The organism is Cytobacillus gottheilii (genome assembly GCF_018582665.1).
Lineage (GTDB): Bacteria > Bacillota > Bacilli > Bacillales > Cytobacillaceae > Cytobacillus > Cytobacillus gottheilii.
Genome location: NZ_CP071709.1, coordinates 3,770,594 through 3,885,936 on the forward strand (window position 1 = coordinate 3,770,594; position 115,343 = coordinate 3,885,936).

The 115,343-nt window shown below is 39.4% G+C and carries 116 protein-coding genes and 4 riboswitches (1 of these 120 cut by a window edge); of the genes, 28 read left to right on the forward strand and 88 right to left on the reverse strand.

All coding sequences use genetic code 11. The annotated features are described in order from the left end of the window. Nucleotides 1–111: 111 nt before the first annotated feature. The 19 genes from sufB to J1899_RS18915 form a co-directional block, all read right to left on the reverse strand. Complete coding sequence (sufB, locus tag J1899_RS18825) at nucleotides 112–1,509, reverse strand: Fe-S cluster assembly protein SufB (protein WP_066442768.1); 1,398 nt, start codon at nucleotides 1,507–1,509, stop codon at nucleotides 112–114. A gap of 71 nt (nucleotides 1,510–1,580) precedes the next feature. Further along, the gene (gene sufU, locus J1899_RS18830) at nucleotides 1,581–2,012 is read right to left on the reverse strand and encodes a Fe-S cluster assembly sulfur transfer protein SufU (protein ID WP_066442767.1); all 432 of its coding nucleotides are present in this window, start codon (nucleotides 2,010–2,012) and stop codon (nucleotides 1,581–1,583) included. Then, complete coding sequence (locus tag J1899_RS18835) at nucleotides 2,002–3,231, reverse strand: cysteine desulfurase (protein WP_066442766.1); 1,230 nt, start codon at nucleotides 3,229–3,231, stop codon at nucleotides 2,002–2,004. The genes sufU and J1899_RS18835 overlap by 11 nt, the downstream gene beginning before the upstream one ends. Continuing rightward, entirely contained in the window at nucleotides 3,231–4,541 is a 1,311-nt protein-coding gene (gene sufD, locus J1899_RS18840) for a Fe-S cluster assembly protein SufD (RefSeq protein WP_214475880.1), read from the reverse strand. Before sufD ends, J1899_RS18835 begins: the two co-directional genes overlap by 1 nt. Before the next feature lie 17 nt (nucleotides 4,542–4,558). After that, nucleotides 4,559–5,344, reverse strand: a complete 786-nt coding sequence (gene sufC / locus J1899_RS18845) for a Fe-S cluster assembly ATPase SufC (protein WP_066442764.1) — start codon at nucleotides 5,342–5,344, stop codon at nucleotides 4,559–4,561. A gap of 411 nt (nucleotides 5,345–5,755) precedes the next feature. Continuing rightward, nucleotides 5,756–5,908 carry a YuzK family famiily protein gene (locus J1899_RS18850; RefSeq protein ID WP_214475882.1) on the reverse strand — a complete coding sequence of 51 codons (153 nt, stop codon included), beginning with the start codon at nucleotides 5,906–5,908 and terminating at the stop codon, nucleotides 5,756–5,758. Nucleotides 5,909–6,184: 276 nt separating this feature from the next. Beyond that, nucleotides 6,185–7,036 carry a MetQ/NlpA family ABC transporter substrate-binding protein gene (locus J1899_RS18855; RefSeq protein WP_214475884.1) on the reverse strand — a complete coding sequence of 284 codons (852 nt, stop codon included), beginning with the start codon at nucleotides 7,034–7,036 and terminating at the stop codon, nucleotides 6,185–6,187. 12 nt (nucleotides 7,037–7,048) lie between these two features. Then, complete coding sequence (locus J1899_RS18860) at nucleotides 7,049–7,717, reverse strand: methionine ABC transporter permease (RefSeq protein WP_214475886.1); 669 nt, start codon at nucleotides 7,715–7,717, stop codon at nucleotides 7,049–7,051. Continuing rightward, complete coding sequence (locus J1899_RS18865) at nucleotides 7,710–8,735, reverse strand: methionine ABC transporter ATP-binding protein (protein ID WP_214475888.1); 1,026 nt, start codon at nucleotides 8,733–8,735, stop codon at nucleotides 7,710–7,712. The genes J1899_RS18860 and J1899_RS18865 overlap by 8 nt, the downstream gene beginning before the upstream one ends. 194 nt (nucleotides 8,736–8,929) lie before the next feature. Further along, a riboswitch (SAM riboswitch) is annotated at nucleotides 8,930–9,035 on the reverse strand. Nucleotides 9,036–9,167: 132 nt separating this feature from the next. Beyond that, complete coding sequence (locus tag J1899_RS18870) at nucleotides 9,168–10,484, reverse strand: O-acetylhomoserine aminocarboxypropyltransferase/cysteine synthase family protein (RefSeq protein WP_214475890.1); 1,317 nt, start codon at nucleotides 10,482–10,484, stop codon at nucleotides 9,168–9,170. 121 nt (nucleotides 10,485–10,605) lie between these two features. Next, nucleotides 10,606–10,706: riboswitch (SAM riboswitch) on the reverse strand. Between the two features lie 64 nt (nucleotides 10,707–10,770). Beyond that, nucleotides 10,771–11,091, reverse strand: coding sequence for an SCP2 sterol-binding domain-containing protein (locus J1899_RS18875; protein ID WP_214475892.1), 321 nt, complete (start codon nucleotides 11,089–11,091; stop codon nucleotides 10,771–10,773). Nucleotides 11,092–11,257: 166 nt separating this feature from the next. After that, nucleotides 11,258–12,520 carry an MFS transporter gene (locus J1899_RS18880; protein WP_066442759.1) on the reverse strand — a complete coding sequence of 421 codons (1,263 nt, stop codon included), beginning with the start codon at nucleotides 12,518–12,520 and terminating at the stop codon, nucleotides 11,258–11,260. 297 nt (nucleotides 12,521–12,817) lie between these two features. Beyond that, complete coding sequence (locus J1899_RS18885) at nucleotides 12,818–13,123, reverse strand: thioredoxin family protein (protein ID WP_066442758.1); 306 nt, start codon at nucleotides 13,121–13,123, stop codon at nucleotides 12,818–12,820. Between the two features lie 5 nt (nucleotides 13,124–13,128). Then, a complete protein-coding gene (locus J1899_RS18890; RefSeq protein ID WP_151574259.1) occupies nucleotides 13,129–13,485 on the reverse strand; it encodes a toprim domain-containing protein in 357 nt (118 codons plus the stop codon). Nucleotides 13,486–13,677: 192 nt separating this feature from the next. Beyond that, nucleotides 13,678–14,061, reverse strand: a complete 384-nt coding sequence (gene gcvH / locus J1899_RS18895; RefSeq protein ID WP_066442756.1) for a glycine cleavage system protein GcvH — start codon at nucleotides 14,059–14,061, stop codon at nucleotides 13,678–13,680. 148 nt (nucleotides 14,062–14,209) lie between these two features. Beyond that, nucleotides 14,210–14,569, reverse strand: a complete 360-nt coding sequence (locus J1899_RS18900) for an arsenate reductase family protein (protein ID WP_214475894.1) — start codon at nucleotides 14,567–14,569, stop codon at nucleotides 14,210–14,212. 260 nt (nucleotides 14,570–14,829) lie between these two features. Next, the gene (locus J1899_RS18905) at nucleotides 14,830–16,614 is read right to left on the reverse strand and encodes an acyl-CoA dehydrogenase family protein (protein WP_214475896.1); all 1,785 of its coding nucleotides are present in this window, start codon (nucleotides 16,612–16,614) and stop codon (nucleotides 14,830–14,832) included. 79 nt (nucleotides 16,615–16,693) lie between these two features. After that, nucleotides 16,694–17,869, reverse strand: coding sequence for an acetyl-CoA C-acetyltransferase (locus tag J1899_RS18910; RefSeq protein WP_214475899.1), 1,176 nt, complete (start codon nucleotides 17,867–17,869; stop codon nucleotides 16,694–16,696). Nucleotides 17,870–17,914: 45 nt separating this feature from the next. After that, the gene (locus J1899_RS18915) at nucleotides 17,915–20,296 is read right to left on the reverse strand and encodes a 3-hydroxyacyl-CoA dehydrogenase/enoyl-CoA hydratase family protein (RefSeq protein ID WP_214478913.1); all 2,382 of its coding nucleotides are present in this window, start codon (nucleotides 20,294–20,296) and stop codon (nucleotides 17,915–17,917) included. 235 nt (nucleotides 20,297–20,531) lie between these two features. Here J1899_RS18915 and J1899_RS18920 point away from each other — a divergent pair, with 235 nt between their 5' ends. Beyond that, entirely contained in the window at nucleotides 20,532–20,663 is a 132-nt protein-coding gene (locus tag J1899_RS18920; RefSeq protein ID WP_151574249.1) for a YuzL family protein, read from the forward strand. Between the two features lie 212 nt (nucleotides 20,664–20,875). Here the strand turns inward: J1899_RS18920 and J1899_RS18925 are convergent, their stop codons facing one another. Continuing rightward, entirely contained in the window at nucleotides 20,876–21,820 is a 945-nt protein-coding gene (locus J1899_RS18925) for a proline dehydrogenase family protein (RefSeq protein WP_214475901.1), read from the reverse strand. A gap of 334 nt (nucleotides 21,821–22,154) precedes the next feature. Between J1899_RS18925 and J1899_RS18930 the strand changes: the two genes are divergently transcribed. Both J1899_RS18930 and J1899_RS18935 read left to right on the forward strand, forming a co-directional pair. After that, the gene (locus J1899_RS18930; RefSeq protein WP_066442750.1) at nucleotides 22,155–22,427 is read left to right on the forward strand and encodes a hypothetical protein; all 273 of its coding nucleotides are present in this window, start codon (nucleotides 22,155–22,157) and stop codon (nucleotides 22,425–22,427) included. 15 nt (nucleotides 22,428–22,442) lie between these two features. Next, on the forward strand, nucleotides 22,443–22,790 hold the full coding sequence (locus J1899_RS18935) for a spore coat protein (RefSeq protein WP_066442749.1): 348 nt from the start codon (nucleotides 22,443–22,445) through the stop codon (nucleotides 22,788–22,790). A gap of 148 nt (nucleotides 22,791–22,938) precedes the next feature. Here the strand turns inward: J1899_RS18935 and J1899_RS18940 are convergent, their stop codons facing one another. Next, nucleotides 22,939–23,187, reverse strand: coding sequence for a YusU family protein (locus tag J1899_RS18940; RefSeq protein WP_214478914.1), 249 nt, complete (start codon nucleotides 23,185–23,187; stop codon nucleotides 22,939–22,941). A gap of 376 nt (nucleotides 23,188–23,563) precedes the next feature. Between J1899_RS18940 and J1899_RS18945 the strand changes: the two genes are divergently transcribed. The 3 genes from J1899_RS18945 (at nucleotide 23,564) to J1899_RS18955 (ending at nucleotide 27,735) form a co-directional block, all read left to right on the forward strand. After that, nucleotides 23,564–25,054 (forward strand): spore germination protein, encoded by a 1,491-nt coding sequence (locus J1899_RS18945; protein ID WP_214475903.1) that lies wholly within the window; start codon nucleotides 23,564–23,566, stop codon nucleotides 25,052–25,054. 522 nt (nucleotides 25,055–25,576) lie between these two features. Next, nucleotides 25,577–26,668 (forward strand): GerAB/ArcD/ProY family transporter, encoded by a 1,092-nt coding sequence (locus tag J1899_RS18950; RefSeq protein WP_214475905.1) that lies wholly within the window; start codon nucleotides 25,577–25,579, stop codon nucleotides 26,666–26,668. Beyond that, a complete protein-coding gene (locus J1899_RS18955; RefSeq protein ID WP_214475908.1) occupies nucleotides 26,665–27,735 on the forward strand; it encodes a Ger(x)C family spore germination protein in 1,071 nt (356 codons plus the stop codon). Before J1899_RS18950 ends, J1899_RS18955 begins: the two co-directional genes overlap by 4 nt. 26 nt (nucleotides 27,736–27,761) lie before the next feature. Here J1899_RS18955 and J1899_RS18960 read toward each other — a convergent pair whose 3' ends face one another. The 3 genes from J1899_RS18960 to J1899_RS18970 form a co-directional block, all read right to left on the reverse strand. Next, on the reverse strand, nucleotides 27,762–28,934 hold the full coding sequence (locus J1899_RS18960) for an FtsW/RodA/SpoVE family cell cycle protein (protein WP_214475910.1): 1,173 nt from the start codon (nucleotides 28,932–28,934) through the stop codon (nucleotides 27,762–27,764). 163 nt (nucleotides 28,935–29,097) lie between these two features. Continuing rightward, nucleotides 29,098–29,880, reverse strand: coding sequence for a DUF4931 domain-containing protein (locus J1899_RS18965; RefSeq protein WP_214478915.1), 783 nt, complete (start codon nucleotides 29,878–29,880; stop codon nucleotides 29,098–29,100). Nucleotides 29,881–30,083: 203 nt separating this feature from the next. Continuing rightward, nucleotides 30,084–30,521, reverse strand: coding sequence for a FixH family protein (locus J1899_RS18970; RefSeq protein ID WP_214475912.1), 438 nt, complete (start codon nucleotides 30,519–30,521; stop codon nucleotides 30,084–30,086). Between the two features lie 366 nt (nucleotides 30,522–30,887). Between J1899_RS18970 and J1899_RS18975 the strand changes: the two genes are divergently transcribed. The 5 genes from J1899_RS18975 (at nucleotide 30,888) to J1899_RS18995 (ending at nucleotide 35,053) form a co-directional block, all read left to right on the forward strand. After that, complete coding sequence (locus tag J1899_RS18975; RefSeq protein ID WP_214475915.1) at nucleotides 30,888–31,787, forward strand: substrate-binding domain-containing protein; 900 nt, start codon at nucleotides 30,888–30,890, stop codon at nucleotides 31,785–31,787. An 8-nt stretch (nucleotides 31,788–31,795) separates the two neighbouring features. Beyond that, nucleotides 31,796–32,659, forward strand: coding sequence for an ABC transporter substrate-binding protein (locus tag J1899_RS18980; protein ID WP_214475917.1), 864 nt, complete (start codon nucleotides 31,796–31,798; stop codon nucleotides 32,657–32,659). 24 nt (nucleotides 32,660–32,683) lie between these two features. Beyond that, nucleotides 32,684–33,382, forward strand: coding sequence for an ABC transporter permease (locus J1899_RS18985; RefSeq protein ID WP_214475919.1), 699 nt, complete (start codon nucleotides 32,684–32,686; stop codon nucleotides 33,380–33,382). Beyond that, complete coding sequence (locus tag J1899_RS18990; protein ID WP_214475921.1) at nucleotides 33,379–34,110, forward strand: ATP-binding cassette domain-containing protein; 732 nt, start codon at nucleotides 33,379–33,381, stop codon at nucleotides 34,108–34,110. The genes J1899_RS18985 and J1899_RS18990 overlap by 4 nt, the downstream gene beginning before the upstream one ends. 190 nt (nucleotides 34,111–34,300) lie before the next feature. Further along, nucleotides 34,301–35,053, forward strand: a complete 753-nt coding sequence (locus J1899_RS18995) for a (S)-benzoin forming benzil reductase (protein ID WP_214475923.1) — start codon at nucleotides 34,301–34,303, stop codon at nucleotides 35,051–35,053. A gap of 171 nt (nucleotides 35,054–35,224) precedes the next feature. Here J1899_RS18995 and J1899_RS19000 read toward each other — a convergent pair whose 3' ends face one another. The 4 genes from J1899_RS19000 to J1899_RS19015 form a co-directional block, all read right to left on the reverse strand. Beyond that, nucleotides 35,225–35,425, reverse strand: a complete 201-nt coding sequence (locus J1899_RS19000) for a hypothetical protein (RefSeq protein WP_214475925.1) — start codon at nucleotides 35,423–35,425, stop codon at nucleotides 35,225–35,227. Between the two features lie 75 nt (nucleotides 35,426–35,500). Next, nucleotides 35,501–36,235 (reverse strand): amino acid ABC transporter ATP-binding protein, encoded by a 735-nt coding sequence (locus J1899_RS19005; RefSeq protein WP_214475927.1) that lies wholly within the window; start codon nucleotides 36,233–36,235, stop codon nucleotides 35,501–35,503. A gap of 34 nt (nucleotides 36,236–36,269) precedes the next feature. Beyond that, nucleotides 36,270–36,968, reverse strand: coding sequence for an amino acid ABC transporter permease (locus tag J1899_RS19010; protein WP_066442735.1), 699 nt, complete (start codon nucleotides 36,966–36,968; stop codon nucleotides 36,270–36,272). Next, a complete protein-coding gene (locus J1899_RS19015) occupies nucleotides 36,955–37,782 on the reverse strand; it encodes an amino acid ABC transporter substrate-binding protein (protein WP_214475929.1) in 828 nt (275 codons plus the stop codon). Before J1899_RS19015 ends, J1899_RS19010 begins: the two co-directional genes overlap by 14 nt. Nucleotides 37,783–38,071: 289 nt before the next feature. Between J1899_RS19015 and J1899_RS19020 the strand changes: the two genes are divergently transcribed. Continuing rightward, nucleotides 38,072–38,209, forward strand: a complete 138-nt coding sequence (locus tag J1899_RS19020) for a hypothetical protein (protein ID WP_180320191.1) — start codon at nucleotides 38,072–38,074, stop codon at nucleotides 38,207–38,209. Nucleotides 38,210–38,274: 65 nt separating this feature from the next. On the opposite strand, the gene J1899_RS19025 is transcribed toward J1899_RS19020, so the two are convergent. The 3 genes from J1899_RS19025 to J1899_RS19035 form a co-directional block, all read right to left on the reverse strand. After that, on the reverse strand, nucleotides 38,275–39,588 hold the full coding sequence (locus tag J1899_RS19025) for a DUF4179 domain-containing protein (RefSeq protein ID WP_214475931.1): 1,314 nt from the start codon (nucleotides 39,586–39,588) through the stop codon (nucleotides 38,275–38,277). After that, nucleotides 39,581–40,102 carry a sigma-70 family RNA polymerase sigma factor gene (locus J1899_RS19030; RefSeq protein ID WP_214475933.1) on the reverse strand — a complete coding sequence of 174 codons (522 nt, stop codon included), beginning with the start codon at nucleotides 40,100–40,102 and terminating at the stop codon, nucleotides 39,581–39,583. The genes J1899_RS19025 and J1899_RS19030 overlap by 8 nt, the downstream gene beginning before the upstream one ends. Before the next feature lie 138 nt (nucleotides 40,103–40,240). After that, nucleotides 40,241–40,687, reverse strand: a complete 447-nt coding sequence (locus J1899_RS19035) for a GNAT family N-acetyltransferase (protein ID WP_214475936.1) — start codon at nucleotides 40,685–40,687, stop codon at nucleotides 40,241–40,243. Nucleotides 40,688–40,803: 116 nt separating this feature from the next. On the opposite strand from J1899_RS19035, the gene J1899_RS19040 reads away from it, so the two are divergent. Then, nucleotides 40,804–41,760 carry a DUF4097 family beta strand repeat-containing protein gene (locus J1899_RS19040; protein ID WP_214475938.1) on the forward strand — a complete coding sequence of 319 codons (957 nt, stop codon included), beginning with the start codon at nucleotides 40,804–40,806 and terminating at the stop codon, nucleotides 41,758–41,760. Nucleotides 41,761–41,876: 116 nt separating this feature from the next. On the opposite strand, the gene J1899_RS19045 is transcribed toward J1899_RS19040, so the two are convergent. The 3 genes from J1899_RS19045 to J1899_RS19055 all read right to left on the reverse strand — a co-directional run bounded on the left by J1899_RS19045 (nucleotide 41,877) and on the right by J1899_RS19055 (nucleotide 46,059). Then, entirely contained in the window at nucleotides 41,877–44,906 is a 3,030-nt protein-coding gene (locus tag J1899_RS19045) for an MMPL family transporter (RefSeq protein WP_214475940.1), read from the reverse strand. After that, complete coding sequence (locus J1899_RS19050; protein ID WP_066442728.1) at nucleotides 44,903–45,373, reverse strand: MarR family winged helix-turn-helix transcriptional regulator; 471 nt, start codon at nucleotides 45,371–45,373, stop codon at nucleotides 44,903–44,905. The genes J1899_RS19045 and J1899_RS19050 overlap by 4 nt, the downstream gene beginning before the upstream one ends. Nucleotides 45,374–45,570: 197 nt before the next feature. After that, the gene (locus J1899_RS19055; protein ID WP_214475942.1) at nucleotides 45,571–46,059 is read right to left on the reverse strand and encodes a hypothetical protein; all 489 of its coding nucleotides are present in this window, start codon (nucleotides 46,057–46,059) and stop codon (nucleotides 45,571–45,573) included. Nucleotides 46,060–46,287: 228 nt separating this feature from the next. Between J1899_RS19055 and J1899_RS19060 the strand changes: the two genes are divergently transcribed. The 4 genes from J1899_RS19060 (at nucleotide 46,288) to J1899_RS19075 (ending at nucleotide 49,836) form a co-directional block, all read left to right on the forward strand. Beyond that, on the forward strand, nucleotides 46,288–46,863 hold the full coding sequence (locus J1899_RS19060; protein WP_214475944.1) for a TetR/AcrR family transcriptional regulator: 576 nt from the start codon (nucleotides 46,288–46,290) through the stop codon (nucleotides 46,861–46,863). Between the two features lie 99 nt (nucleotides 46,864–46,962). Further along, nucleotides 46,963–49,077, forward strand: coding sequence for an MMPL family transporter (locus tag J1899_RS19065; RefSeq protein ID WP_214475946.1), 2,115 nt, complete (start codon nucleotides 46,963–46,965; stop codon nucleotides 49,075–49,077). Nucleotides 49,078–49,190: 113 nt separating this feature from the next. Next, nucleotides 49,191–49,412, forward strand: coding sequence for a helix-turn-helix transcriptional regulator (locus J1899_RS19070; RefSeq protein ID WP_066442724.1), 222 nt, complete (start codon nucleotides 49,191–49,193; stop codon nucleotides 49,410–49,412). Further along, entirely contained in the window at nucleotides 49,396–49,836 is a 441-nt protein-coding gene (locus tag J1899_RS19075; RefSeq protein WP_214475948.1) for a hypothetical protein, read from the forward strand. Before J1899_RS19070 ends, J1899_RS19075 begins: the two co-directional genes overlap by 17 nt. Before the next feature lie 640 nt (nucleotides 49,837–50,476). On the opposite strand, the gene J1899_RS19080 is transcribed toward J1899_RS19075, so the two are convergent. From J1899_RS19080 to J1899_RS19115, 8 genes are all read right to left on the reverse strand, one after another. Beyond that, nucleotides 50,477–50,704: a hypothetical protein gene (locus tag J1899_RS19080; RefSeq protein ID WP_214475950.1), complete on the reverse strand. Its 228-nt coding sequence runs from the start codon at nucleotides 50,702–50,704 to the stop codon at nucleotides 50,477–50,479. A gap of 363 nt (nucleotides 50,705–51,067) precedes the next feature. Continuing rightward, the gene (locus J1899_RS19085; protein ID WP_214475952.1) at nucleotides 51,068–51,244 is read right to left on the reverse strand and encodes a hypothetical protein; all 177 of its coding nucleotides are present in this window, start codon (nucleotides 51,242–51,244) and stop codon (nucleotides 51,068–51,070) included. 16 nt (nucleotides 51,245–51,260) lie between these two features. Further along, nucleotides 51,261–52,409 (reverse strand): CaiB/BaiF CoA transferase family protein, encoded by a 1,149-nt coding sequence (locus tag J1899_RS19090; protein ID WP_246586526.1) that lies wholly within the window; start codon nucleotides 52,407–52,409, stop codon nucleotides 51,261–51,263. A gap of 12 nt (nucleotides 52,410–52,421) precedes the next feature. Continuing rightward, the gene (locus J1899_RS19095; protein WP_214475954.1) at nucleotides 52,422–53,570 is read right to left on the reverse strand and encodes an alpha-hydroxy acid oxidase; all 1,149 of its coding nucleotides are present in this window, start codon (nucleotides 53,568–53,570) and stop codon (nucleotides 52,422–52,424) included. Nucleotides 53,571–53,584: 14 nt separating this feature from the next. Beyond that, nucleotides 53,585–54,358, reverse strand: a complete 774-nt coding sequence (locus J1899_RS19100; RefSeq protein WP_214475956.1) for an enoyl-CoA hydratase/isomerase family protein — start codon at nucleotides 54,356–54,358, stop codon at nucleotides 53,585–53,587. A gap of 41 nt (nucleotides 54,359–54,399) precedes the next feature. After that, on the reverse strand, nucleotides 54,400–55,071 hold the full coding sequence (locus J1899_RS19105) for a methionine ABC transporter permease (RefSeq protein WP_214475958.1): 672 nt from the start codon (nucleotides 55,069–55,071) through the stop codon (nucleotides 54,400–54,402). 4 nt (nucleotides 55,072–55,075) lie between these two features. Continuing rightward, nucleotides 55,076–56,089, reverse strand: a complete 1,014-nt coding sequence (locus J1899_RS19110; protein WP_214475960.1) for a methionine ABC transporter ATP-binding protein — start codon at nucleotides 56,087–56,089, stop codon at nucleotides 55,076–55,078. Nucleotides 56,090–56,221: 132 nt separating this feature from the next. Further along, on the reverse strand, nucleotides 56,222–57,049 hold the full coding sequence (locus J1899_RS19115) for a MetQ/NlpA family ABC transporter substrate-binding protein (RefSeq protein WP_214475970.1): 828 nt from the start codon (nucleotides 57,047–57,049) through the stop codon (nucleotides 56,222–56,224). An 88-nt stretch (nucleotides 57,050–57,137) separates the two neighbouring features. Continuing rightward, nucleotides 57,138–57,251, reverse strand: a riboswitch (SAM riboswitch). A 139-nt stretch (nucleotides 57,252–57,390) separates the two neighbouring features. Here J1899_RS19115 and J1899_RS19120 point away from each other — a divergent pair. Beyond that, nucleotides 57,391–57,912: a PPC domain-containing DNA-binding protein gene (locus tag J1899_RS19120; RefSeq protein ID WP_066442716.1), complete on the forward strand. Its 522-nt coding sequence runs from the start codon at nucleotides 57,391–57,393 to the stop codon at nucleotides 57,910–57,912. Nucleotides 57,913–57,974: 62 nt separating this feature from the next. Here J1899_RS19120 and J1899_RS19125 read toward each other — a convergent pair whose 3' ends face one another. After that, a complete protein-coding gene (locus tag J1899_RS19125; RefSeq protein ID WP_214475972.1) occupies nucleotides 57,975–59,069 on the reverse strand; it encodes a mechanosensitive ion channel family protein in 1,095 nt (364 codons plus the stop codon). Nucleotides 59,070–59,410: 341 nt separating this feature from the next. After that, complete coding sequence (gene hemF, locus J1899_RS19130) at nucleotides 59,411–60,340, reverse strand: oxygen-dependent coproporphyrinogen oxidase (protein ID WP_214475974.1); 930 nt, start codon at nucleotides 60,338–60,340, stop codon at nucleotides 59,411–59,413. Between the two features lie 182 nt (nucleotides 60,341–60,522). On the opposite strand from hemF, the gene J1899_RS19135 reads away from it, so the two are divergent. Then, the gene (locus tag J1899_RS19135) at nucleotides 60,523–60,999 is read left to right on the forward strand and encodes a GNAT family N-acetyltransferase (protein ID WP_066442713.1); all 477 of its coding nucleotides are present in this window, start codon (nucleotides 60,523–60,525) and stop codon (nucleotides 60,997–60,999) included. A gap of 43 nt (nucleotides 61,000–61,042) precedes the next feature. Here the strand turns inward: J1899_RS19135 and J1899_RS19140 are convergent, their stop codons facing one another. Both J1899_RS19140 and J1899_RS19145 read right to left on the reverse strand, forming a co-directional pair. Then, nucleotides 61,043–62,647, reverse strand: a complete 1,605-nt coding sequence (locus J1899_RS19140) for an ABC transporter permease (RefSeq protein ID WP_214475976.1) — start codon at nucleotides 62,645–62,647, stop codon at nucleotides 61,043–61,045. Nucleotide 62,648: 1 nt separating this feature from the next. Beyond that, the gene (locus J1899_RS19145; protein ID WP_214475978.1) at nucleotides 62,649–63,551 is read right to left on the reverse strand and encodes an ABC transporter ATP-binding protein; all 903 of its coding nucleotides are present in this window, start codon (nucleotides 63,549–63,551) and stop codon (nucleotides 62,649–62,651) included. Nucleotides 63,552–63,706: 155 nt separating this feature from the next. Between J1899_RS19145 and J1899_RS19150 the strand changes: the two genes are divergently transcribed. After that, nucleotides 63,707–64,306 carry a TetR/AcrR family transcriptional regulator gene (locus tag J1899_RS19150; RefSeq protein ID WP_214475981.1) on the forward strand — a complete coding sequence of 200 codons (600 nt, stop codon included), beginning with the start codon at nucleotides 63,707–63,709 and terminating at the stop codon, nucleotides 64,304–64,306. Nucleotides 64,307–64,761: 455 nt separating this feature from the next. On the opposite strand, the gene hflX is transcribed toward J1899_RS19150, so the two are convergent. From hflX to J1899_RS19175, 5 genes are all read right to left on the reverse strand, one after another. Continuing rightward, nucleotides 64,762–66,024, reverse strand: a complete 1,263-nt coding sequence (gene hflX, locus J1899_RS19155; RefSeq protein WP_214475982.1) for a GTPase HflX — start codon at nucleotides 66,022–66,024, stop codon at nucleotides 64,762–64,764. 467 nt (nucleotides 66,025–66,491) lie between these two features. Then, nucleotides 66,492–67,697, reverse strand: coding sequence for an MFS transporter (locus J1899_RS19160; RefSeq protein ID WP_214475984.1), 1,206 nt, complete (start codon nucleotides 67,695–67,697; stop codon nucleotides 66,492–66,494). Nucleotides 67,698–68,162: 465 nt separating this feature from the next. Continuing rightward, a complete protein-coding gene (locus J1899_RS19165) occupies nucleotides 68,163–68,504 on the reverse strand; it encodes a GIY-YIG nuclease family protein (RefSeq protein WP_214475987.1) in 342 nt (113 codons plus the stop codon). A gap of 21 nt (nucleotides 68,505–68,525) precedes the next feature. After that, a complete protein-coding gene (locus tag J1899_RS19170; RefSeq protein ID WP_214475989.1) occupies nucleotides 68,526–69,281 on the reverse strand; it encodes a DUF2087 domain-containing protein in 756 nt (251 codons plus the stop codon). A gap of 171 nt (nucleotides 69,282–69,452) precedes the next feature. Next, entirely contained in the window at nucleotides 69,453–70,877 is a 1,425-nt protein-coding gene (locus J1899_RS19175) for a hypothetical protein (RefSeq protein WP_214475990.1), read from the reverse strand. A 249-nt stretch (nucleotides 70,878–71,126) separates the two neighbouring features. On the opposite strand from J1899_RS19175, the gene J1899_RS19180 reads away from it, so the two are divergent. Then, on the forward strand, nucleotides 71,127–72,497 hold the full coding sequence (locus tag J1899_RS19180; protein WP_214475992.1) for an aldehyde dehydrogenase: 1,371 nt from the start codon (nucleotides 71,127–71,129) through the stop codon (nucleotides 72,495–72,497). A 98-nt stretch (nucleotides 72,498–72,595) separates the two neighbouring features. Here the strand turns inward: J1899_RS19180 and J1899_RS19185 are convergent, their stop codons facing one another. The 4 genes from J1899_RS19185 to J1899_RS19200 all read right to left on the reverse strand — a co-directional run bounded on the left by J1899_RS19185 (nucleotide 72,596) and on the right by J1899_RS19200 (nucleotide 76,961). Beyond that, on the reverse strand, nucleotides 72,596–73,432 hold the full coding sequence (locus J1899_RS19185; protein ID WP_080844130.1) for a manganese catalase: 837 nt from the start codon (nucleotides 73,430–73,432) through the stop codon (nucleotides 72,596–72,598). Nucleotides 73,433–73,520: 88 nt separating this feature from the next. Continuing rightward, a complete protein-coding gene (locus tag J1899_RS19190; protein ID WP_246586527.1) occupies nucleotides 73,521–74,588 on the reverse strand; it encodes a Ger(x)C family spore germination protein in 1,068 nt (355 codons plus the stop codon). Then, nucleotides 74,585–75,661 carry a GerAB/ArcD/ProY family transporter gene (locus tag J1899_RS19195; protein ID WP_246586528.1) on the reverse strand — a complete coding sequence of 359 codons (1,077 nt, stop codon included), beginning with the start codon at nucleotides 75,659–75,661 and terminating at the stop codon, nucleotides 74,585–74,587. The genes J1899_RS19190 and J1899_RS19195 overlap by 4 nt, the downstream gene beginning before the upstream one ends. After that, a complete protein-coding gene (locus J1899_RS19200; protein ID WP_214475994.1) occupies nucleotides 75,654–76,961 on the reverse strand; it encodes a spore germination protein in 1,308 nt (435 codons plus the stop codon). Before J1899_RS19200 ends, J1899_RS19195 begins: the two co-directional genes overlap by 8 nt. 172 nt (nucleotides 76,962–77,133) lie before the next feature. On the opposite strand from J1899_RS19200, the gene J1899_RS19205 reads away from it, so the two are divergent. Beyond that, a complete protein-coding gene (locus J1899_RS19205) occupies nucleotides 77,134–77,457 on the forward strand; it encodes a thioredoxin family protein (RefSeq protein ID WP_214475996.1) in 324 nt (107 codons plus the stop codon). 88 nt (nucleotides 77,458–77,545) lie between these two features. Here the strand turns inward: J1899_RS19205 and J1899_RS19210 are convergent, their stop codons facing one another. From J1899_RS19210 to J1899_RS19245, 8 genes are all read right to left on the reverse strand, one after another. Then, nucleotides 77,546–78,082: a peroxiredoxin family protein gene (locus J1899_RS19210; protein WP_214475998.1), complete on the reverse strand. Its 537-nt coding sequence runs from the start codon at nucleotides 78,080–78,082 to the stop codon at nucleotides 77,546–77,548. Between the two features lie 78 nt (nucleotides 78,083–78,160). Further along, nucleotides 78,161–78,811, reverse strand: coding sequence for a hypothetical protein (locus J1899_RS19215; RefSeq protein WP_214476001.1), 651 nt, complete (start codon nucleotides 78,809–78,811; stop codon nucleotides 78,161–78,163). Nucleotides 78,812–79,153: 342 nt separating this feature from the next. Then, nucleotides 79,154–79,414, reverse strand: coding sequence for a metal-sensitive transcriptional regulator (locus tag J1899_RS19220; protein ID WP_066442699.1), 261 nt, complete (start codon nucleotides 79,412–79,414; stop codon nucleotides 79,154–79,156). Nucleotides 79,415–79,495: 81 nt separating this feature from the next. Continuing rightward, nucleotides 79,496–81,190, reverse strand: a complete 1,695-nt coding sequence (locus J1899_RS19225) for an FAD-dependent oxidoreductase (protein ID WP_214476003.1) — start codon at nucleotides 81,188–81,190, stop codon at nucleotides 79,496–79,498. A gap of 227 nt (nucleotides 81,191–81,417) precedes the next feature. Further along, nucleotides 81,418–82,263 carry a dimethyl sulfoxide reductase anchor subunit family protein gene (locus J1899_RS19230; protein WP_214476004.1) on the reverse strand — a complete coding sequence of 282 codons (846 nt, stop codon included), beginning with the start codon at nucleotides 82,261–82,263 and terminating at the stop codon, nucleotides 81,418–81,420. Between the two features lie 14 nt (nucleotides 82,264–82,277). After that, the gene (locus J1899_RS19235; protein ID WP_214476006.1) at nucleotides 82,278–82,850 is read right to left on the reverse strand and encodes a DMSO/selenate family reductase complex B subunit; all 573 of its coding nucleotides are present in this window, start codon (nucleotides 82,848–82,850) and stop codon (nucleotides 82,278–82,280) included. A 23-nt stretch (nucleotides 82,851–82,873) separates the two neighbouring features. Next, a complete protein-coding gene (locus tag J1899_RS19240) occupies nucleotides 82,874–85,270 on the reverse strand; it encodes a DMSO/selenate family reductase complex A subunit (RefSeq protein ID WP_214476009.1) in 2,397 nt (798 codons plus the stop codon). Between the two features lie 30 nt (nucleotides 85,271–85,300). Next, on the reverse strand, nucleotides 85,301–85,957 hold the full coding sequence (locus J1899_RS19245; protein WP_214476011.1) for a TorD/DmsD family molecular chaperone: 657 nt from the start codon (nucleotides 85,955–85,957) through the stop codon (nucleotides 85,301–85,303). A gap of 335 nt (nucleotides 85,958–86,292) precedes the next feature. Here J1899_RS19245 and J1899_RS19250 point away from each other — a divergent pair, with 335 nt between their 5' ends. Then, nucleotides 86,293–87,129, forward strand: coding sequence for a nuclease-related domain-containing protein (locus tag J1899_RS19250; RefSeq protein ID WP_214476013.1), 837 nt, complete (start codon nucleotides 86,293–86,295; stop codon nucleotides 87,127–87,129). A gap of 505 nt (nucleotides 87,130–87,634) precedes the next feature. On the opposite strand, the gene J1899_RS19255 is transcribed toward J1899_RS19250, so the two are convergent. Beyond that, nucleotides 87,635–88,129, reverse strand: coding sequence for a hypothetical protein (locus J1899_RS19255; RefSeq protein ID WP_214476015.1), 495 nt, complete (start codon nucleotides 88,127–88,129; stop codon nucleotides 87,635–87,637). A gap of 240 nt (nucleotides 88,130–88,369) precedes the next feature. Continuing rightward, nucleotides 88,370–89,005 (reverse strand): DUF6944 family repetitive protein, encoded by a 636-nt coding sequence (locus J1899_RS19260; protein ID WP_214476017.1) that lies wholly within the window; start codon nucleotides 89,003–89,005, stop codon nucleotides 88,370–88,372. A 162-nt stretch (nucleotides 89,006–89,167) separates the two neighbouring features. Here J1899_RS19260 and J1899_RS19265 point away from each other — a divergent pair, with 162 nt between their 5' ends. Together J1899_RS19265 and J1899_RS19270 are read left to right on the forward strand one after the other, a co-directional pair. Beyond that, nucleotides 89,168–89,854 (forward strand): DsbA family protein, encoded by a 687-nt coding sequence (locus J1899_RS19265; protein ID WP_214476019.1) that lies wholly within the window; start codon nucleotides 89,168–89,170, stop codon nucleotides 89,852–89,854. Beyond that, nucleotides 89,854–90,273, forward strand: coding sequence for a disulfide oxidoreductase (locus tag J1899_RS19270; protein ID WP_214476020.1), 420 nt, complete (start codon nucleotides 89,854–89,856; stop codon nucleotides 90,271–90,273). Before J1899_RS19265 ends, J1899_RS19270 begins: the two co-directional genes overlap by 1 nt. Nucleotides 90,274–90,325: 52 nt before the next feature. Here the strand turns inward: J1899_RS19270 and J1899_RS19275 are convergent, their stop codons facing one another. Beyond that, nucleotides 90,326–91,798, reverse strand: a complete 1,473-nt coding sequence (locus J1899_RS19275) for a sensor domain-containing diguanylate cyclase (RefSeq protein ID WP_214476022.1) — start codon at nucleotides 91,796–91,798, stop codon at nucleotides 90,326–90,328. Nucleotides 91,799–91,803: 5 nt separating this feature from the next. Then, the gene (locus tag J1899_RS19280; RefSeq protein WP_214476024.1) at nucleotides 91,804–91,941 is read right to left on the reverse strand and encodes a hypothetical protein; all 138 of its coding nucleotides are present in this window, start codon (nucleotides 91,939–91,941) and stop codon (nucleotides 91,804–91,806) included. Nucleotides 91,942–92,186: 245 nt separating this feature from the next. Here J1899_RS19280 and J1899_RS19285 point away from each other — a divergent pair, with 245 nt between their 5' ends. Then, nucleotides 92,187–93,023, forward strand: coding sequence for an immunoglobulin-like domain-containing protein (locus J1899_RS19285; RefSeq protein WP_214476026.1), 837 nt, complete (start codon nucleotides 92,187–92,189; stop codon nucleotides 93,021–93,023). Between the two features lie 238 nt (nucleotides 93,024–93,261). On the opposite strand, the gene thiC is transcribed toward J1899_RS19285, so the two are convergent. From thiC to ltaS, 19 genes are all read right to left on the reverse strand, one after another. Further along, on the reverse strand, nucleotides 93,262–95,046 hold the full coding sequence (thiC, locus tag J1899_RS19290; RefSeq protein ID WP_214476028.1) for a phosphomethylpyrimidine synthase ThiC: 1,785 nt from the start codon (nucleotides 95,044–95,046) through the stop codon (nucleotides 93,262–93,264). Between the two features lie 138 nt (nucleotides 95,047–95,184). Then, a riboswitch (TPP riboswitch) is annotated at nucleotides 95,185–95,299 on the reverse strand. A gap of 166 nt (nucleotides 95,300–95,465) precedes the next feature. Beyond that, nucleotides 95,466–96,104: an ABC transporter ATP-binding protein gene (locus J1899_RS19295; protein ID WP_080844115.1), complete on the reverse strand. Its 639-nt coding sequence runs from the start codon at nucleotides 96,102–96,104 to the stop codon at nucleotides 95,466–95,468. Between the two features lie 17 nt (nucleotides 96,105–96,121). Next, a complete protein-coding gene (locus J1899_RS19300; RefSeq protein WP_214476030.1) occupies nucleotides 96,122–97,624 on the reverse strand; it encodes a permease in 1,503 nt (500 codons plus the stop codon). Further along, nucleotides 97,614–98,396, reverse strand: coding sequence for an ABC transporter permease (locus tag J1899_RS19305; protein ID WP_214476032.1), 783 nt, complete (start codon nucleotides 98,394–98,396; stop codon nucleotides 97,614–97,616). The genes J1899_RS19300 and J1899_RS19305 overlap by 11 nt, the downstream gene beginning before the upstream one ends. Before the next feature lie 27 nt (nucleotides 98,397–98,423). Continuing rightward, nucleotides 98,424–99,113 carry a permease prefix domain 1-containing protein gene (locus J1899_RS19310; protein ID WP_214476034.1) on the reverse strand — a complete coding sequence of 230 codons (690 nt, stop codon included), beginning with the start codon at nucleotides 99,111–99,113 and terminating at the stop codon, nucleotides 98,424–98,426. Then, a complete protein-coding gene (locus tag J1899_RS19315; protein WP_080844111.1) occupies nucleotides 99,100–99,450 on the reverse strand; it encodes a PadR family transcriptional regulator in 351 nt (116 codons plus the stop codon). Before J1899_RS19315 ends, J1899_RS19310 begins: the two co-directional genes overlap by 14 nt. Before the next feature lie 179 nt (nucleotides 99,451–99,629). Further along, nucleotides 99,630–100,151: a DoxX family protein gene (locus tag J1899_RS19320; protein ID WP_080844110.1), complete on the reverse strand. Its 522-nt coding sequence runs from the start codon at nucleotides 100,149–100,151 to the stop codon at nucleotides 99,630–99,632. 538 nt (nucleotides 100,152–100,689) lie between these two features. Continuing rightward, a complete protein-coding gene (gene rpmG / locus J1899_RS19325; protein WP_066442686.1) occupies nucleotides 100,690–100,839 on the reverse strand; it encodes a 50S ribosomal protein L33 in 150 nt (49 codons plus the stop codon). 24 nt (nucleotides 100,840–100,863) lie between these two features. Next, nucleotides 100,864–102,030, reverse strand: coding sequence for an FAD/NAD(P)-binding protein (locus tag J1899_RS19330; RefSeq protein WP_214476036.1), 1,167 nt, complete (start codon nucleotides 102,028–102,030; stop codon nucleotides 100,864–100,866). A 42-nt stretch (nucleotides 102,031–102,072) separates the two neighbouring features. After that, entirely contained in the window at nucleotides 102,073–102,438 is a 366-nt protein-coding gene (locus J1899_RS19335; protein WP_214476038.1) for a hypothetical protein, read from the reverse strand. Nucleotides 102,439–102,474: 36 nt separating this feature from the next. After that, complete coding sequence (locus J1899_RS19340) at nucleotides 102,475–102,726, reverse strand: type B 50S ribosomal protein L31 (protein ID WP_214476040.1); 252 nt, start codon at nucleotides 102,724–102,726, stop codon at nucleotides 102,475–102,477. Between the two features lie 22 nt (nucleotides 102,727–102,748). Next, nucleotides 102,749–103,018 carry a 30S ribosomal protein S14 gene (gene rpsN, locus J1899_RS19345; protein WP_214476042.1) on the reverse strand — a complete coding sequence of 90 codons (270 nt, stop codon included), beginning with the start codon at nucleotides 103,016–103,018 and terminating at the stop codon, nucleotides 102,749–102,751. A 108-nt stretch (nucleotides 103,019–103,126) separates the two neighbouring features. Continuing rightward, nucleotides 103,127–104,074 carry a CobW family GTP-binding protein gene (locus tag J1899_RS19350; protein WP_214476044.1) on the reverse strand — a complete coding sequence of 316 codons (948 nt, stop codon included), beginning with the start codon at nucleotides 104,072–104,074 and terminating at the stop codon, nucleotides 103,127–103,129. Between the two features lie 60 nt (nucleotides 104,075–104,134). Next, a complete protein-coding gene (locus tag J1899_RS19355) occupies nucleotides 104,135–105,334 on the reverse strand; it encodes a GTP-binding protein (RefSeq protein ID WP_214476046.1) in 1,200 nt (399 codons plus the stop codon). Between the two features lie 297 nt (nucleotides 105,335–105,631). After that, entirely contained in the window at nucleotides 105,632–105,940 is a 309-nt protein-coding gene (locus J1899_RS19360) for a DUF1980 domain-containing protein (RefSeq protein ID WP_151574119.1), read from the reverse strand. Further along, nucleotides 105,937–106,962 (reverse strand): permease, encoded by a 1,026-nt coding sequence (locus tag J1899_RS19365; protein WP_214476049.1) that lies wholly within the window; start codon nucleotides 106,960–106,962, stop codon nucleotides 105,937–105,939. Before J1899_RS19365 ends, J1899_RS19360 begins: the two co-directional genes overlap by 4 nt. Nucleotides 106,963–107,035: 73 nt before the next feature. Further along, nucleotides 107,036–107,959, reverse strand: a complete 924-nt coding sequence (locus tag J1899_RS19370; RefSeq protein WP_214476051.1) for a CobW family GTP-binding protein — start codon at nucleotides 107,957–107,959, stop codon at nucleotides 107,036–107,038. Between the two features lie 181 nt (nucleotides 107,960–108,140). Continuing rightward, nucleotides 108,141–109,361, reverse strand: coding sequence for a GTP-binding protein (locus tag J1899_RS19375; RefSeq protein ID WP_214476054.1), 1,221 nt, complete (start codon nucleotides 109,359–109,361; stop codon nucleotides 108,141–108,143). Between the two features lie 156 nt (nucleotides 109,362–109,517). Further along, complete coding sequence (gene ltaS, locus J1899_RS19380) at nucleotides 109,518–111,458, reverse strand: lipoteichoic acid synthase (RefSeq protein WP_214476056.1); 1,941 nt, start codon at nucleotides 111,456–111,458, stop codon at nucleotides 109,518–109,520. Between the two features lie 203 nt (nucleotides 111,459–111,661). Between ltaS and J1899_RS19385 the strand changes: the two genes are divergently transcribed. Beyond that, nucleotides 111,662–112,216, forward strand: a complete 555-nt coding sequence (locus tag J1899_RS19385) for a recombinase family protein (protein ID WP_214476058.1) — start codon at nucleotides 111,662–111,664, stop codon at nucleotides 112,214–112,216. 183 nt (nucleotides 112,217–112,399) lie between these two features. On the opposite strand, the gene J1899_RS19390 is transcribed toward J1899_RS19385, so the two are convergent. Further along, nucleotides 112,400–112,819, reverse strand: coding sequence for a universal stress protein (locus J1899_RS19390; RefSeq protein ID WP_214476060.1), 420 nt, complete (start codon nucleotides 112,817–112,819; stop codon nucleotides 112,400–112,402). Between the two features lie 244 nt (nucleotides 112,820–113,063). Between J1899_RS19390 and J1899_RS19395 the strand changes: the two genes are divergently transcribed. Next, entirely contained in the window at nucleotides 113,064–114,350 is a 1,287-nt protein-coding gene (locus tag J1899_RS19395; protein WP_246586529.1) for an MFS transporter, read from the forward strand. Nucleotides 114,351–114,884: 534 nt separating this feature from the next. Here the strand turns inward: J1899_RS19395 and J1899_RS19400 are convergent. After that, on the reverse strand, nucleotides 114,885–115,343 hold the end of the coding sequence (locus J1899_RS19400) for an IS110 family RNA-guided transposase (RefSeq protein WP_214476062.1). It continues 828 nt past the right edge of the window; the window shows 459 of its 1,287 coding nt (coding positions 829–1,287); the start codon falls outside the window, past its right edge; the stop codon is at nucleotides 114,885–114,887.

Genomic DNA, 115,343 nt, shown 5'->3' on the forward strand with positions numbered 1-115,343 from the left:
ATATTCGCCGTTATATTCATATTTTCGCCAAGATCACTTATTTATTCGCCAAACTCAACAAATGGATTAAAAAAAGACGAACCACGAAGGTTCGTCTTTTTTTCTGCAGGATTATCCAATAGATCCTTCCATCTCGAACTTGATAAGACGGTTCATTTCTACTGCATATTCCATTGGAAGTTCTTTTGTAAATGGCTCAATGAAGCCCATTACGATCATTTCTGTTGCTTCTTCTTCAGAGATTCCGCGGCTCATTAGGTAGAACAGCTGCTCTTCAGATACTTTAGAAACTTTCGCTTCGTGCTCAAGTGAGATGTTATCATTTAAGATTTCGTTATATGGAATGGTATCAGATGTTGATTGATTATCCATGATTAACGTATCACACTCAATGTTTGCACGTGCTCCATCAGCTTTGCGTCCAAATTGAACGATTCCGCGGTATGTTACTTTTCCGCCTTGTTTAGAGATGGATTTCGAAACGATTGTTGAAGACGTGTTTGGTGCAAGGTGAATCATTTTTGCACCTGCGTCCTGGTGCTGACCTTTACCTGCTAATGCAATGGAAAGAGTCATTCCGCGCGCGCCTTCTCCTTTTAAAATAACAGCTGGGTATTTCATTGTTAATTTAGAACCGATATTTCCATCGATCCATTCCATTGTTGCGTTTGCGTCACAAACTGCACGCTTAGTAACAAGGTTATAAACATTGTTTGCCCAGTTTTGGATTGTTGTATAACGGCAATATGCATCCTTTTTAATGATGATTTCAACAACCGCACTATGAAGTGAGTTTGTTGTATAAACAGGAGCTGTACAGCCTTCTACATAGTGCACATGTGCGCCTTCATCAACGATGATCAGCGTACGTTCGAATTGCCCCATGTTCTCAGAGTTAATGCGGAAGTATGCTTGCAGTGGTGTTTCAACTTTGATCCCTTTTGGAACATAGATGAAAGAACCGCCTGACCATACAGCAGAGTTTAAGGCCGCAAACTTATTATCTGTTGGCGGAATAACCTTTGCCCAGTGCTCTTTGAAGATCTCTTCGTTTTCGCGAAGTGCAGAATCTGTATCTTTAAATACGATTCCCATCGCTTCAAGATCTTCCTGCATGTTATGGTAAACAACCTCTGATTCGTATTGAGCAGATACACCTGCTAAATACTTCTGCTCTGCTTCAGGAATTCCAAGCTTATCAAATGTTTGCTTGATTTCATCTGGAACTTCATCCCAAGAACGCTCAGTCTTTTCAGAAGGTTTTACATAATAAGTGATTTCATCAAAATTTAATGACGCTAAATCTCCGCCCCATTGCGGCATTGGCATGTTGTAGAAGTGCTCTAATGATTTTAAACGGAAGTCCAACATCCATTGAGGCTCTTCCTTCATTTTTGAAATTTCTTCAACAATCTCTTTTGTTAAACCGCGTTTTGATCGGAAAATGGAAACGTCTTTATCGGCAAATCCGTACTTGTAATCGCCAATGTCAGGCATCTTTTTTGCCATCGTCGTATTCCTCCATTCTTTGCCTCAGGAATCATCCTTTGGCTATATTTTATCCCAAAATTGTTTTATGGTTATGATTCATTAATACCCTTTTCCATTGCCTTCCATGGCAAGGTAGCACATTTAATTCGGGCAGGGAATTTAGAAACTCCTTGCAGTGCTTCAATATCACCAAGATCAATCTCATCGTCATAATCCTTGCCTTGCATCATATCAGAAAAGATCTTCGATAACTTAACCGCATCTTCAAAGGTTTTTCCCTTTATAGCCTGAGTCATCATAGAAGCAGAGGACATTGAAATGGAGCAGCCTTCACCGTCAAACTTTGCGTCTGCTACGATGCCGTCTTCCACTTTCATTGTCAATTGAATTCTGTCTCCGCAAGTTGGGTTATTCATATGAATGGTTAAACTGTCATCTTCTAAAATCCCTTTATTGCGCGGGTTTTTATAATGATCCATAATGACTTGACGGTAAAGGGTATCTAAGTTATTAAAAGACATCGCTAAAATACTCCTTTGTTTTGACAAGCCCTTGAACGAGCCGATCAATATCTTCCTCTGAATTATACAGATAGAAGCTTGCCCGGGCAGTTGATGATACCTTCAGCCATTTCATAAGCGGCTGTGCACAATGATGTCCGGCTCTGACAGCAATTCCATCAGCATCCAGTACCGTTGCCACATCGTGAGGATGAACTTCATCAATGTTAAAGGTAACAACACCTGCTTTTTTCGAAGCATCTTTTGGTCCAAAGATGGTCATGCCTTCTATAGCAGACATCTGCTCCATCGCATACGCAGCAAGCTTATGCTCATGCGCCTCGATGTTGTCACGTCCAATTTCCTCTAAAAAGTCGATCGCTGCTCCCAGACCAATTGCACCTGCAATGATAGGAGTTCCGCCTTCAAACTTCCAAGGAAGCTCTTTCCAAGTTGATTCCTGTAAACCAACAAAGTCAATCATCTCACCGCCAAATTCAATTGGCTCCATGTTTTCCAAAAGCTGCTTCTTCCCGTATAAAATACCGATACCTGTTGGCCCGCACATTTTGTGGCCTGACATGGCGAAAAAGTCGCAGTCCAGATCTTGGACATCAACCTTCATATGAGGTGCACTTTGCGCCCCATCTACAACCATTACGGCTCCATGCTGATGAGCAATCTGTGCAATTTCTTTAATCGGGTTAATGACACCAAGAACATTGGATACATGCATGATTGATACAATCTTTGTCTGGTCTGTAACTGTATTCTTCACATCTTCAAGAGAAATCGTTCCATCTTCTTGAAGCGGCAGATATTTTAGTATTGCTCCTGTTGCTTTTGCAACCTGCTGCCACGGAATGATATTACTGTGATGCTCCATATAGGAGATGACAATTTCATCACCCTCCTGCAGATTTGCACGGGCATAGCTTGCAGCTACTGTATTCAGAGAAGTAGTAGTTCCTCGGGTAAAGATCACTTCTTCAGTTGATTTTGCATTGATGAACTTACGGACTTTTTCACGTGCACCTTCATAGCCATCAGTCGCCTTTGTCCCTAGGGTATGAACACCTCTATGAACATTGGAGTTATATTGTCGATAATAGCTGTCAATCGCTTCAATAACCTGAATCGGCTTTTGTGACGTTGCCGCACTGTCCAAATAGACTAACGGACTGCCGTTAACCTCCTGATGCAGGATCGGAAACATTTGGCGAATGTCCATTATATTCATTATTTTACTTTCCTTTCAATTACCTCTGTTAATTGCGCTTTAACTCCTTCAATTGGAAGGGCATTAACAACAGGTGCCAAGAAGCCATGGATTACAAGTCGCTCTGCTTCTGTCTGTGAAATACCTCGGCTCATTAAATAATAAAGCTGAAGCGGATCCACACGGCCAACTGATGCAGCATGACCAGCTGTAACATCATCTTCATCAATAAGCAGGATCGGGTTTGCATCCCCGCGTGCTTTTTCACTCAGCATTAGAACTCTGGATTCCTGTTCTGCATTTGACTTAGATGCACCATGCTCAATTTTTCCGATGCCATTAAAGATGGAAGTTGCAGAATCTTTCATAACTCCATGCTTTAAGATATAGCCTTCGGAATTTTTCCCAAAGTGAACAATACTTGTAGTAAAGTTTTGTGTTTGTTCACCGCGTCCAACGACTACTGACTTCGTATCACCAAACGAACCGTCACCGATCAGGTTCGTGATATTTTCAGAAATAGTATTCCCGTCATTCATTAATCCTAGCGCCCATTCAATACGTGCATCTCTGCCCGCTTTTCCGCGGCGATTAACATAAACGGTTGTGCCTTTAGCAAGTGTATCCACTGCTCCATATTGAACCTTTGCATTTGCGCCAGCAATTACCTCTGTCACAATATTAAAGATTCCATCTGCTTCAGCAACAGTCGATACGTAGTTTTCAACATACGTAACTGAGCTATTGTCATCGGCTACGATTAAAACATGGTTGAATAAGTTTGCTTCCTTGTCATCATGAATATAAACAGCTTGGATTGGCTCAGTGATCTCAACATTTTTCGGAATATATAAGAACGCTCCGCCGTTTAGCAATGCTGCGTGTAAAGCAGTCAGCTTATGCTCGTTCACTTTCACTGCATCTGTCATAAAGTACTTCTGCAGCAGGTCGCCATGCTCTCTTGCAGCTGTAAAGATATCTGTAAAAATAACACCTTTTTCCTGCATCTCTTTCGTTACTGAAAGATATGTCGGTCTGTTATTACGCTGAATATAAAGGCTTTGTTCTTGTGCCTCTAAATTAATCAAGCTTCTAACATCCTCAGGCAGCTCGTTTAAAGAGGTATAATCTTCACTTGCTACAAGATGTTTTGTAAATTGCGTAAAATTCCATTTATCTATTTTTGTTTTATCAGGTTTGGGCATTGGCAGGTTTTCCGCATCAGCAAGAGCTGTAGTACGAAGTTCAGTCAGCCAAGCCGGTTCGCCCATATCTTTTGAAAAGGAGCTTACATACTCCTTGTCAAATGGTAATTTGATTTCAGTTGACATAGTGATCCTCCTAACTGTTACGCTTCTTGCCCAACTGTTTCGTCTTCGATGCCAAGTTCCTTTTTAATCCAGTCATATCCTTCTGCCTCTAAACGCTGTGCCAGCTCAGGGCCACCGGATTTTACAATGCGGCCTTGCATCATTACGTGTACATGGTCAGGCGTAATGTAGTTAAGAAGACGCTGATAGTGCGTAATAATTAAGCAGCCAAACTCTTCGCCGCGCATTTCATTGATTCCTTTTGAAACAACCTTTAATGCATCGATATCTAATCCAGAATCAATTTCATCAAGGATTGCAATTTTTGGTTCAAGCATCATTAATTGAAGGATTTCGTTGCGTTTTTTCTCTCCGCCAGAGAATCCTTCATTTAGGTAACGCTGAGCCATATCAACGTCCATTTCTAAAAATTCCATTTTGCTATCCATTTGACGGATAAACTTCATTAATGAAATTTCATTGCCTTCACCGCGGCGGCTGTTCATTGCAGAACGCAAGAAGTCAGCATTTGTTACACCGCTAATCTCGCTTGGATATTGCATAGCAAGGAAAAGACCTGCTTGAGCACGCTCATCTACTTCCATTTCTAACACATCTTCACCATCCATTACGATGCTGCCAGATGTAACTTCATATTTCGGGTGACCCATAATCGCAGAGGATAATGTTGATTTCCCTGTTCCGTTTGGTCCCATGATTGCGTGAATCTCTCCGCCTTTAACTTCAAGATTAACACCTTTTAATATCTCTTTGCCTTCAATTTCAACATGAAGGTCTTTAATTGTTAAAGTTGATGCTGCCATAATAATACCTCCGTCAATTATGAAAGATTTGTATAAATCGGCTTTGCCGCAAACCTCTTAGTTTAATTCTCATTTTATTCTCATTACAATCTTATAACAAATGAAAAGTGATATCAACTCTTTCAGAACATTCGTCTATGGAATAAGAGAATATGTCTAATTATAGAGTTTTTTTCCGTCTTTTTAAACTTTTTAGTATATGTATGCTCTAAAGTTATTCTCCCCTTTCTGAAAGGCTCAAATTCAGTGCAGAAATCCTATTTAACTATTTTCTGCGACTAACTTGGATTGTATGTGAAAATAGCCTGAAATAAAGATCGTGAAAGACTTAATTTTATTTCCTTTATGATCACTGCAAAAGAAAAAACCAGCTCAATTCAGATGAGCCGGTTTCTTCCTATATATATAACATTAAGAATGTACTTTTCTTTCTAAATCGGCAACCATACGCTGGCTTTCTACATATTCCTTTTGCCGCTTTTCTTCAACTTCCATTCGCACATCATGCTTTCGGCTGTAAACCTCATATCCGACTCCATGGGCTCCACGCATGGCCTTTTCCATTTCACTCGTATAATTTAGGTTTAGCTGGTTAATAACGAACCATTCCTTTCAAATTTCCGCTGTGCGGATTATTTACTATAAAATCGTATCATTGACTGTATACCCGACACAATAACGGTAAAACCTGATATATCGTGATATATGACGCTGGTTCAGTCTGAAGGTCACTTGAAGGAGTCAGTTCGTTTAATTGCTGGAGTTTAATCTTATTTAAAGCAGGTTTCTAAAAATCAAGACATATAAAAAAGCTCCTGCAAACACAGGAGCTTTTTTATATTATTCAGATACAGGTACAACTGCACCTTCATATTTTTCAAGAATGAAATCTTGGATTTCTTGTGAGTGAAGAACTTCTACTAATGCCTTGATTGCTTCGCTCTCCTCATCACCACTGCGAACAGCGATTACGTTTACGTATGGAGATTCTTTGTCTTCGATTGCAATAGAATCTTCAATTGGATTTAATCCAGCATCAATTGCATAGTTAGAGTTAATTAGAACTGCGTCACCTTCGCCATTGTTGTAAATTTGCGGAAGAAGGGATGCTTCATATTCAGTATCGAATTCTAGGTTCTTGCTGTTTTCTTCAATATCTTCGATTGTTGCTGCTGTTTTTTCAACGCCTTCTTTAAGCGTGATTAATCCTTGCTGTTCTAATAATGAAAGGATACGGCCATGGTCAGCAACAGAGTTACTCATAATAATTGTTGCACCATCTGGAAGTTCATCTAAGCTCTCATATTTTTGAGAGTATACACCAATTGGCTCGATGTGAATTCCGCCAGCGTTTACGAAATCGTAATCATTCTCAGCGATTTGTGCCTCAAGATAAGGGATGTGCTGGAAGTAGTTAGCATCAATATCTCCAGCCTCTAAAGCTTGGTTTGGCAAAATATAATCTTGGAATGTAGTGATATCCAGTTCAAAGCCTTTCTCTTCTAAAAGAGGTTTTGCTTCTTCTAAAATTTCAGCATGCGGAACGTTTGAAGCGCCAACTTTAAGTGTTGTCGTTTCAGCTTCTTCACCGCCGCCTGCATTGTCTCCTTCAGTACCTTCATCAGAAGTTCCGCAAGCAGAAATAATTAGTGCTACTGTTAAGGCTAATAAAATTGATAACCATTTTTTCATCTTTTTTCTCTCCTATCGTTTGTCTAATTTTGATGTTATAAAATCACCAATGAATTGGATGATAAATACAATAATTAATATAATAATCGTTGCTACAAGCGTTACATCTGCACGGGTACGCTGGAAGCCTTCTAAATAAGCGAGGTTTCCAAGTCCGCCTGCACCAATTACACCAGCCATAGCTGTATAACCTACTAACGCAATGGCAGTAACTGTAATACCAGAAACTAATGCTGGCATTGATTCAGGTAGAAGCACTTTCCAGATAATTGTGCTAGTTTTAGCACCCATCGATTTCGCTGCTTCAATAACCCCTTTATCAATTTCCCTCAAACCTATTTCAACCATTCGGGCATAAAATGGCGCTGCTCCGATAATAAGAGCAGGCAATGCTGCATTTTGACCAATCATTGTGCCTAAGATCAGCTTTGTAAAAGGAACTAAAAGTACAATTAAGATAATAAATGGAATAGACCTAAAAATATTAACAAAGGCACTAATGACTTTATTAACAGGAGCATTAGCCCAAATATTTCCTTTGGCTGTTAAAAAGAGCAGCAATCCTAAAATAGTACCCAGGATAAAGGTTGCAAAAACCGATATAGCCGTCATATATAATGTTTCTAATGTAGCTTCCCACATTTTATCCCATTGGACATTTGGAATGAGTGAATTAACCATTAGAAATCACCTCCACTCCAACATTCTGGGAATGGATATAGTCGATTGCCTTAGCAATTTCCGTCTGTTCCCCATCAAGATGAATAAATAATGTTCCATAAGAACCCTTTTGTGTTTGTGATATTTTCCCTTGCAGAATATTTACTGTAACCGAGTAATGACGAATTAAATTCGTAATAAGCGGCTGTTCTGCAGCCTCACCAACAAAGCCAAGCTGAATGACTTGCCCCTGTGGATAAAGGTCGAGTAGATGCTGAACAGTTTCCTTCGTCTCTTCCGGTTCAGTCACTTGCTGTACAAATCTCTTTGTAATCGGTGCAGTTGGGTTTTTAAATACTTCAAGAACAGGTCCTTCTTCAACAATCTGACCATTCTCCATCACAGCTACACGGTGGCAAATTTTGCGAATTACATGCATTTCATGTGTAATAAGTACAATGGTTAAGCCAAGTCGTTCATTAATATCGACAAGCAGTTCAAGAATTGAGTCTGTTGTCTGTGGGTCTAACGCAGATGTTGCCTCATCACACAGCAGCACCTTAGGATTATTCGCCAGTGCTCTCGCAATGCCAACCCTTTGTTTTTGCCCTCCGCTCAGCTGGGAAGGATATGCATCCTCTCTCCCCTCTAAACTAACAAGACGGATGAGTTCATCCACTCTTTTTATTCTTTCCTGCTTCGAAACGCCTGCGATCTCCAGTGGAAAGGCAATATTCTCTCTAACATTTCTGGACCATAGCAGATTAAAGTGCTGGAAAATCATACTGATCTCTTGTCTGGCCTTTCTTAAGTCACTGCCTTTAATGCGTGAAACTTCGTTATTGGCAACGACTACACTGCCTTCAGTAGGAATTTCCAAACCATTTAGCATACGGATTAATGTACTTTTCCCCGCTCCACTGTAGCCAATCACTCCAAAAATTTCGCCTTCTTTAATTTCAAGGTTCACTTGATCAACCGCGTTGACCTTCCCTTTTTTCGTTGCAAATATTTTCTTTGCATTTTTTATAGAAATCATATGTTGTTTCACCCTCTCATTCCTGACATTGCCTATACAATAGTTTTTGATTGGACGATGCCTTTCATTCTCCTCAATTTCAGAAAACACATTAAAATATCTTTTAACCAGTCAAATTTTCCAATTCTTGAAAACTAGCAAAAAATAAAAATGCCTTTCTGTTATGAGCAGAAAGGCATTAAAAAAAGTCCTTTCTCTCATCTATCAAAGCCATAAGCTTTGAGTGAATTGGCACCATTTCATTTTCATGACGGTTGCCGGGCTTCATAGGGCACTTCCCTCCACCTCTCTTGATAAGAGCTAAACATCTATATTCAATTCGTTTACATTCATTTATAAATTACGAATGCTATCGTATCACGGTCATGATAAGGGTGTCAACTAAAAAAGTGAATTCCAAAATATTCTATATCTGCTCTGATAAGACTTTGTTTAAGCTTTAGCGGCAAGTGTTGTGATTCCTGTTGCCGCCTCAATCGCCTGCTCTAGATCCTCAATTAAATCTTCTGCATTTTCAATTCCGACAGATATGCGGATTAAATCTTCAGGCACTCCCGCAATTTTTAATGCTTCATCGTCCAGCTGCTGATGGGTTGTGCTTGCAGGATGGATAATTAAGCTTTTTGCATCGCCTACATTGGCAACGTGTGCCCAAAGATTAAGGTTATTAATTAAAGCAGCACCAGCTTCTCTTCCGCCTTTAATGCCAAAAACAACAACAGACCCTGCACCTTTTGGCAGATATTTATCTGCTAAAGCCTTGTCTGGATGTTCTTCATCTCCAGGGTATAACAGCCAATTTATAGCAGGATGGCTTTTGAGATAGCTGATAATTTTCTTTGTATTTGCCACATGCTCCTTCATGCGCACGTGCAAAGTTTCAATTCCTAAAGTGAATTGGAATGCATTTTGCGGACTTAAAGCTGGACCCAGATCACGCAAAAGCTGAACACGTGCCTTTGTGATATATGCAGCCTCACCAAGCGCCTCACTGTAAACTAAGTTATGATAGCTTGGATCGGGTTCAGTAAAGCCTGGGAATTTCGGTGAATTCCAGTCAAACTTGCCGCCATCTACTATAATCCCTCCCATCGTTGTTCCATTGCCGAGAAGCCATTTGGTGGCAGAGTGGATCACAATATCTGCACCGTATTCAATTGGCCTGCACAGATAAGGAGTAGGGAAAGTATTATCAATAATTAACGGTATGCCATTTTCATGAGCAATAGTCGCTACTGCTTCAATATCCAGCACTTTTAAGCTGGGGTTACCAATTGTTTCTGCAAATACCGCTTTCGTTTTATTCGTAATTGCCTCTCTAAAAGCTTCCGGATCTTGCGGATCAACAAACTTTACATTTATCCCATACTTAGGCAATGTGACTGCGAACAAATTATAGGTGCCTCCGTATAAGTTAGATGCGGCGACAATTTCGTCTCCGGCACCAGCAATATTTAGTATTGATAAAGTAATTGCAGCCTGACCACTTGAAACAGCCAGTGCGCCGATGCCACCTTCAAGCAGTGCCACTCTTTCTTCGAACACACTTACAGTCGGATTATGTATCCGTGTATAAATATAACCTGGTTCCTTTAGTCCAAAAAGGTTTGCAGCATGTTCAGTATTTTTGAATTGATAAGCATTATTTTGATAAATTGGAACTGCCCGAGCACCGGTTACTGGATCCGGTTCTAATCCTCCGTGAATACCCAATGTTTCGAAACGATATTTTTTTTTCCTTTCAGTCATGTCGATCTCTCCTTTTAATTGGTTTTCGTTTGAGTATCATCATGCTGCATTCGCTCCATACGATAATTCGTAACAGCGAAAGACCCTCTTCAAGAAGAAGAGGGTCTGGAATTCACAACTCTTCTTATCTTTCAGAGCATCTGCTCTGCTGGATTTAGCACCGTGTAATTAACCGGTTGCCGGGTTTCGTAGGGCCAGTCCCTCCACCTCTCTTGATAAGAATATTAAATTTTCATATTTGTTTGAAATTTTAACATATAGGATATACCCAGTCAACAAGAAACCATTAATTTTTTCCAAGATATAAAATTGTTTCTAATAAAAGAATACTGCGAAAAGGGCCTTTTATTTGGATTGGCTGTTCTTTCATCAGTTGCCGCAGCTTTATTTTTTGCTGAAAAAGATGAGTCAGAGTTGTTTTAGGGCCATAAATCTCCATCTCACATTCCATTTGAGAAGTAACATCAGCCCTCCCGTCTTCAATCCGTAAATATAGGTGTTCAGCCTCGCTATGAAAATGCACCGTCAGCCTGCGATTCTGCAATACTTGAAAGACATGCTGTTTTTGCTCTAATTCTTGAATAAAGGATTTAGCCAGCTGTTCCATTGGAGTACACCTCAAAATTCTTAGTCTATATAAGCTTTATTCCGTGGAACTGCGTCTTTATCCTGCATATTTTATTCAACAAATTAACCAAAAAAAAGACAATGACCGCTGCTATTACGGTATTGTCTGGGATTATTTCCTGAGAAATATGTCAGTTGAGAGCAGGCTACGCTGTCATTTGTGCGATTTTTTTAGGATTAAAGCGTTTAAAGACAATGAGGAAATAAAGTGAACCTATTAAATACAGTATCGCCGTAATCGTGAAAACAGTAGCGTATCCCCAATAAGAACCATACATCATCACAATACCCGTTGAAACAGGTCCCATAACTGCCCAGCCTAAATTAAAGACCATCTGGTTCACAGAGCTGGCAAATCCTTTCATAGAATCGTCAACTTTTGACATCATCAGTGACATTTGTATAGGATTTCCCGCATTCATTAAAGCCTGCCGGAAAAGAAAGCCGATTGCTGCAAGCCAAAGCTGTTCTGTATAAGCGGTTAAGAGTAAAAATGGCAGTGATGATAGCTGTAAAATAACGACCGCTTTCACTTCACCAAATCTTTGTACTACTTTAGGTCCGATAATCATGGCTACTGCAGTCATTGCCTGCCCAAGTGAGATAATCATCCCGACTGCTGAGTTTGAAGCGGCAAAACGATCTGAAAAATATAGATTTAAGTAAGGTATAACTAATCCTGCGCCGACACCAATAATTAATTGTGCGACTGCAAATAGAACGACAATCTTTAAACTATCTTTTCTTGCCGACAAGGCAGCCTTTACGGAATCAGACTTAGATTTATCAATAGAATTCGTCACCTTGCGGCTTTCTTGGAACTTTATAATCGGGAAGATTCCAATTAGGAAGATAATACCTCCCAGCATCAGTGTAACTCTTATGCCGTTCAGTTGTGACATAAACAATGAGAAGAAATCAGTTAATAATCCGCCGCTGAGGTTGCCAATGACATTTGCCCCAGTCATAATGGCAAAGTGAATGCTGAATAAGTGCACCCTTTGTTCTGCTCGAGAGTTTTCAGCGAGCCAAGGAATACTTGAGACTTGTAAAAAAGCAGATGTTAGCCCAGTTGCAAAAGCAGCCGATAATAACATTGCCGGCCCTTCAGCCAGGCTGCGGATCATCAAGACGGCTCCGGTTGCGATTGCACCATAAAGCATAATGTTTTTTCTGCCAAACCGATCGCTTAATAAGCCTGCTGGAATAAGGATGATTGCCGTTGCCAGTGATGTCAATGAAATCACTTGCCCATTCATCCCATCCGAATAGCCTAATTCACGAATATAAAAGTTGTAAATAACCATAAAAATACCTAAACCAATTTGTGTAAAAATATTGGCTAGAAAGGCACGCCGGATATTTTGATTATATCCTTTAATTTGGTGAACCCACTCTTTATAGAACATGCTCTTATCGCCTCAAGACTTCTTTAGAAATTTTGTTAATATTTCGCATCCCTAAATATAATATTCTTAATAAAGGCAATTGTAAATATATTTCGATGACAAAACGATACATTTACTAAAAAACAACATTCGCTTCAAACTGTTTTTATGATTGTGAAGATATTCTGCCTAACGGGCGGCATTCTTTTTGCATTGCTAAAATGCACTCTTAACAGCATGCCTAATTAAACCAACAACCTTATACTAAGAAACATTGAAAACAAAGAAAAGGCTAGGAATTAGCTCCCAGCCTTTCTCTTATACACCAGACATTTTTTCCAATAAATAAGGAACTGAATGAAAGGCATATATTTTTTCAGTAACTTCACCATTATGAACGATCAACAGACATGGAACACTTTCGACATTCCACTTCTCTGCAAGTGTCGGCATATAGTTTAGATCTGCCTTCCTTATTGCGGATTCTGTTAATAACTCATTTACCACAGTAAGCATCTTGCCGGCCATTTGACATGTGCCGCACATAGGTGTGTACAAATAAATAAATCCTGAAAAATCATTCTTCAACGCACTTTCAATTTCTTGCTGTGACCATTCAAGCATAATACTCAACCTCTATCTAAATACTCTGTGTAAACATCAATATTAGCACCTAAAAGAACTGTCGCCAAGTGATGCACTGGTGCTGTGGCAACCTCTCTGTACATTTTATCAATATACAGATGAGCTGCCTCTGGCATCTCCCGCTTAAACTGTTTTCTAAGTTTTTCACCCGCGTCATCGGCATCTACCAATATATATACATCCTTATCAAATAACTCATCAATCAATTCATCCAGCTTTGTGACGCTTATGGTGCCATTGGTGCAGATAATCTCAACGGGTTCTCGAATAATGTCCTTCACTTTCCTTTTGTCAGAAGTGCCTTCCACAATAATAACCTTTTCAGAATTGTAATCAAACATATTCATCACCTTGGAGTAGTAGGATTATATTGCCGCCCTAATTTGTATATTTTATGTACTATATTCACTATTCTATACAAATGTGTAATTTTCCTTTTAGAAGGTACGGAGAAACTTTGGTTGTTTTCAAAGGTTTCCTATTAGAACCATATAATAAAAGCCAGCCCTTTAAAAAGGCTGGCTTCACATATATTAGTCTTCTTTTACCATTTCATCATATTGCTCAGAATCCATAAGGCTGTCAACTTCACTAGCATCTGACAACTCTACTACTACCATCCAAGCATTTTCATATGGAGATTCGTTTACGAATTCTGGATTGTCGCTTAATTCTTCGTTAACTTCGACAACTTTACCGCTTACTGGTGCATATAGTTCTGAAACTGTTTTTACAGATTCCACACTGCCGAAAGGTTCGTTGACTTTTAATTCATCGCCAACTTCTGGAAGCTCAACAAATACGATGTCACCAAGCTCAGATTGTGCAAAGTCTGTTATTCCAATACGGACTTTCTCTCCCTCTGTTTTAACCCATTCATGCTCTTTTGAATATCGTAATTCTTTTGGTGCACTCATTTACTATCCCTCCATTTATATGTGTATCTATGATCTAAAGAAAAGTGTAAGCGCCTTGCTCAGCTGCTAGACACTATTCAAAATTGATCTCGTTCTGAAATTAAGCCAGTATAAGCTTTTATAGCTCTCTCGTTACGTAAATCTTTGGTTAAGCGAGCCACGTTTTTGCATACTCATCTTCTTTAAAACCAACCGTCACCTTTGAACCGTCGGTTAGAATTGGCCTTTTTATGAGCATTCCGTCTGAAGCCAAGATATCTAAAAGCTCATCCTCAGATGCGGTTTTTACTTTATCCTTTAAGCCAAGTTCACGGTATTTCATTCCGCTTGTATTAAAGAATTTTTTTAGCTCTAATCCGCTTTTTTTATAAAGCTCTGCAAGCTCATCGCGAGAAGGCGGATTGTCGGCAATATGTATTGCTTCGTAAGAAATTTGATGCTCATCAAGCCATTTTTTCGCATTACGGCATGTACCGCATTTAGGGTACCAATAAAATGTATGCGCCATAGTTTTCACCATCCAATCTTAACATATCCTTGCTAGTGTTAAAACTATTATCTTCAAAAGAATAGTATCATATATGGCCTATTTTTCATAACAAATTTGGTATCTGACTAAGTAACAGCCGGTGTATTCCTACAGCAGAATTTAATTGATTATATACCTGCAAACTGGGAAATACAGCGGAATAGATTGGTTGTATGTGAGTGTTCTACAAAAAGTACATCATATAAAAAGCTCCCTCCGTATTGAAGGGAGCAATCTTCTTAAAGTACGTAGCGTTCAGCATCGATGATTTTTTCAGATGCTTCGCGTTTCTTAGCGATCACGTTAATAGGCGTATGACGAGTAAATTTTCGCAATGCTGAAAGCATCATGCGCAGGCCATCACCTGTTTCAACTGCTACAAGTGTCTCTTTTGCAATTTGCTCTATTTCATTAAACGCTTCCTGACAGAAAATTTGCGTATAAAGGAGTTTTTGGTTGTTTTTCTCTGCCCCTGTTGCCGCAATGGCTTTTTCGGTGCGCAGAACAGTTGATTCCATTGCATAAGCATTCGATACGATATCAGCAACATTTACTAGAATCTCTTGCTCTTTTTCTAATGCTTTGCCATATTTCTGTGCTGCTAAGCCAGCTGCCAAAAGGCCAATTTTCTTTGCATTTTTCACGAGATATTTTTCCTGTGCAAGAGGTTCGTCACCTGGTTCTTCTGGCATCAGCATCATTAATTCTTCTTGAAGCGCCTGTGCTTTCTCGAATAATGGCAACTCGCCTTTGAAGGCTTTACGCAAATAAGTGCCAGGAACTAACAGGCGGTTAATCTCATTTGTTCCTTCAAAGATGCGGTTGATTCTTGAATCACGATAAATTCTTTCAATTTCATATTCAGCCATAAATCCATAGCCGCCATGAAGCTGAACACCTTCATCAGCTACATAATCGAGTACTTCAGTTGCGAAAAACTTATTTAAAGAGCATTCAATTGCATATTCAGCAATCGATTTCGCTACTTCTTTGCCATCCTTTACTTCTTCTTCCGACAATCTGCTCATGCGGTCTTCAAACAAACCTACTGTTCGATAAACAGAGCTTTCTGCCGCATACAATTTGGAAGCCATTGTGCCAAACTTCTCTTTTGTTAAGTTAAATTGTGAAATAGGCGTTTTAAACTGCTGGCGCTGGTTTGTATATTCTACCGTTACCTCAAATGCCCGCTTAGAAGCTCCTACAGCTCCTACCCCTAATTTATAACGGCCAATATTTAAAATATTAAACGCAATAATATGACCTTTACCATATTCACCGAGCAGGTTTTCTTTCGGTACAAGCGCATCTTCTAGTATTAATGTTCGTGTAGATGAGCTCTTGATTCCCATTTTCTTTTCTTCTGGTCCAACAGACACGCCTTCGTATTCTCTTTCGACAATAAAGGCAGAAAAGTGCTCTCCATCAATTTTGGCATATACAACAAACACATCTGCAAAACCAGCGTTCGTAATCCACTGTTTTTCACCATTTAACACATAATGAGTGCCTGCTTCGTTCAGTTTAGCCGTTGTTCTTGCTCCCAATGCGTCTGATCCAGAGCCAGGCTCCGTTAAAGCATAGGCAGCCAGCTTTTCTCCAGTTGCTAGTGGAGGAAGGTATTTTTGTTTTTGCTCTTCATTTCCAAATAGCACGATTGGCAATGAGCCAATTCCAACATGTGCACCATGAGAAATGGAGAATCCTCCGGCACGGGACATTTTTTCAGCAATTAAAGCAGAGCTGATTTTATCAAGACCGAGGCCGCCGTATTCTTCAGGCACATCTGCTCCAAGCAGTCCAAGTTCTCCCGCTTGTTTTAATAGTTTGACAGAGCGATCGAATTCATGGTTTTCAAGATGCTCGACTTCTGGAAGCACCTCATTGATCACGTACTCCTCCGTTGTTTTTGCAATCATAATTTGTTCGTCTGTATAGTCCTCTGGTGTAAACACATTTTCATATGAGACATCTTCAATTAAAAAGCTTCCGCCTTTAATTGCTTTTTCAGTTTGGTATGACATTGTTATCCTCCGTTCAGCTTCTGTTTTTTTAAAAATATATTAAACAAAAAATGTATATATACTGCTAAATCATTTGTCCTTAAATTAATTCAAACACGCCCGCTGCGCCCATTCCGCCCCCAATACACATGGTGACAACACCAAATTGCTGATTACGCCGTTTCATCTCATGTATTAAGGAGAGTGTTAGTTTGGTTCCTGTGCAGCCTAGCGGATGGCCAAGCGCAATGGCCCCTCCATTGACATTAACCTTATCCTCATCCAATCCAAGCTCGCGGATGATCTGAATCGACTGAGAGGCAAATGCCTCGTTCAGTTCAAACAGACCGATATCACTTAACTCTAATCCAGCGAGCTTTAAAGCTTTTGGAATCGCTACAATTGGACCTATCCCCATAACTTCTGGAGGAACCCCCCCAACTGCAAAACTTCTAAATTTCACCATTGGTGATAACCCTAGTCCCTGTGCCTTCTCACGGTCCATTACCATCACAGCCGCCGCTCCATCACTTGTTTGAGACGAGTTTCCTGCTGTAACTGTTCCTTTCACCGAAAAGGCTGGCCGAAGTTTTGCCAGAATTGAAACCGTAGACTCAGCTCGAACACCCTCATCCTCAGCAAATTGAAACTGCTTTTCTATTAACTTATGATTATCTCCAACAGTCCGGCGGGTGACATCTACTGGAACAATCTCGTCATTAAATTTCCCCTCTTGAAGGGCTTTTGCTGCTCTTTGGTGACTGCGGACAGCAAAGGCATCCTGGTCTTCCCGGGAAATACCATATTTATTCGCTACTTCTTCTGCTGTATGTCCCATGCTCATATAATATTCAGGTGCGTTCTCTGCCAGTTTCACATTCGGACGAACTACATGCCCCATCATTGGCACTAAGCTCATCGACTCTGCACCGCCTGCAATAATGGTGTCAGCATTTCCAAGCATAATTTTTTCAGCTGCATACGCAATCGATTGAAGACCAGATGAACAATAACGATTAATCGTAATAGCTGGAACCGTATGCGGCAATCCCGCTAATGCTCCTATATTTCTTGCCATATTCATTCCTTGTTCTGCTTCCGGCATCGCACAGCCAATGATCAGGTCGTCAATGTTTCCTTCGTAATTGCCGGCACGTTTAAGTGTTTCTTTTACAACCAGTGCACCGAGATCATCCGGTCTCACGGCAGCAAGGCTTCCTTTTTTCGCCTTTCCAACCGGTGTTCTTGCACCAGCAACAATAACAGCTTCTCTCATGCTATTCCCTCACTTTCATCCTTTTTGAATCTATGAAACTCCTCATTAATTACGAAGCGGTTTGCCTTTTAAAAGCATATGCTGCATGCGCTGCTGAGATTTCGGTTCAGCTACAAGGCTTAGAAAAGCTTCTCGTTCTAAATCCAGCAAGTATTGCTCATCAACCTCTGTTCCGTATGGCACCTTGCCGCCAGCAAGTACAAAAGCCAGCTTTTTGGCAATCATCAAATCATGCTCTGAAATATATCCTGAACGAACCATTGATTGAGCACCTAAAAGGAGAGTGGCGTAGCCTGTTTCCCCTACGACTGGGATTTTTCTGCGAACTGGAGCTGTATACCCTTTCGCATGAAGGGAAATGACAGCCTGTTTGGCATCATAAAGCAAATGATCTCCATTCACACTGATGCCGTCAGCACTATTTAAGAAGTTATTTTCTCGTGCTTCCTCACCAGACGTTGAAACTTTAGCCATGGCAATCGTCTCGAACACTCGATTGGCAACCTGCTGAAGATCAAAGTCGACTCCTTTAGGCATGCTGCTTAAGTGTTTAATATAAAGCTCTTTATTGCCACCACCACCAGGGATCAGGCCTACACCCGCTTCAACAAGTCCCATGTAAGTCTCACTAGAAGCCTGAATATGTGCAGCAGGCAGACAAACCTCTGCTCCTCCTCCTAATGTCATCGCAAACGGAGCTGCAACGACAGGTTTTGAACTATATTTAATTTTCATCATGGCATTTTGAAAGTGTCTTACAACCATATCCAATTCGTAAATATTGTCATCTTGTGCTTCCATTAAAATCATGCCGAGATTAGCACCAACACAGAAATTCTTTCCTTGGTTGCCGATTACAAGTCCTTTGTAATTCTTTTCAACCTCATCTACAGCAAAGTTGATCATCTGCAGAATATCAAGTCCAATGGCATTGCTTTGCGAATGGAATTCCAGCAAGGCAACTCCATCTCCAAGATCAATCAGGCTGGCACCAGTATTCTTTTTAATAACGCCATTTTTCTTTTTCAAGCGTTTTAAGCTGATAACCTTTTCGTTCTCTGCCACAGGCTTATACTCGCCATGATGGTAAAAGTAAAGATCTCCATCTTCCTCTTTATAGAAGGAAGTAAATCCTTTTGTGAGCATGTCCGTTACCCAAGCTGGAACGTCTATGTTTGAATCTTTCATTTTCTGTACAGCTTTCTCAACTCCAAGAGCATCCCATGCTTCAAACGGACCTAACTCCCAGCCAAATCCCCATTTCATTGCAGAGTCAATTGCTTGTATGTCATCAGCAATCTCACCATACAATTGGGCAGAATATGAGAAAACGGGGCTTAATATATTCCAGAGAAGCTGACCGGCACGATCATCCGCGTATACAAGCGCTTTCATTTTATTCGCTGTTCCTTTTTGCTGCTTGCTCATTTCGACTGCTGCAGTTTTTAATTTTTGACGCGGGATGTATTCCAATGTTTCAGGGTTCAATTCGAGTATGTCTTTTCCTTGTTTCACATAAAAACCTTGACCAGACTTACTTCCGTACCAGCCGTTGTCCAGCATTTTTTGTATAAAACCTGGTATTTCAAATACTTTTTTCTCCGCACCTTCTACTTGATCGTATACATTTTTGGCAACATGAGCGAATGTATCTAAACCGACGACATCAAGTGTTCTGAACGTGGCACTTTTGGGCCTGCCAATGAGCGGACCTGTGACAGAATCCACTTCCCCTACGCTATACCCGCCTTCTAACATCTGCTGAACCGTTACAAGCAAACCGTACGTACCAATACGATTGGCAATAAAGTTAGGCGTATCTTTCGCTTCAACTACCCCTTTTCCTAATACATCCTCGCCAAATTTCTTCATAAAGGATAGAACTTCTAAATCTGTTTCAGACGTCGGTATCACTTCAAGAAGCTTTAAATAACGTGGAGGATTGAAAAAATGTGTACCAAGAAAATGCTTTCTAAAATCTTCTGAACGTCCCTCTGCCATTTTCTCAACAGAAATACCAGAAGTATTGGAGCTTATAATGCTGCCTTGTTTTCGATGTGTGTCGACTAAATCAAAAACTTGCTTTTTAATGGCCAAATTTTCTACAACTACCTCAATAATCCAATCAACTTCTTTTAAGCGTTCCATATCGTCTTCAAAGTTACCTGCTTCAATCAAAGCGATATTGGCTTTAGAGGTAAAAGGTGCAGGTTTTTGTTTCAACAGCTTATGTCTTCCTGTTTCACTAATACGGTTGCGGACTACACGGTCTTCTAACTTCAGCCCTTTAGCACTCTCTTCTTCTGTTAATTCTTTTGGTGCAATATCAAGTAATAAAGTCGGAATCCCGATATTTGCAAGATGAGCTGCAATACCAGATCCCATTACTCCTGAGCCAAGTACAGCTGCTTTTTTAATGTGCTGAATCAACTTTACGTCCCCCTTGCTTTTTTGAATGAACAATCATTCATTTTTACTCTAAAAAAAAGATCACTGAATGTGTCCTGTTAATTATTATAATAAAATATTTGCAATATTTAAGCAATCATAAATGGCTGAAAAATGAAAATATTTATAAACAAGTATATTCATTTTAAAAATGAAGCACTTTAGAACGGAAGAAGTTAGAGCACCCCCTGCTCTAATATGGAGGTGAGGAAACATGGCAAAAAGAAAGAAGAATCCTTCAAAGGCTGGTGTCAGCGCTGCTAGTGTTAAAGGAGATGCAGGTCCTACTGTCGAAGCGGACGGCGGCGGCAAAGTCAATAGCCAAAATAATCAATACAAAAAATAAGATAAAATAAGGTTCACTGTTACTCATAATGACCAAAAAGTCTCTGCTTGCATATCTAATGCAATCTTACCGCTTTTCTGGCAGATGATTTTTTATCATGTCAGGCTGTTTAAACGCTTGCCCTTAAAAGAAAGAGCACCGAGGAAAATCGAATCTGTATAGAGACCGATGAAGCGAGCGTTATAGGCAGCCTGTAACAGCAGAATTTATTTTTACTCCTTTTGAAGCAGGTGAATTCCTGTCTTTTTTCCAGTGAATTTATTTTTATGTAAAAATGGGTTCGCCGGATACTCAGCCATCCTTCTCATATAATAACCAAACCAATCCTCTCCAAATGGAACATAAAGGCGAACTTTATACCCTTCACGGCGAAGCTCAAGCTGCCGATCTACTTTCACACCATAAAGCAGCTGAAACTCAAACTGGCTATATGGAATCTGATATTTGGTCACAAGCTGCTTAGTATATTCAATAATGTCATCATCATGAGTGGCAATAGCAGTATAATGTCCATTCCGCAAATGCATTTCTATAATTTTTTTAAAGTTGTCATCAATTGCCTGTTTTTCTGAAAATGCGACTTCTGGCGATTCTTTATATGCCCCTTTCACTAATCTCAGACTAGGCGAATATGGGTTTAATACATGCATGTCTTCCATTGTTCTATATAAATATGCTTGGATGACTGTGCCAATATCTTTATAGCTTAATTTAAGTAATGTAAAGATCTCCAATGTCTGGCCGCAGCGTAATGAATCTTCCATATCAATGGTAACAAAGATATTTTGCTGTTCTGCTGCATCTAGAATTCGTTTCATATTTCTAAGCGCAAGATCGTTTGAAATATCCAGACCCAAGGATGTTAACTTGACGGAAATCTCAGCATCTAGAGATTCTTGTCCCAATGTTTCAATTAATTTCACCAAATGATTGGCAGTTGCGTTTGCTTCAGCTTCGTTGTCAACAAATTCCCCAAGGCAATCAACGGTAACAGATAATCCTTTTCGATCCAAACTTTTTATTACTTCAACCGCTTCTGTTATATTCTTGCCTGCTATGTATCGCGAGGCTCCGAAACGAAAACCGTATTTTTTAGCAACCATCGTTAATCTTTTATTTTTCGATAAAAATAGAAAAATATTTCTTAAAGCCGTCATCCTCACTCCTCCTCAAATGTCATAGATTTGATTAGACATCTTTTTAAAAAACATATAGGAAAGTTATATATAGTTGAAAACTCCTTATAGTTTGATAAAAACATTGTCTGTCAAAGCTGAAGCATTCGGAGGAATTTGTCTATGAATTCGCTGCTCAAGGCAATCAGCGAAAAGGACGTGTGCAGGCAGCCTGACCATTTCTATTTTAACATCTTTTAAATATTCTGAAAATAAGTAAGTGAAAAATATGTCGAATTGTTATTCCTGCATAATTATAACCCTATGTGGAATGATAAACACGAACAAAACTTCTTTCGTGTTGGAGGGATTATTTATGCAGCAGCAAAATATGGGAACTGAGTATGGGCAAGGAATCATGCAGCAGCCTCCTCAAATCATATCTTCAAAGGATTCTTTATATTTAACTGATATGCTTTCATGGAACTTACTGGCTATGAAAAAAGCCCATTTCTATGCTACACAATGCCAAGATCAAGAAATAAAGGCAGCTATGGAACGGTGCGGACAAATGCATCAGCAGCATTATGAGCGAATCCTTGGTCATTTGAATCAGCAAAATCAACAATCTACTGGCATGCAGCAGTAATTGGGAGGAATTATGATGAATCAGAATCAGCAAAAAGTACAAAATCCAGAGACACAAATTCCTAAAACTCCGCAAATGAATGATCGTGATTTCACAAGTGACTTACTTACAATGGAAAAATACATGACAGATTCTTATAGCACTTTCTTAAATGAAGCAAGCCACCAAGCTCTTTATCAGGATGTATTAAACATTTTTACTGACACACAGAATGAACAGCGTAATCTCTATAACTTAATGTTTCAAAAAGGATGGTACAAGCTTGAAGCAGCAGAACCTCAAAAGCTGCAGCAATCTTACCAGCAATTCCAAGGATACTCCAGCCAATTTCCTTATGGAAATGGCGGAAACACACTACAGTAAATCCCTTTCAGCCGTATCATTGGTGGTACGGCTTTTTTTATTGGCTGGAATTATGGTCTGTATGATCAGACAGATTCTGAGTGCTGAATATTATTCTGACCTGTAGATATATTTTTTTAGTTTGTTCTCTGGGGATTTCTCCTTTACCTTATTCCTTGCTTCCCTTATGTTCCTCGTTTAGCTGTTTTATTTCTTCAATGACATTTTTAATCGATTCCTTGCCATCCGGGTAAGTTGCATTCCAATGTTTAACAAGAGGCGGCATTGATTTTGCTATAAAGGAATACAGGATCCAAGCTTTCACTTTGTTTTGATTTTCTAAACTTGTATCGCCAATTAACAATTCTGTATATTTTTCAAGTAACCCATCTAATTGTTCTATCAACTGTTCTTCCAACATTATAACCCCCTAAATGATTCTGATAATCATTTTCATTTATTGGTTGACACCTGGTTATTCTTATATTATGATATACCCATAAATGAAAATGATTTTCATTTACAGTGTAATTGAAGCTGTATGGCTCGTCAACAGCTTCAATAGACAGACAACTATTACACCATGTTTGCAACTCCCTTACCCCCCTCTTTCGTAAAGGAGTTTCATATCAAAAAGAAATCCGTTGGATAGCGGATTTCTTTTTTTCTGCTTATATCCTTCCTTTCGCACCTTCCTTTTTCATTCATGCCTATCTGAACTATTTAAAAAATCATTCATAAGTTTTCCAGTTTCGGTAAGAATAAACCTATGCCAAAACATATGGTGATCATTGATGAAAGATTGGTTCAAAAAACATTTCTCTAAAAATCAGGATAAGAAAAACTGGGAAACATCGCTGCGCAAGTCTGCCGATTTTAAAAAAAATTATTATATTAATCAAAAGAATGGAATGAAGTTTTGTTTTGTATTTATGACTTCATTAGTAGATGAACAGATCATTCAACAAAATGCCCTCCCTTCACTATTAGAAGATAAATTTAATACGGTTCAGGATATAAAAGAAATTGTTCCAGTAGCAGATATTGAAATCAGTGATGACTTCTCACAAATTGAACAAAAGCTTTTTAATGGCTATGTCATGGTTATGACGGAAAGACAGCCAGATTGCTTTGCCTTCATAGCAGCTCAAAAAGAGATTGTCCGGAGCCTCACTCAACCTGAAATTGAATTCTCAGTTATCGGTCCAAAAGAAGCATTTGTTGAGTCATTGGGGCAAAACTTAAACTTAATTCGCAAACGGCTTCCCATAAAAGAATTAATATGTGAAGAGGTTACACTTGGAAGTATGTCGAAAACACGTGTTGCCATTTTGTATGTGGACGGTCTTACAAATGTCGATAACGTTAATACGGTAAGGCAGCGGCTTCAAGACGTGGAAATGGATGTAATAGTTGATAGCTCCTATATCGTTCAACTAATTGCCGATAATTCCAATTCTCCTTTTCCTCAAATGCTTGATACAGAAAGACCCGACCGAGTTGCTGCTATTTTAGGAGAGGGAAAAATCGCCATCATCGTGGACGGCTCTCCGCACGTGCTGATTACGCCTACTACTTTGGTCGAATTCTTTTCCGCCTTTGAAGATTATTTTCTTAATTGGGTATTGGCGTCATTTTTCCGGCTAGTAAGGGTTTTTGCTGTCCTTTTCTCAATTCTAGCAACACCTGTTTATGTAGCAGCACTTACATATCATCATGAATTAATTCCGAAAGATTTACTGGCAACGCTGGTTACATCAAGGCGTGAAATTCCGCTGCCGCCTGTTCTTGAAGCACTTTTTCTAGAGCTGACCATTGAATTACTCAGAGAAGCAGGGGCCAGACTGCCGACAAAGGTTGGCCAGACAATTGGTATCGTAGGCGGGATCGTTATTGGAACAGCGTCCGTGGAAGCAGGAATTACAAGTAATGTACTGCTTATTATTGTCGCCTTAGCCGCTCTTGCTTCGTTTACAACACCCGTTTATAAAATAGGCAATACAATTCGAATTTTGCGCTTTCCATTTATATTACTAGCGAGTATATGGGGATTAGTTGGCGTCGTATTTACATTTTGTTTCTTATTAACACACTTGCTTCGCCTTACATCTCTGGGAAGACCATTTTTAGAACCGCTTTTCCCGCCAAGAGCCCGGGATTTCAAAGATGCAGTCATTAGACTTCACTTCAGCAAACTAACAACACGTCCAGGATTCCTAATGACCGAAAAACCAATCCGATTCAGCAAAAACAAAGCAAAACAAATAAAAGATATAGATGAATAGAAAAGCGGAGGGCGCTTGCTCAGGGGCGACAAGCTTAAGGCAAGATGGCCTAAAGGTCGTTCTTTGACCTTTAGGACAGATTGACTTAAGACCTCGAGCCCCTAGCGCCCGGAGCTGGACAATGAAAAGCGGAAGCGGCTCGCCCATTAAGGAACGCAGACTAAAGGCGCCACGTCCTGTGGCAACGTCTGCACTACCCACATCCTGTGGGTCCCAAGCTTAAGGCAAGATGGCATAAAGGTCGTTCTTTGACCTTAGGACAGATTGACTTAAGACCTCGAGCCCCTAGCGCCCGGAGCTGGACAAGTAGAAAAGCGGAGGCGGCTCGCTCAGCCCCGACATGCTTAAGGCGAGTTGGCATAAAGGTTGTTCTTTAACCTTTAGGACAAATCGACTTAAGACCTCGAGGGGCTAGCCGCTGGAGCTGGACAATGAAAAGCGGAAGCGGCTTGCACATGCAAGTTACAGACAGACTATACACTCCATTCCTATGTGACAATTTCAACAAAGAGGTGAAAACAGATGGCAAGTCAGCCAGTTCCAGAAAGGTTGCAAATATCTCCATTTCTTGTTTTTTATTTGGTCATGTCCATGCAGGTTGGAATTGGTGTGCTTGGTTTTCAGAGAATTATTGCTAATTATGCGGGTTATGATGGATGGATATCAATTATTATCGCTGGATTTGTCATTCATGGAGTGATGTGGGCCATATACAAGATAGCTGAGACCGTTGACGGAGATATTGTAACAGCTCATGAATACTTTGCCGGCAGATTTCTGGGACGGATTTTAAGCAGTTTTTTTATCCTTTATTTTATGCTGTATATGCTGACGGTCATGAGAACCTACATTGAAGTCATTCAAACGTGGATTTTTCCTGAGATGGGAACGTTTTGGTATGCTTTAGGATTTTTAATTCTCTGTGTTTATATTGTTTCAGGCGGGTTTCGGACCGTTACCGGAGTAGCCTTCTTTGGACTCGTGCTGCCCGCTTACCTTGTGCTGACATTTGGCTTTACCTTTAAGTTCTCAGATTTCACTTCACTGCTGCCGGTGTGGGACCATTCCATTAAAGATATCGTCATGGGGTCCTATGCTATGTCCTTAACTTATATTGGATTTGAAATTGTATTGTTTATTTATCCCTTTATTAAGAATCCGGGACAGTCGAAAAAATGGGCACATTTAGCTATTTTAACGACGACCCTTCTCTACGTTGTTCTAGCCATAATGACTTTCGGCTATTTTTCTGAAGGACAGCTTCAAAAGAATATATGGGCGACTCTTTCTATTTGGCAAATCACAAGATTTCCATTTGTTGAGCGTTTTGAATACATCGGAATTGCCAACTGGAACTTAATCATCCTGCCCAATATATGCATCTCACTATGGGCTGCCTCCCGAATTTTGAAGAGGCTCTTTCATGTACAGCAAAGAAAAGGAATTTTATTTATAGCTGGAATTATAGTAATACTCTGTTCCCTTTTTCAGACACGCGCTTCCATCAATATACTTAATGACTATACTGGAAAAATAGGTTTCTTCATAAATTTTATTTATTTACCCATGTTACTTGCAGCCGTTAAGATTGCAAAGAAGGTGAAAAAGCAATGAAAATAGTAAGATTGTTCTTCTTTTGTGCTCCTCTGCTTTTTTCAGCAGGCTGTGTCGAACCTGAAATTATCGATGATGTAAACATTATTGTTGGAGCAGGCTTTGACAAGATAGAAGAGGATCGTTTTATTGGCACGTATCTGGTTCAAGATTATCTGCCCGATCAATCCATTCAAAATATTACCTATATATCAGAATCTACTTTAAGAAGAAGTGTCTTGTCAGATGCTCAAAAACAGTCCTCTGAACCGCTCGTAACAGGCGGCATCCGGATTGTCGTTTTTGAGGAGAAGTTCGCGGAAAATGGCATTATTGATTTTATTGATGCTTTTCAGCGAGATGCTACTGTTGGGTCAAGAATTTTTCTGACAACCTCAAGCGGCAGTGCGCAGGAATTGTTAAAAGGGGAGTATGGCTCAAGAGGCAACGGCAATTACTTATATAATTTATTATCACATAATATTAATGACCGTGATATTCCAGAATCAAACCTGCACCTTTTTCTCCATGATTTTTATCAGGAAGGAAAAGATGTTTATTTGCCGCAGCTCCACCAAAAAAGTAAAAAACAAATTGAAATCTCAGGGATGACCATCTTTAAGGATGATTCAGCAGTTGATTTTATTGAAAAGGATGATATGTTTTATTTCAAATTATTAGTAGATAAATACAGCAGCGGCTACTTCAATGTTGATTTATCAAAAGATAATGAAGCATCTGTTCATAGTATTAGCTCAAAGCATCATTTCAAGATAGATGATAATGATCCGGATAAATTGACCATACATATTAATGTTACAGGTATTGTTAAAGAATTTACTGGGGATAAACTTACAAAACAGATTGTGAAGGAAATAGAAAAAGCGGTCAATGATAAGATCGAAAAGGAATGCACCAAACTGGTTCAAAGATTTCAGGAAAAAGACACGGATCCGATTGGTATCGGGAAATACTATCGGACTCAGACGAGAGGTTTTGACCTGAAAAAGTTTAAAGATAATTATGCAAATATCGATATCTCCATAGCAGCAGATGTGACAATTGAAGAAACAGGCGTAATAGATTAAAAAGAGCGGCGTATATGCCGCTCTTTTTAATCTGTATTAGAAAACATATATTTCTTATAATGGTAACGGATCGAGAATATAAGACCCATTGCGAGCATATTGCCCATTAGGGAACTTCCCCCGTAGCTAATGAACGGAAGCGGAATACCTGTGATTGGCAGCACTCCAATGGTCATGCCGATATTTTGAAAGACATGAAAGGTGATCATACTAATGACACCAACACAGATGTACGTATAAAATTTGTTCTTGGTTTCCATGCCGATTTTTGTCAGATGATAAATAAGAAGGAAGAATAAGCTTATAACAACACTTGCTCCAATAAACCCAAATTCTTCTCCAATAATACTAAAAATAAAATCGGTATGACTTTCAGGCAAATAGACTTCTCTCGTACCATAGCCTTTTCCAGTTGTTTCACCTGAACCGATGGCGAGAAGAGAACGTGTCAGCTGGAAGCCTGTCGAACTTTGATAATTATAAGGATCAATCCAGGAATAGATTCTGCCAAATTGATATTCTTTTACACCTAAGTACTTTTCTAATATTTCTGGATGCCAAAGCACAAAGTAAAAGATTGTCCCTACAAGAGTTACACCTGTTCCAAAAATAGGGAGAAGCAGTTTCCACGTAATACCTGAGATAAATATCAAACCAAGCATTATAGCTATAAGAACCAGGGCTGTCCCCAGGTCAGGCTGCATCATGACAAGAAGCAGTGGTGCTGCAGTAATTCCGATAATCTTAATCAGCAGCCAAAGATCTGTTGATATAGTTTTGACGATGTTTTTTTGATGATGGTGCTCAATAATTTTTGCCAGCATCACGATGAGAAAGACTTTTACAAGCTCTGCCGGCTGAATTGAGCCTAAGCCTGGAAGTACATACCATGCCTTAGCACCATTAATAACAGGTGCAATGGAAGCTGGAGCAACTATTAAAAAGCCAAGCAGCGCAAGCCCCAGACCGTATGTATACCAAGAAATTTTTTGCAGTTGATCAGAATCAAGTGTAATCACTGCCGCAATGATGCATGTACCAACGACATACCAGACAATTTGCTTCAGCAGAAAATTTTCTAAATATTGACCTGTTGTCTGTGCGCTGTAAATAGACACACAAGAAACAAGAAATAAAAGCATTAATATAAGAACAAGGCTAAAATCCAGCCTGGAGGGTGTATTTCTATTAGAAGTCATGTTGATTCTCCTTTAAACCAAATACAATCTGCACAATATCATAATCTGTGATTTACTATATAAAATGAACGTCCACATGCAATCATATTTCGTTTGCACTCAATATTTCATTATATTTTTAAAGTGAACAAATCACAACTTCTAAATGTGAATGGTTATATTTTCAATTATGGAAGTGCTCTGTATTTGTAAAATAGTGCTTTTTTATATCCTCTTTCATCCATTCTAGATTATCGGGGATCTGCGGAATTGAAAATCCAACATATAATGGACTTGTCACGAATCGCGGCACAATTTTGGCATATCTCTCTTGCCCTAGTTTATAGAAGAAAAGGTTATAGCTATTACAGTGAAACGGAAAATTCGTAAGGATATAATGTACTGCTGTTTGCACATAACGAGCAAATGGCTCAATATCTTTTCGTTCACCAAGTTTTACATTAAATTCATAAAATCCAATTTTCGGCATAGTCGATAAAGTAAATTCTGTACCTTTATAGCTGTCTATTTCTAAACCAATAAAATCCTCAGCTTTTATATGTAATGTATAATCCACATCTTCAAGACCGATGATTTGCATATGCGGATGGGCAATGCTGCCTCCAGAAAGCGGGCCATGATTCTTGAATAACAAGACAGACTCATATTTCCCTGTTTCCTCCATCTTTATCCAATGATTAATTGCAAAGCGGAATAGACGATATAAATGATCTTTTTGATAGATCGACAGCTCAGAATGGCAATCATCTGTTTCAATTAATACGGTTTGATACGATTTTTGTAAAACAGGATACTTATTTTTTAATAACATAATGGGACCGTCAGTATCAATAATATCGGTTAGAAGCTCTCTTGCACAGAACGGACACATTACATCTTTGTTACGAATGCTATTTGGTTTCTTTACCCCTACTGATGTAAGAAAATGCAGGTGTGTACAAGTCATCATAATCTCTCCCCAATTTCCCTCTGTTTCTTCTATTATAAATTGAAAACTCATTAAGCGGGGATTTGCGGATTGAACGCAGAATAAAAAGCACTAGGATTACCCTTTGTGCTTTTGTTTTGCAGACTTTGCTGCAGTTAGATAAGTTCCTAATTACTTGTATGAAACTGCACTTATGACTGCAGCATATTATTTATGAGCCCTTATGAATTGTCTTCTCCCTGTTCAGTTTGATCAGCATCAGCAGCATTTCCTACCGTAATCGTTTTCTTCGGCATTGTGTGCAAATCTCTTGCTGTTACATGTGATTGAACAGAATAAACGCCATCTTCAGCAAATGCTTTTTGGACTGTATATTTCCCATCGCCTTCTGAGACAGCTTCTATTTCTTCGCTCTGCTCTCTATCTTCTCCCTGCCAAATTTCAAAAACGACTTCATCGGCATCATCGACCGGTTCAGTTCCTTGCATTACCGTAACCGTAAATGATACTTCCTCCCCTAACTCAGCACTTTCCGGAACATCTAAGCTTGCTTCAACAAATACCGGAACCTCTTCGTTATTATTTGAATCATCTCCGTTATTTCCACATCCAGCTAAGACAATTGAAATTAAACCTAAGCTTACTATCCACTTTTTCAACTCATTTCCCTCTTTCTGCTAGTCGGTATGGTTTGAAGATACATTCCAAATGTGAAAAATCCATGAAATTTCTCTAATATTCTTAATTAATTCAGGGATTTATTTATCTGTATTGAAAATTTAAAATCATACTGTCATTCATTTCTTTTCTCTCGATCTTTACTTCTTCAATGAATAAATCCCATAATTCCCTTTGCACCGAAAAGTATACATGTTCAACATGATTCCGTCATCTCGTTAGTTTTGAACGTTCTGTGACAAAATCTATATTTTCACAACATACCTTCACCAAACATAACAAAAGTCACATCTTTGCTTCATTATCCATAGTAATTTTGTTATGTAGTCCGAAAGAGGGGATGATGTTTGCATAATAAGATCTATACACCAGATGAAGTAGCTGCCTTATTAAAGATTTCAAAACATACGGTCTATGAACTCATTAAAAGAGGTGAACTGGCTTCATTTAAAGTTGGCAAGAAAATGAGGATTGAAGAACGGGAACTGAATCGATTAAAAACCGGGACAATGTCAGCACCCGTTAAACAATCGCAATCCATTCAGCTTCGCTTAGCGGGCAGCCATGATTTTTTAGTAGAGTCACTTGTTCAATATGTTTCTAAAGAAGACTTAGACATCAGCATTCAGCCTTCCTATATTGGCAGTCTCGAAGGTTTAATGGAGTTATATAAAGGCCGATGTGATATTGCCGCTGTTCACCTGCTTGATCCAGTTTCTAAAATGTATAACCTCCCTTTTATTCATCAGTTATTTGTTCATGAAAAGATTACTGTTATGCGGCTGGCTGCCCGTGAGCAAGGACTTATTGCCGCAGCAGGAAATCCACAAAACATTGAAGGAATAAAAGACCTGGAGAGAAATGACCTTATATTCGTTAACCGTCAAAAAGGATCTGGCACTCGCTTCTTATTTGATACGATTCTCTCAGAAAAAAAGATAAATCCGCTTGTGATCAATGGTTATGAACATGAGGAATGGACTCATTTATCTGCCGCATCTCATATCAGCAGCGGAAATGCCGATGCCACCTTTGGCATTAAAACAGCAGCAAGCAGACTGAACCTCGACTTCATTCCCGTGGCAGTAGAACAGTTTGATTTGGTTTTTAAGTGGACTCAAAAAAATGCAAACGCTCTGCAGCATATTATGGATGTGCTCGAACTGACCAGCTTTCGAGAACATATAGATGCTCTTGCAGGATATGATGGCAGTCAGTTTGGACGTATTACATATGACAGCAGATAATTGGAGGAATGAACTTGAAACATTCTCGTTTATTATTATTAACTATTCTGACAGCATTACTTTTATTCGCAGCAGGATGCCAAGGCTCACCAGCAGAATCAAATGACAATGTTCAAAGTGCTGAAGAACCCAAAGACTTAATCTTAGCGACCACTACTAGCACACAAGATAGCGGCTTACTTGACGAATTAATCCCCATATTTGAAGAAGAAGAAAACATCAATGTAAAAACAATTGCTGTTGGCACCGGCCAAGCACTTGAAATGGGAACACAAGGTGAAGCAGATGTCCTTTTAGTTCATGCACCTGCAGCCGAACAGGAGATTGTAGACAGCGGGGATGCCATTAATCGTAAACGCGTTATGTACAATGATTTTATAATGATCGGCCCTAAAGAAGACCCAGCTGGAGTTTCAGGACTTCCTGTTCAAGAAGCATTTGTGAAAATTTCTGAAGAAAACGCTGTGTTTATTTCTCGTGGAGATGATTCAGGCACACATAAGAAAGAACTTGGCATTTGGGAAGCGGCGGGTATTACGCCATCTGAAAACAGCGGATATACGGAGACAGGACAAGGAATGGGCGACACTCTGCAAATTGCTGCTGACAGAGGCGGCTATGTATTAACGGACCGTGCTACATTTTTAGCACACCAGGATACACTGGGCTTAAGTATCCTGGTTGAAGGCGATGAAGGTCTATTAAATATTTACCACGTTATGCAAGTAAACCCTGAGAAGCACAACAAAGTATATGCAGAAGGCGCAGAAGCCTTTGGGGATTTTATGGTCAGTGATGAGACACAAAAAGTAATAGAAGAGTTTGGAAAAGACGAATATGGTGAAGCATTATTCTTCAAATATACAGAATAAAGATACAGGCTGGGGAGGATACAGATGGAACTGCTGATAGAGGGTCTAAAACAAGCGTTTAGCATGCTGGCAACAGGTGATATGCAATTAGTAGAAATTACACTGCTCACCCTCCGCGTGTCCTTATCAGCAGTCATCTTCAGCACGATTGTCGGCATTCCGCTCGGAGTAGCGCTTGGCCTCTCATCATTTCGAGGCAGGCGCCTTCTTCTATCCCTCATTAACATTGGGATGGGATTGCCGCCTGTGGTTGCTGGACTGTGGATTACGATGCTGCTGTGGCGAAATGGCCCGCTCGGCTCTTTTTCCTTATTATATAGCCCATTTGCGATAATACTCGCTCAAATACTCGTTTCACTGCCTATTGTTATTGGTTTAACGTCAAGCGCCTTTCAGCAAATAGACAAAAAACTTCTTCTGCAGATTAAAGCGCTTGGTGCTTCTAAAGTACAAATGATTTTTCTCTTAATGAAGGAAACCAAAATTGCCATTATGGCTGTTGTTATGGCGGGCTTTGGCCGTGTGATTGCAGAGGTGGGAGCAGCCATGATGGTAGGCGGCAACATTCTTGGCGAGACAAGAATCTTAACAACGTCCATAGTGATGGAAGTTTCAAAAGGAAATTTTGATGTGGCTCTTGCCCTCTCCTTCATCTTAATGGGGCTAGCTTTTGCGATAACATTCCTGCTTACAATTCTCCAGCAAAGGAAGCAGATACAATGAAAAAAACGATCCTATCTGTTCACAATCTTCTTTTCCAGAGAGCAGCTAAAACCTATCTAGAAGTACAGGATCTTTCCTTATATAAAAGTGAAATTCTCGGCATCATCGGCCCAAACGGTGCCGGAAAAAGTACACTCATTAAACTGATGTCCTTCCTTGAGTCACAGAGCAGCGGAACGATTCAATTTGAAGGAGCACCATATACAGCTGCATCTATACCACTTGCAATCAGAAGAGAACTTGCTGTGGTTATGCAGCAAAGCCTTCTCCTGGATACAACGGCAGCCAAAAACGTCTCCAGCGGCTTAAAATTAAGAAAGATTCCTAGATCTATTATAAAAGAGCGCACCGAGTATTGGCTTGAGCAGCTATCCATTTCTCATCTCGCCAACAGAAATGCCCGCTTTCTTTCAGGCGGCGAAGCACAGCGGGTTAACTTGGCCAGAGCGCTTGTTTTACAGCCAAAAATTTTATTTATGGATGAACCCTTTTCTGCTCTTGACTATCCTTCTAAGGTAAAACTACTAAAAGACTTGAAGCCACTACTGCAAGAAACAGAAACCACAGCCGTATTTGTCAGCCATGATTTAGAAGAGATTAAATTCCTGACAGACCGGCTCGCTGTTTTAATAAATGGCAAACTAGGTCAGATCGGATGCACGGCAGATGTCTTAAACTCCCCCGCAGAAAACACAAAACACTTTTTAAATGGTATGGTCTTAAATTAAGAAGAATGAGTGAAGAAGTATGGATTTTCCAATCTATGCTTTTTTGCTGTTCTGGCTATACATGCAGATTTTTATAATCACACTAACAATAAACCTAAATCAAGCTGATTTACTTTCACATGATCTGCTTCTTTGTTTTAATGAAGTAGACTAATACTTGCAGATAAAAGAAAATAGAAGGAGTGATTTCATGAAAAAGATTGCGATTGTAACAGGAGCTTCAAGGGGTCTCGGTGCAGCGATCTCTCAAAAACTTGCGGAAGAAGGGTATTCGATTATATCGATTTCCCGTTCAGAGAACAGCACACTACACACCATTGCTGCTGACAATGGCCAAAGCTATTATCACTTCCCTTGTAATCTCGCAGACGGTTCGGAAGTGGAAGACACATTTACAAAGGTGTATGAAAAGGTGAACCAGCCTGACACGGAAGAAGTTTTTCTGATCCATAATGCCGGAACAGTTGCGCCCATACATACAGTTGGTCATTTACATCCTCAAACTGTTACTGATAGCACCCAAATCAATCTGATATCTCCTATCATCATGACGAATATGGTGCTTAAAATAACAGATAAAAAAGTGACTATAGCAAATATTACTTCTGGTGCTGCCCAGCGTCCGATTGAAGGCTGGAGTGTGTACTGCAGTACAAAAGCTGCTCTGAATATGTTTACACAAACGGTCGCGCTGGAACAAGAAACCGCTGGCACATCCCATAAGATTTTTGCCTTTAATCCAGGCATTATGGATACAGATATGCAAGGAGAGATCCGCTCCTCCAGCGAAGAACAATTTACTGACATTGCTAAATTTCAAGGTTATAAGGAAGACGGTCTTCTCCGTGCACCGGAAACGGTCGCAAATATTTTTGTCTCCCTTCTTCTAGACACAGAAACCAAGAGTGGAGTCATCTATCAGATTAATGATTTTTTGAACTAAATCACGCTTAGTATTCTCCCTTTTGAAAATTTTCAAAAATTTATGTATAGAATGAAAAAGATTTGCTCATACTATTTGTACAAGTGTAAATCCCCCTTTTAATTGCTTCCATTTTGGGAGCATTTTTTTTTGGAAAAATAGCTGTTTTGCAGCTTTTTAGTGATTTTGATTTCAACTCCAGAATAATTGCTTTTGCAGGTTTTTCGTTTCAATTGAAAGGCATATTGCTAAATCCCCCTGCTTGTATACCCTGGTGTTTTCTGTCAATATTAAGACTTTTTCAATCAATCTAAAGACCATATCGATCATTTCCCGAAATTCCTTAATCATTTCCCAGACACTTTCGATCATTTCACTCCTTTTTTCGATCATTCACTGTATCTTTTTATTACTTTCTCCCTTTCTATTAAAAAACAAAAAACCCCGTTTCCATCCACGGGGTCATGCTCATTGAATCATATTGAGAAATTGCTTTGTTCGTTCTTCTTTTGGATTCGTAAAGATTTGGCTTGGAGCTCCGCGTTCGATAATGTGGCCGCCGTCCATAAAGATCACTTCGTCAGCCGCTTCTTCGGCAAATCTCATTTCATGGGTAACCACAACCATCGTCATCCCTTCAGAAGCAAGGTTTTTCATGACCTTTAGCACTTCTCCGACAAGTTCCGGGTCAAGTGCAGAGGTAGGCTCATCAAAGAGCATTACCTTTGGTTCCATTGCCAGAGCACGTGCTATTCCCACACGCTGCTGCTGACCGCCGGATAATTGAAACGGATAGTAATCAAGTTTATCGCCAAGACCAACTTTTGATAATAATTCCTCTGCTCTTTTTCTGACAGCCTCTTTGCTTTCACCTTTAACAGTTAATGGACCTTCCATTACGTTGCCGAGTGCTGTCATATGCGGAAATAAGTTGTAGCTTTGAAATACCATCCCAGTCAATCTTCTAAAAGAAGAAATAGCTTTTTTTGAAACAGAGTCAGTAAAATCTAATGTTTGATTATCTATTGAAATTTCACCTGCTGTAGGTGTTTCCAGCACATTCATGCAGCGCAGCAATGTTGTTTTACCTGATCCTGAAGGACCAATAACCACAACAACCTTGCCTCGATCCACTTGCAGGTCAATCCCTTTGAGCACTTCCAATTCATCGAACTTCTTATGCAGTCCTTTTAGTGTAATCATTGATCTAAACTCCTTCTCCTATATACAGGAATGCTTATGACACATAGCGATTAAGTCTTTTTTCCATAAATCCTTGTAAAACGGAAAGTACGAAGCAAATCACCCAATAGATTAAAGCAGCCATTGAATAAAGCAGTATGAATTCATAATTAGTTGCTGCTATTTCTTGTGCCCTTCTAAACATTTCTGTAACGAGAATCATGGAAGCCAATGATGTATCCTTTACCAGGCTTATGAATGTATTTGAAAGCGGAGGAATTGATACCCTTGACGCCTGGGGCAAAATGATTCTTTTTAACAGCTGCTGATAAGACATCCCCATAGAATAGCCAGCTTCCCATTGTCCTTTTGGGATCGATAGAATAGCGGCCCGAATTACTTCCGATGCATACGCTCCTACATTTAAGGAAAATCCAATCACCGCCGAAGGAAATGGATCAATAATAATATTTAGCGCTGGCAGCAGATAAAAAATAAGAAATAATTGCACTAATAGCGGTGTTCCTCGAATAGCTGAAACGTAAACTCTAGCAATAATCTGCAGTACTCTTATCGTTGAAATTCGAGCTAATGCTGTTAAAACAGCCAATGTAAGTCCGATAACAAAAGAAATCAGAGCCAATGGAATTGTATAGGAAATGGCTCCCTCCAGCAAAGGCAGAAGGGAGCTTTTAGCGATACTAATCAGACGGTCAATCCGTTCTGGATCTGTAAAAATATTAGTTAAGTACATCTTCACCAAACCATTTCTCAGAGATTTCTAAATATGTTCCGTCTTCAATCATTTCTTCTATTGCTTTGTTTACTTCCTCGATAAATGGCTCGTTTCCTTTACGGAACATAAATCCGCTTTGAGACGCATCATCCATTGTTGCTACCATTTTCACTGGGGCATCTGGTTTTTGCTTTTTAAAATCAAGGAAAGATAAATTATCGTTAATTGTGACATCAGCGCGCTGAGAGTTGATTAGTTCAATTGCCTGGTTAAACCCTTCCACTCCCACGATTTCTGCACCATATTCACGGGCAATATCAGCATAGTTGCTTGTCATGGATTGTGCCGCTTTTAATCCTTCAATATGCTCAAAATCTTTAATTGTATCGTTATCATTATGGGTAATTAATACACCAGAAGAAGTAATATAATGCTCTGAGAAGTCATATTTCTCCTGACGATCTGGTCTAATCCCAACTTGGTTGGCAATCATATCAAAACGTTTTGAGTCTAATCCGGCAAACATAGCATCCCATTGTGTTTCCATAAATACAGGTTCAACACCAAGACGTTCTGCAACCTCTTTCGCAACTTCAACATCAAAACCAGTTAATTCTCCGCTATCGTCATGGAAAGTAAATGGAGGATAAGTTCCCTCTGTTCCAATCAGCAATTCTCCCTCTTCCTTAACTTTAGCCAGTAAATCTTCTTCATTTGTATTTTCATCTGCTCCGCCCGTATTTTCCGGCTCTGCTTCATTGTTATTTCCGCAGGCTGCAAGAAGCAAGGCAAAGCTTAGCATTACAATCAATAAAATAGAATTCTTTTTCATGTTACAAACCCCCTAATCCCGATTAGTTTTGTCAGCATTAGCTATCATATTACATGCCCACCTTGCTGTAAAGAGAATTGCTCTTTCTTTCTTATAATCCTAAAGCAACTCCTGCAACAATGAGCATTTTATATAGCTTTGCCAATTGTAATGATGAGTATTTTCCCTGTTCTTATCTTTACCAAACGGAACATTTTTACACGGATTTCCACTCATGATCTTTTCCTAAAATGGGAAAACCATGAATGTACAAATTTAATGTCTTCAACAAAGACAGGAGGAAATTTTCATGACTAGAACACCTAACAAAGGCAGCAAAAATCAAAACTCACCAAGCAATGATACGGCTCATATCGTTAGCGGCGATAACAGTAAAGGAAACAAGCGGAATAAAGATCAAAAAGATAAAACAGATCTAGATTCTTAACCATTTTGATCGCAGAAAAAAGCCGACGGTAATTGAGAGTACCATCGGCCTTCTAAATGTTACTGTTACTTTACTTTTACTTTCGCTTCTCCCCTAATCCATTCCGGGTAAAAAGAAAATTCTAATGTTAAGGGGCCGGCAATCTTATCGGATTCCAAATGAATACCCATTCTTTGCTTTCCATTTTCAACAGTCCCCTCAACCATATTGCCATGATAGTAATCATTCCCGTTTGTGTCCTTCGCAGAACTGAATAAAGAGTAATTAAACTCTTTCTCTGTTTTCAACTTAAACCACACATCATTTCCAATAACCTCCAAATCTGAAAGAAGGTCTCCTTTAGGCTGTTTTACAATTTCCTCTGTGCTTGTGTCAACAACTACCGTATCATCCTCACGATCAATGGCCTGCAAGCGATTTAGAACAATATATAACTCTTCTGGTTCTTTAAAATAATTACTTTGCAAATATAAAATTTGTTCATGCTCATTTATATAATTAGCGGTAACACCATTGGATATATTTGTCCATGCTTCCCCATGTTCGTCAACAAGTCTTAAATCATCAAATGAAAGTATTTTTTTACTATTGCTTTCATCCATTTCTAAGGTAACTGCTACCCTAAGCGGATAGATTTCCACTTGTTTTATAGTAATGTTCTGCTGCTCAATTGATACAGTCTTATTGACTTCGTAAGTTTTCTTTTGTTCCAGCGATTTATTTAAAGAAAAAGGAATCTCGAATTGCTCTTTTTGCGTGCCTGTTCCTACTTCTATATCTAATATAAAATCAGTTGTTTCTAATGGTTCACTGAAAAACAGCTCTGCAGTCGTATCTACTTTATTTCTTGGAGTATCACTTGGAAAATCAACACCATATCCGCTCGTAGCCATCACTGGGTCTTTCCCTTTAGCACTTTTCAGCTCTAAGTCATGGATCTGATAGGTCGTTTGGTTTTCATTTGACTCGATGGAATAAAAAAGAACCATTCCATATTCATCTGCAATGACATGATCTATATTTACCTTCAAGCCATTCCTTTCCTGAGAAACGCCAACCTCCTGCACATAGTCATTCTCCACGGCAGACAATAGCCCTTTATCATAGCGGATCTTCTCGACGACCTTTTCCATGCCTGGAATAACCGCTATATAATTTGCCAATACATTTGAGTAGCGGATGCTGACAAAGAAGGTGATGAAGAATACCGCAGCAGCCGCAGAACTATATAGCCATCTTTTTCGCATAACCTTCTTCTTTTGCTGCCTGCCTTTCTGAAAACCTGCTTGAATGGCAGCATCTATATCTTCTGCAGGATATGGTAATTCATCATACGCCTTTTTCCATCCGATTAAATTTTTTTCTTCTTTCTCAAACATGTGACATTCCGCCTTTCTCATCCAGCAGTTTCCGCAATGATTTTAAGGCTTTGTTCAGCCAGGTTTTTACTGTTCCTTCCGGGCATTCCAAAGTAATGGCGATATCTTTGAGTTTCATATCATGAAAATATTTCAGTGTCAGAATTTCTCGAGAACGCTGATCTAACTGGTTCATGGCATCTTCTATCTCTAACAATGTATAGCTATCCGCTTTACCGCTCACATGCACAAGTTCATCATTCAGCACTGTGTGCTTTCTTTTTCGCAGCACGTCATTGCAATAATTGATCATAATTTTGATTGCCCAAGTTTTAAAGAAAGCCTCTTTCCGTAATTTTTTTATCTCTTGATAAATTCGGACTGTGACTTCCTGGACAGCTTCAAGGGCATCCTCCCGATTGTGCAGATAAGCATATGCTGTTTTATATAAATCTAATTTAATGGTGTTAATGATGAAAAGGAATGCCTCATCATTTCCTCGCCGAGCTTTTCGGACAGCCTTTTCGAGCTCCACACCGTTCCCCCCTGCCCTAATTTCTATATGTATTAGACCGCTGAATAAGCAAAAGGTTTTCACTTTTTTAGAAAGATACCTATTTATACTCAAATTTTTGAAAGGCCCAGAGAAAAGACCTGCTTTTAAAGCAAGTCTTCACAACATTTTATAAAGATGAACAAATTGACTTTCTTCTTCCTCCAGGCTATAACCGTTGCTTGTGTATAGCTTTACTGCACTTTCCCAGTTCCTATTCGTTTCAAGCACCAGTTTGCTATATTGTAAATCCACCGCTTTTTGTTCAAGAGCTTTCAGCATTCTTTTTGCCAGACCTTTGCCTCTTAAGGTTCGTATAACCGACATTCTTTGAATCCTCCCTGTCCCTTCAGCTTCTTTGGTCAATGCCCCTGTACAAACTAATTCATTATGTAAAAGCCCTATGAGAAAAACAGAACCGTCAATACAATAATGTTCATAGATATGGTTAAGATCAGGATTTAGATGATGATCAATAAAGCCGAATCTTTCTAGAAATCCATCGAGTATTAGCGCTTTCGCTTCCATTTCGTAACTCTTCGTTATTTCAATGATCTTCCAATCCATACTGCACCTCAGTCCTTATACTCCTTAAGTCTTATATCAGAATCCTGCTATGGCTCAATACCGCTTCCCTTATTTTATAGTAAAATAAGGAAAACAGAGTACAACAAGGAGGATTTATGAAAAGAATTTTTATCATATTTTTAGTATTAGTGAGCTTATATGTTATTGCTACTACTGCCTACCAATGGCTGCCGCTTGGAAGCAGTGCATCTAATGGCAAAGTTGGTTCCAATATTGAAGAAATCGCAATTGAATTAGAAGGTGCAAATGCGACAATTCAAAGAACGAGCGGTGATGATTTAGAAACAGAGATTGAAGGAAAAGGGGAAGTTAATGTCACAGAGGAAGGCGACACATTGAAAATAAAGTATGAACGTAAGTTTTGGTTCAGCAGCCCCTTTAATAGAACAGCAACGATTGTCATTCATGTTCCTGAGACATTTGACCGCACTTTATCCATTAGAGGCGGATCTGGCACGATTGACGTAAATGGTGAAAATGATTGGCAGCTTGACGAGATGGATGTTAAATTAGGTTCAGGAAAAATAAATGTCCAAAACATCCTAGCAGAAACGGTTTCACTTGAGGCTACTTCTGGCGTGATGAGCGTTGATGGTATTGAAGCCAAAGTAAGTGATTTTTCCATAAGTTCCGGAAAAGCTGATATTAACAATGTTACTGCAGAATCTGTATCTCTTAAAGCATCTTCCGGAAGAATTGATGGGGACAGCATAACAGCGGATGATATTAAGGCAAATCTAAGTTCAGGAGATTTCTCACTAGATAACATGACTGGCGGATTAACAGGAGAGTTATCCTCCGGCCGATTAACAGCTTCCTTTAAAGAAGTTACAGATGATATTGATCTTCGTGCAAGCTCTGGACGACTTCAGCTTGATTTACCAGATGATGGAGACTATACCATAAACGGCGAATATAATAGCGGGCATATATCTGCGAACCTTCCATTAGAAAACAAATCCGAAAGCGATGATGGCTTTACTGGTAAAAGCGGAGCTGGGACACATGAAGTCAATGTTCGAGTAACAAGCGGTTCAGCTGAGATTAATTAATATTTTTAAAAAGGAGCACCTTTTTCATCATAAAATGGTGCTTTTTTTATTTGACCATGTACAAAAATATAAAAGGCAGCAACTCCATAACAGGAAATCGCTGCCTTTCAAATTATTTATCGTTTAAACGGCCACCAGTTGGCAGCACCAAAGTTTTTCACCATGACCGGGATAAACAATGGCAGAATGACAAGTGCATAGAGGAATAATCCTACAATGACGATCGCTGCAATTTGCAGAAGCGACAGCATTCCAGAAGGCATCATCGCCGCAAAAGTCCCGCCTAGGATGACAGCAGCCGAAATGATTACTGTACCCATCTTTTTCATCGATAACAGCATTGCTTCAGATACAGACAAGTCCCGATACTCATTGAAACGATCCATCAGGAAGATACTGTAATCCACACCAAGTGCAACAAGAATAACGAAAGCAAAGAATGGAACAGCCCAGCTAATGCCTGAGTAGCCAAGAATGTTGACAAAAATTACTTCATTGATCGCCATAGAAGTATAATATGTCAGAATCAGTGAGCCGATTAAATACAGCGGCATGATAAGTGATCGGAACAAGAAAACAAGAATAATCGCTATACCAGCAAGCATTAAAATAACTGTGCGGGTGTAATCCTGATCACTCATTGTTCCTAAATCAGCATTCATGCTTGTTGGTCCGCCAACAGCAACAACTGCATTTTCAAGCTTTGTTCCTTTAGTTGCTTTTTCAACAGTGTCCTTAATTTCAGGAATTTGCTTAATTGCATCATTTGAATACGGATTTGCTTCGAAAATAACATCCAGTGTCATTACTTTGCGATCCTCAGATAAATAGACATCTAGGACTTGAGCAAAATCGTCACCGCCAAGCACATCCTCAGGTAAATAAAACGCGTCTGAGCTATTTGCTAAACCTGTTAAATAGTCTTGCGCAGACCCAAGTCCGTCAGACACTTCTGTTAAGCCATCAACACTTTGGCCGAGTCCATCTGTTAATTCGCCGATCTGTCCATCAAGATCTCCAAAGCCTGCAAGCAATTGTTCCTGCCCAGTCGCAATACCAGCTAAACCATCGGTTAATTCAGGAATCCTGCCGACAATCTGCCCTTGGCCATTTGCCATTTGCTCTAAGCCAGCCTGCTGCTTTTCAAGTCCTGCAAGCAGTTGGTCGAATCCTGCAACTATATTGTTTTGCTCTTTATTTGCATTTTGGAATGCATTGTTTCCTTGATTAATTCCATTTACAATATCCGGCAGACTTCCCTGTAATGCATTAATTTGATTCTTCAGCTGATTGTAAACAGCATCTTCACTTAAATCTGTATACTTTCCTTCTAAGTGACTAAACAAAGCTGAATTTGCTTTTGATAGTCCATCCGATACTTGAGCTAAATTTTCAGCAGCATCTTGATAACCGATGCCCAACTGTTCATATACACCTGCCAGCTGCTGAACGCCAGCTTTCGCTCTTTCTAATCCTGCAATAATCTCAGTTGAGCCCATTGAAGTTTCCCGTAACCCCTGCTCAATCGTTGATAGGTTTGTCTGAATTGTTTCAAGGCCTGTTTTCGCCTGATTTGTTCCATCTATTAATTGGTTAATTCCAGCTGTTGATTGTTCCAGCTGTGGAGCTTGATCTGTAAGCATTGTGTTTGCTTCATTCAAGCCGTCCCGAATTTGTTCAACTCCGTCACGGCCATCTCCAATTCCATCTCCGAGTGTTTCCGCCTGAGATCCGACATATAAATCATCCATCACTTCTCCCGTTGGCCTTGAAACCGAGCGGACACTTTGAACTAAGTCAATGTGTGATAGCTCATCGCTGATTTTCTCTGCCAGACTGATATATTCAGTTGAATCCATTTCTTCGTCATTTCGGATAACAACCTGTGTTGGCATGGATTCACCAGGACTAAAGCTGTCAGAAATCGCATTAAATGCTTTGATGGAATTCACATCTCCGCTAATTTCTTCAAGCGAGTTAAATGAAAGCTCTCCATCATATGTGGCTAAGAAAGGTACACATACGGCAGCAACAATCAGCAAGGCAATAAACGGCCTTGCTAAAGAGAACTTGCCAACCGTTCCCCATAGCTTGCTGTCTGCATGCTCTGCCGATCCTTTTGATGGCCAAAACAGCTTTTTGCCCAGGACTGCCATAAAGAATGGAACGATGGTAAAAAGGGCAATCAGCAAAATCGCTACCCCAATCGCCACAGCGGCCGCGGATTGATAAAGAATAAATTGCGAGAAACCAATCGCTGCAAATCCAATCATCACTGCTACACCACTAAAAAATACCGTTCTTCCAGCATTTTTATAAGTAGCTATGATGGCGTCGGTGATACTCTCCGAATGACTCAACTCTTCCTTATAACGACTTAAAAGCAAAATACAATAATCTGTCCCTATACCAAAAAGAACGGCAACAAGGAAAATCTGTGTATAGCTTGAAATCGGAAAGTCGAAATGATCAACAAGAAAACCGACAATTGACTGGGATGCCAAATAGGTAAGTCCAACTGTGACAAGCGGGATTAACGGTGCTATGACCGATCTGAAAACAAGCAATAAAACAGCTAGTATAAATACTACTGTAATGCCCTCTGTTTTCTTCAGTCCTTCCTGTGAGCTCGTCATCACGTCCTCACTGATCATCCATTCACTTGTGTAATAATGGTCAACCTTTACATCTTCAACCGCTGTATATAAAGCATCACTTAGCTCCTTTGCTTCACGCTCGTTCCAGTTCACGGTAACTTGAGCCAGTATTGCTTTTCCGTCTTCTGATACAAGCTGATCTCTTAGTGATTCTTCATTAAAATGAGTTAGAATCTCTGTAATTCCAAGCTCTTCTTGCTGGTCCTCCAGTAACCGAATCGCTCTTTCAGCCTCTTGAATATCTTCTTCATTCAGCTTATTTTCATTGTGAAATACCAAAGCGACTCCTGTATCATTGCCGCCGCCTTCATCTTCTTGCACCTCAGACATAATTTCACCTGCAAGTGCTGAAGAGTATTCATCTGGCACGGTAATTTGACCTTTTTCACGAACAAGGTCTCCCATGCTCGGAGCAGCAAGAAAAAGTCCAGCAACAATAGCAATCCATGCAATGATGACAAACCATTTTCGTTTGATGATTGTACTCACTTTGTCTCCTCCGTCTGAATATTTTCTTTGCTTTGCAGCATAAAGTTCTTAAGCTTCTCAAATGAATCCATAAATTGATTGATTTCATCTTCTTCAAAGTTATTAATCAGTGACTCTACTAACTTCTGAATACGTTCTTCTGTATCTTCGAATAACGCCTTTGCTTTGTCTGTCAGTGTCAAATAGACCACCCTGCGATCACTCTCATCCCGTGTCCGCAGTATAAGTCCTTTTTCCCACAGCCTTGTAATAATGGCTGTAATTGCGCTTTTTTTCACATCAAACACTTCTGCAAGCTCTGACGATGTACATGAACCGGATTTATAAATATGACGCAACGTATAATGCTGATCATACGTTAAGTCACTGCCAACCTGACTTTTCACCAGGCTCTGTCCACAGCGGTTTACAATAAATGAAATTTCAATATAACGATCAATAAGATCTTTTATCGAATGTTCCCCCATGTATATATTCACCTCTTTATAAAATTATTCTCTACTTTAATTATTCAACACATGAACTATTAATATAGTTAACTTTATGAAAAATGATATCTCTTGTCAATAAAAATTTTCCATAGTGCACTTTCATTTTCAGGCAAAAAAACATCGCATATTTTTATGCGATGCAAGTAGAATGTGTTATTAGTACAAAGAGATTCTTATTTCATTCTTCCCTCTAACAGTTCTTCAAAAATAGCATTCAATTCTTTTTTGGTTTTCTGCTGCAGCCATTCAGCCTGATCTATAGGCAAGGTCAATTTTAAGGCAACCTTTTCATATGGCATCTCTACTTTACGAATTTCTTCTAACGTAATGCCTTGTTCTATATCTGGAAAATCAAGATCGTTTTCGTGAACTGCCGGCAGTTCACTATATTCATCAGCATCCTCCACTTCACTGACAAAATTTAAGTGAGGAATCCTTCCAGGCAATATATTCACGGTCATAAATGAAGTAACCAGACTGCCATTCTCCAATTCCACTTCTATAATATGACTTTCTCTATCAGTATACTTTTTAATGGTAATTTCACTGACAATTATATCTAATTGCAGGGTACAGCCGGAATTAGCATGGAACAAATAGATGGCACTATTAAAATAAACTATATTTTCCCCGTCGATCTGTATAGATTTTATTTTAGCCATGCTATATCCTCCAAATCTAATATTAACTCTTATTTTTTTATTATAAGACAACCTTACACTTGTTCATAGCTGCGATATTTTCTCAGAAAAAGTGTAATTGTTTTCAGCGTGTATTGCAAAGTATATTTTATAATCCCAACAAAAGTTTTCCATATAAAGTTAATTTCATTTTTCGTTTAGTATGAGCCGGCAAAATACCCTATAATAAGGAATGAGGTGAGTTTTTTTATGGCACGGGAACGCAAATTTTCACTTGAGGAATTATACAGACAGGTGAAGCCTTTACTATTAAGCAATGGTTATGAAGGATTTACCTTCAGTCATCTGGCAGACGCCTTAAATGTGGCCAGAGGAACCATATATAAATACTTTGAAAATAAAGATGAACTGATTACTGCTTATATGATTTTTGAAATGGAACAGTCCCATAAAGAGCTGCAGCAAATCAGTCATATCAGTGACTTTAACGGACAATTTGATTTTCTGATTTCGTTTATGTTTCAGAATTCCAACTTGCACCGATTAATAGAGATCGGCAAACAAGTGCAATCCTCTACTGAGGTTGTGAAAAAAAATAAGCAAAGATTGATGGAAATGCAAATTGATATGTATAAGCACTTGCAGGATTTTATTAGCCTCGGCAAGCAGGAAAACATGTTAAAACCTCATTTGCCTGATACGCTTATTTTAGGCTATATTTTTCAATCCATCGCTATTCCAAACCATTTTGGCATCCCCCAAACAGTATGGGTAAGCTCAATTAAAGAAATGCTTCAATCCGGCATGTTTGCACATAATAATTGACAGAAGTGTCATTTATAAAGATAATGATTACAGCAGGTCTTTCACAGACCTCTATATAGTTAAAATGACACAACTGTCACTTTGAGAGGAGAAGAAGAAATGAAAGGTTTTCTGCAAGCAGTCACAGACTGGGTTTCCACAAAAAAAGGGATGTGGATTACATTATCCGCATGGCTCGCTATCACTGTCTTATTTACGATTTTCGGACCTAATCATAAAGATTATGAGGTTTCAAATATTGCTTCCTTGCCTGATGATGCACAATCAGTTATTGCAGAAAGTAAGCAAAATCAATATTTCGAAGGTGAAAAAGGAATCCCAGCTATACTCGTGTTTCATAGAGATAGTGGGAAATTAAGTACGGAAGAACTCGTTTCTGCCTTTCAAGCTATAGAAAATGAACAAATAGATGGAATCAAGGAACTAATTCCTCTCGCCGCGCTTCCTCCAGCTGCAGTTGAATCCTTTGTTTCTGAAGATCAAACAACTGCATCTCTTCCATTAATTTATCAGGATTCAATGGAAACGAAGGAAATCCAGGCTGCAAACCATCAGATCAGTGACATTATTGCTGAAGAAACAGATCTTGAATTATTTATTACTGGACCTGCAGGCATTTCATCTGATTCTGTAGATTTATTCTCAAGGGCCGATTTAGTATTGCTGTTCTCTACAGTTGGCTTAATCTTAATTCTTTTAATTGTCATCTACCGCTCACCATTGCTTGCACTTATTCCATTGCTCGCAGCTGGTTTTGTATACCAGGTTGTAATGAAATCACTCGGATTCCTTGGAGCCTCGGGATTAGATCTCAGCCAGCAAACCATATCCATCATGTCGATCTTATTGTTTGCAGCTGTTATTGATTATTCACTCTTCGTCTTTTCTCGCTATCGTGAAGAATTAAAGACATATGAAGACCGCTTCGATTCCATGAAATCAGCCATGCGCGAAACGGGCTTGCCTGTCTTCTTCTCAGGCGGAACCGTACTCGCAGCAATGCTTGTCTTATTTTTCGCTCAGTCAGGCGATTATCGTAATTTTGCCCCAACCTTTGCAACCGCAATGGTGATTATTATGCTTGCTTCAGTCACATTAGTGCCAGCATTGTTCACCCTTTTTGGACGCAAAGCATTCTGGCCGAAGGTGCCTAAGGTGGGCGATGAACAACTTAATAAGAACTCATTTTGGAGTAAAGTCGCTCGAATCGTTGTGAAAAAACCTGGTATGGCTGTAGCAGTCATTGCTGTTTTCTTAGTTGTATCATCCTTAAATCTGTTCAACCTTCATTATGAGTTTGATACCATTAAGTCTTTTCCAGAGGATATGCCTTCGAGACAAGGCTATGAACTGCTATCTGAGAAGTTTGCCAAAGGGGACATAGCTCCTGCAACAGTGCTATATGAAGCAGAAGAAGCGATCACACCAGATGATGTCGAAAATCTCAGATTAGCGCTGGAAGATCAATCATTAGTGAGAAGTGTTTCAGTCGCAGAAACAACCGACGATTCTAAGGTGATCTCCTATTCAGTCACATATGATGAAAATCCCTATTCAGAAGAAGTCATTGATGCTATGGAACAGACAATTGAAGAATCGGACAGCATTATCGAAACAACTAATCTAGAAGGCAATTTATACTTCGCAGGCGAAACGGCAAGTCTAGTGGATGACCGCAATGTGAACAATCGCGATATTATTGTAATAGTCGCACTTGAGACGATTCTTATTTTTGTGATGCTGATCTTCTTAACAAGATCGATTAAAATGCCAATCTATATGATTGGAACCATTTTAGTATCACTGCTGTCTGCTTTAGGATTAGGGTTATTTTTATCCGACCTATTCTTTGATATTAGTGCCATCAGCAATCGCGTGCCCTTATATGCCTTTGTTTTTCTTGTGGCACTCGGCATTGATTACAATATCATTCTTGTGTCCCGCTTTCAGGAAGAACGCAAAAAATATCCTGTTAAAAAAGCTATTGAACTGGCTGTCTCCAGTACAGGCGGAGTCATTTCCTCTGCGGGGGTTATTCTTGCCGCAACCTTTGCTGTCTTAATGACACAGCCGATTCAGCTGCTCTTCGTCTTTGGCTTCATTGTTGCCGTTGGGATTTTACTAGATACCTTCCTGATCCGCGGTGTACTCCTGCCTGGACTGATTGTTATGCTGGAGAAGGATGAGCATGTAGAGAAGGAAAAGCAGGAATAAAATTATTGATTTGCTGATGAAAAGAACCTGATCATTTCAGGTTCTTTTTGTTATGTAATTTATATTTTACATAATGCAATTTATATGTTACATTTTCAATATGGAGGGCTGCTATGAAAAACAATGTGAAACTGGCTCGAATAAAAGCAAATCTAACTCAGCAGCAGCTGGCGGACGGTGTGGGCATTACAAGGCAAACGATCAGTTTGATCGAAAAAGGAAAATATAACCCTTCCCTGAAATTGTGCCTGCAAATTTGCTACAGAGTAAACGCGCAATTGGATGAAATATTTTGGATTAGCGAGGAGGAATTTAACAGTGAAGAAAATAACTGATGAACGTCTAATCATGAAGAATTTAAAAAACATTAGAATTGCCTTTGCTGTCCAGTCACTAGGCATTTTCGCCATTCTTTTCTATGAATTTCTGCAAGGCGGAATAGATCAAATGCGTAATAACCCGATTTGGCTAGTGTTTATGGTGACCATGATCGTGCTTGCCTACTTTTCAATGAACATTAGTGTTGACAGTGAGCGCACTTTAACTAAATCTAATCGATCACTTCAGATTAGTGCCATTGTTACTTTGCTGATTAGTCTGATTGTAGGCATCCTTACAGCCAATACGCCTGGCTATGGAATATGGGATGGTGCGATCATCGGCGGCATTATTTTTATCTGTGGCCTAGTTCCTTCTTATTATATATACCGCTTGAGAAAACGGAAGGAAGAAGTGTTTGAAGAAGATGAGGATGAATAGACAAAACGGCAGCTTGAATCAGTGGGAGGCTTTCCTTTCTCACTGATTTTTTGATGGAACAGCTGGAAAAGTACTGTGAAGGGGTTGTTGGTTTGTTAGTTTTTTTGAGTTTCTTATCAAAATTCCGGTTTTTGACTCTTAGATGAACTAATTAACAGAAGAAAACGGCTTAATAATGGATTGGTTTTTGCTTTTTAGAGAAGATATGGTTTATTGAACAAGCTTATTTTTGGATTGCTGTTAAGATTTGTGGGGTCCTACTATTAAACTTTTTGGGTTTCCTATCAAATTTCCGCTCTTTCCTATCAATTTTTTCAGTTTTCCTATCAAAAATCCGGTCTTTCCTATCAAACCGCTTTTTTGATCCTAAAATTAACGATTAATCACGCAATTATTCTCTTTTTGCGAAAACACTAACCATGTTCCTGCCCGCCAAAGTAGATTTACCCTGCTAATTCTGGGTTTCCTTCGAGATTTTTTTGGGTTTCCTATCAAAATTTCTGGGTTTCCTATCAAAATGTTTGGGTTTCCTATCAAATTTCCGCTCTTTCCTATCAAATTTTTCAGTTTTCCTATCAAAAATCCGGTTTTTCCTATCAAACCGCTTTTTTGATCCTAAAATTAACGATTAACCACGCATTTATTCTCTTTTTGCGAAAACCCTAACCATGTTTCTGCCCGCCAAAGTAGATTTACCTGCTAATTCTGAGTTTCCTAAGAGATTTTTTGGGGTTCCTATCAAAATTTCTGTTTTTCCTATCAAAATGTTTGGGTTTCCTATCAAATTTCCGCTCTTTCCTATCAAATTTTTCAGTTTTCCTATCAAATTTTTCAGTTTTCCTATCAAAAATCCGGTTTTTCCTATCAAACCGCTTTTTTGATCCTAAAATTAACGATTAGTCACGCAATTATTATCTTTTCACGAAAACCCTAACCATGTTCCTGCCCGCCAAAGTTGATTTACCCTGCTAATTCTGGGTTTCCTACGAGATTTTTTTGGGTTTCCTATCAAAATTTCTGGGTTTCCTATCAAAATGTTTGGGTTTCCTATCAAAATTCCGCTCTTTCCTATCAATTTTTTCAGTTTTCCTATCAAAAAACCGGTTTTTCCTATCAAACCGCTTTTTTGATCCTAAAATTAACGATTAATCACGCATTTACTCTCTTTTCACGAAAACCCTAACCATGTTCCTGCCCGCCAAAGTAGATTTACCTGCTAATTCTGAGTTTCCTAAGAGATTTTTTTGTGTTTCCTATCAAAAAGTTTGGGTTTCCTATCAAATTTCCGCTCTTTCCTATCAATTTTTCCGGTTTTCCCATCAAACATCCGCTCTTTCCTATCACCCCCCCATTCTCCCCACATATCCAATCTGCCGACCCACAAAAAAAGCGGCTTGCCAAATGACAAACCACTTCCCCCTATCCTATAAACCGAGCTCGGCGCGGACTTCTTCGTTATGTTCTCCCAATTTTGGAGCAGGTTTTGATAGTTTGGCAGGAGTTTGTGAGTATTTTGCGGGAAAACCCAATGTTTTCAAAGTCCCAAATTGATGGTGTTCGTATTCGAGGATCATTTCACGTTCTTGGATATGCTGATCATTCATCGTTTGATCATAGGAATAAATTGGTCCAGAAGGGATGCCGTTGTCTTCAAGTAATGCAATCCAATGAGCGGATGAATGTGTTCGCAGCACATTCTCGATATCCACTTCAAGCTGCTGGGCATGCTCATTTCTTAAAGAATTGGTTGCATAGCGCTCATCTTCAAGCCATTGGGGTTGATCCACTACATACAGACAAAACTTTTCCCAAAGTTTTTGATTGGCAGCACCGATTAAAATAAAGCCATCTCCAGTTGCATAACCTTGATACGGAGCCGCGGCACGGTGAGCTGTTCCATTTCGTTTCGGGAGCTTTCCTTCTCCAAAATAGGCTGCCGCCTCCCATACGGTCCATGCTAAAGCTGAATCGACAAGAGAGACATCAATATATTGTCCTTCACCTGATTTCAGCTTATGGATATAGGCTGTCAGCACCGACTGAATAGCCGTTTGTGCTGCTGCGATATCATGAATGGCAATGCCGACCTTAACAGGCTTTCCATCCTTTTCTCCTGTCATATCCATAATGCCAGACAAGCCTTGTGCCATAATATCGAAGCCGCCTTTATTTCTATATGGTCCTGTTTGCCCATAACCAGAAATTGAACAATAAATGATGCCGGGGTTAAGCTCTTTTAATGTCTCATAATCGATCTTCAGTTTTGCTGCCACACCAGGGCGAAAGTTTTCAATAAACACATCTGCTGTTTTCACAAGTTCATAGAGGACTTTTTTGTCTTCCTCTTCCTTCAAGTTAAGGCAAATTCCTCTTTTGTTGCGGTTGACCATCATAAACATATGGCTCTCTCCGTCAATGTAAGGGCCCATTCGTCTTGTATCGTCGCCGCCAGGAGATTTTTCCACTTTTATCACATCTGCCCCCATGTCACCAAGAACCATTGTACAGTAAGGGCCGGCTAAAATTTGGGTTGCATCAATCACTCTCATTCCGCTTAGTGCCTGTGTCATCATCTGCACCTCTCTTTACGTTGTTTGAACCAATTTCACAGAGGAAAGCCCGGCAATACTGGAGGCACCAGCTAATGAGATGGACACCTTTGTTTCCTGAATTAAATTCTCCAGCAGCTTTTCTACTCCTTTTTGTCCCCCAGCTGCCAGCGCATATACAAAAGGTCTGCCGATGCACACCGCGTCTGCTCCAAGCGCAATTGCTTTCACTACGTCTGCTCCACGGCGGATGCCGCTGTCAAACAGCACGGGAATTTGTTTATTAACTATCTCGGCGATCGCTGGCAATGCTGAAATTGCAGAAATGATACCATCCAGCTGCCTGCCGCCATGATTTGAGACAATGATGCCATCAATTCCATTCTCAACCGCTAATTTGGCATCTTTGGGATGCAGAATTCCCTTCAAAAGAATCGGCAGCTTCGTTCGTTTTTTAAGCTCAGCCACATCTTCCCAATTTAAAGACGGATGATGGATATTATTTAGGATACCTTGAATGATGCTTTCTTCACTTTCATCAGGAAGAGATTGGAGAAATACCTGGTCACTTTCATAATTAGCTTTGCCATAGCCAAGCTTAAGCGGGGAAAATCGGTTCCGCAAGTCCTCTTCTCTCCAGCCAAGCATCACGGTATCTACTGTTAAAACGATTGCTTCAAAGCCTGCCTTTTCAGCTCGTTCAGCCATATGGAAGGAAACACTGCGATTATTTGACCAATAAAGCTGAAACCATTTTGGACTTAGGGAGGAAACTTCTGCTACTTCCTCAATGGAATAACTTGAAACCGTACTTTGCACAAATGGAATTCCATAGCGTGCAGCTGCCTGAGCGACAGCTAAATCAGCATCCTCATGAGCAAGCTTCAGCATGCCAACTGGTGCAAGCAAGAAGGGATGGTCATATTGTTTTTCAAAAAGCGTAATGCTTGTATTAATACTAGATACATCTGTTAATACTCTTGGCACAATGGAATGTTTTTGAAAATCTGTCCGATTGCTTCTTAATGTTTCTTCACCGCCGGCTCCAGAGCGTACATATCCAAAAGCACCTGCTGACATCACCGTCTGTGCACGCTCTTCCAGCTCTTCGTATGAAATGGGAAAATAATCGCCTGCATTCATATTTTGCAATAAGGCATCCTTACTATTTACAGGAACAGCCATTTCCATCACCATCCTTACTTAAAATTTGGTTTTCGCTTTTCTAGAAACGCTTGAATGCCTTCCTGGTAATCTTCACTTTCAAAAGAGGCCAGGATGAGCTGCTCGATTTTTTCATCTTCTTCAATGGCACCGTTTAAAACGGCATGAATGACTTTCTTTGTTCCGATTAACGCCAGTGAAGACTTCTCAGAAAGCTCTTTAGCGTAATCATATGCTGTTGTTAAAAGTTCATCTTTCGGGAGTACATGGTGCACAAGTCCAATCTCTTTTCCTTCCGGCGCTTTCACAAGCTTTCCTGTATAAAGCATGTCTTTAGCCATTGATGTTCCAACAGCATCAATAAGCCTTTTCGTGCTTGCCAGATTATAAATAATCGCTAATTTTGCAGCCGTTATGCCAAGAAGGCTTTCTTGTGAGGCAAGTCTGAAATCACAAGAAAGTGCCAATTCTAATCCGCCGCCAATCGCTAAACCTCGTATGGCTGCAATAGTGGGTTTTGGAAAATGGTAAAGCTTTTCAACGGTCTCCAGAGCAATGTTATTATACTGTTTCGCTTTTTCTGCTGAAGTCCGATTCTGTAAAAATTCACTGATATCCGCACCGGCACTAAAAGCAGACTCATCTGCACCGCACAGTACGAGTACTTTTACTTCATCATCATTTTCAATCTCATCCAGCAGAACGGAAAGCTTCTGAAACATGTGTAAATTGAATGCATTTTTTTTATGAGAGCGGTTGATAATGATGCTCGCAATCCGCCCTTCCTTCTTCCAATAGAGTTCTTCCAATGTTCATCCTCCTTTCTATGATTCTTATCTCGCAAAATACACTAGTCCTTTTTCAAACGGGCGGCCAATCTGTTGCCAATGGTTTGAATGGTTTGCACTAAGATGATTAAAATTAGAACCGTTGCATACATCACGTCAACTTCATAACGTAGATGCCCGAACCGATAAGCCAAGTCCCCTAAACCACCTGCTCCAACAAGTCCAGCCATTGCGGTTGCTCCAATTAAGCCGACCGTAGCAATCGTTAACCCTAAGATAAGAGAAGGGCGTGCTTCACGCAGCATCACATTCCAAATAATTTGACGTGTCTTGATGCCCATTGCTTTATAGGCCTCCAGCACCCCATTATCCACTTCCAATAAAGCTGTTTCTATGAGCCTGGAAATATACGGTGCTGTATAAATAACAAGCGGAACAATAACTCCTTGGACTCCGATCGTTGTCCCGACGATAAATCTGGTAAAAGGCAGAATAAAGAATAGTAAAATAATAAAGGGCACAGAACGAATAATGTTAATGATTAAATTTAAGCCGCCATACACCCATTTGTTATGCAGCGATTGGCCAGGCCTTGTTAGAACAACGAGAATGCCGAGGGGCACACCAATTAAAATGGAAAATAAAAGTGAAACACCGACCATTTGGAAAGTCTCTACGACTGCCTTGCCGATAATCGGCAGCCACTGATCTGTAAATTGCTGAAATCGATCCATTTTGTTATCCCTCCAATTCCTCTACATTTACTCCATGCTCTTCTAAATAGCTGAGAGCAGCGGCAATATCCTGCTTTTCACCGAGCAAGTGGATACTTATATTCCCGACAATTCCGTTTTTCAATTCAATGATATTAGCGGTTAGTATATTGGGTTTTACATTAAATTTTTGACTCATGAGCGCCAGCAGCGGCTGTCCCGTCGATTCGCCTAAAAAAGTAAGTCTGAGCACATTTCCTGATAACTTTAACTGCTGAATAAGCGAGGATGAAAGCTTGCGCTGTGCGATCGTGTTTAAAAACTTTTTGGTCGTTGGATATTGCGGATTGGAAAACAATTCAATGGCTGTTCCCTGCTCGATAATACTGCCTTGTTCCATCACATATACATAATCACATATTTTTTGAATGACGTTCATTTCATGTGTAATGAGCAGAATGGTAATGCCCAGCTCTTTATTGATTTTTAAAAGCAGCTCGAGAATCGAATCTGTTGTTTCCGGATCAAGCGCACTTGTTGCTTCATCGCTTAGCAGCAGCTCAGGTTCTTGGGCCAGGGCTCTGGCTATGGCGACCCGCTGCTTTTGTCCTCCTGATAACTGACTTGGATAAGCATTCACTTTATCTGCTAAACCCACAATCTCTAAATATTTTTTTACTCGATCGCCGACTTCTTTCTTCTGGATGCCAATTAATCTTAAAGGAATGGCAATATTATCATAGACAGTTGCCGTTTTTAATAAATTGAACCCTTGAAAAATCATGCCGATTTTCTTTCTTTTTTCACGTAGATTCTGCTCTGATAAGGAAGTGAGATCTTCTCCTCCAATAATCACCCTGCCCGAGGTTGGGTTTTCGAGCAGATTTACACAGCGGATTAATGTACTTTTACCAGCACCGCTATAGCCGATTACTCCATGGATTTCTCCTGTCTTCACTTCAATATTGGCATTCCGAACTGCTTCAATATCTCCTTTTTTTCCTGAAAAAGTTTTCGAAATATTTTCCAATACAATCATGCTGTACCTCCTTCAAATCTGATCAGCCATTCGATAGATATAATGTGTGACCGTCTTTGTTTGCAGAATGGTGCTCGCGTCCCTTGCAGCGGGAGCGAGCATCCTTCTTTCATTGGAATCTAGATTAAAAGATTATTCCTCCCAGCTTGGAAGAACAGATCCTTGAAATTCTTCTTCAATAAATTTTTTCACTTCTTCTGACTGATAGGCATTTCTGAGCTTTTCAAGGACAGGGTCGTTTTCATTTTCTGCCCGAACAACTAAATAGTTCACATATGGAGAATTCGATGATTCTAGGAGGATGGAATCCTCTTTCGGATTAAGTCCTGCTTCTAAGGCAAAGTTTGTGTTAATCGCAGCAGCATCCAGCTCGCTTAATTGTTTTGGAATTTGCGCTGCATCCAGTTCAATAAACTCGAATTCTTTTGGATTCTCTTCTAAATCATAAATAGTTGCCGTTTCTCTTTTATCCTCAATCAGTTTGATCAGACCCGCTTCTTCTAAAATAAATAAGGCACGTGAACCGTTTGTCGGATCATTTGGCAAACCAATCTTGGCTCCATTCGGCAGATCCTCAATACTTCCAAATTTATCTGAATACACGGCCATTGGATTTAAAATCGTTTTTCCTACCTTTACTAGATCTGTATTATGATCCTCATTAAATTGATTTAAAAAAGGTTCGTGCTGATAGCTGTTTACATCTAAGTCACCTTCTGCAAGCGATGTATTAGGCAGAACATAATCTGTAAATACTTTTAATTCAAGCTCTAATCCATCTTCTGCTGCAACCTCTTTAACCTTTTCAACAATTTGTTCATGCGGTCCAGCTGTAACGCCAATTAATAGTTTTTCTTCACTAAGCGGCTCTGCCTCATCTCCAGAGGCACTGTCACTCCCACAGCCTGCTAAAAATCCAGTTAATAAAATTGATGATAAGATGATTGCCCATTTTTTCATGTTCGTTCCTCCTAAAGTAATTTTTATAAATAAAAATGCCTCTCTTTCAAAAGAAAGAGAGGCATAAGCATACAAAGATACGCTTCCTCTCTTATCTTCCAAAACACAAACGTGTTTTGCAGGATTTAGCACCAATTCATTCTGTTGAATGAACGGTTGCCGAGCTTCACAGGGCCAGTCCCTCAGCTACTCTTGATAAGAGATCAATCAAGTATATTTAATTTTTGGTAACCTTATTGGTAAAATCTACATGAACCATTAATGAATGTCAATATCTTTTTTTTCAAAAAATTAAAACTTAATATATACTAGTTAGAAATATATGCGAGAGGGAGAAAAGTATGACTCATACTGTACGTGCACATTTTGCTGAAGGTTTTGAGGGAAAAACGGTTGTTGCCCGGCTGCTGCCTGGTACAGATTTACTTTCTGGAATTGAAGAGGTCTGCAGAGCAAATCAGATGAAATATGCTACAATCAGCAGCTGTTTTGGCAGTCTTAAAAAAGCTGGTTATGTATACTTGGTGGAAAAGCCCGAGACAAATATCGGTGCTGGCTACGGAGAGCTTATCAGCCGGAATGGTCCAATTGAATTTCTGAATGGAACGGGAATTGTCTGTCAAAGAGATGATCAATTTGAAACCCATATACACGGAACCATGTGTGACCACAACGGTGCCGTCTTTGGCGGTCATTTAATCAAAGGCGAAAATAAAGTGTTAACCGTTGATCTCGTTTTAAAGGAAATCAAAAATATGACCGTTTTGAGGAGCTTTGATTCTGAAACAGGCGGATATCAATTATATCCGTTAGAAAAAGGAAAGACAGAGCCAGCCTTTCTGGAGCTTAATAGTGAAAAATGAATCTTATAAATTAGGTTACTAATAGAACAAAAAGCTGCCTTGACGGCAGCTTTTTTCTTAGCTTATGACTCCTGTGGTGCCGGCAAGCTACCCTTATCATCATCTGGCTCACTTGCATACAGCTTTCTGCTTGGTAACGCAATAGACACATCTTCATTTTCAAGAATCTCAATCAATCTAAAATTAATCTCTTCTTTCACTCGTAAATGCTCGTCCCAAGCCGTTGATTTTGTAAAGAAATAGATGAAAACTTCATAGCCATTTTCCTGATATTTGTCAAAGCGGACAAGGATTGAGTCAGGGTGCACTTCGCTATGACCTTTAATTTCCTCTTCCATTTGCCGCACGACTTTTAATAGTTTGGCTTTCGGTGTTTCATAAGAAATTTTAATATTAAAGCTTACTTGGCGTTTCCCCATTTTACTCCAATTGGTGATCGACTCATTTGCTAACGTATTATTCGGAACAGTTACGATCGCATCTGCAAATGTACGGACCTTGGTACTCCGGAAAGTAATATCCTCTACGGTTCCTTCCACACTCGGCGTCATGATCCAGTCACCGATCGTAAACGGCTTTTCAGTAATTATAATAAAACCGCCGAACAGGTTTCCGATTGCATCCTTTGCAGCAAACGCAATTGCCACACCACCCAGGCCAAGCCCAGCGATAAATCCTGTTACATCATATTCAAATTCCTGTGCAATGATGGTAATACTGATCGCAACAATTATGATTCGAATAGCTTTCGACATAAACGGAATTAAAATATCATCAATTTCTAATTTAAACCGGTTCTTTACTTTGGCAAAGAAAATCGATGATGCTGAAGCTAAGTTATATAAGCCCCAAGTAATTAGGACGATCACTGACGCAGAAATAAAACTGTCAAAGAAACCATCTGGAGCTGGCCGAAATGGAAAATATCTAGACGCAATTTCAATACCTATTATGATAAACAACCATTGCAGCGGCTTCTCAAACGACACGAAAATATGCCTTAACATATCGGTTGGCGCCTTGTTGCTCAACCGAAGAATTAACGAGTAAACATATTTAGAAAATAACTTCCTAAACACTAAAAATAACAGGAAAATCCCTATAGATATTCCTATTTGCGTCCACATTTCAACATCATAAAATAAAGCCCAATTCATCAAATACCTCCTAAAAACTGTTTTCCTAAAATAGTATTCTATTTGCATACTTTCATTTTTAGCAGCAATTTTTAATAGCAATTATTAACTTCACCCTAGGAAACTAGTTCTTATGATAACATAGATTACTGTATCTTTTTAAGAGGTTGCTTTTTACAAAAGGGTTCCTGAATTGGCACTTTCCGTTAGATGTGAAAAGATTTTTTGACTGAATCTAGACTTTGAATAACTATAATCTCAAAGTGTTAAAATTCAAAAATTAATTGATGAACTTTTGTAAAAGCAAGAGTTTATATACCTTGTTCTTCTTGAGCATCTAATCTTCACGAGAATAAATGTTTTTATTCTTTAATCCAATCTACATCCTTTTTCAGCAAACTCAAGGTTCTCGCTTCCATACTGCCAGGCTGTACTTGATAATTGTAGAGCCATTTCGCTTGAGGGGGCAGGCTCATAAAGATCGATTCTATTCTGCCATTCGTGTCGAGACCAAATTTTGTTCCGCGGTCGTATACGAGGTTGAATTCTGCATACCTGCTTCTGCGCACATACTGCCATTCTTTTTCCGCTTCACCATATGTCTTATGTTTATTTTCTTCTACAAGCTGACTGTAAATAGGCACAAACGAGTCACCGACATCTTTTACAAAATCAAAAAGCTTTTCAATCGATGTGTTCTCATCTACTCTTAATCGATCAAAGAAAATACCGCCGATTCCTCGCGTTTCCTGGCGATGCTTTATATAGAAATAACGGTCTGCCCACTCTTTGAATGCCGGGTAATAATTTGGATCATGTTGATCACATAGACGCTTTATGCTGCGATGAAAATAATCCGCCTGCTGTTCGTCAACATATATAGGTGTTAGGTCAATTCCGCCACCAAACCACTTATCTCCATTCGACATTTCAAAATAACGGACATTCATGTGAATGATCGGTACATAGGGATTGACAGGATGCATAATAATAGAAACACCAGTAGCTAAAAATTCATGCCCGCTAGGCAATTTAAGTCCTGCAGACATGGTTTCAGGAAGTGCTCCATAAACATGAGAAAAGTTAACGCCTCCCTTTTCAAAGACCAGTCCATTTTCAATGACTCTAGCTCTTCCGCCGCCACCGCCTGGGCGATCCCACTGATCCTCATGAAAACGTGCACTTCCATCTAGCAATTCTATCTTTTGGCATATATCATCCTGAAGATTCTTAAAGGTTTGCAGAATGATGTCCTTATCAACTTTTACAGCAGCTTGAATTAGATGATTCATTTCTTTTCCCTCCCCGTTATTTTTTCACTATTCTTACAAATAATAGTATAATTTTTGTCACTTATTGTAAACTTGCAAATAAGTGGCTATTTACTCTAACCCCTATATATAGTAAAGTTATTCTAAATTTTATCTGCAGATTAAGCGGCATTCCCGCACAAAATAAATTTAAGGAGAATGAAATGATCATCAGGGAAATAGAAAAAAAGGATAATAAAGTGATAGAAGCAATTATAAAAGAATCACTAGAGTCTGTTCAGTTAAACATACAAGGAACGGCTTACTTTGATCCGCAGTTAGGAACGTTATTTGAGCATTACCAGTCACTGAAGAATTCTAAGTATTGGGTGGCGGAGCTTGATCATGAAGTAGTTGGCGGGATTGGAATTGGTGTTTTTGATGAGGATAAAGGAATATGTGAACTGCAAAAGCTTTATTTAAAGGATAAAGTGCAGGGAAAAGGATATGCCAATCTGTTAATGAAAACCGCCTTAGCATACGCATCTCAGCACTATAACTCTTGCTATCTTGAGACGCGCCATGAACTAAAGGCGGCGGGTGGTTTGTATCAGAAATATGGTTTTAAGCTGTTATCTGAACCGATACTGGGATCGGAACATTCGGCAATGGATGCCTGGTATTTAAAAGAACTGAACTGACGCATTTCTCTGTTTGATCATGTTCTATCAGATTTCCAGCACACTAGCCGGAAATATCACGTTTATTATAAAAGAATGTACCTGTAACCATAATCAATGCAGCGATTATGGTCATCATGATCGCTGCCGGATAATCCATGCTTTCTACAGGAATTTTCGGAATATACCCGTATGGCGAAAGCTTATTCATCCAATCTGGGAACTGCAGTAAGTTTCCTAAATAAACAACAATAAAAGAATAAAGCAAGTAAATCCAAGTTAAAGCTCCATACTTTGCTGAAATCCCCACCAATAAAACTGAAATACTGATCATCAGTAATAAAGCAGGAAGAAAAGCAAATGCTCCTTTAAAGATTGTACTCAATTGAAATGGCTCTTCCATTACAGCGGCTGCAGCGAACCACAATCCAATTGCCATCGCTAATAGCATAAATAACGCTGAAATAAGGGCCAAAAAAATATAGCTCCACAAATATCGGTTTCGAGAGATTGCTAGACTGTATATATTTTCTGCCCTGCCCTTTTTTTCTTCCCCAGCCAGCTTCAAAACGGACATCAAGACAGGAATTGTTCCCATCATCGCCATAACGGATAGCAGCATTGGCAGAAATTGCTCTGTCAATGTATAGCCTTCAACAGGGACCAGCATATTCTTCATTAGGTCAACATCTTGAAAAAAGGACTCTAAATCTCCTAGAACTGCACCGTATGAAATCCCCAGGATAAACATCCCTGCTGTCCAGCAGATGAAACCTGTTCGCTGCAGTCTAAAAGTTAATCCAATGGGACTCAGAAACGTTTTATTTGCCTTTTTCCGTCCTTTTCCAGCAGGTAAAAAACCAGTATCCAAGTCTCTAATGGACTGTAAATAAAAAGCTGCTCCGGCAAAGAATAGTCCAATTCCTGCTGCGGCAAAAATCGGCAGCCAATCATTCTCCACATAAACCTTTGTGCCTGTCACATACCCAAAAGGGGAGAACCAGGATAGACCAGATTGATCAATATCTCCAAGAGCACGAAGCAAATAGAACCCGCCAAGTGCAGAAAAAGAAAGCCCCAAAGCACTTCTTGCATTCTGTGTGAGCTGATTAAAAATAGCAGTAAGCCCCGTAAATATGAATCCTCCTGCACCAATAGCAGCGCCATATAGCAAGGAGCCTTTTAAATCCATACTCTCAATCTTCATAACCGCCAACCCAAACCCAATGATCAGAGCCAGCGCTACATTTACAAAAGTAAGAACAATAAAGGAAGCAGAAATGTTTGCTAATCTGCCTACTGGAAATGAACGGATTAGCTCTATTCTTCCTTCTTCCTCATCTGCTCGTAAATGTCTTGTCACAAGCAAAATCGACATAATGGCAGCAGCGATAGCAGTAAATAACAGCATTTGGTGGGCCATCATGGCTCCAGGAGTATAGTTATCCAGTCCATAGCCAGGTCCCACCATTGCAATAATAGCTGGATTATTCATGGTCGCTGCAATACTTTGCCTCTCTTCCGCTGTTTGATACAAATCAGGAAAAACAGCAGCAACCGAATAGGTGAAAAATAAAATTCCCATGATCCAAATCGGAATGACAAAACGGTCTCGCTTTAAAAGGAATAAAACAAGCTGCCCGGTATGCTGAAACAGTCGATTTTTCACCTTATTTCCCCCTTGGCTGAGAAGGCTGAGTCTCATAATGCCGCATAAACAAATCCCCTAAAGTCGGAGGGGCACTTTCAATTCTGATCACACCAAACCTGCTGACATATTCCATAATGCTTCCGATCTCTTCGGAATCTGCCTGAAACTGCACAATGTTTCCGTTCCATTCACTGCCATGCACACCTTTTAACATTTCAAGGTCACCCATTTTTTCAGCCGTTTCAACCAGCAGACTTGTTCGAGTTAAATGCCGAAGCTCTTTTAAGGTTCCCGTTTCAATCATCGTGCCCTCGCGAATAATTCCGACTCGGTCACAAAGCTTTTCTACCTCGGATAAAATATGACTGGACAGGATGACACTTCCCCCAGCTTCTTTCACATCCATAACACACTCCTGAAAGACCTTTTCCATCAGAGGATCCAATCCTGATGTAGGTTCATCCAGAATATATAGATCAGCTTGGGCTGAAAAGGCTGAAACAAGTGCTACCTTTTGCCGGTTTCCTTTTGAGTATGTCCGGCACTTTTTAGTGGGATCTAATTGAAATCTTTCAATCATTTCATCTCTTTTACTGTTCTTTTCGCTTCCTCGAAGCTTTAAAAATAAGTCAATTACTTCTCCGCCTGTTAGATTGGGCCAGAGGTTCACATCTCCCGGAACATATGCTAATCGCTTGTGGATTTCTACGGCATCTCTCCATGCATCCATTCCAAAAATCGCCGCATCTCCAGAACTGGCTTTTAACAAACCTAACAAAATGCGGATGGTCGTGGATTTCCCCGCACCATTTGGTCCGATAAAGCCATAGACCTCTCCTTTATCCACAGATAGATCTACACCAGATAATGCTGAAAACATCCCAAATTTTTTTGTCAGATTCCTTGTTTCTACAACTGCCATGTTTCTCCACCTCACCTATTCCAAGTTAAAGTTTTGAAATATTTTTATCTATATATTTCATAATATATAAAGTTGTAATATTTTACAACAAGTTATGAACTAATCCATTTGTTTTATTTCAAAATTTTTATTACACTAAAACAGAGGTGAAAGAAATGGACGGGTTTACTCGCCGTAAAGAACAGAAGAAACAAAATATCTTAGAGGCCGCTTTAAACTTATTTATTGAATATGGTACCGAAAAGGTATCAATATCTGAGATTGCACAAAAAGCAAATGTCTCCCAAGTAACCATCTATAATTATTTCGAAAGCAAACATAATCTAATACAAGAAGTAATCATTTTCTATGTTGACCAAATTTCTGATTATTTTGACGAGATCATTTACGGCAATGCACCATTTCCCGAAAAGATTCATCAAATTATTTTTAATAAAAGTGAACAAGCCAATGAGATTCATGAAGATTTCTATCAATATCTAATGAAAGAGCATGCTTCTGGAGTAAGTTATCTCGAAAAGGTATATGCCGAAAAGTCATTGAAAGGCTTTATGCACTTATTCGAAGAAGGACGGCAAAAAGGGTATATTGATCCTTCTATTTCAAATGAAGCTATATTAGCTTTTATCCACATTATGAATGAAGGCATGAAAAAAGGAGAAATCTCTAACAAAATTCTTCCGTTCGCAGAAGAAATCACTAAACTGATGTTTTATGGGATCTTGGGGAATCAGCGAACTGACAAGAACGAATAACCACGGACCGCGGATCCATATTGGATTCGCAGTTCGTGGTTATTGTGGTTGCTTTGTTTTTTCGTCTGCTACAATTATTGAGTTAGTCAGTTTGCGATTGGTCAGTTGGTGGGTACTTGTCTTGATCACTCTTTTTCAAGACTGAAGGGCAGAATTCCTGCCTCTTTCTAACATTAAACCATATAGGTGGAAAGCAGGATCTCTATTAACAATGATGTGCTTATTTTTTTATTCCGAAAATTTACCCACATGGCAAAATTCACAATCAACAGAACTTACCCACATCTTATTCACAATTAACCTTACTTATCAACAGAACTATCCCCATACACATTAGTGCTATTCTCTAAGAGCCTGTTGATAATGACGAATTTATCCACATTATCAACATAATAGTTTGCGGAGAACTTGTGGATAAATTAGAAAAATGCCCACTTATCCACAACTTAACCCTGTTATTCTTGAATCACGTATTGACTATATTTCTCAGCATCACTATTTTTACAGATGACATGCAGGATTGTGCCTTTTTCATCATATTCTGTTGATATTACATCGGCATTGTTGTTAAAATACGAAACAATTTCGCCGTCTGTATAAGGGATAAGCATTTTTTGCTGTGAATAATCGTTTAGAATTTCTGTGCTGATTTTATTGGTCAATTCCTCTAGTCCCTGCCTCTTTTTCGCAGACAGATAGAATCTGCTATTGCTGACAGAAGGGGACTCCATATCTGTTAAGTCGACTTTATTGTATACATAAATCATAGGTATACCCTTTACACCAATTTCATGCAATACTTTTTCGGTTAGCAATTTATGCTGTTCATGGTTCGGATCTGATGCATCAAGAACATGGATAAGCAGGTCTGCTTCTGTCACTTCCTCCAGTGTTGATCGAAATGCCCTGACGAGATGATGTGGAAGCTTGTGAATAAATCCAACTGTATCTGTTAATAAGAAGACACGATTATTTTCGAGCTCGAGTCTGCGCACAGCCGTTTCCAGTGTGGCAAACAGCATATCCTTCTCAAACACAAGCTTTTCATCTTTGTCGCCATATTTTTCAAGCATTGCATTCATCAGCGTAGATTTGCCCGCATTTGTATAGCCAACAAGAGCCGCAACAGGCACGTCTTTTTTATTGCGCTGCTTTCTTTGCGTTTTTCTTTGCAGCGTTAATTGTTCCAGTTCTGTGGATAACTTACTGATCTTTTCTTCGATTTTGCGGCGATCCAATTCTAGCTTGGTTTCACCTGCACCTCTATTTTTTAATCCGGAGCCGCCGCCTTGACGACCTAAATCTTCACGAGTGCCAATCAGCCTGGGAAGCAAATATTTAAGCCGAGCCATTTCAACCTGCAGCTGTGCCTCTCTTGTTTTCGCTCTGCTTGCAAAAATATTTAAAATAAGAGTTGTTCTGTCGATTACCTCACACTTTAGCTCTTCTTCAAGATTGCGGATTTGCGAAGGTGAAAGCTCATCATCAAACACGACAAGCTCAGAATCCTCTTGTTCAATCAGCATTCGCAGCTCCTCCACCTTGCCAGGACCCATATAGTAGCCTTTATGAATATGCTTTACATTTTGCGTAAGCGCACCAGCCACCTCTAAATCGCATGCTTCAGCTAAATTGGAAAGCTCCTCCATCGAACTTTTAAAATTTTCCTGTTGATTGCTGTTTACATTTACTCCAGCTAATATGACTTTTCTCTTCATAAAATGATTCCTCCCTTTCATTACAAACTTCATGCCTGCATTGTGTAATCGGGAGTAGTCCTTTTGAAATAAAGGAAATAACGATAAAGTTAATTGCCGACCGGCAAGCCTAAAAAGGTGTAGCCAGAGGCTTAACTGCATTTATACTTTCATTTGAAGTCGGAGCTGAATAGAATTTTCTCCTTTACGCTCATTTAGACTTTCTGAAGGTATAAAAAAAGACAGCAAAAAAGAGAGAACGATTCATCCCCTCTTCTTTGCCGTTATATGCAAATGTAACTTCCTCTAATGAAGGCAGACCAATCCCGTTTACCCTGCAAGGCGCAGAGTTTTTGACCATATTCAGTTACTGGTTCAAAGTGGGAAAACGTAGTCTGATTGATTGCATTAGTGGAAGCCTCCGTTCATTTAAGTTAGCAACATCATATCATTCGCTGGAATATAAAGCAAGATGACAATAGCCTATTTTATGACTGCTGAAGCTTAACTGCAGCATTTTTTTGTTTCAGTTTCTTTTGCCAGATCATGGTCACCGTCATTGTAACAGAAAGGAATACCAGACCTAGAATAAATGGATATATAATATTCACATCATAAAGCATTCCGGCAATCGTTGGCCCTAAAATATTTCCGATACTCATATAAGAGTTATTCATGCCCATCGCAAAGCCTTGTTCATTGCCCGCTAATTTTGAAATAAGCGTGTTTAATACCGGGCGGAGAATCGATGTAGCTAAAAAGATTAATAATGTGATGGCAAAGAAAACAGCATAGCTTGAAGCAAATAAGGTTAATAAGAAACCAAAAGCTGCAACGCCTAAGAAGATGTTTAATACTTTACCTTCACCAATTTTTGAAACAAGACGATCAACAATAAACAATTGAACAACCACACTAATAATACCAGTGGCTGTAATCATAAGAGCAATATCCTGAGGTGAGGCACCAAATTGATTATCTACAAAAAGTCCTAATACGGATTCATAAGCCATTAATCCGAAGCTCATCACAAGCGTAATAATAAGCGGAACAAAATAAGGCATTTTTACAGAGCGAATCATTTTGCTTGCCATTGATTCTTCCTGTACATTTTTTGCAGCTGCTGCAGCCTGCTCAGACATACTTTCTTTTAATACAATAACAGAGAAAATAACAGCAACAAGGGAGACAAGGGCAGAAACAAGGAAAGGCACCTTTAATCCATACTCCGCTAAAAATCCACCGACACCGGGACCGATTACAATCCCTAATGACATAGCTGCAGATACAAGGCTATTTCCTTTTGCACGCTGATCCATCGTTGTAATATCAGCAACATAGGCAAAGATCGCCGGAATCATCAGGGCTGCACCAACTCCTCCAATTACGCGGGAGACATACAGCAGGTAAATGGAATCAACGGCATAAAAAACAAACATAGATGCGGTTAAACCAGATAAACCAAATATAATCATTTTTCTGCGGCCGTATTGATCAGTCCATTTTCCTGCAATGGGAGACATGATCAGCTGTGCACCAGCAAAAATCGCAATCATGAGCCCAGCTGCAGTTCCCCCCTGATTAATTGATTCTAGATATTGAGGGAGGATCGGGATGACAATCCCAAAACTTCCTATGGCAATAAACATATTGACCATTAAAATCGTTAATTTCTTCCTTTGATCAGGAGACATCGTAAAACCTCACTTTCATACTGTATAGTTGATAAAATTTATTGAATGCGAAAAATAAAAGATCCTATCCGTCATAATGGGATAGGATCCAGTCTAACCGTAGAAAAAGGCATAGTGCTGTCACACTAAGCATAAATGATCATTTTCTATCCAATTTTAGACTAATCCTATTTAAAAGAGTTCTTCAAAAAACGAAAATTTATTAAAACAGGATTAGCAGATCATTTTTCTATGGTCACCTCTTCAAATTTTATCTTTAAATCTTACATGGTTTTTTCCAGTTAATCAAGTTAATTATTATAAAAACAAGTTAAAATCCATAAGTATATTTGGCTTCAGTGGATCTTCTTTTAGTGAGATCAATGAACCCATTTTCCTGCTTTCAGATAAGACAAAAGCGGAATCTCTGGATCTCAACACAGCACTTTTCCTGTTTTTTTAGACCCATTTTCACTTTAAACAATCCTAGTTATACCCATTTTCTCCAAAAGGCATAAGCTCATCCAGCCATTTTTGTTCTAATTTTTCAAGTTCCTTTTTGCTGTCAAAATAGCCTTCTTCAGGCTGTTTTAACACTTCTACAACTTCTATTTGAAATGAATCGCTTCCCAATCTGCTCCAGTCCTCCTGCAGCTCTTTATGAAAACTTGTTCCATTATTTAGTGTAAACTTAACTCCATTTAATGTTTTTAGATTAGGAGTACTTCCAATAAAAATCCGCCCATTTTCTTTATTTGTGATTTTATAAACACCTGCTTCCACTTTTGTTTCCTTATATAATTGCTTTAATTCTTTTCTTCGTTCCAAAATATTCAGCCTGCCTCTCGGTTATTTTTTCAGCCAATATGCACTGCCGTCTTTTTCACGTGCTAGAAATCCATACTCTATTAAATACCGTCTCAGCAATACATAATCATCAAACACGCCAGCTAATACTGTGTTCATTTCTTTCTCATCATACTTTTTCTCCGGGCTGATTCTTTCTGCTGCGGCTCTTAAAATAATGAGTCTTTGCTTTTCCTTTGGAGGAAAGGATGCCAGTTTCCCTTCCACACCTTGAGGAAAATACTTATTCAGGATCTTAATGCTCTCTTCTTCTGTCACATTGTAGCGGTCATCAATCATTCGGGCATGAGGGTGGATTGGGATAAAAGCCGGCTCATCATGGTCATGTTCCTTCAGCAGCTCCATCAGTGTTAAAAACAGTTTTGCCTGACGCTCCTTTTCTTTCAGAACAAACCGATGATTTCGTATTGTCGAGGCACTGCCAATCCCCATTTCCTCCCGAATTTCCCTATCACTTTTTCCCTCATAAAATAAACGCAGCAGCCGGTTTTGATGTTCCGTTAAACCTGTCAGCTTCTTATCTAATCCCATCAAGTGATGAAAAACAGACTGATGCTCCTCTTTTAGATGAAGCTGCATAAATTTTTCCGCTTCGTAAAAGACGCCATGCTGCTCATACACAATTCCTCTTTCTGATGATCTCCCGCATAATAAGCAAACAAAATGCTGCCCTTTCTCTATATAACCTTTTTTCAATTCCTCTACGGTTGCATCCCAGAACAATTCCTCCGCTTTCATAAATAGACACCTCTTAATTATGTTTGTTTATTTATAGACATTATAGAATTATGTTTGTTTTATGTCAATACTCAGATTTGAATATGATCTAGGAATCACTGAGGTGCAAAACGATGCCTTCTTGAATTTCGAAAAAAAAAACGCCTGCAAATTTGCGGACGTTTATGTTTCTTATTCAAATTCTTCCATGCAGGATGTATCGATAATCCAGGGTTCCCCGCTGATTGCATTGATGCAGCGGATATGACCTTTTGTTTGTGGAAAAGAAGGGACAAAAGCTAATGAATACATGCCGTTTTCCAGATCTTTTACCCATGACAGCTCCATGGACAGACCCTTTTTATATGTTTCCGCTGCTTCTTCTATCGTAATAGACTGCTGAATATTTAGCATACTAAGATCAGCAAAAATAACCTGATCTGTTTCAACTCTAAGCAGGGAGCCTGTTTTGGCGCTGATTTCGATGGCAATTTCAGCATTTTGAACTTTTATGCCTTGTTCAAAACGGTGATAACAAAAACGATAAGCATATATTTCTGATTGACCTTCATTGGTATAATGGTGCAATTCGGCATCACCTTGAAGTAATTGAAACGTACTTTTATTTTTTGTATATTCTTCTGATATTACTTCATTTGCTTTTTTCAGCGCTTGTTCTGCTGTCACCATTGTTGCATTTGCATTATTATCTTCACTTAGTAAGCGCAGTAATCCACCATCCTGATTGAATAGCAGCTTAACCGTATCTGGAATCGCTAATTGAATTTCTGCCAGTTCCGCATTCTCAACAGCAAGCTCTTGTTTGTTTTTTTTGCTCCAAACCTCGATGCGGCCCTTCTTTGTTTTGCTTTCGTAAATCTTCATGTGATCTTCCGTTAATCCTGCCAGTGTATATAAATCAGCAGGATCGGACAGATAGACTTTCCCAGCATATTGCTGGCGTTCGACTCCAAACATTTCGATTGTCTGCAGCTTTCCGTCTGCTCCTACCTCCATCACATAATCTTCTATTTCATAGACAAAGTAATAACGGTTATCTCCGTTGACATATGTATCTTTATCATATTTAGCTATGACAGGCACTAACCGAAGCTCTTGCAAAAAGATATTCTTTGCTTTTTCAGCAGTGATACAGCTTTTCGGATAAATGACCTCAACTTTATGATAATCTCTCTCCACATGACTGATCGTTCCATTTGGCATAATTGAAAAACTTACCCCAGAATTAGGAAGTTCAAATCCAAACTTTTTGTCCTTCTGATTAAAGACAATCATCGTGAAATCATCCATATCAATTAATGCAGATAAACAGAGCGTTTCACTGAAATCCCTTGGATAAAATTCATCAATAAAGGTGTATGCTTTATTAATAAGCACATCCCTCTTTAATGGTCCTGTTTGAGATTCTTCATCATTATAGGTAGAAAAGTTAGCCAGACCTTCTTCATCAAAATTCGCGGAAGCAATCACCTCATCTTCCTCACGATCAATAAAGTCAAAAGAGTTAGGATCGCCCTCTGCCGGGAAAACATCAATTTCCAAAACATCAAATCCATATATGTATGTTTTTAATTTGTCTAACACTGTTTTGTTCACTGTATGGGCCCCTCTTTAAAGAAAAATGGTTAGTTGAATTTTACCATAAACAATTCTTAGAAGTTAACTATTCCAAGTATAATCTGTTCATCGCTCCGAAAGTACACAAAAACCTCACAAATGAGGATTATTGCAGGTGCTGATTCATGATCTCATATGTGTTACATGGTATGATATAGAGAACTTATCTGCTGCTTACAAGCAAATGAAATGTTCAATATACTCTCCAAAAGAAGGAGTGCGGAATAGATGGAAAACTACAAGCCATTACGGCAAAAACAACAAGAATATTTTCGTAGCAATCAAACCAAAAGCATTTCATTTCGATTAGAAGCATTGGATCAATTGCGCTCCATAATTAAAGCTCATGAACAAGAGATTATAGATGCACTTCGCAAAGACTTAAACAAGTCAGAATTTGAAGCATATACAACGGAAATTGGTATCCTATTGGAGGAAATTAAGTTTACAAAAAAGCATTTACACAAATGGGCAAAACCTCGAAAAGTGAAGACTGCTTTAAGCCATACAGGAACAAAAGGCTATATTTATCCGCAGCCATATGGAAGCGCCTTAATTATTGCACCCTGGAATTACCCGTTCCAGCTGGCGATCGCTCCTTTAATAGGCGCAATCAGTGCTGGAAATTGTGCCATTATTAAACCGTCAGAGCTTACGCCAGCCATTTCTGCTCTCATTAAGAAGATGATAGAATCTGTATTTCCCGAAGAGTACATTGCAGTCGTGGAAGGTGCCGTTGAAACAAGTCAAGCCTTGCTGAACGAGCCTTTTGACTATTTATTCTTTACGGGAAGTGTACCTGTTGGAAAGATTGTAATGGAAGCAGCCTCAAAGCATCTGACTCCTCTTACACTTGAGCTTGGCGGAAAAAGCCCTGCCATTGTTCATCATGATGCAGACTTAAAGCTTGCAGCTAAGCGCATTGCCTGGGGCAAATTTATCAATGCAGGTCAAACGTGCATCGCACCAGATTATGTTTATGTACATGAAAAGGTAAGAGAGTCATTTTTAACGTGCCTAAAAGATGCCATTGCCGACCTATATGGCAAACAACCGCTCGAAAATCGTGACTATACCCACATTGTCAGCGAAAAGCACTTTAATCGCCTTCAAGAGTTTCTGACAAGCGGCCAAATTGCATACGGCGGAAAAACGAATAAAGAAAACCTCTCCATTGAACCAACTGTCATCACAGATGTAAATTGGGGATCACCTATTATGGGGGATGAAATATTTGGTCCTCTCCTTCCAATTATGGAATACAAGGACATTGATGATGTTATAGCAGGTGTTTTAAACTTTCCGAACCCGCTTGCGCTCTATTTATTTACTAGTGATAAGCAGATTGAACATCATGTTCTTGAAAGCATTTCATTTGGCGGCGGCTGCATTAATGACACGCTATACCATCTGGCCACTCCCCACCTGCCTTTTGGAGGAGTTGGAACAAGCGGGATGGGTTCCTATCATGGCAAGAGCAGCTTTAATGCCTTTTCTCATGAAAAAAGTGTCCTGAAACAGTCGACTGTTTTTGATATGCCATTTCGCTATCCGAATAGTAAGGATGGATTGAAGTGGATTCGGAGGTTTTTGGGTTAGACCACACCAGCAATCAGCAGAAAGATTTATAATACCCAAATTTTTAAAGGGAATTAAAATAAAGACTATCGAACAGAAGCTCGATAGTCTTTATTTTTCTATTGCATTGGAGGCGGTGATCCTGGAAGTGTTCCATGTACATATACTGGTGCAGGAGCAAGATTCGGGATTTGACCCATAGCCTCTGGATTTTCAATATATTCAAATTGACCCTTTCCATCCATACTTGCACCAGATGCCCAGCGGCCAGCAGCGCTCTCTGTTCCTTTTGAGTAATTCATGAATGAGTAAGAAACTTCTTGCTTTTCATTTTCTCTGTTGAATGTTGCAGGTACTACCAAACCTTCTTTTTGTTCAATTTCCGCAATAGCAGCAAGCCACTGATTTTGATGCATCGTATCTCTGGCAATCATGAAAGAGAGCATATCTCTAACACCAGGATCATCAGTCATTTCGTAAAGGCGCACTGCCTGTAATCTACCTTGTGATTCTGCATTTAAATTGGCACGAAAGTCTGCTAGCAAATTTCCGCTGGCTATTGTATAACGTGAATTCCAAGGGTATCCAGTACTATCATCAGGCTTGGCTCCAAGCCCGCCGACAATCACATGCTGCGGATTCATACCGCCCATGGCTGCATGGATGATGGGATCTTTGGCTGCTGCCTCCTGTTCCTTAACCGGTGCACCATCAAGTAGCTGAGCAATCATCGTAGCCAGCATTTCAACATGAGCTATCTCTTCTGTTCCAATATCCAACAGCATATCACGATACTTTTTCTCTGCTCTACAATTCCATCCCTGGAACAAATACTGAACCATTACACTCATTTCACCATACTGGCCTCCGAGTATTTCCTGAAGCTTCTTTGCATAAACAGGATCTGGACGTTCTGGCTTTGCATTATACTGAAGTTCTTTAATATGATAGAACATTGGCTGCACCCTCTTTTTTAAGTATATAAAATACATATGTATTGTGTGCAGCGGGGTTGAATTTATGCAATTATTGGGTATCGCTTCTTTATTCTTTTGGTATTTTTAAATTCCCTGTGTTTTGAATATCTATCTCTATATCAAAGTTCACTTTCAGTTCTGGGAAATAAACACTGCGCCATTCCTTTAATTGATCACGAGGAATTTCGCGTCTAAAGTATTGGCCAATTCCGAGAATGTCTGACTCACTTTCTTTCATCTCCTCAAAAAGGCTTTGATATCTTTCAGTCAGCAGCTGTTCTAGTTCCTTTTTAATCTCGTTTTCAGAAGGATCATTGATCGTTTCCAATATGGTCACTTTTAGTTTTAGAAATAGCGAAAAAACCGGTTTATCATCTTCCAGTTTGCCTTTGAACTTCATTTTCTCTCCTAGGATCATGACACTTGCATCATCCAGCACTTCTATTTTACCCAGTGTACTTTCTCCATTAAAGGCATTATATAATAGAGTTTTGTGGGCTGAAATATCCCCCTTCATTACGCCATTTTTAATAATCGCAGATCCTGTATGCTCGACCAATGTTGTTTTTCCAAGCTTCAACAAAGGCACAGCAACGTCATTTGTGTAAGAATAGATGCTTCGATATACTTCCCATATTCTTGTTAATGCTATTTGCGGATCCCAGCCCGCACTTTTTTCAAAGAAATCTAATAAAATGGTTCCTTCTGCTTTTGGTTCACTGGTCATGGCACCAAAAAATGTGGACAAATCCTGATCAATAACAGCAAATAAAGCTTTGGAGGATATATCCCTTGATCGGATAAAACCAGAAATTAGATCCTTCACTCCTTTTTCAGCTAGCTCTCGGTCCACAACAACGACTTTGACATGCAAAAGATCCACACTTCTTTCCATATTTGCACTTATGCGATCAACAATCTCATTTACAGTTTTACCAGTACCAGACACAACGATGGTTTCAATCTGTCCCCCAGCCGGCTGCGGAATTTGCAGATACACTTCATAGTTTTCGTCCTTCTGTGACACACCGAGTACAACAGGCATCACACGATGATTAATGTCTTTATTATCCCAGCAGCCGCTTAGGATGAACATTGAAGTAAGCAATAGGATAAGAAGCAAACATCTTTTCACCCATTCACACCCTCTTTACGTTTCTTCCAAAAACCTAAACCAAATATGGAAAGCGGAACAAGTAAAATGACGTAAAAACGTAAAGGCGTATTAATCTGAAACAATCTCTCTGTGTCACTCCAATTAGGGATAAGCAGACAGATGCAATAGATGAAGAATGCCAGGCCAATCGCTGCCCATTTCTCTGATAAAATAGGAATATAATATTTTGTAATTTGTACTGTTTTCCATAAAACAAGCGCAATAAATAACATAATAAATGTGATTAGGCATAAAAGAAAAAACATGGTGATTCGATCAAACATGAGCCAAGATATATTAATGCCATCGACAGCAGCAACATAGGGAAATATAAAGGTCTCAGCTGTAGCCTGACCAAATGTTAACACTGGCACATAAACAGATAATAAAAAGGCAGGTACTATTGCTGCCAGGCCAATGAGGATCCTTGAGTTCCGAAAAGATAGCACAGGCTGGATAAATCCTAAAAATAGGAACCCTCCCCCAATAGCAAAGTAACTATTAAAATAGGATTGTTTTTTGATAAAAGAGAAGTCACTGCTCCACATAGGAAAAGCATAGCGCCAATCTACATTCTGAAAAGAAATACATATAACAAATAGAACTAATGGGAGAAAAAGAAAAGACAAGAGAAAGCCTGTCTTAAAAATGGCTGAAAGCTCCTGCATGGACAAATAACAGGAAATAGACAGAATAAGGAGCATTATAGCCCAAAGCGGAGTCTTTGTAAGAAAAATGATATTAATGATCTCTGAATAAGCTCTGACCGTAATGATATTGATCATTAATAAGTATAAGCCTGTAGGTATTAATAAAAGAATGGTCCATAGCTTCCCAAAAGAAGAATATATTTCAATAATATTTTTATTTTGAAAGTAACTTAATCCTTTTAAGTAAATTAAGACGATTACAAAATGCAAGATAACGCCTATGCCAATTGGGATCCATTGAGCTTCACTTGAACTCTCTATGATATTTGCAGGGTATAGAAAGAATATTAGTCCTAAGTGTGTCAGTATGTACATCACTACAATCTGCCAGCTTTTATCCACTGCTTTTTTCTCCTTTATTTAAATTAAAATGCAAATAGGGAATGCCGAATGTTTCAATACTGGACAAATAGGTACATATAATAAACAAGCCTACCAAAAGACCAAGAATCCCATAAAGGGATGCCAGGAAAACGATAAGATACTTAAAGATCCTTATAGAAATGGAATTTTGAAATCCTACTATGGTCGAGTTGGCAATTGTAGCTGCAGCTAAAATAATGATGAGCAGGTTACTGACCAGCTTTGCTTCTACAACCGCCTGTCCTAAAATAATGCCCCCTACCATTGTGATTGTAGGACCAATACTGTTTGGCAGCCGGATACTTGCCTCTAAGATTAATTCTAGGATCAGAAGCATAATAAGAATCTCAATAATCGCTGGATAGGGAACACCCTCCCTGCTTTGTGCAACTGACAATGCAATCTCTATTCTTAGTACTTCGGGGTTTACTGCCACTAATGCTACATATAATCCAGGAATAATTAACGCAAGAAGAATACCCATTATTCGGAGCATCCGTACAGAAAGCATAAGCGGGTATGGGTAATTATGGTCGTTATACAAAAAAATCATATCTCTTAATACACCAGGCAGGATAAGAGCTAATGATAGTCTATCAATAAATAGAACCACTCTTCCCTTTCTGATTGCTCGCAGCGCTTCATCTGGGGTTTCAGTTGTATTGATTTGCGTAACGAAACTCCACTTTTTTAATCCAAGCATCTTATAGGCATCCTGTATACAATCAAGTTCTGCTTGATGCATAAATTTTGTAATTTGACCTTGGATTTTGGACAGCAGTTCAGAATGAACCGTTTCCTGATTATAGAGAAGAGCTATTTCCTTCTTATACTGTTTGCCAATTTCATAGGTTTTAACCTTTAAATGCTGTGATTTCATATTCTTCCGGACCAGTCCAATATTGAGTTTAATATCCTCATTGAAAGAAATGGGCGAACCTAACACAACATTTTCATTTGAAGAGCTTTCAATCGAACGATTTAAAGAAACAGGAGCTGGTACAAGACTAATAGCAAGATCCTTATTCGTTCTGGCAAGCAGCAGTTTGCCTTCTAATAGAGAGGCTTCAGCTGTTTCAATATCCGCCAGCTCCTCTCCGTGCTGCTCAATCTCTTCGATTGCCTTATATTCTTTCAGTTCTCCAAGTGTTTTATCTAATTCAACCAAGCTGTCTAAGCCTATTACAAAAACGGACTCTCCGCAGATTATTTGTTTTTTACAGAAGAAATCGTCATTTCCCTGAAAAACAACTTTTATCTTTCCAATAAAAGAATTCATATGTGATATCCTTTCATCTTATAATTGGGAGTAGTTTTGCCAATAAGAAAAAAATTATGTTGATGAGTAAAGAAAAGTGGTAAACATTAGCGATCCTTTTTATTGAATATATACCCCGCGTGGTATACGATTCAATTTAATTAAAGAATTTTACAAAGAAAGGTGAAAGAGTATGAGCGGATATACTGAACTGACCTCCATAGAAATGGTTAGAGATTTCATAAATAATCATCAGAAATCATTTATCTATATATCCAGACAAAATTGCAGTGTTTGTCATGTTGTATGGCCAAAGGTTCAGGAGTTACTTGATGAATATCCACAAATTCATGTGGGAAAGGTGGACGCAGATCAGGTCAAACAAGTAGCTGGAGAGTTTTTAGTGTTTACCGTACCTGCCATGCTGCTTCTCGTGAATGGAAAAGAGTTGATTAGAGAAAATCGATTTGTGCGTATGGAAGATTTAAAGAATCAATTGGATCAAATTACGCAATAGATGAGAGCGAAGAATTGGTGAGATTCAATTAAAAAACGTGCAAAAGCATCACGCTATGAATAGCGGAAGCTTTTGCACGTTTTGGCGATTAATCCATTTTTTCAAATTCCTGTATCATCAATTCGTAATTCATAGCCCCTAAAGTTTTATATTGAATAACGCCATTCGAATCTATCATATATGTAGTCGGAAGGGGTTGGATATTATACAAATCAGCCATTTCAGCTTCTTCATCTAATAAAATCGGAAATGTTAATTCGTATGTATCAGCAAAATTCCCAACCTGCTCATCATTCATTTCAGTGTCGGTCATGTTTACAGCTAATATCGCTACATCACGATCTTGATGAAACTTTTCCATATCCGGCATCTCTGCCCGGCATGGCGGACACCAGGTTGCCCAGAAATTCACCATAACACGCTGTCCCCGAAAATCAGATAGTTTTACACGTTCCTCTTTATTTAACAATGCAAGTTCGAAATCAGGTGCTACATCCCCAACTTCTAGACCAACCTCATTCTCACTTTCATTAAGCTGCTTGGCTGTGTTGTTCGTATTTGTGAAATCGTAAATAGCCCAAACCAGCATAGCTAAAATAACTCCAACAACTATTGTATTTTTCATAACCTGCCCTCCTACTCCTATTTAACATCCTCATAAAAAAATCGGAGAAAATAAAATGCAATAACACGATTAACTGCTTTATTGACGATTCAGGACTAGATTTCTAATAATCATAACTGCTAAACCGAGTACCAAAAATACCAGGACAAACCAACTGACTACGATAAATCCGAAAATCGTGATAAATGGCTGGAAGTAAGATAATATAAGCATTCCTGCTGACCAGCCAATAAGGAGCGCACAAACAAGATTTACAGATTTCAACCGCTCACGAAGATAAAAATATAAAACAAGAACTAAACCAGCTATGATCATGTTTCCAAGACTCAAAGAGTTATTCTTCCACACCAGTTGAATAAACTCATATAAAAAAGTTGCTGATAAGAAAATATGCAGAAAAGCAGTACTAAAACCAACAAAAGGAAGCTGTTTATATTTAGATTTATAAACAATCAGTACAATACTGAACAGAACTGCCAAATAAAACGCTGAAGAATTACTTGGATAAGCTAACACTGCTAATGGGTCATCAATAAAAATTCGCCAATGGATCAGCACCTTTCCTATAATCATAAAGATTACAAAATTCAATAGTGCTGTTATAACTTCATCAAGTTCTTTTTTCTTTTGTTCCTTCGACTGCTCACTTAAAAAATAAAAAGCTATGACGCCAGCCAAAAAGCTAAATGTAACGATTCCAAAAAATAATAATTTACTGGTTATCGCCATATAGGATTTCCTCCGATCACCCTTATACAAAAACAATACACTGTAAGTATGAAGAATCCGTGAAAACTCATAAAAAATTCAAGGCATAGGGAGTCCCTTTTATGAGCATAAAACAAAGACAGTAAAGTGCTATGACTTCACTGTCCTCATGTGTAATGTTACCTCATTACATCCAAGCACTCATAACGCCAGTAACATTGCTTATTTTCTCAAAGTCTTGTTTTTAATAATTAAATGATGACATTTAACCATTCAGTAAGGGTACCTTTTCTAATGAATACCCGCATGCGTATATTATTATGAAAAGAAAAAGTCCAATACTTTTTCTTATGGTATTGAACTTTATCTGCTTTTCACCAATAAATTGACTGCTTCTTTCACTAAATCCTCTGTGCTTTCCCCCTTTTCCAGGTTCTCCCGAATACATTGTTCTAAGTTCATGCTGACAATAAGGCCAATCGTTCTGTCAATTCCACTGCGGGAAGCTGATAATTGGGTGATGACGTCACGGCAATCCTTGTTTTGTTCGATCATCTGCAAAACGCCCTTAAGCTGACCTTCAATACGTTTTAAACGGTTTACAACGGATTTATCATATTCCATCCTACTTCCCCCCTTTTTCACCTATTGTACCCTAAAAGACATAATAGGAGATACTTTTATAGGTGTTACTTTTAACATCCCTTACTTAAAATTATATTGCGTAACGATCTTTTCTCTTCTGCTCACGAGATCGTTAAAATACTCATAAATATTAATGCCTAAATAAGACCCAGAAATATTATATATATTTTCATAGCCTAAGTTATTTAATGCCATGACCATATTGTAACTGCGCTGACCTGAACGGCAATGAATATACACTGGCTGATCTGTTGGAATCTCATCCAGTCTGTCTCTAAATTCGCTAAGCGGAATGTTAACTGCATTTTTTAAATGCCCTGCCTGATATTCTCCCTTTTCACGGGCATCAATAATAAAGGCATTACTTTCTACTAAATCACGAACCTGCGAAACCTTAACTTCCTTATATAGGCCATGAAGCTGATTCTCTGCTACTAAGGCAGCATGATTTACGACATCCCTTGCCGTCCCGAGCATCGGTGAATAGGTTAATTCAAGGTCTTTTAAATCCTCTATTGTTCCATTCAGCTTGATAATTGCTGCGATGACATCAATTCGCTTGTCGACATTTCCTTTCCCAATGGCCTGTGCACCTAGAATCCTGCCAGTCGGATATTCATATACCAGTTTAAAATGCATTGGATTGCTATTTGGCATCAACCCAACTTTATCTCCAGGCATAACATAAACAGAGTCGTGAGGAATACCCGCATCTTTGGCGGTTCTTGCATTCAATCCAGTTGCAGCAGCATTCAGGTCAAAAAGGTGAATTGAAGACGAACCAATCACCCCTTGATTTCTATTTGGAATCCCATACATATGGTCCGCAGCCGCTCTGGCCTGCTTTAATGCTGGACCTGCGAGGGCCAATCTGGTTGGTTTGTTTAATAAACGATGATGTACCTCAATAGCATCACCAACAGCATAAATATTTTGGTCACTTGTTTGATAGTTATGGTTGACCTTAATCGCACCTGTTTCGCCAATTTCTAGATCAGCATCCTCTGCTAAAGCCGTTTCTGGTTTAACTCCAATAGCCAAAACAACAACGTCCGCTTCTATTTTTCGGCCTGAATTTGTTTCTACAAAGGAATCAGAGATTTTTGCTAAGCCATCATTTAAAATAAGCTCTACACCATGATCCACCAGCTCTTTATGAAGAATCTGAGCCATATCATAGTCAAAAGGTGTCATAACTTGATCAGCAAATTCAACTAAGGAAACGTCTAGTCCTGCTAATTTTAAGTTTTCAGCGACTTCTACGCCAATGAATCCCCCACCTATTACAGCTGCCTTTTGAACCTTTTCAGTTTTTATAAAGCGATCCATTTTTTCAATATCCGCTACATTTCTTACTGTAAAGACATTCGCATTGTTCACACCTTCAAGATTTGGCCGAATTGGTTTTGCTCCTGGTGAAAGAACTAAGTGATCATAAGTTTCTTCGTATAATTCCCCTGTTGCTAAATTCTTCACTGAAATGGTTTTTTCTTTGCGATTGATTTTCACCACTTCTTGACTTACTCTCGCTTCAATATTGTATCTCTTTTTAAATATTTCAGGATTCATTAACACGAGCTTTTGGCTATCTTCTACAATGCCGCTTAAATGATATGGCAGGGAACAATTTGAAAAGGAAACATGCGGTCCTTTATCAAACATAATAATCTCTGCATGCTCGTCCAGTCTCCTTGCTCTTGCTGCAACAGACGCTCCTCCAGCAACTCCACCCACAATTACGATCTTTTTCCCCATCTTTGTCACTCCTTTGGTTATCTTATGTATAATATTATACCCCTAGGGGTAGGTAGTCAACTAGAGTGATTGATTATTAGATATTTAGAGCATGATTTGATTCGAGTGCAAGGTTCCTTATTAATCTATAATTCTAAAGTGAACTTGCCAATCAAGCTTTTCACTTTTTGCTGTGCTGCGATAACGAAGAAAGCTGCCACTCAAAGTGACAGCTTTCTTCCATTATCTTATGCTCCCATGACATAAAACACATACCGGCTCATGCCTTCTGCCAGCAATAGTACAGCCAGTGCCCCATATGCAAAGTAGAATGGGATTTTTTTATTCATTGCAATGGACAAGTAGCCAATGAAGAATATGCCAACAATTTCAATCATCCATCTAATCGCAACGGTTGTCTGATAACCTTCAAGTGCATCCATCGCATTCACGCCTGCAATTTGGTTCACTTCAGGAGCAGTGATGCCGAATACAGCAACACCGATCAGCTGAATGGCTATTCCGCCTATTGCAATGTAGAATGCATTTTTTACAAAAGCTTGCGCAAGTTCTTCATTTTTTGTCTTTAGGAAAGGTACAAGCAAACTCACAATTAAAATTGGTCCTAATACAAAGGCTGTTCCATAAAAAGATGTATACGTATTAATGGAATTCCAGCCGCTGACCAGTGTGTTGTAATAAATCGCGCCCATACAATAGATGTCAAAGAGTCCAATGACAGCTCCGGCAGCTAACAGCCATACGTTCACCTTTTTCTGAATAAATGCAAGCCCCGCCGCTCCGCAAGCAACGGCAATAAACATTCCTGTTACAAGGATCTCTCTGCTCATCCAAGACGAGCCTAAGTGTCTAATAGTGTTCAGTGCATTTTCTGGAGAACCCAAATGTGTAAAGGAAGCCGCCAGACCAATAAGTGATAATCCGGCAATGACAACCATCGGCAGTTTCATCACTTGAAACTGTTGTTCTGGATCCAGTTTTGATAACTTTTTATAAAAAATCAGGAGCATCACAGTACCGCCAATAGCAGCCTGCATGCAAAGAGTAAAAATCAGTAAGGACCATTCATGCATCTTTTAACCCTCCTTTATTTAGCGTTTCTGTGTGCAGTAATAACAAGATTTGGCTTTGTAATAGATGAACTAGGCAATCCTTTTATATCACTGACATTTCCATATTTAGCCCGCAGTTCTTCGATTGGTCCGTATTCAATGGCGCGCATTGGACAAGATCCTACACAAGCTGGATTTTCACCAGCAGTGATTAAATCAATACAGAAATCACATTTTGTCATCTTACCAAGCACTTCATTGTATTGCGGAGCGCCATAAGGACAGTTCCATACACAATATTTACAGCCGACACACTTATCATGGTCTACTAATACAACGCCGTCTTCTTCTCTTTTATACATTGCACCAGTTGGACATCCTTCCACACACTTTGGATTTTCACAATGGTTGCAAGAAATAGATGTGAAAAAGGTTTGGATATTTTGAATAACAGCATGATCTCTTTCTACATAGTCACCTTCGGAATGCTCATAAACACGGCGAAAGTTGACACCAACCTCATTATCATTTTTATCTTTACACGCTACCACACATGCTTTACAGCCTGTACAATAATCATTATTTATATAAAAGCCTAGCTGAGCCACTTGCTCTCCCACCTTTCATTCTTCTACACTCTTGCTACTTCAACTAAGTTTGTATGCTGAGGATTTCCTTTGGCCAATGGAGATGGACGCTGACTTGTCAGCGTATTGACATTTCCGCGCTGATCAACCCCATTTTTATCCGGACTCCACCATGCCCCTTGCGGAATGGCAATCGTTCCCGGAATAACACGATTAGTCATTTTCACCGGCATATGAACTTCACCGCGGTCATTAAAGATCTTCACACGATCTCCATCTTTTATGTTTCGAGCAGCTGCATCCCGCTCATTCATCCACATCACTTGCGGACCGGCTTCCTCCAGCCACTTATTGTTGTCAAACGTAGAATGACAGCGGCGCTTATAATGCCAGCCAATTAGCTGGAGCGGATATTTTTCTGTTAAAGGATCTTCAGGCCCTTCCCAGGATGAGATATACTTTGGAATCGCTGGAATCTCTTCATGGTCATTCATGTCCCACAATGCTTTAGAGAAAATCTCAATTTTTCCTGATGGTGTTTCAAATTTATTGTTTTTAGGATCTTTAATCTGCTGTTCGAACGCGACCACTGAATTGCCTTCTAATGAGACTTGATAAATTCCCTCTTTTTTAAATTCCTCAAATGTCGGAAAGTTGGGATCTGTTTTTCTTGATTCTTCTATCGACCATTTAATCCAATCCAGCTCTTTTCTTCCTTCAGTAAATTTCTGCTCAACACCGAGCTTTTTAGCCAGCATTGTCATCCACTCATAATCTGATTTCGATTCATACATGTTTTCAATGCATTTTTGTGACAAAATCGCCTGCTGAGAAGGAGCCCAAGTTGTACCGACATCCCATCTTTCCATAAATGTATTGGAAGGAAGTAAAATATCAGCAAATTTTGCGCTTGGTGTCATAAAGATTTCACTGACAACAATTAATTCAAGCAAGCTTTCATCACTTAAAATCTCTGCTGTTTTATTACAATCAGAATGCTGATTGATCAGTGTATTACCGGCTAAATTAAACATGGCTTTCATATTTACAGGCAATGCATCCTGTTCCTCAGCTAATCCTTTCACACCATCTTTAGCACCCATTTCCGTTCCGCGCACAATGGCATCTGTCCACAAGAAGCAAGGAATGGTTAAACCGACTGGATTATCGCCTTTAGGCACAGCTGTTGTTTTAACTAGACTGATATAACCGGCACCAGATGCCCATCCGCCTTTCACACCCACATTTCCTGTGATGGCTGCAAGCACTGTGCCGCCGCGCACAAATTGTTCACCATATGCTTGCCGCTGCGGTCCCCACCCCTGCATAAGCGCTGATGGTTTATTGGTTGCGTATTCTCTGGCAAGTCTGCGGATAGTGGAAGCAGGAACCCTTGTAATTTTTTCAGCCCATTCCGGTGTCTTAGGAACACCATCTTTCTCTCCAAGGATGTAACTTTTTAAAGACTCTCCCTCTGGCACACCATCAGGCATATGGTTTTCATCAAAACCAACACAATATTGATCGACAAAGCTCTTATCATATAAGTTTTCTGTAATGATGACATGTGTCATGGCATCCATCATCGCTGCGTCTGTTGTAGGCGCGATCGGAATCCATTCATCAGCAAGTGCTACAGCCGTATCAGATTGGCGCGGATCAATAACAACAATCTTCACTCCATTTTCTTTCGCCTTTCGCACATAAAAATCTGTTACACCAAATCTCGTTTCAACCGGATTATGGCCCCAAAGGATAATCATTTTAGAATGTGACAGGTTATCCAGAGTGCTTCCTGTTTGGGTTGTTCCGTACGTAAATGGAGTTGCATTTGTCGTTTGTGCAGAACTATAAGAATTGTGAAATCCTAAGTATCCGCCTGTTAGCCCAAATAATCTCTGAATCATGTTTCCTGCACCGATAATACTTCCTGAGTGCCCGCTCGCATAGTTGCTGTAACGGCTGGCAGGTCCATACTTTTCTGTTATTCTCGTTAACTCTTTTGCAATATAATCAATCGCTTCCTCCCAGGAAATACGTTCAAACTTCCCTTCTCCACGCTTGCCTACACGCTTCATTGGATATTTTAAACGGTCAGGATTATACACAAATTGGCGGTATCCTCTTCCGCGAATACAAGCCCGCAGCTGCGGCAGTTCGAAGGTATCGGCTTTTGTATCTGTTGTTAACCTTGTAACCACGCCATTATTGATATGCGCCTTAATCAGGCAGCGGCCTCCGCAGTTAACCGTTGAACAAGTTGTGAGCACAAGTTCATCTGCATTTTTTGCAGCTGATTCCGCTCCAGCTTTTTTCACCATGTTTCCAGTTGTTGCAATTCCTCCTAAAACCACTGGGGCTGATACGGCACCCGACCATTTAATAAATTTTCTTCTTGAAATCTTTTTTTCATTTAGTTCATTGAAGAATCCATTACTCATGTCTGTAACCTCCCGTATAAAAAAATCGTATTAAAACAGTTCATTTATTAATTCACTGTCAAACTGAATAAATGAGTTTAGTATATTAGCAGAGCCTTGAAAAAAGAGAGAACTGGCATTAGTCAAAATATCTTGAGCAAAATCGGGTATCCATTTTTTCAAATGCTCATCCAGCATTTTTTTCTGACCAAGCAGTGCTGCTGTTTGTTCAGCAGGACTATCCGCTTCAAGCGCTTGATCAATTAAAATACTCATAAATTCAAGCTCATAGATTAAATGATCATCTGCTTCATCATGCTGTCCTTCCTGCTTCTTCATTTCTAAGCCAAAATAGCTGTATAAATCTCTCACTTCAAAGGTTGGATAGTCGAACAATGCTCGATCCTTTCCTCTATAAACAGACTCCCATGGTGGACAAGGAAGTGATTCAGGTCCAACAAATAGCCGGAAATAATCCTCTCTTGTTTTTTGAATCGCAGAAGTCTCTTCTTCTTGAAAAAAGGATTTTAGGAAGTCACCGTCTGATATTTCTTCAGGGAAACCATTGGTTTGCACGTTATCCTTAATCAGACTGTAAGATTCCTGACTCATTGGAGCTGAAAACATAACTATTAGCAATTGATACATATATTTTCTGGCGTTCATCCATTCGATTTTATCCTCATCCATCAAACCCGTTTGGATCACTTTCACATCAACTCCTGTCTAAGATTGTGAACTTAATCACTAACTTAAATGAAGTATATTATTTTCTCATACAGAAAAATATGGACCGTGATACGAAAATAAAAATGAATTTTTGTACAGTGTGACAATAGAAAAACGGGGTGAAAAGTGATGAAAATCACCAGATGTCAGGAGATCTTCATGATGTTGGATGAATAAGGAAAAGGAAAGGTGGATTTTAATGTAGAATTAATAAAGGGGGAACCTGGGGAATCATCAGATAGGAGTTGAAAATTATTAGTTGTTACCGCCATAAACCAATTGAGCTGATCATTCTGCAATCATTAGAGGGCAGAATGAATTTACCTGATCTCAAGAAAAAGCATCATTTAGAAAAAGGATATGCCGGGGAAAAACGCTTTGATCACTGGCTTGAAACGGAGCTATCAAGCTCTTTCATTCTACTCAAAGATTTAACGCTGGATGTCCAATCATCCAATGCACTTCAAATCGATACGCTGCTTATCTCTGAAAAGACACTCTACTTATTTGAGGTGAAGAATTATGAAGGTGATTTTTCAATCGATGAAGAAAAATGGCACTCCATCACAGGTACGGAAATCAAATCACCATTACAGCAGCTCAAACGAAGCGAGCTTCTGCTCAACCAATTTTGCCGCGAGCTTGGCTATAAAATACCAATAGAATCTTATTGTGTATTTATAAATCCCGAATTTCATTTATTTGGCTGCACCCCTCAGCAACCACTCATTTTCCCTGCGCAGATTAAGAGATTCCTCCAAAAGATTAATAACCATTCCACTAAACTTAAAGCCCAGCATCATAAACTCGCTGCTGCATTAAACTCTTACAAGCTAGAAAAATCTCCCTACTCACGTTTTCCTGCCTATTCCTATGACACGCTCAAAAAGGGAGTACCTTGTCCTGTATGCCGAACGTTTATGCTTCCTTCTAACTCTAAAATGGTATGTGATCAGTGCGGATTTGTTGAGAAATTGGGCGCTGCAATACTACGGTGCGTTCAAGAGTTTAAAATTCTATTTCCTGAAGAAAAAATCACTGTTGCTGGAATTTCTAATTGGACTGGAGGCCTGACTGTAAAGACAGTACAAAGAGTACTCAAGAGGCATTATCGCTTGACTGGCAGTGGAAGAGGATCCTTTTATGTTTGATGCTTAAATGGTTTGTCTTCTGGTATGCCTTGGATTTTTTCATTTGCTCGTGCATACATATTGTGATTGCACGGGCTTTTTTGCTATATTGTGTTTTTATTATTGAATAGTTGAAGGCTTATTTGTGCGTTATTTTTGGTTTACTAGATTTAGGTTTGGGTGCTTTTGGTGACACCATTTTTTAGATTCTGGATTATAGAGGAGGGTTTCTTCCCTTTTCGCGACAACGTTTTCCAGATTGTGGATTATAGAGGGGTGTTTTTTCTCTTTTCACGACACCATTTTCCAAATTTCGGATTTAAGAGGGATGTTTCTTACCTTTTCACGACACCATTTTCCAGATTTCGGATTTAAGAGGGATGTTTCTTACCTTTTCACGACACTGTTTTCCATATTTTGGATTTAAGAGGGGTGTTTCTTCTCTTTTCGCGACTCCTTTTTCCAGATTCTAGATTATAGAGGGGTGTTTCTCCCTTTTTTACGACACCATTTTCCAGATTGTGGATTATAGAGGGGTGTTTCTTCTCTTTTCGCGACTCCTTTTTCCAGATTCCAGGTTATAGAGGGGTGTTTCTCCCCTTTTCACGACACCGTTTTCCAGATTGTGGATTACAGAGGGGTATTTCTTCTCTTTTCGCGACACCATTTCCATATTCTGGATTATAGAGGGTGTTTCTCCCTTTTTCGCGACTCCATTTTCCAGATTGTGGATTATAGAGGGGTATTTCTTCTCTTTTCGCGACTCCATTTTCCAGATTCTAGATTCTAGAGTGGTGTTTCTCCCCTTTTCACGACACCGTTTTCCAGATTGTGGATTATAGAGGGGTGTTTCTTCTCTTTTCGCGACACCATTTTCCAGATTCCGGATTATAGAGGGGTGTTTCTCCCTTTTTCGCGACTCCATTTTCCAAATTCCAGGTTCTAGAGGGGTGTTTCTCCCCTTTTCACGACACCGTTTTCCAGATTGTGGATTATAGAGGGGTGTTTCTTCTCTTTTCACGACGCTAGTTTCCAGATTTTAGATTATAGAGGGGTATTTCTCCCTTTTCACGACACTATTTTCCAGATTCTAGATTTTAAAGGGGTGTTTCTCTCTTTTCCGCGACACCACTTTCCACATTCTGGATTACTCAGGTTTAATACTCCCCTTTTCACCACACCATTCTCCATATTTATGTTTATCGCACGGTTTCCCCCCTCTTTCACAACTCACCTCTCCCAAAATCCATCTAAAACGCCCTCACCTCCCTCTATTATAAAAAGAAAACGTACGCCTCTCCCCATCCTCCTCATTTTCCGCTTCCAACGAAAAGGCTTTAATCAAAATAAAAGCTCCAATTACTTGTATCCAGCTCCCGATCATTAGGATGTGTTCACCCGCTTCATCCAGTTCCTGCAGTAAGAAAACAGTGCCAATTGCCTCAACGATCGAGCCCAGCGAAACGAGACTATTTCCTGTCATATCCAATTCTCTGGCAGGTGTGTCGGCGGCCAGGTAAGCTCCCACTGCTTCAAATGCTGCGCCAAGTCCTTGCACGGAACTTCCTAGTGCATCAATTCGCCAGCCATCTTCTTCTGACTCATTTAATTCGACATGTATCCCGACTGAGTTTGTGGTATTGCCTGCCGCTTCAATCCAGCAGCCCAAGATATAATAGTAAGTTGATTCAGCACTTGCCGGGTTGGGATCTTTTGACCTTCCGATCGCCTGTAATGAGTTGCCCAATGCCTCGATCCCATTTCCCTTAAGGACCAGTTCTTTTCCCTTTTTTGTCCGTGTGACGGTGGCATGGGTCTGACCTATGGCTGCTGACAATGTGCCCAGTCCAAGAAGCCATGCTCCTGTTATGAGTAATCCTTCGCCTGCATGATCCATGCCTTCCCTCCTAATAAGACGCTGCTACTATGGTATGGTGAAGTATGGATATTTGTACCTCACAAGCCTCGCCTGCAAAGCGGATCCTTCTAATGGCCTTTTGAATAGTTTTCAGCCATTTGATAAAATAGTAAAGCTACAACTAGAAAAGGAGATTTATACATGTCACAGAAAAAGAAATCATCTAATACATTTATTATTGTTTTGACTCTTCTAGTCTTTGCTTCCATTGCGGTGTTTGTTGTGCTCAACAGCAATAACCAGAAAGAAAATGAACCCGGTACTGAATTTTCAAAGCAGCCTTCACTGGAAACACAGCCTAGATTAGGAGAAAAAGACGCATCGGTCAAAGTCGTTGAGTTTGGCGACTTTAAGTGCCCAGCATGTAAAGCATGGGGAGAAAGCATTTACCCGCAGCTTGTGGATGATTATGTAGAGAGTGGACAAGTTGAGTTTGGTTATATCAATGTCTTATTTCATGGTGAGGAATCCACATTAGGCTCTGCTGCTGCAGAAGCCGTGCTAAAGCTTGAGCCTGAATCCTATTGGGACTTCCATAAGAAGTTATTTGCAGAGCAGCCTGAAAATGATCATGATACTGTATGGCTGACGGTGGATAAAATACAAGAAGTGGCGGCTGAAACAACTGGCATTACTGCTGAGGATCTAGAAGCAGCAATGCAGACGGAAGCGGTTGTGGAAGAAGTAAATAAAGATACCTCCCTTGTTGAAGAGTACGAAATACAATTAACACCAACCATTATGGTTAATGAAGTGATGATAGAAGATCCTTTTGATTATGAAAAAATAAAAAGTGTGATTGATGAAGCATTAGAGGATCAGGAATAATGGAGGCACAAAAGAAGAGTCAGCTCTTTTTATATCTTGCATGGGTCATCTCCATGATTGCTGCACTTGGCAGCCTTTATTTTAGTGAAATCCGAGGCTTTGTCCCTTGTGAACTCTGCTGGTATCAGCGAATTTTCATGTATCCGCTTGTTTTCGTTTTAGGAATTGGCGCTTTTTATCAGGATCATACAGTGAAAAGAATTGCTTTGCCAATGGCTGTGATTGGCTGGTGCATTTCCATCTATCATTACTTGCTGCAAATGGTTCCTGGTTTTGCCGAAATCAAACCTTGTGCAAATGGCGTTCCCTGCAATGCCAAGTATATCGATTGGTTTGGGTTTGTAACCATTCCTTTCCTGGCCTTAACGGCATTTACACTAATTATTGTTTTACTGTTTCTGATGCGCATCAAAAGATAAAGCAAAAGGGTGCTCCTGACTTCGGATCACCCTTTTTTATTGTCAGAGCCCCTTAATGCGGTTCCGACATATACACTCTATTTTTTCCTGTTCTTTTCACCTTATATAATGCTTCATCAGCTAGACGGATGACCGAAGTGATGTTGTTGATTTCAGGGTGATACACCGCTCCGCCTACACTGCAGCCAACATGAACAATATGTTCATCAATGATAAAGGCATCACCAAGCATAGACACGATCCGGTTTCCGATATCGATTCCTCTTTGAACTGGATCTTCTGGCGATTTCAAAACAAGGACAAATTCATCTCCACCAAGTCTTGCAACGAATTCGCCATTCTCGATATTCTGCTTTAGCCGTCTTCCCGTTTCAATCAGGAGCTGATCACCCGCATCATGCCCTAACGTATCGTTTACTTTCTTAAAACCATCTAAATCCAAATATAAAACCGTTAATGGGATATTTTCATGCGTAACCCGATCCAGATAACGCTCAAGAGCATTGCGGTTCGCAAGTCCTGTCAAATGATCCCTTGAAGCTACATTTTCCATCTCTACTAAATCAGTTTCTGTTTTCGTTAACTGTTTTATGAGTTTTCGCAATGAAATGGACAGTGATTCAATCTCCTCTATTCCTCTGTAGATTGGGATATCAATTTTTTCCCCACCGCGCAGCCGGTCCGCAATGCTCGATATTTCCTTCAAGGGTGCAGCCATTCTTCTGGCCACTAAAGAAGCTAAAAGGGAAGAAAGAACAGCTAAAATGATTCCGCAGACAATAAAATAGCTCAACATCTCTTTCGTTGGAGCATATGCCTCGTCCACCGTCTGCCTGACAATGACAGTCCAACCCAGACCTTCATAGTCTCTATAGCCATCCGTTAAAGCAAAGCCTGTTAAATATTCCTTTCCATCTTCCCATTTCTCTACAGCCCAAGCAGCCTGATCTGATTCGCCTTGCTTTAACTCATTAAAATCCAGCGTATGCCCCTGCATTTCTTCCGGTCCTAGGAGAACATCATGATTCTTGCCCACAATAAGAATTTCAAGATTTTCTCTGCCTTTTAATGTATTCAGCATGGCCATTTCAACCTCTTTAGCCCATTCCCAGCTTAAGTGTGCCGCCAATACTCCAGTAAAAACACCACCATCGGTTGTAATAGGCATACTAATATCCACAAATTTCATCGGTTCCCCTGTAGGATTCGGCAATAAATCAGCCAGCAGCACCGCTTCATGTACATCTCCAATAAACGGGCTCTCCAAGGCTTCCTGATAGACTGGTCTCTCTGAAATATCTATTCCTTTTAAAATATCATCTGTAGCTGAAATAACTTCGCCTGCTTCATTGGTTAATCCAATCCAGCTGAAAGCAGGAAAGCTTTCTCTTACCTGATTCAGCAATTGATCGATTTCATTAAAATTTTCCTGCTCTTTAATGGTCTGCATTTCACTGATAATCTCAACTTCGCCATTTCTTGACCACATATACCGATCAAGCTTGTCCCCCATTAAATAGGCCATATCTGCTAATGAATCACCAATTTCCTTTGCACTTCCTGAATGGAACGCTGTCCAATTAAAAATCTTAGTATAATGACTAAAAATACCATAATAATGCCAAAAATAATCGATAGTTGTCTTTGCAGACTACTAGAAAACAACATATAGAACCTCTCCGTTTGTTTAATCATTTTGCAGCTACTATTCATTGAGGCGTATTCTAAGATGCAACTTTTATTCAAGCAAATATTGATCAATCTTGAACATAGTAAGTATATAAGATGTGAAGGAATTTTGTATAGACAAAATCTATATACAGTTCAAAACTTCTATAAATAGCTTTAAAGATGAACTTCCACAAAGTAACTTTCCCCCACTTATTCCGTCTATTGTTTTAGGAGGGAAAAAAATGAAAAAAATTATCTTACTCGCTTTATTTGCCCTTTTTGTAACTGGATGCAATTCAGGTACGGCCGGCACAGACCAAGTAAAAAAGGAAAAGGAAGAACCAGATATCACGATACCAAATGATCTTCCACAGCAATTAAAAGAGATCGACAAATCAAAAGTAAACACAGCTATTCAATTTGAGAGTAAATCATTTTTAGATTTAATGGATTCAATCTTTTTTGAAAATCGTGATCAGGAAGGTTATCAGCTTACAACACATCGTGTATATAAGGCTGGGGACCAATTTGAAATCGACCCTGATAGATTATCACCCACAGCAAGATATGAAGTTGAATTCTTGAAATTTAATTATGATGAAAGAAAGTTTGAAACGATCCTAGAAAAAACTGTTGAACGCCAGGACCCAAGTTATTTTATCACCATTCCAGATGAAGAGAATGCAGTTTATTATATTGAACAAGTAGCACTAGGTGAAATGGATGAAATTCGTAAACAGGAATACCATCAAATCTTTGTGCCTTATAACGAAAGAAATGCAAGAATTGATTTAGACAAGACACACTATTCACCTGAAGAAAAGATGACCGTTACGCTGACAAACTTGGGGACGATTGAATTAGGTACTGGTTATGGGGTTATATTGGAGAAATGGAACGGTGAAGCTTGGGCGCAGTTTGAGTTTGAACAAATGGTAACACTGCAAATGTTCATTTTAAGAAATGGAGGCACTTTTTCGCAGGATGTCGAGCTTTCCCAGCTTGAAAAAGGAACCTATCGTGTAATTCAAACTTTGACAGAGGATGACAGAATATCCGCATCATTTACGATTGAATAAATAGAAGACTGATTAAATGGCGAGACTTTAATGTTTCATAGCTTGGAAACTCCTTGTTATATCACTTTCATAAACTAAAGAGCTCATTTGATCATGAGCTCTTTGGCTTTTCATATGTGTTGATCCTTTAGGATAAGGTGCTCCCGTTTTTACTGTTTTCTCACTCAGCTGTGCTTCAGTATTTATCCAGCAATTAAGCGAAAATAAACTGCAATATCACCAACATATCAAATTGGTTCTATTTATAGATTTGACTTCCGCCTTCTTTAAATTCTTCTGCTTTCTGCTTTAACCCCTGTTCTATACCTGCTGTTGTAACAAATATATTCTCTTTTGCATAGTTTCGAATATCCTGGGAAATTCTCATTGAGCAAAATTTGGGCCCGCACATGGAACAGAAGTGAGCCGTCTTAGCACCTTCTGCAGGCAGGGTTTCATCATGATATTGCAGTGCCCGTTCTGGATCAAGGGAGAGATTAAACTGGTCCTTCCAGCGAAATTCAAAGCGCGCTTTTGATAAAGCGTCATCTCTTATTTGGGCACCAGGATGGCCTTTAGCCAAATCGGCTGCATGGGCAGCGATTTTATAGGTGATCACACCTTCCCGGACATCATCTTTATTTGGCAGTCCTAAATGCTCCTTTGGCGTCACATAGCAGAGCATGGCTGTTCCATACCATCCGATCATGGCTGCGCCGATTGCAGAGGTTATATGATCATAACCTGGTGCAATATCGGTTGTCAGCGGACCTAATGTATAGAATGGAGCTTCTTGACAGATTTCAAGCTGCTTATCCATGTTTTCTTTAATTAAATGCATTGGAACATGTCCAGGACCTTCAACCATTACCTGTACATCGTGCTTCCAGGCAATTTTAGTCAGCTCACCTAATGTTTCAAGCTCGGCAAATTGAGCTTCATCATTTGCATCTGCGATTGAGCCGGGACGGAGTCCATCGCCTAATGAGAAGGCCACATCATAGGTTTTCATGATTTCACATATTTCTTCAAAGTGAGTATATAAAAAACTTTCTTGATGATGATATAAGCACCACTGAGCCATAATGGAACCGCCGCGCGATACGATACCAGTCATTCGCTTAGCTGTTAATGGAACATAATGCAGCCGCACACCAGCATGGATTGTAAAATAATCTACCCCTTGTTCGGCTTGCTCAATCAGAGTATCGCGAAATACGTTCCAACTAAGATTTTCCGCAATCCCATTTACTTTTTCAAGTGCCTGATAGATTGGAACAGTGCCTACAGGAACAGCAGAATTTCGGATTATCCACTCCCGTGTTTTGTGTATATTTTTCCCGGTCGATAAATCCATAATGGTATCAGCACCCCAGCGCGTTGCCCAGGTCATTTTTTCAATCTCTTCTTCAATCGACGAGGATACAGCGGAATTGCCGATATTGGCATTGATTTTCACATGAAAGTTGCGGCCAATAATCATTGGTTCACTTTCAGGGTGATTAATATTTGCTGGAATGATGGCTCGTCCGCGGGCGACTTCCTCACGGATATATTCAGGATTCATATTTTCCCGGATGGCGATGAATTCCATTTCAGGTGTGATGATCCCTTTCCTTGCATAATGAAGTTGTGTAACATTTTTTCCTCGTTTTGCCCGCAGAGGCTTTCTTTTTAGCCCGGGAAACACACCGTGCTGGGTACGCTGGTCGTCTTCATTGCGGTAACCATTATCTTCTGGTTTTATCCTGCGACCTTCATAGCTTTCAATATCGCCGCGTTCATCGATCCATTTCTGGCGAATGGGCGGCAGTCCTTTTGTCAGATCCACTGCATAATTCTGATCCGTATACGGCCCGCTTGTATCATAAATACGCACGGGCTCGTTCTTCTCATCTCCAAAAGATCCTGTGGTGGCACTAAGTTCAATTTCTCTCATTGGCACCTGGATATCAGACCTAGTTCCTTCTACATACACTTTTTTGCTGCCGGGAAAGCTGGACATAATGGAAATCATTTTACCGTTTACAGTGGGGTTGATCATTTTATCTCTCCTTTAACATATTGTTAAGGACTTGATCTCGGGAAATGCAAAGACATCCTTCAGTGAAGTGCACAAAAAGAAGCTGGGTCCATTGTAAAATAAACAGACCCAGCTTCAGAATATGCAGAAGTATACATAGCAAGTATTCACTAACTTCCCTACGCTGGCATGATCCAGATCAGGTCCAAAGGGTCAAGAAACTTTATAGCGTTTCCCTCTCAGCCCAGCTTATTGGACTCCCCTAGTTATTACTATTCAATTGTGCTTTTAGTTTAATATAAACGAACAGTAAATAAAAGGATATTTTGGAATTTATTCAAAAACAGGACGAAAGAAACGCTGATTCTGTGAATCTTACTAAAGGATAAAACCATACCGGCTGCAATAAGAGATTACAGCCTCCTCTGATCTCGTCAACATTATTTTATTTTTTCTAGAGTAAAATTCCGGACTCTGTAGATGTGGTCACTTAAAAGATCTATATCTTCTTGGTTATGGCTAGTCAATACAATGGTTTTGCCTTTGTCTTTCAAAGATTTTAATAGTCCGCGTATATTCTCCACACTATCAACATCCAGGGCGTTAAAGGGTTCATCTAATAAGAGAATTTCCTGGTCTTCCATAATCGCTTGGGCGATAGCTAATTTTTGTTTCATGCCAAGTGAATACTCTTTAACTTTTTGTTTGGCTGCAGGCTGGAGTCCTACTTTTATCATTGTCTCTTTGATTTGCTCATCAGAGATTTTTCTATTAATCATGGCTAGGTACTTTAAGTTTTCAAAGCCTGTTTTATTGCCTATATAACCAGGCCGATCAATAATAATGCCAAAGTCTTCAGGGAAACGATTATCTTTTCCAAGCTGTTTTCCCCGTATAGTAACAGTCCCTTGATCCGGAAAAATAAAACCGCACATCATTTTAAATAACACCGATTTCCCTGACCCATTAGGCCCTGTTAATCCATAGATCTTCCCCTTTTCAATAGCGAGATTCGTATTTTCAAATAAAACTAATCCTTTATAGGATTTGCTTATATTTTTCAGATCAATGATGGTCATAATTCGTCACATCCTCCTTATATCATAAAATCTCTTCTCTTCAATACATAAACCAGGACGATCACTTCAATAACGACAGCAATCAATAATTGAATAGAAATCATATAGACTGATGCCTCTGTCAGTAATTGCCCCATGCTATTAAGGCCAACTGGGATGAAGGCGCCGGGGTTCATTCCCGGAAACATGAACAATATAGAAATCAAGAGGATAACAAAGCTTTTCATAACATCTTTTGTCAGCCATGTGATTAAAAACACCAGTATTACATAAAAAATGATTTGTAGAAATCCATTCACAAAGTAATGATAGCCAACCTGTAAAACTGGCAAATCCTGCTGCAATTCCACATGCAAGGAAAACGAATAATCAAAACCTGCTGAAATAGTGAAAAGAAGAAGAGCCAGAGACAATAGAAACAATCCCGTATACCACATAATCATAAGGAACCAGCCATTAAACCATTTCAATAAGGATTTGTGCCGAATAATCGAGTAATGGCTCATCTCTGTCAATTGTTTTTGCAGTATAAGCTGTACAAAATATACAAACCCCATAAAAGCAATCACATAAAAACTAAGAGAGAGAATTTGAAAAGCATCATTTGTCGTTCCATAGAAAGTAAGAATCCAAATGTCCCATATCGTCAGGGTCTCATCGGAATATAAAGAAGCATGATACACCATTCCCGTACACACGATCACTGCAAATAAAAGGATTGGCCATGAAGTTATAAATATATGCCTGACAGCTCGAAAATCTCTTCCAATATAATTCAAAGCTAATAAACCAATGCCAAACAACAAGATAATGATCATAAAGGAGATCCATATGCTATTAAAACTGGCAGCACCGTGAAATAGACTAAGATAATTCGGCAAAAGGATCCATTTGAAGGATATCGGAAACACCTTAAAGGAAAGGATCGCCACCGCATATAAAAAGGCAATAGAAAAATAGATGGTGCGTTTGCTCTTTGTTATTGCATATAAAATGGTGAGAAAGAGCTGGATCGTCAGCATGGTTAAAAAGAATAAAAGAAACTGCAAAATTAAGGCATATAGCGGCTGTGATAAATGATTGCTTAGTGTAAACAGAATGTCATTGCCATCTAGATCTAGCCGAGAAAGTTCACTCCACTGAAAGGAAAAAGGCAGACCAAGTGCTGCTGCAAAACTAGCGGCATTCCATATTAGCAATAAGAAAACATTAAATATGGAAAAACCCTTTACATTGTGGAGGATCCACTTTTTAAAAGAACCCCACCGGATTAAATGCGTATAGTCAAAGGAATTAGTCAGCTGCTGACCCGTTTTCATTAGGAATAACGGAAACACAAAATAGACGATTAAGTAGAGATCACTTACCCCAGTTAAACCAACATCCCAAAAGTTATATTGAACATTCTCGCTTTCCGTTCTTAATGTAATAGAATGCCGTGAGCTAAACGTATAAAGAATGATAATCGGAAAGGCTATAAACCAATAATTTGAAATGGGTGTTTTCCATTTAGTGAACATACTCATAAACCTTTTCTTGAAAATGATTCCTCACATAATAGATTAGGATAGAGAGGATCATTAAATGAATGGTAAATGGAACAAAAATCGTCCACAGCGGCTGCTGGATAATATTAAAAGGAAATACCGTACTGACAGGCGAAAATTCAGGATGAGCCAGAATCGCTGTTACAAAATTCATGACAAAATACCAAAGAAAAGGCAGGGAAATCGCAACAAAATGGTTTTTCATCAATAACGTCAGCACATATGCAGCTGAACTGTACAGTGCCGCATTAATGCCCACCCAGAAAGAATAAATGAGACCGTAAGACAAAGTGCCATATTCTAAGAAAATCTCGAAGGTACCAACAGACCCGTCCGAGCCATTTTCATAGACGATCATTCCGAGAGATGGCTCAACATAGACAATAAACACAAACGATATAAATACCATGGCAAATGCTACTATGAAGGATAGAACCCCATTCACAATGCCTTTCGCCAGCAGATAGTCAGCAAGCTTTATCCGCGGTTTTATATAGGTGATGAACTGATCCTTCACTTCGCTTGCATAGCTTCCTGCATATAGAATGATGAAAAATAGCGGAAATAAAAGAGCAACCACTCCACCAATTACTTCGGTATGAACATCAACAGCACGGTAAAACATATAACCTGTTTTCACATTCAAGAATTGAACAGCTGCAGGTATTAAGATAATCGCTAAACATAGTAAGACCCGATTGAAAGTCAAGGCTCTTTTCCACTCAACAGCAACTAGATGCTTCATATATATATCCTCCTCGAAAACTAAGCCCTAGTAAGATTTTTTTCTATGGTAAAGATTGATGATCAGCCAGATGATAAACAGTACGGTGAAGCAAGTGACTCCAAAAAATAAGGCTAGGATTCCAATGACGCGATAATCTAAGATTGTCATTTTGACAAAGCTGTTTCCAGACCCGCTTCCGTAATCGCTGTACACGATAGGGAACGTTTGATTATTGCCTTTGTCCATTTCGTAAACTGGATCTTCCATGTCTCCATTTAAATAAACATTCACATGTTTAATGTAGGGAGCAGCAATTAGAAGTGAATCAACCTTACTTTTTGTCTCGTCTGATACTTCCCGATCTGCTTCCACCATATCTGCAATTTGATAAGAAATAGTTGATCGCTCTTCCACCCGCTCATTGCCTATCGGCAGGAAATAGCCAAACACACCAGCTGAAAGAAGAAGAATCGCAATCCCCGCATAGAGAACTCTCGCAGCAAAGACCTTTTGAATTTTAAATAATTCAGATACGACACTGCGCAGCTCACTTTCTCCCCCAAAACGATCGATCGCAATCTGAAATGCTTCCTCTTCTGTTTTTCCTTCTAATCTCAATTCGTGCACAGCTTCTATTAAATGTGTTTTCATTTCTTCTTTGAGTTCTTGGACCTCTTTTTCGTCGCCTTTTACATGCTGATATACTTTATTGACATATTCCTCAATCATCTTCATTGGTGTTCTCTCCTTTAAGAAATGAATCCATGATTTTCTTAATAAACTCCCATTCCTGCCGTTTTTGTTCAAACCCATCCTTACCTTCTGATGTCAGGGTGTAATACTTTCTCCTTCCTCCTGGCCCTTGTTCATCGCCCCAATAGGAGGAAATCCATTTATTTTTTTCAAGTCGTTTCAAGGAAAGGTAAAGCGTGCCCTCCTTAAGTTCAAATTGATTCTCGCTTTTTTCGCGAACCAATTTAGCGAGTTCATATCCGTACATATCTCTCTTTTGTAAGAGAGATAGTATTAACGTATCGATATGTCCTTTTAAAACCTCTTTATTAATTTCCATTATTTGTCCTCCATCTGATCAGAAAAACATACTCTATAATGCAAGGTATTCTATTAAAAAAATATCATAGGTTTATGATAATAGGTATTACTCTATAATGCAAGGTATTACTTTTAAAAAAAATACAAAAAGAGAGGCTGAATCAACACTCTGATTCAGCCTCTCTTTATCGTATGCATCTAAACTCTGTTTACGTTCGCTCCACTCTCTTCTTCTTTACCTTTATTTAATTGCTTGCGGATAAAAGGCATTACATAATAGTCAAGTCCGAATCTTCCAGCGTTGTAGCCAGCTGCTAGAATGAATACACCCATTAGAATGTCTGTCGGGTTATGAGATACAGTACCTGTAAGCAAGAAAGAGAAGTTCATCAAAATGCCGAAGAATGCTGCTGCTGTTGTTAAGCATCCAAGAATTAATCCAAGTCCTACTAAGAATTCGCCCCAAGGAATCATGAAGTTAAATAGATCGGCATTTGGTAATGCAAAGCTTTGAAGGAAGCTGTTATACCAGCCAAAAACAGGTGCTCCATCTGGTCCCATTACCGGGTTTGCGGCTGCATTAGCCAGGAATCCTTTTGAATCAAATCCTCCTGTGATTTTCCCCCAGCCTGCTGTGATCCATAAATATCCCCAATAAACACGTATAACTGTTAATAGTGCTGCTGCAATTTTGTTTTCTCTTAACCAATTGTTAATCATCTTACATCTCCCTTTCTTTTAGTGAAAGATTATTTTATGATTGCTTCTTACACTTAGAATATACCATGGTGGAGGGTACTCTACATCAACATTGTGATAAACTTCACAATGTTGTAATAAAGATGTGTCGGATTGTTGAACAATGTGGTTTTTTATAGGATTTTCATCACTAGAAAGCATTTGTGCTGGTGAGGAAAGCGCCGCTGCTGGTACTTTTCTGGGTTCTATTTACATCACAATCCGATTATTAGAGCTCATTTTGAGGAACAAATGCTGGATTAAACGGAGAATTTTATAAAAATACTGCAAAACCTTTTAAAAAAACATATATGATAGACTTTTGAACCTGGATATCCGCCGTCGTGAGTAAAATATCCGCCGTTAACTGGGATTTATCCGCCGTAAAAATTTTTTATCCGCCGTTAAAAAAATATATCCGCCAAAAACAACGTTTTATCCGCCAAACCCCGTTCAAGTTATACAATACGCAAAAAGCCGGCAACACCAACATTGGCGCCAACCGGCCTCTAAAATAAAATTACTTCGTCTCTCTATGCAATGTACGCTTCTTCAAGCGCGGGCAGTATTTCATTAATTCAATTCTGTCCGGGTTGTTGCGCTTATTTTTCGTCGTAATATAATTACGGTCTCCTGTTTCTGTACAAGCAAGTGTAATGTTTACTCTCATGATCAAAACTCCTTTTCGTTTTGTTTAAACACTTAAAACAATTCTTTCAGCCGCTTGACGGGCTCCAGAAATATTCCTTGCAATCGGTCCCATCTCCAGCTCGGCCAGCGGTCCTATCACATATAAATGCGGACACCATTCGAGGGACGGACTAACAATGGGGTACCCGCATCTTGCGCAAGGCAGACTGTATTCTTCAATCGTCTTTTCCAGCCAGCCGCCACCTGGTCTTTCAGGCTTAAAACCTGTTGCAAGGATAACGGACTGAACTTCAACAGAACCATTCTCGGTGGTTAAGATAAGGTCGTGATTGCCCCTGTTTCGGGCGGAAATAATCTCCCCATCGATCACTTTGAGAATTTGATCCTGCTCAAGCTTCTTCAGTTTGCGGAATAGCTCTTGCGGCAAGGAGCCGCGATTTCTTGCCGTTTTAATCATTTCTCTTCTTGTATCATAGTCTTTAATCAATTGATAGGACTTCTGATTTTTAGGTCCTAACCAGCCTGGATCACTGTCAAAGTCACAAACCCTATAAGGGTGCCTTTTAATTAGATGAACCTGGCCGGGATACATGGCTGAAAGCTTGATGACTAAATGGGCAGCTGAGATGCCGCCACCCACAACAGCAATGGAAGGCTTCATTTTCGTTAAATCGGCAGCTTCATCGTAAATATGGAAAAGCTGATGTGAGTGAGCTTCAAGGTTACTAGCCCAATCCGGAATATTCAGCTGGCCATTCACACTTAGTGCCAGTACCACCTTTTTCGTTTTAAAGCGATTCCCTGCCACTGTGTTGATGGTCCAGCTAGCATCTTCCCGGTCCACTCCATTAACAAAGCCTTGATGCCAGCAGGATTCCATGTTGAGATTTCGAAACAGAGCTTGGCTATGCTCATTGAAAAGCTCCAATGAAGGCCGTTTATATACTCCGTAAAAATTACTTTTCTTTCGATTCTGATCGTCAGCATATTTTCTCAAAGAGAAAGGCTCAACATCCAGATGATGTACAGACGGTGATCTTAAAAATTTCATCTCAATCATTTCTGTTGTTTTGGTCCAACGGTATAGCGGTGTTTCATGGGGGTCAATGATGAGCAGCTGATCTGCTGATACTTTGTTATTTTTCAGTAGAAACGCTGCAATTGTACAGCCTTGAATACCGCCACCTACTACAATCCATTCGTAGACCATTCTATCTCCTGCCTTTAAAACGAAATTATTACGATTTAAATTTCAAGCTTCATGAAGGGAAAAATAAAAATATTTAACATTATCACCTATATTTTTATTTTGCAAGCGAACTTTTTCTGTTAAATCAAGCCATTGTGCATGCTCCATTTTCTGCTCAAGCTGCATACTAATAGTGTCTTCAATTTTGTGCATTGTCATCATCAGCTGTCCAAAGGAAAGATTAAAGTGTTCGGCAGCCTGCCGATGAGGTGAATGTTTGACAAGCAGTGACATAAATTCATCCGAGGTTGAAGCTAGACTGGCCAGTTCATCTTCCAGGCCAACAACATATTCATAAATATCCTTTTGCCTCGAAGGAAGTGATTTAATAATCTCTCTTGAGAGAATTTCCATTAAATGAGTATTCATGCTAATACCCCCAACCATCTTGCTAATAGCAACATCTTACTTATTTTTCATATTATATTTTTGCATAAAGCGATCTGCACGGCCACCGCGTTCAGCAAACTTTTGAACACCTGTATAGAACGGATGTGTATCTGATGTAACCTCTACTTTAAGGAGCGGATAGATGTTTCCATCTTCCCAAGTAATCGTTTCGTTTGATGTTTTCGTTGAGCCTGTTAAAAATTTAAAACCACTATTTGTATCCATGAATACCACTTTATGATACTCTGGGTGAATATTTTCTCTCATTTTTAAATTCCTCCTTTTAAATTTACCAACTGGCTTTTTTCACACCAGGAATTTGACCTTTATGAGCGTACTCTCTGAATGCAATCCGGGACATTTTAAATTTACGCAAATATCCGCGCGGTCTGCCTGTAACTTGGCAGCGGCTTTTCAGGCGGGTCGGCGATGAATCTCTTGGCAGTTTTCTCAATGCCTCATAGTCACCTTTCTCTTTTAATTCTTTGCGTAACTCTGCATATTTTAAGACAAGCTCTTGTCTCTTCTGTTCTTTTACAACCTTAGATTTCTTCGCCAAAAGTTTCACTCCTTATATTAACTAAATCGTAATTGTTACGATTTATTTTCGGGATAAAGTCATTTAATCATAAATTTCCATGAAAAGCAACATCTTTGACCAGTGTCCCTAAATTTTTTTAAATGTGAGGACTTCCTTTTTCGTATCCATCGCTGCCAGTTCTTCAGTCATTTTCTTAATATCTATGTTTTCACCAATGACGACTAATGTCCTTGGAAATTGAAAGTCTTGCTTAAGGGAAAGCGGAACACCGTATGCATATTGGAATAAAACTGTTTTTTCCTCCTGTTCTTCAAATACAATAAATCCTTTTATTCTCAGAACCGATTTCGGCAGCCCTTGAATCCATTTCTCAAATTGAGTTTTGTTAATATGTCCAGCAAATGTATAAGAAAATGACTGGATATTTAAGTGATCATGCACATGCAGTTTACCCGTATCCTTTAAAACCGGCTTTTTCACTATGCCGATTTCCTGTAAATCAACCTGTGCATACTCTGTAAAAAGTTTGGGACCATTTATGTTCAATAAACTTATCTCATTTTCTAATTGTCTCTGCTCTTTTTTATTTATCGTATCAACTTTATTAACAACAACCATGTCAGCAAATTTAACCTGTTCCTCCATTAAGTTCATAATTGGCAACGAATAAACTTCGCGATCCAGCCACCTTTTTGCATCTACTACTGTTATCAGTCTGCAGAAGCTTATATATGGAGCAAGGATGGGAGAAAGGCAGGCATCAAGCACCTCCACTGGATGTGCAGCACCTGTCGTTTCGATATAGATAATATCTGGCTGCTCTGCCTGATAGAGAGTTAAAGGCTGTTCCTCCAATTCATTGCGGATGGTGCAGCAGATACATCCATCTAACAGTTCTTTCAATGGAATCGAGTCTTCCAGAAGTTTAGAATCAACCGAAAAATCACCTAGTTCATTCATCAATACAGCCACTTTTTTATCTTTGCTTTTTTGTTCCAATAATAAATTGTGCAGCAAAGTTGATTTCCCGCTTCCTAAAAAACCGCCTAAAATGTATATTTCAATTTTTTTCATAAAATACTCTCCCTACGTGAAAAGGACTTCCAACTCGAAGTCCTTTTCACATTTGCTTTATTAAGACGCACCAACATGCCATTTAAATGGATCTTCAAGCTCGCTCCAGTCATCTTCTAGCTCTATATCCGTTAATAAGCATTGATCAAGGTCAAGCTCTATATCTTCCCGATCCAGATCTGTGCCAATGATGACAAGCTTGATGATTCGATCTCCATAAACGGGATCCCATTCATCTAAGACATCACGATTTTGGCGCAGGATTTCCTGCTGCTCTAATTTTGGCAATGACGCTACCCAATAGGACACAGGTTCAATACTTACAGATGGACCAGCCTGGGACAGAAGCATGGCAATATTATTTCTTGTCGCACACCAGACAATTCCTTTTGCACGAACAATATTTTCTGGCATATTATTGACCCAGTTGTAAAAACGCTCTGAATGAAATGGGATTCTTCTTTTATAAACAAAAGATCCGATACCGTATTCCTCTGTTTCAGGAGTATGATGCTCGTGACCAAGAGTTAATTCTTTAATCCAGCCAGCCGAAGCGCTTGCTCGCTCAAAATCAAATTTGCCTGTGCTCAAGATTTCCCCTGGATCAACCTTCCCTTTTACACTATGAATCACTTTTGCTTCTGGCTGAATCACTTTTAATACTTTCTCCAGTTTTGCCAATTCTTCTTTTGAAACTAAATCAACTTTGTTAATAATGAGTACATCGCAAAATTCAATTTGATCAATCAGCAGATCGGCGATTTCGCGATCATCTGCTTCCCCGATCGCTTCTTTGCGATCCAACAGGCTGTCTCCTGATCTGTAATCTTTCCAGAAACGGTTCGCATCCACGACTGTAACCATTGTATCTAAAGTACAAAAACGAGTCAGATCAATGCCAAGTTCATCATCTATGTATGAGAATGTTTGGGCAACTGGAATTGGCTCGCTAATCCCTGTTGACTCAATAACGATATAATCGACATTTCCTGCTTTGGCCAGTTTTTCAACTTCGATTAATAAGTCTTCACGAAGCGTGCAGCAAATACAGCCATTTGAAAGTTCAACTAGCTTTTCTTCCGTTCTGGAGAGCTCTCCGCCTTGTTTTACTAACTCTGCGTCTATGTTAACCTCACTCATGTCATTCACGATAACTGCTACTTTAAGCCCTTCACGGTTTTGTAAAATATGATTAAGCAGTGTTGTTTTCCCAGCCCCTAAATACCCGCTTAATACTGTTACAGGGATTTTTTTAACCATTTACATCCTCCTTAAGAAACATTTAAATCGTAATGATTACGATTTATTACATAAAGAATGATACTGTACTTTGGTTTACTTGTAAACGATAATGCATGTGTTTTTTTAAAACTGCTGGATCTCCACTCCATGGTGCTCGCTTTCCGCGGATGGAAGTTGAGCCACCTCCGCGTTACCGCATACAGGTTCTCAACTTTACCACTTCTCCCACAGGAGTTTCATACCCTTCCGTTTCGATCAATTAGCTTATCTTTTCGGAGCTTCCGTTTCAGTTATGAAGAAATCCTTTAAATATATTTAATAATAATTAAACGCAATAAAAATCGGCAGAAAGAACAGCACTCCGTATTGAAAAAGTCCAAACAAGCCTGTTCCGCCTTGGTCACATGCCTCACAGTCGCAGTCCGCTCCATACATATCACTATTCATCATTCTAAAAAAACCTAATAGAAACATAGCCGCCATTGCAAAAAGAGCAAAGGGAATTAGCCTGGGCTCGAGCATATCTGTGATTTGGCCTGTAGTGAACAGTTTAAACAGCACGAGACTAAACGAGATTAAGATAATCGCCTGCAACTCATTTGCTAATTGCCAATCATTTTTCATGGTATCAATCCATTTCCTCGAAGATAAATTCCTGACCCAATTGAAAGCATCATAACCACGATGACGACTGCTATCGTGAACAAAAGAACAAATTTCAATTTAAAGCTTGATAACATGACGAGCGTATTTTTCAAATCAATAATTGGTCCGAAAACAAGAAAGGCCAGTAAGGACTCCGACGGAACCATGCTGCTGAAGGATGCTGCAACAAAGGCATCTGCCTCTGAGCATAATGAGAGAACAAAGGCTAGTCCCATCATAAAAGCTGTTCCAATAATTGTATTCTGAGTAGCGTTCAGCATAGCAGTTTCGCTAATAAAAACCTGAGCCACACTTGCTAACAATGCCCCCACCATAAAGTATTTTCCTACGATAAAAAATTCGTTCGCACTATGATGCAGAATTCCTTTTAGCTTTGAATCTCCTCTCACATTCTGAGGGATATCTAAACTTTGAAAATCACTTTTTTGGTTTTTTAATATATTCTCTTTTGAAAAATGGATATAAATAATGAAGCTCACAATAGCTGCTGTCAGCAGACAGATGACGATCCTCCCAAAATAGATGAATGGATCATCCTGAAAAGCATAATAGGTGGAGCCAAAAACAATAAAGTTCAGGATTGGTGCACCAATTAAAATGGTCACTCCCGCATGAATAGGAACTCCCTTTTGAATAAGCTTTCTTACGACAGGAATAATGGCACACTCACATACCGGCGTAATAATCGCAATGGTTATCGCAGCCATAAAGGCAGGGAGCGGCTTTTTCGGAATCATTTTTTTGATCTGTTCTTCTTTAAAGAAAACTTGTATGATCGAAGAAATTAAGACCCCTATTAAAATAAAGGGTATTGCTTCTAAAAGAATGCCAATAAACACGTCAAATACTCTTGTCCATTCTTCTTGCAGCCCAAACCCTAATTTGTTGAGGATTTCTTCATCTCCAAATAAAAAGAAATAAATAAAAAACAAAAATACCAGATAAACAGTCACGTTTTTAAGGTGATTTGACAGGCCCATATTCAACTCCTTTAGCACTGATAATATAACGGGCTGCCCGATTGCTTGAAAACAACCAGACAGCTGAAGCTCATCATAATAAAACTTTTTCCCTGCTAAGATTTGTCCCTATAAAAATGATTTCCCCATGTCGTGAACTGGACATCTTTTTGACTTTTTCCCATTGCAGTTTTCCTGATGCATATTGGAAGTGATACCATTGTGCTTCTGATTGATCATAGATCGTTCCTTTTGCTCTAATCATATCCTCGTTTAAATCTGAAAGAATGCGATGTATGTCGTTTCTTCCTACATTTGCAGTGTTTTGAATTTTGACAGCTTTAATTTCACGATGGTGAGCATATTTCTCTTCATTTTTTATTGGTGTTCTTGCTAAGCTGGAATGGGTTTGAAAAAGGTCTTCGATGCAATCTCCATATGATGTTTCCTTTAAGGCTGCATCAGCATTTATTTTTCGGACTAATTTACGGACTTTCTCCAAATCCGTCTTTTGATCAATCAAGTCAATCTTGTTCAGCACAATATAAGAAGCATGATGGATCTGCTGTTTTTGCAGGTTTCGTACTTCTTTTGAACTGGAAAAAACACTTAAATATTCCTGCAGCATGGATGCATCTGTTATGCAGACAGACTCTTTGAGTGAAAATAAATCGGAGAAAGGATGCTGGTTTAATATCTCGTGAATTTCTCCGGGATTGGCTACCCCTGTTCCTTCTATAACAGCAACATCTACAGTTCCATTCTTGTATAAACCTGATAAATCATGCATGACTTTCTTCAAATCGTCCTGCAGAGAACAGCAAATACAGCCATTTAATAATTCAAAAAAGTTATCCTCCTTAAACATATGCCTTTCCAAATTTGTTTGCCCAAGCTCATTTAGCAAAACGGCGACCTTTGAGCCATTATCTTGAAGCTTTTTAATCATTTTAAGCATCATGGTTGTTTTTCCGCTGCCTAAAAACCCATTAATCAAGTAAACCGGCATTTTTCTCATAAATGACTCTCCTAAAATTTATAATGATGATCCCATAGAGTGGTTTCCGAAATAGATTGTCATTTACAATTTATTGCTGATTAATCGTAATTATTCCGATTTTAATTCTCCTCCCTACAACAAGCCTATATAAAAAGAAAAACCCGCCATTTGGCGAGTTTTATCATCTTTAAATACTCTCTTATTCTTTCGTGCCAATCATCATTGTTTGTGCGGTTGGAACGGTAAAGGAAGGCAGCGGGTCAGGAAGTGAGTTCCAATCTCCCTGCATTTCCGTTTCTGTTAACTCACCATTTTTAAGAGACTGTACAATTTCATTCTGATTCATGTCAATACCAATAAAGACGAGCTCTGTCAGGCGATCACCATTGACTTCATCCCATCGATCCTTTAGTTCTGGATCCTCTTCGAACATAACAGCCTGCTCTTCTTCAGGCAGTGCCGCAATCCAGCTTCCTCCCGATTGAAAAACAATGGATGAACCTGCCTGAGAAATAAGACAGCTTTCATCGTTTCTAGAAGCCAGCCATATAAAGCCCTTCATACGAATGACCTCCACTGGAAAATCTTCTAACCATGCATAAAAGCGCTCGGGGTTAAGCGGCTTTTTACTTCTATATACAAAAGAACTAATTCCATACTCTTCGGTTTCAGGAGTATGTTCACCATTTAGCTCTTTAATCCAGCCAGCACCTGAACTCACTGCATCAAAATCAAACAAGCCTGTATCGAAAATGTCGTTCATATCTACTTTTGACATGAAGCTTTCAATTATTTTCGCATCAGGGTTTAATTGTCTCAGAGTTGCTTTTAATTCGTTTTTATCTTCTTCCTCTACAAGATCTGTTTTGTTTAGGATCAGTATATTAGCAAACTCAATTTGATCAATTAAGAGGTCAACTACTTCACGATCATCGTTTTCATCTGTACCTTGTTTACGGTCAAGCAATGATTCACCTGAAGCATAATCATGCCAAAATCGATTTGCATCAACAACTGTAATCATGGCATCAAGCTGACACATGCTGGACAAATCAATATCTAATGTTTCATCAATATAAGTAAAGGTTTGTGCAACTGGAATGGGTTCACTAATCCCGCTTGATTCAATGACGATATAATCGATATCACCGCTTTCTACCAGTTTATGAACCTCAATAATTAAGTCTTCTCTTAAGGTACAGCAGATACAGCCGTTTTGCATTTCTACTAATTTTTCATCCGTTCTGCTGAAGCCACCCTGCTTTATAAGTGCTGCATCAATATTGACTTCACTCATGTCATTGACAATAACAGCCACTTTCTTGTTTTCTCTGTTTGATAAAATATGATTAAGCAATGTTGTTTTTCCAGCACCTAAATAGCCGCTTAATACAGTAACTGGAATTTTTCTTTGTGTCATTTGTAATCTTCTCCCCTCAATCTTTTTAATAGATATCATTATAAATCGAAATCATTACGTTTTACAATTAATTATTTATTCAAACTATTATTCCGATGCCTAAATTGAAAAAAGACTGCCACAGATACATCTGCAGCAGTCCTATTTCAACATCTATTATTCACGATCTTCTTTGTTCAAATAATTATACTGTGAACGATCTACGGGGAGGAAGCTTTCTGGTGTATAAAACCGCAGAAGATCTCCATTTACCACTTTATCAGACATCCCAAGCTTTTGTTCTGCGATTATCTGATATTCTCTGGCTTCATCTAACCGGTTTTCGACCAGCAGTTCACCAGTTGTGGAATCGTAGAATTTGCCATCAGCGTAAGTAAACACTGAACTAACGAAATCTCCATTCCTGAATGGGATAATATCATCATGCTGTTCTGACAGGAGATCCGTACCTAAATGAATATATTCGTTCGTCTCAATCCCCAGCAAGTGAAGCAGTGTCGGCAGCAGATCAATCTGGCCCGTATACTCTTCATTCACGCCGCCTTCCATGCCTGGTACACGAATAAATAATGGCGTACGCTGCAGACCAGCACTTTCGAATGGTGTGACCTCTTTTCCAATAACCTGTTCCATCGCCTTGTTGTGGTTATTCGAAATACCATAGTGATCACCATACATAATAATGATCGAGTTATCGTATAATCCGTTTTCCTTTAAGTCTTCAAAAAATTGCTGAAGTGCCTCATCTGCATATCTGGCAGTTTGGAAGTAATTATCAACCGTTTTATTGCCCGTTGTATGCTTATCAATGGTTGCTTCCTCTTCATTAAGAGTAAATGGAAAGTGATGAGTAACGCTAATGAAATTCGCATAAAATGGTTCAGGCAGTGCCTTTAAATACGGCATTGATTGTTCAAAAAACGGCTTGTCCATCAAACCATATTCAGCCTGCTGGTCAGCGCTCATTTCATAGTAGCTTAAATCAAAAAACTCATTGTAGCCGAAAGATTTATAAATTTCATCTCTATTCCAGAAGCTTCCCGTATTTCCATGAAAAACAGCAGACGTATATCCTTGCTGCTGACTTAAAATCGCTGGTGCAGCCTGATACGTATTAAGCCCTTTTGTTGTAAATGCCGAACCTTGCGGAAGCCCATAAAGTGAGTTTGCTACCATAAATTCAGCATCAGCTGTTTTTCCTTGTGCTGTTTGGTGGAAGAAGTTATTAAAATAAAGTGTATTCTCTTCCTCTGTTAAAGAGTTCAGAAACGGAGTAACTTCCTCTCCATGCAATCTATAATCAATCAGGAAGTTCTGAATAGACTCCATGTGCACATAAATGACATTCATCCCTTCAGCTGCTCCAAAATATTCGGGATTCGGCTCAGCACGGCTTGTCTGAGTAAAGTTTCGAACCTCGGTCAAATCATTGCTATCCGCAAATACTCTTTGAGCAGTTGCTCTCGTGCTCTGTACTGCATCATAAATCGTATAATTATACATCCCGAGATATTTTACGATATAGTTTCTATCAAACCCTCTAGTTAATAGCTGCGGGCGATCCATTTCGGCAATAGCCAGGTTTATACAAGATATACTTAAGGCTAAAAACATTAAAGCAGAGACTTTCCTTGGAGCCGTCTTCTTAACTTCTAACCTTTTAAAATTAAATGTTAATAGAAATACCAAAAGGACGACATCAGCAAAAAATAGTAAATCTGCCGGACTGAGTAACGTGCCGATGCTCCCGCTGACATCACCAAAATTTTGCGTTTGTGTTAAAGTAGGCAACGTGATAAAGTCATTAAAAAAACGGTAAAACATGACATTGGCAAACAATAATGCCGACATCAGAAAATCAATGACAATCAGGGCAATAAACTTTTTCTTGCCTTTAAACAAAAAGGCTAGTCCAAGAAATAATAATGATGATCCTAAAGGATTTAACAGCAGCAAAAACTGCTGAAGCACAGTCTCAATTCCCAGTTCAAATTGTGTTAATTGCACTATATACGTTTTTAACCAGAGCATCAAAACAGCTGCTATAAAAAAGAACGTAAACTGATGAGTTATATTTTTATTAAGTGTTAAGTTCATTTTTCTCCTTCCTTCTGCGAGAACAATATCTATATTTATCCTATACATTTACAAATATAAACATTACTGTCATAAAAGATTAACAAAAGTGTACCATGAATCGTCCCAAAAATGAACTATTTTGGTACAGGTCATTATATGTATATTCACCCAAAAAATTGTTATTACATCTAAGAAGATAGAGAAAGTTAGAGGTGCTAGTTATGCAAATTGGCTATGCCAGACCATATCCCAGCGATCCAGATAGAGAAAAGCAGAAGCAGATTCTGCTAGAAACTGGCTGCGATACCTTTATCAATGAAGTTCATTTTTCATCTGGACAGCGTCCTGAACTGACAAATATGATCAAAAACTTACAGCCGGGAGATAAAGTTGTAGTCAGCAGCCTGCTCACATTCGCAGATTCTACCCGGAATCTTTTTGAACTCCTTCAAGAAATTGAATGGAAGGAAGCTTTTTTCCATTCTGTACAAGAGGATATTGATACAAGTAAGGAAGACCCTAACTCGTTTAAGAAAATCGTTAAACATATTATTGATTTTGAATCGGACCTTCTGAGCGAAAAAACCAAAGAGGGAATTCATGAGGCTAAACAAAAAGGAAGCATCCCTGGAAGGCCGCGAATTCCGGATGAAAATGTCAAAAAGGCCATTCAAATGTATGAAAGCAAGAAGTACAGCTTGGCTGATATTAAAAATACAACAGGGATCAGTAAGACTACCCTGTACAGGTATCTTGGGAAGTCACAGGATTCATAAAAGGCAAATAGGGAGAGATCGGACTTGCATGCCTCAGTGATGACAGGCATAAAAGCCTTTTCTCCTTTGGTACTTTCTGAAGTACAGGGAAAAACCCAAACGATTAGAAGATGTTCCCTATCTAATCGTTTGGGCACTTCCATTCTTTAAGAAAGGCGGAAATGGAATAAAGAATCGTAAGCCTTATTTAACAATCATAACAGGTGCTAATACCCGCTTGGCTATTTTATGGCTGACGCTCCCTAATACCATCTCCTGCAGTGCGTTCAATCCGCGGCTGCCGACGACAATAAGGTCGTAATCTCCTTTATTGGCAAACTCCACTATCGCTGGCCCAGGCTCACCATGTATAAACTCAACCATATATGCTACATCCTTTTGCTCGAGGAGATTTATTATTGGCTCTAATCGCTGTCTTCTCTTTTCAAGAACAATGGATTGATCATAATGATGAAGTATATCTTCCTTAGAGGTTTGACCGTCAATAGCATAGACAACGGTAAAGTGTGCCTGTGGATTTTGTTCCCCCAGATGCAAGGCTTTTTCAGCAGAGCGGATCGAATGATCAGAACCGTCAGCCGCAATCAGAATCTTATTAAACATACCCCTTCACCTCTGATTTACAATCTTTCATCAATCTTATTTCTTCTAATTGATTCATACAAGATGAAAAAAAGGAAAATTGTGTATAATATATGTTTGTTTAGTTTCATAATTTAATATATTATATTCCATAATCATCAAAAGTGTAAACGGATACATTTTTAAACTTTTCTATTAGAAAACATGCATGAATGAATGTTCAGCCTTCACTTCCTCTGTTATGATGAATCAGGGGGGTTTTTACATGAAAGCACAATCGCAGAAGATGGCTGCTCCTATCCAAACACCTTTTTATTACGGCTGGGTGATTGTCTTCATTTCAGCTCTTGGGGTGTTTTTCTCTGGACCTGGTCAAACTTATTCTATTTCTGTATTTATTGATTCGTATATATTAGACTTTGGCTGGAGCCGCTCACAAGTTTCTGCCGTGTACTCTGCAGCTACGCTCGCAGCAGGCCTGTGCATGTTTTTTGTTGGACGGTTTATTGACCGCCATGGGCAGAGAAAGATGGCTGTCTTTGTGGGAGTTTTACTGGCTCTTGCCTGCTTTTGGAATAGCATGGTCGCGAATACAGCTATGCTTTTCATTGGCTTCTTTTTCATAAGACTGCTTGGCCAAGGCAGCATGTCTCTTATTCCCAATACCCTTGTTCCTCAGTGGTTTATCACCAAAAGGGGAAAGGCCTTAAGCTTAATGGCCATCGGCGGATTTTCCAGTTCTGCTATCCTTCCTCCTTTCAATGCCTGGCTTGTCAGCCAGTGGGGCTGGAGTTTCTCGTGGCAGTTCTGGGGTGCAGCATTATTGCTGATTTTTGTTCCTTTAGCCTATTATCTGATCCGTAATCAGCCAGAGGATATTGGACTGCTTCCAGATGGACGGACCAAACCAATCGTACATACGGATTTAGCAGAAGAAAGCGAAATACACATTGATGAAGAGGAAAACTGGACATTAAAAGAAGCGATGAAAACGAAGTCGTATTGGCTGCTGCTCTTTTGTGTCGCCATTCCAGCATTGGTCAACACTGGCCTGACCTTTCATTTAATATCGATCTTTGGAGTGCAAAATATTTCTCCCGGGATTGCAGCTCTTGTGCTGAGCTTAATGGCCATCATCGGCTTTCCCATTACTTTGGCTGCGGGGTTTGTATTAGATAAAGTGAAGGTTAACTATGTACTGGCAGGGATATTTCTCGGGGAGATTATCTTTATGCTTGTGCTCCTATTTGCTAAAAATGTGACCGTTGCTATTATTTTTGGTGTTTTGTGGGGCATTAGCGGAGGCTTCGAGCGCATCGCCTTAAATTACGTTTGGCCGAGTTTCTTTGGCAGACGGTACCTTGGGAGCATAAATGGCACAGCTATGACCGTGATGGTGATCGGCTCAGCTCTTGGCCCGCTTCCTTTTGGCTTTGCTTATGATGTGTTTGGCGGCTATAGCGAAATCCTTTACTTAAGTATGATCTTTCCGGCAGCAGCCATTTTTTGCTCACTTCTAGCAGGCAAGCCTAAGAAAATACAGATCAAATGAGTGTGGGACAAATAGAGAAAATAATATTTCTAATACACAAAAGTTCAATATCATGGTTGGGTACTTAAACACGTCCGTTCCATTGCGCTGCGGACCCTCGCTTTCCGTGGGGAGGAAGCTGAGCCTCCCTCCCTCATGAAATTGGCAAGTTTCTTAAAATTACTCTGTTTTTCTTCATTTTTCTCTAGTGTCTAAAAGAATGGATATAGCACATTCAAACAAATATATCCACTTTTTTTAAAAAATGGAATATAAATTTGAGTTTATATAGACCGGAGGAGGCGTTTTCCAGTTTTAGGTAGTGATCATATAATCGCACCTATGGATCTCCACTTACGACATGGTGGTGGACCCTCCCATTTCTCTCAGCGTCTATGCGCGCAAATTCCTTCGTTCGACCTGACCATGTGTGGATGCCGGATATGCTCCTCGGGGGGGTCTTTGCCCTAATGCTCGGAATGTTGACCGGCTAATCCATGCTTCATTTGTCATAATTAAGAAAAAGTACAAAACAATATCAGACTTGTCTATTGGTTAAGCAGCTACCTGGTTATTCGTAAAATATGGGATATCTCGAAGCATGCGTTCTTCACTGAACGAACTCTCTCGTGTTCCAATCATAAACAATATTTTTATTAATTTTCGGCCTAAAGCAACATAAGATTGTTTGCCCTTTAAGGGATTCTTTGTCCTATTTTTGTAGTGATTATGAAGGGCATTGAAGGCTTTGTTATGGCAAGCCAGGGGACGGGCAACTTGATACAGTATGGAACGCAATCTCCGCCGTCCCCGTTTTGTGATCGTTGTCTTCCCTTTGTGTTTACCGGACTGGTTCATCTTCAAATTGAGTCCCGCTAATTTAATAATTTGGCGTGGATCTCTATAGTTTGAAAGGTCACCAACCTCGGCAAAAAAACCAACAACTGTCATTGCCCCAACACCTTTTATGGCAATCATGCGCTCCGCTCCTGGAACGCTCAATACAAGCTCTTC

Coding starts and splice junctions, on each gene's coding strand:
- sufB (WP_066442768.1), bottom strand. CDS start 1,509: ATGGCAAAAAAGATGCCTGACATTGGCGATTACAAGTACGGATTTGCC.
- sufU (WP_066442767.1), bottom strand. CDS start 2,012: ATGTCTTTTAATAACTTAGATACCCTTTACCGTCAAGTCATTATGGAT.
- J1899_RS18835 (WP_066442766.1), bottom strand. CDS start 3,231: ATGAATATAATGGACATTCGCCAAATGTTTCCGATCCTGCATCAGGAG.
- sufD (WP_214475880.1), bottom strand. CDS start 4,541: ATGTCAACTGAAATCAAATTACCATTTGACAAGGAGTATGTAAGCTCC.
- sufC (WP_066442764.1), bottom strand. CDS start 5,344: ATGGCAGCATCAACTTTAACAATTAAAGACCTTCATGTTGAAATTGAA.
- J1899_RS18850 (WP_214475882.1), bottom strand. CDS start 5,908: ATGGAAAAGGCCATGCGTGGAGCCCATGGAGTCGGATATGAGGTTTAC.
- J1899_RS18855 (WP_214475884.1), bottom strand. CDS start 7,036: ATGAAAAAATGGTTATCAATTTTATTAGCCTTAACAGTAGCACTAATT.
- J1899_RS18860 (WP_214475886.1), bottom strand. CDS start 7,717: ATGGTTAATTCACTCATTCCAAATGTCCAATGGGATAAAATGTGGGAA.
- J1899_RS18865 (WP_214475888.1), bottom strand. CDS start 8,735: ATGATTTCTATAAAAAATGCAAAGAAAATATTTGCAACGAAAAAAGGG.
- J1899_RS18870 (WP_214475890.1), bottom strand. CDS start 10,484: ATGACTGAAAGGAAAAAAAAATATCGTTTCGAAACATTGGGTATTCAC.
- J1899_RS18875 (WP_214475892.1), bottom strand. CDS start 11,091: ATGGAACAGCTGGCTAAATCCTTTATTCAAGAATTAGAGCAAAAACAG.
- J1899_RS18880 (WP_066442759.1), bottom strand. CDS start 12,520: ATGTTCTATAAAGAGTGGGTTCACCAAATTAAAGGATATAATCAAAAT.
- J1899_RS18885 (WP_066442758.1), bottom strand. CDS start 13,123: ATGCTTGAATGGTCACAGCAAGAAATTGAAAGTGCGTTGAAGAATGAT.
- J1899_RS18890 (WP_151574259.1), bottom strand. CDS start 13,485: ATGTTTGATTACAATTCTGAAAAGGTTATTATTGTGGAAGGCACTTCT.
- gcvH (WP_066442756.1), bottom strand. CDS start 14,061: ATGAGTGCACCAAAAGAATTACGATATTCAAAAGAGCATGAATGGGTT.
- J1899_RS18900 (WP_214475894.1), bottom strand. CDS start 14,569: ATGGCGCATACATTTTATTGGTACCCTAAATGCGGTACATGCCGTAAT.
- J1899_RS18905 (WP_214475896.1), bottom strand. CDS start 16,614: ATGTCATACCAAACTGAAAAAGCAATTAAAGGCGGAAGCTTTTTAATT.
- J1899_RS18910 (WP_214475899.1), bottom strand. CDS start 17,869: ATGAGAGAAGCTGTTATTGTTGCTGGTGCAAGAACACCGGTTGGAAAG.
- J1899_RS18920 (WP_151574249.1), top strand. CDS start 20,532: ATGGCAAAAAGAAAGAAGAATCCTTCAAAGGCTGGTGTCAGCGCTGCT.
- J1899_RS18925 (WP_214475901.1), bottom strand. CDS start 21,820: ATGACGGCTTTAAGAAATATTTTTCTATTTTTATCGAAAAATAAAAGA.
- J1899_RS18930 (WP_066442750.1), top strand. CDS start 22,155: ATGCAGCAGCAAAATATGGGAACTGAGTATGGGCAAGGAATCATGCAG.
- J1899_RS18935 (WP_066442749.1), top strand. CDS start 22,443: ATGAATCAGAATCAGCAAAAAGTACAAAATCCAGAGACACAAATTCCT.
- J1899_RS18945 (WP_214475903.1), top strand. CDS start 23,564: ATGAAAGATTGGTTCAAAAAACATTTCTCTAAAAATCAGGATAAGAAA.
- J1899_RS18950 (WP_214475905.1), top strand. CDS start 25,577: ATGGCAAGTCAGCCAGTTCCAGAAAGGTTGCAAATATCTCCATTTCTT.
- J1899_RS18955 (WP_214475908.1), top strand. CDS start 26,665: ATGAAAATAGTAAGATTGTTCTTCTTTTGTGCTCCTCTGCTTTTTTCA.
- J1899_RS18960 (WP_214475910.1), bottom strand. CDS start 28,934: ATGACTTCTAATAGAAATACACCCTCCAGGCTGGATTTTAGCCTTGTT.
- J1899_RS18965 (WP_214478915.1), bottom strand. CDS start 29,880: ATGACTTGTACACACCTGCATTTTCTTACATCAGTAGGGGTAAAGAAA.
- J1899_RS18980 (WP_214475917.1), top strand. CDS start 31,796: ATGAACTTGAAACATTCTCGTTTATTATTATTAACTATTCTGACAGCA.
- J1899_RS18985 (WP_214475919.1), top strand. CDS start 32,684: ATGGAACTGCTGATAGAGGGTCTAAAACAAGCGTTTAGCATGCTGGCA.
- J1899_RS18990 (WP_214475921.1), top strand. CDS start 33,379: ATGAAAAAAACGATCCTATCTGTTCACAATCTTCTTTTCCAGAGAGCA.
- J1899_RS18995 (WP_214475923.1), top strand. CDS start 34,301: ATGAAAAAGATTGCGATTGTAACAGGAGCTTCAAGGGGTCTCGGTGCA.
- J1899_RS19000 (WP_214475925.1), bottom strand. CDS start 35,425: ATGATCGAAAAAAGGAGTGAAATGATCGAAAGTGTCTGGGAAATGATT.
- J1899_RS19005 (WP_214475927.1), bottom strand. CDS start 36,235: ATGATTACACTAAAAGGACTGCATAAGAAGTTCGATGAATTGGAAGTG.
- J1899_RS19010 (WP_066442735.1), bottom strand. CDS start 36,968: ATGTACTTAACTAATATTTTTACAGATCCAGAACGGATTGACCGTCTG.
- J1899_RS19015 (WP_214475929.1), bottom strand. CDS start 37,782: ATGAAAAAGAATTCTATTTTATTGATTGTAATGCTAAGCTTTGCCTTG.
- J1899_RS19020 (WP_180320191.1), top strand. CDS start 38,072: ATGACTAGAACACCTAACAAAGGCAGCAAAAATCAAAACTCACCAAGC.
- J1899_RS19025 (WP_214475931.1), bottom strand. CDS start 39,588: ATGTTTGAGAAAGAAGAAAAAAATTTAATCGGATGGAAAAAGGCGTAT.
- J1899_RS19035 (WP_214475936.1), bottom strand. CDS start 40,687: ATGGATTGGAAGATCATTGAAATAACGAAGAGTTACGAAATGGAAGCG.
- J1899_RS19040 (WP_214475938.1), top strand. CDS start 40,804: ATGAAAAGAATTTTTATCATATTTTTAGTATTAGTGAGCTTATATGTT.
- J1899_RS19050 (WP_066442728.1), bottom strand. CDS start 45,373: ATGGGGGAACATTCGATAAAAGATCTTATTGATCGTTATATTGAAATT.
- J1899_RS19055 (WP_214475942.1), bottom strand. CDS start 46,059: ATGGCTAAAATAAAATCTATACAGATCGACGGGGAAAATATAGTTTAT.
- J1899_RS19060 (WP_214475944.1), top strand. CDS start 46,288: ATGGCACGGGAACGCAAATTTTCACTTGAGGAATTATACAGACAGGTG.
- J1899_RS19065 (WP_214475946.1), top strand. CDS start 46,963: ATGAAAGGTTTTCTGCAAGCAGTCACAGACTGGGTTTCCACAAAAAAA.
- J1899_RS19070 (WP_066442724.1), top strand. CDS start 49,191: ATGAAAAACAATGTGAAACTGGCTCGAATAAAAGCAAATCTAACTCAG.
- J1899_RS19090 (WP_246586526.1), bottom strand. CDS start 52,409: ATGATGACACAGGCACTAAGCGGAATGAGAGTGATTGATGCAACCCAA.
- J1899_RS19095 (WP_214475954.1), bottom strand. CDS start 53,570: ATGGCTGTTCCTGTAAATAGTAAGGATGCCTTATTGCAAAATATGAAT.
- J1899_RS19105 (WP_214475958.1), bottom strand. CDS start 55,071: ATGGATCGATTTCAGCAATTTACAGATCAGTGGCTGCCGATTATCGGC.
- J1899_RS19110 (WP_214475960.1), bottom strand. CDS start 56,089: ATGATTGTATTGGAAAATATTTCGAAAACTTTTTCAGGAAAAAAAGGA.
- J1899_RS19115 (WP_214475970.1), bottom strand. CDS start 57,049: ATGAAAAAATGGGCAATCATCTTATCATCAATTTTATTAACTGGATTT.
- J1899_RS19120 (WP_066442716.1), top strand. CDS start 57,391: ATGACTCATACTGTACGTGCACATTTTGCTGAAGGTTTTGAGGGAAAA.
- J1899_RS19125 (WP_214475972.1), bottom strand. CDS start 59,069: ATGAATTGGGCTTTATTTTATGATGTTGAAATGTGGACGCAAATAGGA.
- hemF (WP_214475974.1), bottom strand. CDS start 60,340: ATGAATCATCTAATTCAAGCTGCTGTAAAAGTTGATAAGGACATCATT.
- J1899_RS19135 (WP_066442713.1), top strand. CDS start 60,523: ATGATCATCAGGGAAATAGAAAAAAAGGATAATAAAGTGATAGAAGCA.
- J1899_RS19145 (WP_214475978.1), bottom strand. CDS start 63,551: ATGGCAGTTGTAGAAACAAGGAATCTGACAAAAAAATTTGGGATGTTT.
- J1899_RS19150 (WP_214475981.1), top strand. CDS start 63,707: ATGGACGGGTTTACTCGCCGTAAAGAACAGAAGAAACAAAATATCTTA.
- hflX (WP_214475982.1), bottom strand. CDS start 66,024: ATGAAGAGAAAAGTCATATTAGCTGGAGTAAATGTAAACAGCAATCAA.
- J1899_RS19160 (WP_214475984.1), bottom strand. CDS start 67,697: ATGTCTCCTGATCAAAGGAAGAAATTAACGATTTTAATGGTCAATATG.
- J1899_RS19170 (WP_214475989.1), bottom strand. CDS start 69,281: ATGAAAGCGGAGGAATTGTTCTGGGATGCAACCGTAGAGGAATTGAAA.
- J1899_RS19180 (WP_214475992.1), top strand. CDS start 71,127: ATGGAAAACTACAAGCCATTACGGCAAAAACAACAAGAATATTTTCGT.
- J1899_RS19185 (WP_080844130.1), bottom strand. CDS start 73,432: ATGTTCTATCATATTAAAGAACTTCAGTATAATGCAAAGCCAGAACGT.
- J1899_RS19200 (WP_214475994.1), bottom strand. CDS start 76,961: ATGAATTCTTTTATTGGAAAGATAAAAGTTGTTTTTCAGGGAAATGAC.
- J1899_RS19205 (WP_214475996.1), top strand. CDS start 77,134: ATGAGCGGATATACTGAACTGACCTCCATAGAAATGGTTAGAGATTTC.
- J1899_RS19210 (WP_214475998.1), bottom strand. CDS start 78,082: ATGAAAAATACAATAGTTGTTGGAGTTATTTTAGCTATGCTGGTTTGG.
- J1899_RS19215 (WP_214476001.1), bottom strand. CDS start 78,811: ATGGCGATAACCAGTAAATTATTATTTTTTGGAATCGTTACATTTAGC.
- J1899_RS19220 (WP_066442699.1), bottom strand. CDS start 79,414: ATGGAATATGATAAATCCGTTGTAAACCGTTTAAAACGTATTGAAGGT.
- J1899_RS19225 (WP_214476003.1), bottom strand. CDS start 81,190: ATGGGGAAAAAGATCGTAATTGTGGGTGGAGTTGCTGGAGGAGCGTCT.
- J1899_RS19230 (WP_214476004.1), bottom strand. CDS start 82,263: ATGCATGAATGGTCCTTACTGATTTTTACTCTTTGCATGCAGGCTGCT.
- J1899_RS19240 (WP_214476009.1), bottom strand. CDS start 85,270: ATGAGTAATGGATTCTTCAATGAACTAAATGAAAAAAAGATTTCAAGA.
- J1899_RS19250 (WP_214476013.1), top strand. CDS start 86,293: ATGAATTTACCTGATCTCAAGAAAAAGCATCATTTAGAAAAAGGATAT.
- J1899_RS19260 (WP_214476017.1), bottom strand. CDS start 89,005: ATGGATCATGCAGGCGAAGGATTACTCATAACAGGAGCATGGCTTCTT.
- J1899_RS19265 (WP_214476019.1), top strand. CDS start 89,168: ATGTCACAGAAAAAGAAATCATCTAATACATTTATTATTGTTTTGACT.
- J1899_RS19270 (WP_214476020.1), top strand. CDS start 89,854: ATGGAGGCACAAAAGAAGAGTCAGCTCTTTTTATATCTTGCATGGGTC.
- J1899_RS19275 (WP_214476022.1), bottom strand. CDS start 91,798: ATGGCCTATTTAATGGGGGACAAGCTTGATCGGTATATGTGGTCAAGA.
- J1899_RS19280 (WP_214476024.1), bottom strand. CDS start 91,941: ATGTTGTTTTCTAGTAGTCTGCAAAGACAACTATCGATTATTTTTGGC.
- J1899_RS19285 (WP_214476026.1), top strand. CDS start 92,187: ATGAAAAAAATTATCTTACTCGCTTTATTTGCCCTTTTTGTAACTGGA.
- thiC (WP_214476028.1), bottom strand. CDS start 95,046: ATGATCAACCCCACTGTAAACGGTAAAATGATTTCCATTATGTCCAGC.
- J1899_RS19295 (WP_080844115.1), bottom strand. CDS start 96,104: ATGACCATCATTGATCTGAAAAATATAAGCAAATCCTATAAAGGATTA.
- J1899_RS19300 (WP_214476030.1), bottom strand. CDS start 97,624: ATGTTCACTAAATGGAAAACACCCATTTCAAATTATTGGTTTATAGCC.
- J1899_RS19305 (WP_214476032.1), bottom strand. CDS start 98,396: ATGAAGCATCTAGTTGCTGTTGAGTGGAAAAGAGCCTTGACTTTCAAT.
- J1899_RS19310 (WP_214476034.1), bottom strand. CDS start 99,113: ATGAAGATGATTGAGGAATATGTCAATAAAGTATATCAGCATGTAAAA.
- J1899_RS19315 (WP_080844111.1), bottom strand. CDS start 99,450: ATGGAAATTAATAAAGAGGTTTTAAAAGGACATATCGATACGTTAATA.
- J1899_RS19320 (WP_080844110.1), bottom strand. CDS start 100,151: ATGATTAACAATTGGTTAAGAGAAAACAAAATTGCAGCAGCACTATTA.
- rpmG (WP_066442686.1), bottom strand. CDS start 100,839: ATGAGAGTAAACATTACACTTGCTTGTACAGAAACAGGAGACCGTAAT.
- J1899_RS19330 (WP_214476036.1), bottom strand. CDS start 102,030: ATGGTCTACGAATGGATTGTAGTAGGTGGCGGTATTCAAGGCTGTACA.
- J1899_RS19335 (WP_214476038.1), bottom strand. CDS start 102,438: ATGAATACTCATTTAATGGAAATTCTCTCAAGAGAGATTATTAAATCA.
- J1899_RS19340 (WP_214476040.1), bottom strand. CDS start 102,726: ATGAGAGAAAATATTCACCCAGAGTATCATAAAGTGGTATTCATGGAT.
- J1899_RS19350 (WP_214476044.1), bottom strand. CDS start 104,074: ATGAAAAAAATTGAAATATACATTTTAGGCGGTTTTTTAGGAAGCGGG.
- J1899_RS19355 (WP_214476046.1), bottom strand. CDS start 105,334: ATGGTTAAAAAAATCCCTGTAACAGTATTAAGCGGGTATTTAGGGGCT.
- J1899_RS19360 (WP_151574119.1), bottom strand. CDS start 105,940: ATGAAAAATGATTGGCAATTAGCAAATGAGTTGCAGGCGATTATCTTA.
- J1899_RS19365 (WP_214476049.1), bottom strand. CDS start 106,962: ATGGGCCTGTCAAATCACCTTAAAAACGTGACTGTTTATCTGGTATTT.
- J1899_RS19370 (WP_214476051.1), bottom strand. CDS start 107,959: ATGAGAAAAATGCCGGTTTACTTGATTAATGGGTTTTTAGGCAGCGGA.
- J1899_RS19375 (WP_214476054.1), bottom strand. CDS start 109,361: ATGACACAAAGAAAAATTCCAGTTACTGTATTAAGCGGCTATTTAGGT.
- ltaS (WP_214476056.1), bottom strand. CDS start 111,458: ATGAACTTAACACTTAATAAAAATATAACTCATCAGTTTACGTTCTTT.
- J1899_RS19385 (WP_214476058.1), top strand. CDS start 111,662: ATGCAAATTGGCTATGCCAGACCATATCCCAGCGATCCAGATAGAGAA.
- J1899_RS19390 (WP_214476060.1), bottom strand. CDS start 112,819: ATGTTTAATAAGATTCTGATTGCGGCTGACGGTTCTGATCATTCGATC.
- J1899_RS19395 (WP_246586529.1), top strand. CDS start 113,064: ATGAAAGCACAATCGCAGAAGATGGCTGCTCCTATCCAAACACCTTTT.